This is a genomic window from Rosistilla oblonga (assembly GCF_007751715.1).
GTDB classification, from domain to species: domain Bacteria; phylum Planctomycetota; class Planctomycetia; order Pirellulales; family Pirellulaceae; genus Rosistilla; species Rosistilla oblonga.
Window position 1 is genome coordinate 6,170,850 of record NZ_CP036292.1, and the last position, 115,343, is coordinate 6,286,192.

The following is a 115,343-nucleotide window of genomic DNA, read 5'->3' on the forward strand; positions in this document are numbered from 1 at the left end:
TTATTACCGACGATTCTATCCCGTCGTGCTGCGAATCCAGCAACTGATCGAAGCGAAGCAATTGGGCCGAATCCTTTCCATCGGGTGTGTGACCGGGAATCCCAACCGATTCCCGGCGGATGATTGGCGAGTGATCCGGTCGCGCGGAGGCGGAGGGCCGTTGATGGATATCGGAAGTCATCGATTGGATGTCTTCCTGCAACTGCTGGGAGATGTCGCAACAGTCAAAGCGAGCGTGATCGATTCACCCGACTACGAAGCTGAACAGGCGGCAACGCTGCTGGTGCAATTCAACTCGGGCGCCCATGGAATCCTGCAGTGCTACTTCGGCACCGTGGAGACGCCAGATCGATTGGAGATCATCGGAACCGAAGGACGGATCACCGTCGAAGACCTGAACCATGGCGACCTAATGCTCTCCACGTCCGAAGGGCAACAGTTGGAATCGCATCCGCCAGCAGACAACCTGCACGCTCCGCTGATCTCAGATTTTACCGCAGCGGTGCTGGAGCATCGCTCGCCCACAATCAGCGGCCCCGTCGGGAAACGAACCAACGATCTCATCCGTCTGGCATACGAGGACGCCCAGTAGCGGACCAATTGGGGACAGGCACAATTCCCGGAGAGGTCGACACCCAACATCACGTCCCACAGGCGACGCTGACACGACTCGAAAACATGTCCTGGCACCTTTCGTAATATCTGTTAATGCCTGTGCTCTGATTCGGAATGTGCGAAGCATTTCGGAGGTGGTTGGTTTTGCGTTAGGATGCGGTGATCAAGCGATGCGGTCGGGATCGCATTTTCATCTCTTGCATCTCTGTCCACAGAAAGCATTCAGGCAATGGCTCAACCGCGAAAACACGCTTACACAACAGCTCCCCAAGATCCCAATCCTGCGGCGGAGACGACGTTTGCCGAGCGCGCTCGAACGATGCTGTCGCTGAGTCAGGTGGGTGTCATCTCCACCCACTCGGTCCACTGCAAAGGGTTTCCGTTTGGGTCGACGATGCCGTACGCATTGGATGCGATCGGCCGGCCGCTGTTTCTGATCAGCGCGATGGCGATGCACACGAAGAACCTCCGAGAGGATCCCCGCGCTTCGTTATTTGTCACCGATCCTTCAGCCGATCGCGATCCGCTGGGTGCAGGGCGTTTGACGCTGGTCGGCAACACCGAACCGGTGCCCGATGAAGAGCTGGATGAAACCCGCGCTCTGTATCTCAGCCGCCATGAGAACGCGAGTTACTACGTCGACTTTGCCGATTTCTCATTCTGGCGTCTCAATCCTACGGAGCTCTATTTTGTTGGAGGATTTGGAGTGATGGGCTGGATCCAGGCGGATGATTTCCAGCGTGCGGTTGCAGATCCATTGGCTGAATCTGCGGCGGGTATCCTGCAACACATGAACGACGATCATGCCGCTGCGATGCTCGATATCGCTTTTGCGGAAAAAGAGATCGTCGCCTCCGAAGCAAAGATGACCGCCGTCGACCGCCTCGGTTTTCATTTGCGGCTCAAAACACCCGAGCGTGTCCAATCGGTTCGGATTGGATTCCCGCAGGAAGTCCGGAGTTCCGATGAATGCCGTCAAGCGATTGTTGCGATGGTGAAGCAGGCGCGCAGCGACAAAGAATCCAAAAACGAGAATTGATCGCTCGGGGGCGTGATGAGCGCCCCCGCGTGCGATCGACACCGGTGCAGAGGATTCTACTCCTCGATAACTTTTGCCGTCTGTTCTGGCGTGGTGATGCCCGGGGGCAGTTCGAGGATTCGTATGTTGCGGAAGTGAATTTCCGAGCCTTCGGACTCCAGACAGAGATAGCCTTTGCGGACCGACGAATCGCGAATGGAATTGACGAACTTGCCATTGATCGCCAGCTTGACCGTGCCGTCGACGCAAACGACATCGTAGACGTTCCATTGCCCCACACCCTTGCAACGCAGTTCGACCGACATACTGCGTCTGCCGCGCGGGTTGTCGGGCGTGGCGGTGAGTCCGCCGGCACCAAACAATTCGCCCGAGATGTACCCGATATGGTTCGGCTCCCCGTTCTTCAACGGATGCTGATTGACCCAGTCCAATTCGAGCATCTGGACTTCCATTCCCTTGGGAAGCCGGCTCCCCTCAGGGACGAATCCCTCACTCCACGCAAACACGCCGGAATTGCCCCCGGCCTTCATGTGCCGCCACTCGATATGCAGGATGAAGTTCTCGTATTGCTTCTCCGATCGCATCACACCGATCGGCTTACCGCTGCATACCAGCAGGCCGTCCTTGACCGACCAGGTATCTGGTTCGGTGTTGACGTTCGCCCATCCCGACAAATCGCGGCCGTTAAACAGATCGACCCACTGAGGGATTTCGGGAGTCGCGTCCGCAGCGGGTGGCTCCGCCCCCAAGTCGGCCTCGAATGCCAGCGATACAAGCAGCCCCGCAATCATACAAGGGAGCATCCCCAAAACGTTAATTCGTGAAGTCATTCTCATTGGTGGCTCGTAAGTTCTAGGAGTTAAATTAGCGATCGATAGAACGATCGGAGGCAAGCACAATCGTCGATTCCATGGAGCCCGGCGGCTCTCGACAGCGTGAGATTGTACCACGCCTGGACGAGAACATACCCTAGCACCGCATGGCAGTCAGGACTGTTCAGCGCTTCAATTTGAGGTATCAGCCGCCACGCGTTAGCGTCCGGTTACCCTGGAGAACGCCGCGCTAGCGCGTGGCGGCTCATTTGCCTAGGCACAAACACGGCTCAGCCCCGCAATGGCATGCTCAGTGCCGCAGGCATGGCATGCACTAGCCATGGACGCAAGTCCATGATGACAAGCCAACCGAACAGAATAAGTGCCGAAGGCACGACAGACTCCTTCCCATTCTTTAGGTACAGAGCCAATCGAGGGCAGGAACAATTCCCGGCGACATCCACCATCGATTTACAGCTGGCGATGCTGACACCACCTAAAAATAGACTCTGCCTCCGTCCAGTAAATTGGCAGAATGATGGAGGCAGAATAATGTTTCGGAAACCAATCGGGGGCAGGAACAATTCCCGGCGACATCCACCATCCATATACCGCCAGCGATGCTGACACCACCTGACAATAGACTCTGCCTCCGCCTGGTAAATTGGCAGAATGATGGAGGCAGAATAATGTTTCGCGCCGCCAGTTAAGTCTCTACCTCGAGGCGAGGCAACCAATCTGGGAAAGCCATTCTTCCGGCTCGTTCTTCGGCTTGGCTTTTACGCGACATCGGACTACGAATGATTCGACGGAGCATCGAATTGATCACGCTGAACGAAGCACTGATCAATGCGATGAGCAAAGATGAAGCGGCAGAGGCAATTGCCAGTGCCGACTTTGAACTTGATGGCCAGTTGCCCAGAGATCTCGTCGATCAGCTTTTGCCGATTCATCGCATCCACTTTGTCGGATCATCGCGGGCGTACACCTCGGTTCGCGGTTTCGCTTCGTACACAATCGGCAACATCCTTCAGGGTTGCATCGTCACACTTCGCAAGGGCGCGAAAAACCTCAGGCTGATCGAGAATACGGCGACAGATGGATTCAGGAATCCGGCCTGCCATGAGCAGCAGCTCTTCTTCGTCTCCATCGAGCGTTTCCGCTAGACGGTGAATCAATGCTTCTGAAGGCGAGTCGCCGAAGTCCAACTTGCTGTTTTCGACTTTGCTCAAGTAGCTGTAGCCAACACCAACCATCGGCGCGAGCGTTCGAAGCGAAAAGCCCTTGCCTTTGCGAAGCTCACGTATTTTTTCGCCAAAGGCGTTCATGGGTGCCTGCCTGCTTGTTTGCGGTGCACTGAAACCATACGATCGTTGCAGGTAAAAGGCAACAGTACGAAAGGGGCATGACGACATGCCTCTTTGACGGTTTCTCAACGCAAAGTATGAGCTATGTCAGAGGCGGACGGCCAGAAGCCCCTCAAGGATCTCGATAAGAAACTTTGGACTGCGGCGGACAGATTGCGTGCCAACTTGGACGCCGCCGTTTACAAGCACGCTGTTCTCGGTCTGATCTTCCTGAAATACGTTTCCGACGCGTTTGAACTTCGTCAGCGGGCACTTGAAGATCAGTTGCGTGACGCGGGGCACGCCTACTACATCGATCCGGCAAGCTATTCGGACGACGAGTACCGGGAGACGATTCAACAGGAACTGGAGGTGCGGGACTACTATCTGGAGGAGAACGTATTCTGGGTTCCAGCGGTCGCTCGCTGGAAGACGATTCAGGAGAATGCCGCTCTGCCGGCCGGAACTGAGATTGAAATCGCGGGCGGCAAGAAAGCGACCTACAAGATCACGTCGATCGGCAAGCTGATCGACGATGCGCTGACCGCCGTTGAGCAGGACAACCCAAAACTGAAGGGCGTACTCAACAAGAACTACACCCAGCTCCAGCTTCCCGCCGAAAGCCTCACCGGCTTGATCGACCTGATCGCAGAGATCCCCTTCCAGCACGAATCGCTTGACGCCAAAGACATCCTTGGCCACGTCTACGAATATTTTCTGGGGCAATTCGCACTCGACGAAGGCAAGAAGGGCGGTCAGTACGACACGCCCAACTCCATCGACAACCTAATCGTCGAAATGCTCGAACCGTTCAAAGGGCGAGTCTACGACCCCGCGATGGGCTACATGGTGGACCGAGTCCTCCGGGCCTTCACCGACAAAGACGCCAAAAAGATCGTCAGCACCTTTCATACGTGGAAGCGAGGCCCCATCCTTTCACCCTCCCTCGGGGAGGGTCGAGGAGTAGGAACGACGACGAGGGGAGGGAATGCTGAACAAGTCGGCTACCGCGACATCCCCGGCTTCTGCAAGAGCGCGACGTTGGACGAGATCGCCGAACATGGCTACGTGCTCACGCCCGCGGTCGCTACGTGGGAGCCGAAGAGGTGGAAGGCGATGGCGTCCCCGTCGCCGAACAGATGGAGGGCCCCACCCGCGAGTAAGCCACTCAATTTCACCGTGCCGTCGCCGCGTAGCTTGGGTCAGCAATATGTCACTTCTCAATGATACTTCGGGTCAAGCACATCCTTATTGGTATGAATGGTTTGTTGGCCTTATTGAGGTCGTGAAACTACTGAACCCCGATGAAGGGATAACACAAGTCGCGTTCCAAGTTCCCTCGATCCAAGGGTGGGACGATGTTGTCGTCACGCATACAAACGGGAAAAGACTTTACCAAGTCAAACACACGCGTGAAAAAAACAACCTGACGTTTGGAACCCTCGTTGAGGTCGATGACAAAGGCAACTCGCTTCTTGGGAGTCTGTTCGAGGGGGGAAAGTACAGCGGATTGATCGACCCCACAAATGAATTGATCCTTTACACGAATCGCGAAGATGGTTCGCGTTGGTCTACTCGCGGCAACGGCAAACGCCGTCCTCCGCTATTGGAGTTTTGGAACTGGTTAAAGAGCGAACTCGAAACAAAAGAATTATCAGGCATCTCACTTCCTGCTGTTGACGACGACACACTCGACTACGCCGATGCTTGGGCCGAATGGCTAGCCTGCTATAAGGGCGATGACGAGGAAGCAACCAAATTCCTCCGTCAACTTACCATCCGTACTAAGGAAGATGACCTCGATGGCCTCGAATCTCGCGTCCGTGAATCGCTTGCCGTTGCATTTGGCATAACAGAACAAAAAACAGCCCCGCTCTTTGACGCTCTGTGCCGAGAACTACGGTCATGGACTACCGGACACGCGGGCGTGACCGTTGAAGTACTATGTAACGCGTTAACTGTCGAACCCGCCCCGAAAGAGTTTGCGCCCGCGCCCCCACCGCCATCACCATTCTTTCCGACTCGTCTGCCGATAGCCGAACAACTCCAGACAGACTTACTCGACGAAAAAGAGGCTCCCATTGTTTTTCTCACGGGTGAGCCGGGATCAGGAAAAACGAGCGCAGTGAGTTGGTTGGCAAATCGCCGCACGCATAATGCTTTTCAGGGCATCATTGGTATTCGCTTCTTCTGTTTTGAGCCAATTCGGCCAGAGCATCCATTCATCTCTCCCGACTCATCCCGGGTGAAGCCCGAAGAGCTCTGGTTCAGCCTGTTGACCCAACTGCGACGCGGACTTGCGACGCGGCTTTTTGAGCTGAAGGTTCCGCTTAGAAACGACTTCCTGACGTGGGCTGAAGCGCGAGACCACGTGCTGCGATTGTCCGACGTGATTGGACAAGAACTCGGTAGAAGGTTTGTCATCTCAATCGACGGAATCGACCATGCTGCACGTGCCTCGCAGGTAATGCCAGAACAGATCGCAGAATTTTTCGCCTCTTTGCCGTCACCGGATTCTATTGCGAACAAGCAGATTCGTCTTTTGATTGCTGGACAACCGCCTGAGTACTACGCGGATGAGTACCCAACGTGGTTAACGATGGAAAACGAGAAGGTCCGCCGAATCGATTTGCCTAAGCTCGAAGGAGAAGACATTAAGTGTCTTCTTATGAAGTCAAGCACATCGACTGGCGAAGAGCACATCGACGAAGCTGTGCGACTAATCGACGAGTTGTCCAAAGGAAACACGCTGGCCGTAGTGTTTGCAGTTGCGGAATCAGAGCTCTGCGATTCACTCGAAGAACTTGAGAACAAACTCAAAGATCGGTTACTCGGCGAGGGGTTGTTGAGTTACTACGACTCGATTTGGAAGCATGTTCTTAGGGAAGCTCGTGAGCTGAGCTGTTCGCTCGCCGGCATGATTTCGTTGGCGAGAACGCCGGTAACCGCCAATCAACTCGCAACGGTATTCTCGTCTTGGCAGAAGCCGTCACCATGGTGGAAACAGGTACTCATCGACCTAGGTCCGTTGCTGACGCGACAAGGGGAGAGCTTCCTGATTCGGCACAATGATGTCCGGGTATTCCTTGCGTCAAAATACAAAAGCTTCCCTGAGGAAGATCAAAAGGCGGTTGCATCGCAACTCATAGACTATTTCAGTACCAAAGAAGCGGATCGTCTAACAGCGCATCTGCAGCTGTTTCCTCTGCTGAACCTGGCTGATCGGTCGATTGAAGCGGCAAGTCTGTTTGATGTTGATTGGGTACTTGAGGGGGCAACTCTTGGCTTGGAAATGGATGCGTTGCTTCAGGAAGGCGAAATGGCCGTAGCACAGCTTTCCAAAGCCAGGAATTGGTCTAACGTTGTGACGGTCTCGTGTGCTTGTGACACACTCGATCGCGTCAGTGAATTCATAGAACATCAAATCGCAATTGAGAAATGGGAAAAGGATTTACCCCCATTCCTACCTGCGGAGGCAAACGTACGACCCTTTGTGCAATGGACAAAGGACGACTTTCATCAACTTGTGTGGGACGCTCATGAATTGGTGGAAGGCGGCGATCCCGAACGAGCCCGAGGCCTATTGGACCGGTGGCTTGATGGACTTGGAATCGAACAGGTCATTCAGACTGTACCGGATTTTGAGTCGGACCGGATGCATCGAATTCGTGATGGCGAAGAACCAAGACTCGATGAAGTCGCCGTAAGCGATTTTGAAGTACTGGGGCGTCTTTCAGCGAGAATTCAATGGCAATTCTGGGGCGAGCTTAGCAGAGAATCACCTCGATTAGAGACTGACGCGTTTTACAGTTTTGAAAAGGGCTACGTGGATGAATTAACGACTGCTCCAAACTTGGAGTCAGCGGATGAATTGTTCGCCCACCACGCCGTAAGATTCTATTCAAATCAGGAGTTGGCGGTTCGCAATCTAGCAAAGGCGGGCTCATGGTCGCTGGTCGCAGACTTGCTCCAATCAATGGAGGAAAATCGAGAGTCATTTAGCGACGCGTTTCGACTGGAGGCATCGTGGTATGCACTACGCTCTGGAATGCCTGCGGAATCAGCGTGGGTAATTGCCCCGGACGATCTACAAGAAATTTTGCCTGAAGTTTCCAAGTACTATCGGGTAGAGAACATCAACTTATTGCAGTTCATTAATTCGGCGATGGCGTTTGGCTGGACGCGTCACAGTTGGGACCCGGGCGACATTGCCGATCGGATTTTTGAATCATTTGAAGCCCCCGACGAAGCAAGCGTCGAAAACGCGATGAAGCTCGTCTTTCGTGCCGCAGCGGTCGTCGGGAGGCTGGAGAGTCACCTAGCGAAAGCCAATCGCGAATCTGCTGCAGCATCATTTCCGCCCGACCACATTCGGCAGTTACTCTCGGCGTTGTGGGGAGATGTAATCAACCGCGCTGGCTATCGGTTTGAGGGCCGAAGGGAAGCGGCGGAGCTTGCGGAAAGATTGACGATAATCTGTGGAGAGCTAGGTGGTGATTTAGATTCCGCAGCCTTTGAAGCGGCGTTGCCGTTTGCTCAGGAGTATGCACTTGGCTTCCGTTTGAGTGCGATCTGGAACGTTGTCAATCGACACGGCAAGGTTGATATTCTTCGTGCGTGGCTTAACAACTACATATCCGAAGATGGTTCCGCGTGGGCGTGGGCACCAGAAAACGCGAGAGAGACTGCTGATGATCTGGTTCCATACGCACGATCAATCGGGATGGATGATCTTGCAGACTACGCTGAAGGACGCGCGAGCAGACTAATCGTCGGTTATCGAACCCATAAAGAATACTCGTTTGAGCGAGCTAACGACTGGTTTCAGGAAGCGGCAAAAAACGACCCCAACATTTGGTCGGTTGAAGGTTGGATGCTTTGGGAGATATGCAGAATCTGTGATGAAAGGGATGGGGACAACCGTCTCGAACCTGACATTTTGAAAGGAATCAGTGCTGCCGCAATCCGTGCTGGCAAAACGACGAGTTGGTGGCGCCTAGTTTCAACAACACTCCCGAAAAAATGCGAGCGCGACTGGCATTTTCAAATCAGGCAGCAGTTCGTCGAAGGGCACATCGAAGCGCTGACACAAGGGCTCACGGTTAATGACGAAGAGGTGCTACAGATCTGGAGCATCGCTCTATCATTGAGTTATTGGTTCAACAACGGTGATACATCGTCGCTGCTGGAATTGAAGGAATTGCTTCTGAACGGTGTTGCTACTGAGCGAAAGACCGAGATTGCCGCGGCAATGGAATCAGTCAGCCCAATCGTGAAAGTTAAGCGAGATAATGAAAATGCAGAACAGCCGAGGGCGACTCGCGAAGTAGCTCCACAAAATGACCCTCTTGAGGAAGACGGCTGGTGGAATGAAATCGACCATTTTCTTCAGAACAAAGATGACGAAGAGTATCGGTACGTCGGATACGCGAGCGGCCTTATGTCGGTTGCCCTGCGACGGGCTCGTCAGCACGGCAATGAGGAACTGCTGAAGGGGCTGGATATTCAACTCGACATGCATCTGCGCTGGGCTTTCGGCGGCGAACCGCTCGATTCGATTTCGCTACCGCAAATTGCAGAATCTGAATTGGCGTCAACGGATGACGTCTTCATTGATCTAATCAAAGTCCTTTTTGAAACCTACAGCGTTGAGGTAACTGTCGCTGCCTTAGAGGGGCTCCACAGCTACGTGTCGCAAGATCCAACAATAATCCCGCGTGTATTGGAAGAAGTTTCAAGTGAGTGGCCTCGACGATGGCTGCTAAGCGCCGCAGAGTCTTGGGCGGTCCTGCATCCTGATGAGGTTCACAATGCCAATTCGACGTTAAGTTCTGTGATGGAATCGGCTGATCTAGACTGCCGTCTTCAGGCTTGGATTGTTCTGACGCGAAATGCACAAACACGAGGAGTCGATCCTCCTATTTTTCCGCTACCTTCAGAACCAGAGCTTTCAATTGACGAGGTGGAAGCGGTGGAAGTCGCGTTACTCGAAATCCCTCCGACCATTCTGGGTTCGACCCGATTTGCGAACAAGTTTTCGTCCGTTCATATGCTTGTCGAATATTGTGGGCGTTTCGGTTTGAATTTTGAGAAACTCGAAGGCCTTATGGCAAAGGAACTAATCGGAAATGCTGTTACCTTTGATCCAGACTTGCGAAAACGCGGCCCTCACCGCTACGCAGACTTCACGTATGTTCCAGCTGAGGCGGAAAGGGCTTTCGGCAATGCAATTTGTTCGATTCTAAGCTCCCGTTGGTGTGGCAATCCGCAGCTTGCAAAGATTTGTCAAGCCACACTGTCAAACGAAGACGCGTGGATTCATCGAACACGGCCGACAGCGATTCGCTCTTCGGACGATTGGCCTGCGGATTCGGAATATGGTGGAGAAGAAACGGATACGACAACGCGAAAACAGCAGATGCTAAATGCCGCTAAGTGTGCTTCTGTTGATGACGAGTCGATCGTATTTGCTGCGCGAATCCGAGACTTCACGTGGAAAGAGGATTTTGACGTGCATTTCTGGTTCGAGGAAGCGGGAGACACTCTACTGATTTCGGCACCCAGAATCCCAAAATGCCCCAGCGGACGGTCATTCATTTGGTGGATCGGGGAGCCTTTGGACCTCCGTAGTCGATTTGTTTCAGGGCGATTTGTCGGTGGTCACCAACGACTTTCACATTGCCATTTTGAAATCCGACCTCCGGTGAATTGGCGCGACAAGTTTGGTTGGAGTCCAAATCCACTGAACGCACTTGAATGGCTTCTCGACGACAAAGTTGTCGCCAGATACGAAAGAGTTCACGGTGTTCTTCGAGATGCGACGCACGGCCCAAAGTACCGCCAGCCCATAATTGACCGCTGGGTCATCACCAAAGAGGCATTTGCTGCAGTGAAAGAGAAGTATCCGCATCTTCGCGAACGAGATACCTTCGAGGTTCAACAGTTCAAAGAGTAATCCTGAGCTGTTTCTGGATTATATGCTGTACTTCGTCCTGCTTGAAGACGAAGGGTACTCGCTCATCAAAAAGATCGCCGGTTACCATCCGCTCCATGGCGTCCGCGTCATCACGATCGCGGCTGCCGATTCCGACGACGACGCCCTCCGCGAAAGCCGAACCATCAACAGCCGCCAAACGACGGAATCCAGCCTGAAATCGGCCTGAAACACCGAGATTCTTGTTTAGGCGCAAACCGCAGATGATGTCCGAAGGCCAACTCGAACAACTTTCCCTCGACGGGTTCCACGAGACCGGCTGGGAATACGCCAACGGCGTGGACATCTCCCCCAACGGGGACGATCCAGAGCGGGATGACTACCGAGTTGTCGTCTTGAAAGATCGCGTGGCCGTAGCGGACGCGTGGGCGAATCAAGACCGGCTCCAACTCGGTGCCCGCTGTCGTCACGCGGGTTGGAGGGACAGCGGCGTGATGATTTGGAAACGCAGAGACGACATGCCGCAGAAAACCTCCGCGCCTCCGCGTTTCAAACACCTACAATGGCGGGCTTACCAAACGACAAGAGAGGTTTGAATGAGCTGGCTATTGTTTATGGATGAAAGCGGGCACGACCACAAACAGATGCCCTACGAAGTACGCGGCGGCATCGCGTTGCAAGACCGAAAAGCCTGGCCGTTCATTCGTGCTGTTGCAAGCCTTGAAGAGAATTGTTTCGGGGTTCGCCTTGCCGATTTCAAGAAAGAGTTCAAAGGCTCTAAACTTCTCGACAAAGATCGAATCAAATGGGCCGAACAAGGCCCACCGCAAGGAGATGCTGAACGAAAACGAAACGCTCGTGCTTTTCTCTCCAAAGGCCTGCAGAAGCAACCTCAACGCCGCGACGAGTTTACTGGCTACGGCCAAGCATGCCTCGAATTGGCTCGAGGCATCTTCCGTCTACTTCGCGACCATGACGCCAAGCTGTTTGCTTCGGTGATTCCACGGGGAGTCAAACCGCCTGAAACCTTTGAAGCGAAAGAGTACTTGCGAAAGGATCATGTCTTTCTGCTGGAACGGTTTTATCACTTTGTTCGCAAGCAGCAGGAACAAGGCTTGATCGTGATGGATCAAGTCGAAGAACAAAACGACATTCGCTTTGTGCGAAAACTTGAACGCTACTTCGTTAGAACAAACAAGGGTGCCCAACGCGCTGACTGGATTGTCCCCGCACCATTTTTCTCGTCGTCCTACTTGAGCATTCCAATTCAGGTTGCCGACGTTTGCATCTACTGTCTGAATTGGGGCTTCCGACGCCCCCAGTGGAATATGGACGCGGAAACGAGATCGCGAATCGAACAAGACTTCAGCGGTTGGATCAAACGTCTTGAGTTTCGGCAGAAAACCAAGAATGCCGATGGTACGCTCAAGAACCTTTTTGGGATTGCATTCGTGCAAAACCCTTACGGGAGCGGACGTGATAGAAGCGCATAAAAAAGGAGACAAAATCCTTCCCGACGGCCACAAGGGCTCCCGGTCCGGCCGAGTCTCCACACGAAGTATCGGCTGACGCAGCCCAGAAGTCAAGAGATTCCCTCTATGAAGGCGTTCAAAGCCGACTTTTTAGTAACAAATCGGGGACAGGCACAATTCCCAAATCAATCGGGGACAGGCACAATTCCCGGCGACATCCACCATCCACATCCCGCTGGCGGTGTTGGCCCCACCTGAAAACATGCTCTGGCCACGTCTGGCGAATTGGCTGAATGATGGGGGCAGAATAATGTTTCGCGCCGCCAGTTCCGCCTCGACTTCGAGGCGATGTAGGACCGCCCCGTTGGGGCTTTGCCGCCGCGTCTCGCATTAATGGTCCCAGGGCGTTGCCCTGGGCTGACGTAGGACTGCCCCAATTGGGGCGATGGACGTTACGTCGCTGGGCTTTGCGAGGTATGGCGGGATGCTGCAGCTAACGAAGCTCACTCGACGGAGCCGACCGCCACGGCGGCGCACGAAAAAAGCCCTGGCGTCGCGTTTAGTACGCGAACCAGGGCTTTTTGTTTGGCAGTAGCGGCAGAGGGACTCGAACCCCCGACACGCGGATTATGATTCCGCTGCTCTAACCGGCTGAGCTATGCCGCCAAGTTGTTTCAAGGCAATGGTTTACATCCAATCGACCGGCAACGCAAGCGGGGCCTGCCGATGTGGATAACTCCCAAAACCTCGCAGATTGTATATCGCCATTTCCGATTGGGAAAGCCACCTCAAAGAGCAAAAAATTACCGATCCGGTTCGCTGCTCCCCTGACGCAACTGGTTGAAATATTGCTCGGTATGCTCTCGCTCGGCCCTGGGGAGCGGACGATCCTCCAGCGGGTCGCTCTCCTCCTGCATCGCGTTAATCACCGCACTCTTGATCTCCTCCCGCGTCACCCCTTTGCGATTGGGGCCGTTGGCAAATCCGGCGGCGATCCCGCTGCCGTTTTTCGGTTTGGTGCGGACCTGCGATTCGTAGTTCCCCGTCTCGGTCTCCTCCTCGGGACGGTCGCCTTTCCCTCCTTCGCCTTCGCCCATTCCGTCGCCTCCCTCGCCTTTGCCTCCCCCCTTGCCCGGAAACTGCCCCGATCCCTGACACTGCTGGCAGCCACTGCCCTGACAGCTCTGGCATCGCATCTGCTGCTTGGTTTGCGACAACTGGTCCATCATCTCTTCCAATTGATCCATCTCGTTCTGCATCTCACCCAGCTCTTCGGCCAGCTGTTCCAAGGACTCCGCCGCACTCGACGCGTCCCCTTTTTGCATCGCCTCTTTTGCTTGAGCTAGCCCCTCAGCCATCTGCTGCATCTGTTGCATTTGCTGGTCCATCTGTTGCATCTGCTGCAACTCCTTCTCCAGCTTTTCCGCATCCTCGCTGCGGCCTTCCTGCTTGGCTTGGTCGATTTTCTTTTGCAGATCCTGCTTCGCCTGTTCGTGCTTTTCGACAGCCTTCTCGATCGCCTCCTGCATCTTGGCGATCTGATTCTCCAACTGCTTCTGTTCGGCCTTGGTCATCGTGCCGTCGTTGAGCTTCTTGACAAGTTTCTTGATCTCGTCTTCCGCTTTCCCCAGCTCTCCCCGCTGCATCGCCGACACCAACTTGTCAGCCGGTCCGCGTTGCATGTCCTTTAAACCAGCCAGCTGCTTCCGCATCTCTTCCTTCGAACCCATTTGATCGCGGCGTTCTTGCAGTTGCTTCTTGATGTCGTTGAGCGCAACCATCGCCTGTTTCTGGTTCATGTCCTTGCGCTGCGACAGCTGATCCAGATCGGCTTCGATCTTCTTAAACAGATCGCCGGCATCTTTGAGCCCCTGCGCCTCGGCGCGTTTGCGCCGCACCGCGAGCTTCTTCTTCAGTTCATCCGCAGCGGTTTTAATCTGCTGTTGCGATGCGGTGTCGACGCTCGCTTGAGCTTGGTTGTCCTGAGTCGCATCGGGAATGAACAGCAACACGGCCATCACAGCGCAGGGAGCCAGCGGCAGCAGCGCGATGCGTTGCACCCGGTGGCGAAAGTGCTCCGACACATCCAACTTCTCCGCTCGGCGAGCCGCGTCGGCCAACAGCGCCTTGCCGATCTCTGAATCGAGCTCCGCTTCGCTCATCGACAGCGAACTGCTGATCCGCTCCTTGAGCCCAAACTGCTGATCGATCGCGATCGCCGCGTCGTTCATGCTCGGCGCGGTCCACCGCGTCACCACGCCCGCGATCACCACCGCAGCGGCAACCGCGGCAGCCAACCAAGACAATCGCCAGGTGTCCAAATCGAACGACAGCGCCCACAGCTTCGGCACCGCCAGAGCTAACAGCGCGATACACAAAGCGGCAAAAAGCGACCAGCAGAAAATGCTTGCAAATTTTTGCAGCATCAACCGCCGGCGGACTCGAGCAACTTGATGGCGAACGTGGTCCATGATCGGATTCCTCGGATAAGCAGCGTTTCCGGCGGTCTACGCAACACCACGACCACCGACGGATCGCAGCGGCGGGAAAGAGCTGCGGCGAACTCATACCGAATTCTAGCAGTTTGTGACGCAATGTCGGGCAGGAAATTTTGAATCGCTAAAACACAGCTCACCCGGCAGCCCCATCGTTTAACCGCGCGGGCAACGCCCCGCGCGTTCGTGCGAGCCAGAAGCGTACCCCAATTCACCCCCAGGACGCGCGGCCCGATGGGCACGCGGTTAAACGAAAGCGTCCCGGCGACGATCCCCGTCGTTTAACCGCACGGGCAACGCCCCGCGCGTCCATGCAAGACAAAACCGCGGCGGGGCTTGAGCGGGCTTCTAAACTAAAAAACTTCCAACAACTGATCGTCGGCATCAAAGCGGATCGGTTCGGGCGGATGGACGATCTGCAAGTTCGGCCGATCGGCGACTTGGTTCCAGTAGGCTTCGGAGCACATCACCTCGGAGATCTCCAGCGTATTGGGAGCCCACATCCAGCGGACGTCTGCCGGCGCGACGAGTCCCGCCTGCGTGATCGCCGCTGCCAAGACTTCGCGATCGGTGGGGAAATGGATCGGCACCATCGCCGCGGTCACGTGGCCGCCGGTCAGGCAATTGATCCGCGTGGCGACGGGATCCATCTGGTCGACAAGTCGTTGATGGCAATATTCGGCGATCCCGACGCCGGTCGCATTCCCGGCCGTCGCTGCGGTGAGGCCGCGGGCGTAGATCTGGTGGATCTTGGGAAATTCGTCCTCGCGAGCCACATGGTCGTTGTATTTGCGGCCGACGATGTTCGTGTCCATCCCGGCACCGCTGATGTCCTTGCCGATCTTGTCGACGATCAATAGATCGGCGCGATCGAAGGGGAGGGCGGGCATCATCGCGCGGGCTCGCAGCAGCAGTTCCCGTTCATGCGATTCAAACCGTTGTGGCTCGACCGCTTGGATCGCTGCGGTCTCGTCGTACCCGTTCTCTAGGATTGCGACCCCAAGTGCGATCGGGCAACGATTCAAAACCTCACCGGCCACACTGCGAATGATCTGCCCAAAGCTGAAGTTCTGAATCGCTTGATGGTAGACCACCGCACCGTTGCGTTTGCCTAAACCGATCAACAGCATCTTCATCAGCCCGCTCTCGATCTCACCGACAAATCGCGTGTGCGGCTTGATCCGATTGCAGACGATCACATGATCGGCGGTCGAAGCGTGCCGGTCGAAGTGGACATCAAAACCCTCTTTCGCCTGAGCAACGACAACCGTCTCCATGCTGCTGCGGATCTCGCATCCCATCGCCGCGTCGGTCACGCCGTATCGTCCCAAGAGTGCCGCTTGTCCTTCAGCGGTCCCGCCGCCGTGGCTGCCCATGGCGGGAACGATAAAGGGAACGCCGCCCAAGGATTTGACATAGTCGACGATTGCGCGAACGATCTCCGCGATGTTGGCGATCCCGCGGCTGCCGACCGAGATCGCCACGCTCTGCCCCGGCCGCACCTTCGCCGCCAGCGACGATCCACTCAACTGCTCCGCGACCGAATCTGGTATCGAAGCGACACGCGTGTCATCAAACGTTTGACGAACGCGGAACATACGAGGGAATTCGGACATCGTTCGCCAAACGGAATTGAGTTCGTGAGTGAAACGCGGAAAGCTAACTCGAGATGCGTTGCAGTTGACGCAGCAGACATATACGTCCAGCCGCCGAAGGCTCCTCTAACAACATCGACTACGGAGCCGAAAGACCGCTCGCGTCGAAGGCCTTTATTGCTGCGTCGCGGACGGCGTGGAGACTGACTTGTTTTTCGGCGGCCAATCGGCGGAGCGATTCGTGTTCGGGAGTGAATCGCCACTGCGATGAAGGGAGCCAGACGCATTTCCCTTGCACGCTGCCAAACGAGGTTTCGACGGCATGCGCTCGGCGGATCAGCTTCGTCCGCCGCGCGGCCCAACTGCGGACTCCGATCGCCGACGAACATCCCAGCAGCACCGACTCGATCGTGGCGGTGCGGTCGGGAGCGGCCAAGACGGTGATCTTCGTGCCGCTGCGTCCCTTCTTCATCATCGTGGGCGTTTGGTAGACGTCCAACGCTCCGGCATCAAACAACTGGTCGACGCACCACGCCAACTCTTCGGCCGTCGAATCGTCGACGTTCGTCTCGGTGATCACGATCTGATCGGTCTCGAACTGCCCGGCAGCTTGCTCAGCGGACGGTTGGCCGTCGCTGTCGCCGATCAGCACGCGCAAGATATTCGCCTGCTTCTCCAAATCCATCGTCCCCGAACCGCAACCGATCGCGGAGATCTGCATCGCGGGAATCGGGCCAAACGCCTTGCATGTCGTCTTCAGAATCGCCGCTCCGGTCGGCGTCGTCAGCTCAGCCTGGATGTCGCTCGGAGCGATCGGGATCCCGGCCAGCAACAGCGCGGTCGCGGGAGCGGGAACCCCGACGCGGCCGTGGGCGATCTGGATCGTTCCGCCACCGGTGGGGACGGGGGACGCCTCGACTCGCTCAATACCTAGTTCGGTCAGGGCGATCGCCACGCCGGTGATATCGGCGATCGAATCGATGGCTCCCACTTCGTGGAAGTGGACTTTTTCGAGCGTCGAACCGTGAACCTGCGCCTCGGCTTCGCCTAAATTACGAAAAATCAGCTTGGCCAAATCGCGAGCTTCGGCCGAAATATCCCCTTTATCGAGCATCGCTTCGATGTGATGGAGATGCCGATGAGCATGTTCTGGCGGATGCGAGATCGTGACCTGCGTCGCACGAAACCCGTATTTCTTAATGTTTTCCGCGGTAATCGAGATCTCGCCGAGCCCCATCGATCGAACACCGGCTTGGATTCGGTCGATACTGGCCCCGGCGTCGATCAGCGCCCCCAGGGTCATATCACCACTGATTCCGCTGGTGCAGTCGAAGTATGCGATACGCAAAGAAAAGCTCCTGGTAAAATGGCGTTGCAGTTAAATCAAGAACGGATAAAATGTGCAGCCCTTGATGAACCGAAGAAACATCAGACTGCCAACGGCACGCAGTGTAAACCGTTGCTAGCATAATATTGTTAAGAAAGTTGGATCCATGAAAGTTGTAAGCTCGATCGGCACGCTGAAGAATCGTCACCCCGACTGCCAAGTCGTCAAGCGTCGTGGCCGAATCTACGTGATTTGCAAAAGCAATCCGAAGTTCAAGGTCCGCCAAGGTGGTGCGAAGTCCAAGAAGGCTCGCCGCTAAGCTTTGTTTTTGGCCGCTTCGGCCATCTTCAACACGACCTCAAATTCCGATTCGGTGACCGGCTGGACACTCAATCGGCTTCCTTTGCGGAGCAGTTCCATCTGCTCCAGTTGGGGTTCGTTGCGCATCTGCGAAAGCGTCACTGGCTGCTCAAACGCTTTGTCTAACTGCACGTCGACCATAAACCAGCGCGGGTTTTCGGGGCTGCTCTTCGGGTCGTAATACTTGCTGCCCGAATCCCACGCAAAGTGATCGGGATAGGCTCCCTTGGCAATCTTGGCAGTTCCCACAACCGCGGGGTCTTTCCCACCCGAGTGGTAGAAGAGAACGCGATCCCCTTTCTTAAAATCATCGCGCATCATATTGCGAGCCTGGTAATTGCGGACGCCTTCCCAGCAGGTCGTCTTCCGCTTCTCTTTCGCCAGATCTTCGATCGAATAGGTCCCCGGTTCGGTCTTCATCAGCCAGTACTTCATGCGTGTTCCCTACAGATTGTTCGTGAATCGATAAATTGACCGGTATTGTCAACGCGCTGGCGATGATAGTTCAAGGGCGGATCGGGATGATGAGTAAATTAGTGTGGCGGCGAAACGGCGGCAAATGTTTACTCCCCAGTCTGTAGCGCTAGAATAGTTAATAGCAGGCATTCGAGGGACAGCGATTGGACATGCGGCTTGAGTGGAACTTTTTCGCTTTCTGGTTGGAGACGCGATTGTATCGCGCTCTTGCAGAAAGGGATTTTTTGCTCCACCCGCCAGCTGAGAAAAATGCTACGTTCCCGTTTGGTGGCTCGAAGGGACACACTGCACCTCCCAACCGTGAAAGAGGGTGAGAAATGCGACGACAATCGCGACAACAAGAAACAAACACCACGATGATTGCACTGCTGCTAATTTGCCTGCTGCCAACACTGGCAACTGCCGAGGAATCGGCGAGCCTCGGAACCGCCCCAGCCAAAAAAGCGACAGCTGCGCCGACGTCGGCGCACCCGCTGGATCGCGTGATCGAAATCGCGACCAAGGGGCTGCAGCGAACTGATGAAGAAGTCAAAGAGTATTCGTGCCTGCTGATCAAGCGCGAACGGATCGACGGCGAACTGACGGCTCGCCAGTACATGCAAGCCAAAGTCCGCCACCGCCATTTTGCCGACGGCAAGCTGGTCACGCCGATGAGCGTCTACCTGAAGTTCCTCAAGCCGAGCGAACTGGCTGGCCGCGAGGTGTTGTACGTCGAAGGCGAACGCGACGGCAACGTCTTGGCGCGGCGCGGTGGGCCACGACTGGCAAACATCACCGTCGAACTGAACCCCAAGGGGCATTGGGCGATGCAGGGGAACCTGCACCCGATCACCGAATTTGGTTTCCGCAACCTGATCTTCCGCCTGCTGGAGAAGATGCGTAGCGACCTGGCGTCGAGCGATATCGACGTCAAGTTCTACGACAACGCCAAGCTGGGTGATCGGGAATGCGAACACATTCAAGTCACGCAGACCAATCGCAGCGCGACCGCCGATTACCACATCGCTCGGATTTTCATCGACAAGGAACTGCAGGTCCCCGTCTACTTCGCTTCCTACGATTGGCCGGAAGCCGACGGCGAACCGCCGCTGAAGGAAGAGTACATCTTTGCCAACGTCGACCTGAATCCAAACTTCGTCGCGATGGACTTCGATGCCGACAACCCCGACTACGCCTTCGAACCGATCGCGTCGCAGGAATCGTTAGCTCAAGTCGAACCCTAGCCGGCAGCAACTCGCTGCACTTTACCCGCTCGACGCAAGTCGGGAGGGTCGGAAAACGAGCGCCGAGCTAGTTTTTCGGGGAGGGCAGTACCCCGGGATCAAGCACTGCGGATTTACCGCGCGACGCACCTCCCCGAACTACGCTTCGCTCGTTCGACCCTCCGCTTCAAACTTCGTTTGGCGGAGGGTGAAGTGTCGCACTTCCCCCGCCCGGCTCAGGGCAGCGGGTTGCGTTGGCCGTCGTCCGCGAAGGCGCCGGTCTCTAGAAACCGTAGCGTCAACTCTTGGACGTCTTTGTCGTCCATCAAAAACGAATGCAACACCGGCACGATCACAAAGTCGTTCGCTCCCGAAAGCTTCGCCTCTTCAACGCTGACGATCAGATCGCTGTCACCATCGACTAAGGGATTGCGAAAACGTCCCATCTCAAACGCGCCAGCAATGATCCCGAACTCGCACGGCGGCGTCGCCAGATGTTGCTGCAGTTCGTCCCAATTGATCCCCAACTGCACGCCGCTGGTTCCGGTGATGATTTCGAACACCGTTGTCGACTGCAACCGCTTGGCGATCTGAGCGCCCTGATTCGGCGGCCCCTGCATCACAAATCGCCCCAGTCGATCCAAGACGCCCGCCGGATCGCCCTCGGTTTGCCAATCGCCGATCGCATGCCGAGCGACGATGTTCCCCATGCTGTGACCGACCAAATCGATCTGCGGTTGGCCGGGCAGGCTCTCGATCAGCCCTCGAAGCGCGCGAGCGTGCTGGCTGACCGGAGCGCGTGTGCTCGCATAGCCGAAGTGGATGACTGTCGCCGGCGTTTCCTTTTCGATCCGTTTTCCTAAGGAGGCAAACGAGCGATGGGTCCGCATCAGGCCGTGCAGACAAATGACGACTCGCTGCGGTGGCTCGGGCCAAGGACCGTCGCTAACGATCTCCGCCAACCGCGCGTCGCAGGCCTCTCGCGAACCGGAGAAGTGGCGAATGTTCGATGGATTCAGCAGGCGGCACTGATCGGTCAATTTGTTCTGCTGGATTCGCCAACCGTACCACCAACGCAGATCGGTCCAGAACTGGACGCCTCCCAAGGTCGGAAGCTTTAAATTCGCGACAAACCCTGCGGATTCAGGAACCGGTTCGTCGGCGTGATTGGTGGATTGGTTCATGATCGCGACCAGCAATATCAGCCAGATTGAGAACTTCGTACGCATTTCAGTCTCCTTGATATGGGATTCTCAATGAAGAGCCCATCCAAAGCGAGAGGGTTTGCTGGCCAAGATCTTTCGGTAGAATCCGAACAGCTCGATGATCTTTTCAAAGCCCCCACTGTCTCGCCGGAGTCCCCTATGAGCGAAGCCCCGTATCAATCCCAACCAGCCGATTCGTTTGACCCACCCAAGTCTTCGGGCAGCTGTTGGCTCTACGGTTGCCTCGGATCGATCGCCCTGCTGTCCATCTTAGTGGTCTGCGGCGGCGTGGGGACCTATTGGTTTGTAAACAATCAGATCCAGAAATACACCTCCGAAACCGCCGCCGATCTGCCCGTCGTCGAGATCGGCGAAGAGCGACTGGCCGAACTGGAATCGCGGGTCGACGGTTTCAAGACCGCGGTGGAAGCCGAATCGACGCCGCCCGAACTGATCCTGACCGCCGACGAGATCAACGCGATGATCGCCAAGCAGGATGACCTCCGCGGCCGCGTGTTCGTGAAAATCGCCGAGGGGCAAGTCGAAGGCGATGTCAGCATCCCGGTCGCCGGACGATTCTTTAACGGTTCGGCAACCTTCGATGTCAAGCTGGTCGACGGCATGCTGTTCGTCAACTTGAAAGCCGCCACGATCAAAGGCGAACCGGTTCCCGATATGGCGATCGAAGCGATCGGTAAAGAGAACTTGGCGAAAGAGCTGAACACAGATCCCGATATGGCAAAATTTATCAAGAGCTTGGACAGCGTCCGCATCGAAGGTGATAAGATCATCCTGTCGCCAAAGGTCGCCGAGGCGGACGTGGAGCCAGCACCCGACAACAATGACAACGCGACAGGCGAATCGGCTGGAACCGACGATAAATCGGCTCAAAGTCCCAGCGATTCAGACGCTAACTCCCAATAGCAAGCGGAGAAGGCGGCCAGAAACGCCACGTCCAATTTGAATCGATCGGCAGTGGATTCGGACATGCGTGCAACTGTTTTTCTACGCGAATTTTCACTAGCACTAGAGTCTCTTGACTTTCATGAATGATTCCACTGGCAATCGAAATTCCCCTCCGGGGCAACGCCTTCAGGCGCAGGGGTTCCGCGTCGAACAACTACTTGCCGATACCGCAACTGGCCGCGTGCGCGTGCCCAATTTTCAGCGTCCACTGCGGTGGCGTGCGCGGCATGTCATCGACTTTTTTGATTCCATTCGCCGTGGTTTCCCGGTTGGCAACCTTTTGCTCTCCCGAGATTACGCACCGGCTGGCGTCGTGAAATTTGGCCCAATTGAGTTCGATTCAGCCGAACAGCACAGTGCCTTGTGGGTTGTTGATGGACAGCAGCGGATCATGGCGTTAACAGCCACGCTACTGCGACGGGAAGTCATCCCACGGAGCGACTACTGGTCGATCTGGTACGACTTAGAACGAGAGGAGTTTCGTCAATTACTAAAGAAGGAGCCTCCTGCAGGCTGGCTCCCGCTAAATGTTATTGCCAACTCAGTCGACCTTTTGAAATGGATTCGGAATTGGCCGCTCGGCTTGGAACACGAAGATTTGGTAGATCGTGCACTGGAGCTTGGCAAGGCGGTACGAGAGTATGAGGTTCCAGCGTATATTGTCGAAGGAACCAGCGAGGAGCAATTGCGTCTGATCTTCACGCGAGTTAACACCGCTGGAGTCGACATGCGAGAGTCAGAGATTTTCGAAGCTTTGTACCGAACCGACGAAGAGCGTCCGATTCGATCGGCGGTCTCGCGGCTTTGCGATCTAGAATTTGGCTCACTGGACAAAGACCTTTTTCTGCGCTGCCTGCGAGCGGCATGCGGTACATCGGTCCGTGCATCCAGCGAATCACCGGATGAACTCCCCGACCATTCGATTGAACGCACCGAACGAGCGCTCCGCCGTGCTGTCGACGCCATTAAGCTATCCGCAGGAATTCCGCACTGGAAACTGCTGCCCTATCGCCTGCCATTGATCGTACTGACGGCTTTCTACGACCTCTATCCAGCCGAAGATTCCCGCATCGATCGACTCGTAGCCCATTGGATCTGGCGCGGTGCATTGACTGGCGATCACGAGAAAGTTTCCGATGCACGCGTCGATCGAATTGTGAAGCAGATACGCGAAGCGACGTCCGCGAGCCAAGCGATTATGGCGCTGCTTGCAGACCTCGCACCGTTGCAGAGCAATGATGCACTGCCAAACCATCCAAGGCACGAGCTTGATCAACCGCTATCGCTGGGACGCGCGACTGGCAAGATTTTCATCATCGCGATGCTCGCTGCGGGGCCGCGACAAATCGGAGCAACAAACCAGTCGATGCTTTGGGACGTCGATGAAGAACTAGACACACCTGCTGTTCCGACAGCGGGATCACCAGATCAGCCGAAGTTCTATTGGTCGATAACCAAGCAAGGAAATTTGGGGATCGACACAATCATCAAACTTCCGGGAATGAAGAAAAGGGACATCCTGTCAGCTCCCCCCGAAGTGCTGGATTCGTTCCTGCTAAACCTTGAGTTGATCGAACATCTGAATCATGACCGGATCGATCAATACCGTGAATGCAGGCGAATACTTCTCCTCGATTGGTTTTCGCATTTTGTCGTCGACCGTCTTGGAGACCGCGCTGATTTGCGGCCCAACATTCAATCGATCCTCGAGGCAAACGTCTGATGAGCGCGCTTGCAGTCAACATCAGCGACACGCGTGTCGGAATCCTTGAGCAATTTGAAGAAGAACGCCAGCGTTTCAGCTTTTGCGAGCAGTACGTAACTGCGTTACTGGAATCACGCCCCGTGTTGGGGCAGATTTTTGAAGACCGCTTTCCAAATTCAATCTCTGTCGATGGACCGATTTGTTGGTTTACACACCTGCTGCCTCAAGGTGCGATGTTGCGATGGCGTTCCGAGTTGCTGGGGATCGATCAGGATGACGTCTTTGAATTACTAAAGTACCTCGGCGGAGACCTGCCAGGTGCGGTAACGTTGACTCCCTGCGACTCGCAGTTGCGTCCTAAACAGACAGACCACCGCTCCCCAGCCCCCCCGAAAACGAAAGACGCGACACGTTTTCGTTTTTCATTGGCGGGGGCTCAGTGGAAGCTATCTGCTCGTGCTGCTGGACGAGGATTGACAACGCGGGCAACCTTCGACGGAACTGCGCTGATCGCAAAGTTCCATTCCCCCGAGTACCCAGGCTTGCCACGGTGCGAATTTGCCACGATGACTTGGGCCCAAGCCTCAGGACTCTTAACTCCCGCGTTCGCCCTGCGCAAGGTATCTGACTTCGACGAGATTCCCGAAGAAATGAACACTGGGGATGGGAATGTGTTTGTTATCGATCGATTTGATCGCACTTCAACGCGTAGAATTCACATTGAAGACTTTGGCCAAATCCTCGATCGACCGCCGGGGCACTCGCAATACCAGGGCACATACGAGGAACTTGGCAGCGTCATCCGTTGGATCGCCCCCGAGAGTGCCCACGAGTTCCTACGTTCAGTGGTTTTTCACGTGGTTGCGGGGAACGGAGATGCCCATCTGAAGAACTTTTCGGTGATCTATCCTGATGGCAGAAACGCGGCATTATCCCCGGCGTACGACGTCGTCTCGACCGTTCTCTATTTTCCTCCGAGCAAAAACAAATTGGCGCTTCAACTCGACGGCCAGGGGGAATTCAAATCTGTCACTCTGGGCAGCTTCTCCAGGCTGATCGATTGTCTGGGTATTGAACCGTCAATCGGAAGAGCAATAGTTTGTGACTTCGTTGATGCCGCGTTCGCGGCCTGGAACGATGTCAATGTTCAAAACAATTTTGATAGCGCTCAAGTCGAACGCCTTCAGGCCCACATCGATTCGTTGCCACTTTCCAAGCTGCGAGGCAGTTGAACGGGGCGGGCGACTGCGGGGCGGATAGATATCATGAGCATGGCCACAGCTTCGACTGTAAACTCGTTAAAACGATTTCTGATAAGATCCACCAAGCCAGCTAGATTTATTGCATCTAATTTCAAATCCTGTCGCTCGATTGGCGTCGGTTGGGAGAGTTTTGATTGAATACCACCGCAACCGCCACGCCTTTGTTATCGCCCGAGATGCTGGGGCGGTTGGAGCGGATGGAATTGGTCAGCCGCAAGGTCTTCCGCGGCCGGATGAAAGGGGAACGACGCAGTCGCCGCAAAGGGCAGAGCGTTGAATTCGCCGACTTCCGCAACTACGTCCCCGGTGACGACCTGCGGTTCATCGACTGGAACATGTACGCGCGGCTGGACAAGCTGTTCCTGAAACTGTTCCTGGAAGAGGAAGACCTGCATTTCTATGCGTTGATCGATGCCAGCGCGTCGATGAGCTTTGGCGATCCGACGAAACTACACGTCGCCAAACAACTTGCCGCCGCGCTCGGTTACGTCGGCATGTGCCGCGCCGACCGCGTCCGTGTCGCCGCACTGGGACCGCCCGGTGCCGCCGCGCCAACGCTGCGTGGCAAAGCCAGCCTGTGGAAGATGCTGAACTACTTGGATACCGTCCAACCGGTTCACAACGTTTCGCTGGCCGACGGCGTCAAAGATTTTGTGCTCCGCAATCCAGGGACCGGGATCGTTGTCCTGCTGACCGACCTGATGGACAAGCAGGGCTACGAAGCCGCATTGCGGATGTTGCTGGGCCGCCGAATGGATGTCTTTGTCGTCCACATCTTGGCTCCCGAAGAGATCGATCCGCCGCTGCAAGGCGATCTGAAGCTGATCGATGTCGAAGACGCTGACGAAGCCGAAGTGACCGTCAACGGCGCGTTGCTGCAACGCTACAAACAAACCGTCGACGCCTTCATCGATCAATCGCGGACCTTCTGCAGCCAACGCGACATGACCTATCTATTGACGCGGACCGACCAGAGCGTCGAAGAACTGGTCACCAAATATCTGCGACAGCGAGGCGTGGTGCGATGAACTTTTTGCCCGCGCTGCATGCATGGCAATGGGGTCTGTTGGGGCTGATCCCAATCGGCATCATCCTGCTCTATTTCCTGAAGCTACGTCGCCAACCGATCGAAGTCCCCAGCACCTACCTGTGGACCCGCACGATCGAAGACATGCACGTCAACAGCCTGCTGCAGCGGTTGCGGCGGAACCTCTTGCTGTTTCTGCAGCTGTTATTCATCGCGTTGGCGGCGCTGGCGCTGCTGCGGCCGGGTTGGCAAGCGAGCAGCCAGAGCGGCCGCCGGATGGTGCTGCTGTTGGATGCTTCGGCCAGCATGCAGTCGACCGATGTGAAACCTTCGCGTTTCGAACAGGCCAAGGAACTGTTGGCTCAACAGATCGACAACATGGACGGCAGCGATTCGGCGATGCTGATCGCGTTCAGCGATGAACCCGACGTATTGCAAGGCTTTACGTCCGACCGACGCCGGTTGCGCGATGCCTTGGATTTAGCGCAGCCGACCAATCGGACGACCAACATGCTCGATTCGCTGAAAGCCGCGGCGGGGCTGGCGAATCCAAACCGCACCAGCCAAGCAGCCGATGTGAACGACATCCAGGTCGCCGACGCGCTCCCGGCGACGCTGTACATCTACAGCGATGGACGGGTCGGTGCGATCAACGATTTCGACTTGGGCAACCTAACGCCCAAGTTCATCCCGATCGGATCGGGGAGCGCCAACAACATGGCGATCACCGCCTTTAGCGCCGAACGGAATCCCGAGGATCCGTCGCAGGTTCAAGCCTTTGCGACGATCGCCAACCTCGGGGCGCAGCCGCAAGCGGTCACGGCGACGCTAACGCGCGACGGCGAATTCCTCGATGCTTCGGCCGTCGAACTGGATCCCGGGGAAGAGGAGGGACTCTCGTTTGCGCTGCAGATCGATGACGACGCCGGCTTGAAACTGAGCCTCGACCAGACCGACGACTTGGCGATCGATAACGTCGCCTACACCGGACTCTCGCCGCTGCACAGCGTCGCCGTGTTGGTTGTCACGCCGGGAAACGAACCGCTGAAGACGGCGATGCAAACGCCTCGCGCATCGCGATTGGGGAGGCTAGAGTTTGTCGAACCTAGCTACCTCGAATCGGCGGAATACAAAAAAAGAGCGGCCGACGGCAGCGACGACTTGATCGTCTACGACCGCTGCGCGCCCGAGACGATGCCGCTGGCCAGCACTTGGTTTATCGGCAGCCTGCCGCCACAAGATTGGGAAGCGGGGGACCTGTCGTCGGCGGTGTTTGTGGTCGACGTCGATCGGACCCATCCGATCATGCGGTTCTTAGAATTGTTTGCGATCAAAATTGTCGAAGGGAAAACGCTGACCGGGCCGTCGGGAACGCAGACTCTGATGACCAGCGATTCGGGACCGATCCTGGCCTTGGCTTCGCGACGCGGTTACCAAGACCTGGTGCTCGGTTTTGAGATCGCTTCGCAAAGCGAGGATGGGGGCGAAGCTTACAACACCGACTGGCCGATCCAACGCAGCTGGCCAGTCTTCGTTTACAACGTCTTGCGATATTTGGGCGGAGCGATCGACACGACCGGCGCGCCGTCGTACCGCCCGGGGCAACCGATCACGCTGCGAACGGAAAACCGATTGACTGAAGTTGAATTACGATTGCCTTCGGGCGAGACCGAAACGCTGACCGCCGGTGTCGGTGGTCAGACTGGATTTTCGGATACCGAAGCGGTTGGGCTGTACCAGTTGTTCGCTGGCGATCGGCTGCTGCAGATGTTCACCATCAATTTGTTCGACGCTCAAGAGAGCAAGATCCCCGCGACCGAAACGATCGAGTTGGGGTACGAAACCGCCGAGACGATCGCTGGCGAGCAGAACCGCCGCAGCGAAGCGTGGCGTTGGATCTTGCTAGCCGCTCTGCTGCTGCTGGTCCTCGAATGGATCACCTACAGCCGCCGCGTCTGGGTCTCCCCCGCCCGCGGTTAGCGCAGCCGAAACTGCAGCCAGGAATGTTTGCGGTCACAACGTCCAACTGCACGAACTGATGGAACGACAGGACGATAGCGCGTCGCCACACTGCGGCAACGAAGCCCAAACGCCGCCAGCGGTTGTTGCGGGTGCCTGGACGGTGCTCTGGTTTTGACTTACCTTGAATCGTGACTTTACGAATCAACAGGACGGTCAAGCGAACCTGCCGTCGCGTCCCCGCAGGAACTCCCGTCGATGCAGTGCATCCAATCTATTGGACTTCTCCCGGCAGCTGTCCGCGCGTTGACTATCGCTGTAGTCCTCTCGGGCCTACTGCCTTCGATTGATGCCTCCGAATCGCTGACGCCACTGGGACGCGAGACGACCGATCGCCAAGGCGACCTGCAACGGCGGCTGCTGGAATCGGGACTGGCCGCGATCGCCGAACAGATCTGCCGCCAGAAACTGGCCGATGCCAAACCGGGATCCGACGAATCGGCGACTTGGACGATCCGATTAAGCAACGCGATGCTGCAACGCGGGATCGAACAACGACCGATCGATCCATCGACATGGAACCGTTCGTCGGAACTGTTAGACGGTTGGTTAGTCGGATATGAAACCAGCCGCCGCGCCGATTGGATCCGACTGGCCCGCGCGATGGTCGACTTTCGTCGCAGCCAGACCGCCACGCTCAGCGTGCTGGCTTCGCCCGAGAGCTCGCCATTGCGACAGGCAGCGTTGGCGGCGATCCGCGATTGCGAAGACCGGCTGACTCAGTTAGCCGATGCGCTGCAAGAGACGATCCCGCTGGCCGATTTGAAACGCGACGACCGCTTGGCCCCGGCGGCTGAGCTGCGCGTTGTACAGGGAACCGTCCAACGCCAATTGGTGCGAACCCTCTTGGCCCGAGCCGATCTCTATCCGCCCGACAGCGACGATGCCTTGGCGGCGGCGGCTGATGCGGCGGCGCAAGCCGAGACGCTGCTTCGCAAGACTCCCGCCGACGATCCGAGCTTTGGCGACGTCGTGCGGTTGTTGGCCGAATCGTGGCTGCGCGTCGGCGACACACACAAAGCGACTCTCGCCTTGCGGCCGCTGTTGCCGGCCAACGAATCGGAAGAGGGCGATCCGACGCCCTCGACAGCCACCGCTTCGATCTGGGATATCGTCCCCGAAACCGGAGCGATGCTGGTCCGGATCGCGATCGCCGAAGGCAAACGCAGCGAGGCTCAGCAGTGGCTGGACGCTTATTACTCGCCGAACGATTACACCAAGACCGTCCGCACCGCACCGCCAACGCTCGACCTGGCTCGGTTGGAGTTCTTGCTCTCCGGTAAAAATCCCGATGTCCAAGCGGCAGCCGACTGGGCCGAAGCGATCGAAGCGCGGCATGGTGCATTTTATGGACGGACGGCGAGTTTGCGGTTGATCGATCTCGGCGATTCGGACGCGGGAAGCGACCCGCGCGTGATGGCGACCGCGGCGGCGGCGATGCTGCGTCGCGGCGAGTTTGCGGCAGCGGCGGGTCAGTATGCGGAAGCCGCCAACCGCGAAGCGAAAAGCGGCGAGGCGGAATCCGCGTTCCAACATCGATTGCAGGCCGGAGCCGCCTATCGCAAAGCGGGCGACTTGGACGCGGCCAGCCAACAGCTAGCTCAAGCCGGCGAAGGACTGACCTCACATCGCTTGGCTCAGGCGGCTCATTTGCAAGCTGCGTTTTTGTTGGTCGAAGCGGGGTGGCCAGGAGATTCGCCACGACAGCGGCGATATCAAAAGCTGTTGGAAACCCAGTTGCGACTGTGGCCCGAGGGGGCTCAAACGCCGCAAGCCCGGCAGATGCTGAGCCAGCTGTTTGAGAACCGCCAGGCCTGGGCCGATGCCGCGAGGCTGTGGACTCTAGCGGCCGGCGATTCGACGCGCGCGGCCAGCCTGTGGCGGAAGGCGTTACGAACAGAGAAGGAACCGGATCAACAAGCAGACTTGCTACAGGAAGCGGTTGCTCAATTGCCAGCCGATGGCGAGCAAGCGTTATTGGTCGCGCTGTGGGGCGACCGGACGCGGCTGCTGAAGTTTGAATGGGATTCGCTCAACGAACAGCTTCGCCAAGCGGACTTTCCCGCAGCCGATAAGGCTCGCTTTGCGGCGGCGCTCGCTCAACTGCGACTTGGCAAAACGAGCACCCTCGACCTGGACTTCTTGTCAGCGAATCCCGACGAGCCGTGGCCGCTGGATCTGACCGAACGCTTGGGTCGAGACGCACAGCAGCATTCGGTCGATCGAAAACGCTTGGGGACGGTGATCGTTGCGGTCGCCGATCGCATCGCAAGGGAAACACGAACATTGCCCGATCAGTTGGCGATTCTCAAGGCGATGGTCGCCAGCGAGCAATCGAACCGGGCGATGGAAGTGATCGGGCAGTTCCCCGAACCACGATCGGGAAGCCTCGCTCGGGAGCTGGCTCAAATGCTGCTGCACAGCGACGTGCCGGATGATCGTCGGCAGGGGATTGAGCGGATGTTGCAGTACGGCCGCGGAATGAAGAAGGGGAGCGACGATTGGTTCGCCGTTCAGCTGGAAATTTGCCAGGCCTATCTGACCGTCAACGACTCGCAAGCCGCGGCGAAGCTGGCAAACTATCTGCTGTTAACGTCGCCGCCGAGCGATCCGCAGCAGCTGGCGCGGCTGCGGGAATTTGCTCAAGCGAATTAGCGTGAGAAGCCCATGAAGAAGCTGAAGACCTGGCGATCGTCGGTGTCGGCGTGGGCGACGGGGAAGGCAAAGTCGAAGGCCAGCGGAGCAGGTCCCAAGGCGGGCATGCTGACGCGGAAACCAAAACCGGGAGCGACGCGGAAGTTCTCGCGCTTGATCTCGATCTCGCGTTCGACCGTACCGTAATCGACAAACACGACGCCCTTGGTGGCATCATCGGCGGTCAATGGGAACTGGTATTCGACCGATCCCAACACGCTCAAACGACCACCGACCTGCACGTTGTCCGAACCGTTGGAGAGGACGGGGCTAGCACCGCGGAAATCGAAACCACGCATGGTGCTGTAACCACCGGCGAAGAAATTCTCGAAGATCGGCGTGTCAGCGCCGCTAAAGCCAACGCTATTGGTGACCGCAATCGTATGACGTCCCGAGTGATCGGCTCGCTCGCGAAGCAGGTAGTAGTTCCGCAGATCGGCTTGGATCCGCGAGTAGTCGTACGATCCAAAGGTTTGTTCAAACGTCACTTCAAACAGATGCCCTTCGGTCGGCGCGAACGGGATATCGCGGGTATCGTGCGACAAGCGGACGCTGCCCGAATAGAGTTCGTGGTCGCCGACGAATTGATCGACGTAAGGAATTCCAGGGACGCGAACATCGCCAAAGTCGACGTTTTCGGCGCGGATCGCTGTCGAGAGCGACAGTTCATTGGTAACGCGATAGCCCAGTTGGACACGGCCACCCAAACGCGATTCATCCCAGTCGCGGTACTGACGGTCGAACAAGAAGCCTTGCACCGAAAGACTCAGCGGCAGGTATCCAAACAGATACGGTTGGCCAAACGACATCATGTAACGCTGGAAATCGCTACCGGGAACAGCTTCCAAACGAAATGTTTGACCGGCACCTCGGAAGGCGTAACCGGAGAACAAGTCTTGGAAGCTGCGTGGGAATCGCAAGATGTCAAAGTTGCGTTCGTCCAACACGATCTGACCGGTCACACCGGCGTCGCTGTTGACGGCACCACCGACCATGAACCGACCGGTTCGGGCGGGCGTTACGAAGACGTCGACGGGAACGGTTCGCACGCGAGGCATCACCAACGGTGGCGGTTCGTTCGACAACGGATCGACAAAGTTCGGATTGATCGGTTCGATCGGCGCACCGATCATGCCGGGCTGCGGCGCAACGGGAGCTTGCCCAAACGTCTGCTGGTTCGGGACAACCGGTTGATTATTGTAGTTCTGATAGTTGGGCTGCGGTGCAGGCAGACCGTAGCTAGGCGCCGGCTGGACCGGCTCTTGATATCCACCGACACCGTTTTGAGCGACGCGTGGATCGGTCGCTTGCGTGCCATAAGCACCACCAACCCCGGCGGTCGCTTGAGGTTGTACCAAAGGGGGTTGGACGTTTTGGCCGCTGACGGGAACCGGACCACGGGTGAATCCGCCGCCGCCAGGAGATGGTGTTGGAGCGGTCGCGGCGACGCCTGGTGGCAACGCGTATCCGGGATCTTGACCGCGGATCGTAAACGATTCATCGGCCGCCATCGATTCATCGGCTGGCGTTTGATCGGATGCCGGCTGTGCGGCGGTTGGCGTGGGCGAGATACCGAGCTGGCCGAAGTCGACCGATTCGGGAGGTGTATTGTTGCCGGTGAGGTTTTGTTTTTGCAGCGTTTGTGCGCAACCGCCAAGCAGCAGGCAGGCCAAAAGGCACAGCCCGGTTGCGACATTCGATGGACCAGAAAGAGAACGATTCATAAATATGCCCGGTTTCGGTCCCGAAAGCTTTTCACTGCAAGTGGCTGAAAGTAGCACGATGCAGTCTCTGTAAGAAAGACCGCCGAATCGTGCGACACCAGTTCGAGCAATGTCGATAAAATTCTTCTTAGTATTCATCCGCAGCCGCTTCCAGATCGACCAGCTTGGGTTGTTCGACAACAATTCGCGGAACTGCGCCTTCGGCCGGATTGGTAATAAAAATCTGCGTCGACTTCAACAACCGTTCGCTGCGGTCCAGCTTCTTGCGATCGAGCATCTCACCCGGAGCAAACTCCAAGCGGTTTTCGACCACATGCTCGGCCACCAGATGGTCGTCGCCGTCGACATGGATGCGAATCTCACCACACTTGTACTGATCTCCCTCGGCGATCCGATAGACCAAATCGAGTTGCCCCGGTTCGTCCAAGACGGTTGGCCGCGGTTGCACGTCGGCGAAGATAAATCCGACCGATCCCAGCCCGTAGCGGATCTCGGTCACATCGGCTTGCAATTTACCGCGATCAAACGCGTCGCCCGGCTTCAACCGCAAACGCTCTTTCAAACTGGCGGTGTCGACAAATTGATTCCCGATCAGTTCGACATTGCGGACGTAATAGCGAGGTCCCTCTTTGATCACAAATCGCAGGTTCAGATATTTCCCCGATTCGTCGTACCGCATCATCTTGCCCACCTCCGCTTCGAAGAAGCCAAGGTCGCGGTAGTAGCTGGTTAGTTTTTCGAGATCTTGTTGCAAGATGTCCATCTTGGCGCGGTTGCCAAAATTGAAGATTCCCAAAAACGCATCGCGGCTCTTGATGATCTTTTCCAACCGAGCCGAACTGACAAACGTGTTGCCGACGATCTCGATCGAACCGATCCGTTCCAAAGGCCCTTCGTTGATCCGATAGATCACCGCGTTGGGATATCCGGTCTTGCCGATCACCGTTTCGATCGTGGCCTGATTAAACCCTTCCTCGTGGTAATAATCGACAAGCCGTGAGCGAGCTGATTCGATCGAGAACTGGTTCAACGGATCGCCGGGTGCGATCCCCGCACGCCCTTTGAGTTCGCGGTCGTTGATTCCGCGGTTGCCAGCAAATTCGACAGCTTGCACGATCGGGCGCTCCCGTACGACAAACGTCACATGGACACCCTCGGGCGTTTCAACGATCTCCGGTTGGATGTGCTCGAAAGCACCAAACTTATGCAACCGGCGAACATCTTCCATGACCAAATTGAAGTCGTAGACGCGGCCTTCGCGCGTCTGCACCTTGGCCATGATACGATCCAGACCGACGCTACGATTACCTTTTACCGAAACGCCCGCCACCAATTGATCGCCGGTCTCGCGCTGCACGCGCATCGATCCCTGCTGAAACATATGGTCGCGGAACTTCGGTTTTTCTACGCCAGGAGGGGCGGGCGCATTGCCACCACCTCCACCTCCCATGCCGCCACCAAATTGCCCGTGAGCAACCGATAGCGACGCGAAGACGCAGACCAAGCATAGGCTTCGGCGAAGCATGTTCACTCTCTGACGCATGGATTCCTTTCCTCTGCGTAATTCATTCACGGATCCCAAAATCAAGCCAAGGCGTTTAACGCCCCGCCAGCGGCGAAAACCGCGCGGTTTTACGATCCGGCTCGCCTCGAAATTCAGACTCATTGTGGTTAACTAACCAATTCGGGCTTGTCGTCACAAGCCGAGTTCTGCCGGCAGGTACCCCTAGAATCGTTAATATCGATAGAATCCGACCGCCAGCAAAACTATGAATTCCTAAATAGAGTCGCTTTGAGCATTATTTCTCGCTTAATTGAGCTGTACGTTGCCGACCGTTTCCGATAACCAGGAATGAGGGAGTTCTCGGCTGGGAGCATTTCAGCGAGGACGTGACACGACTTTTAGCAGGCGGTTTTCGAGAGTAGCACTATCATTCGACTATAAATTTCTAAAATCACGTCCTCGTCGGGTGCCAGCAAACCCGGCCGCAGGAACACCCAGTCTTTCACAGACACCAAACCAAGAAGGGGGAGGTCATGAGGTGGTCCATCGCGAAGGCCGTTATTATCGGCTTAGTTTTGCTATCAAACGTCGCCGTCGCTCAGCCGCTAGCTGAGGAGAGTCTGATTCTCTCGACCGAGTGCGGTCGCTTTCAGCTGGTCTTGGGGCGAATTAAGTTGGATTGCTTTCATTACAAGAAAGTCCGACTGCACCAAGCGACAGCCGCTCCCAGCGAAGACGAAGAGTTCCTCTTTGTAACCGCCAACCACGGGACTCCCTCGCTGCACTACGTCCGCCATCTCGGACAATCCAAGGTGACGATCGATACGACGCAAAACGATTGCATACGTATCGAAGCGAAGCACCAGTTGCCCGCCGATCGGACTGAAACGCTGCTGATTCAACAACAGGCGAGCGGCCCGATCGAGATCACCCACGAGATCGGGGAACAGAGTCGGCAGATTCAAACCGCCAGCTTCTGGCATTTGATAGCGGAAGAACCCGAGTTGTTCGAAACGGCTGTCGCCCCGCTGTTGTCGCTGATGTTCGACCGCTATCGGATGGATGAATTTTCCGATGCGATCGACCAGCGTTTGCGAGCCCAAGCGGCGCGGTCGCCGGAGATCACCAAGGCATCGGTTGAACAAGCGGTCGGGCAACTGGCAGATCCCAACCGACGTCAGCGGCTTGCGGCGCAGCGGCAACTGGCATCCGCCGGCGTCGGAATTTTGCCGCTGTTGAATCAAATCGACAGCAAGCGACTCGACGCCGAACAACGGCAATTGATCGGCAAGCTGAAGCAGCGACTGACGATCGACCGCCACGACACGCCCGACCGCGTCGCCGCATGGCTAGCAACCGACCGCGGTTATTGGCTTCGAGTCTCCCAAGACTGGACGCCGCAGCAGCGCGGTGATGCCCACCGCTATCTGGTCGCAACGTGCGGCCGAGGGCTGGATGTCGATCCGAGCGCGGTCGCGGTGCGAGCGCCGATCGCAGGCCACTGACCGGCCGAGCGACTGGCGGTAACGGGAACCGAAGAGAGCGGAGACCGCTACAAAAAAAAGAGGCATCGACTGCGCTGAGATCCACGCAGGCGATGCCTCTAAAAAATCAGATCGCGACGCCCGATCGGCTGTGCCAGCCAATCGGGCCTCTCGAATCGATCAGTTCAACACATACGCTTCTTCGCCGTGCAGCGAGATGTCGAGCCCCTGCTCTTCATCGTTTGCTTCGACACGCAGACCGATCGTCATCTTGATCAGCAGCAGCAACACGATGCTGCCGATACCGGCGTAGACGTAGGTGACGACAACGGCGGCGACTTGTCCAGCCAATACGTTGCCCCCTTCGAACAGTCCCAACTTGGCTCCTTCGCCGATATCCCAACAGGCGCGGGTCGCGAAGAGTCCCGTCAGGACAGCCCCCACCGTGCCGCCGACTCCATGAACGCCAAACGCATCCAAGGCGTCGTCGTAGCGGAAGATGTGCTTCAACTTGGCACACGACCAATAACAAGCCACCCCCGCGATCGCTCCCATGATCAGCGCCGGCATCGGGTTCACAAACCCAGCCGCTGGCGTGATGCAAACAAGTCCCGCCACGGCGCCGCTGCAGGCGCCTAGAACTGTCGGTTTGCCGCGCAACAGCCATTCACAAGCTGCCCACGCCACCGCGCCGGCGGCAGCGGAGAAGTGCGTGACAGCAAACGCACTGCTGGTCAATGCGTCGGACGCCAGTTCGCTGCCAGCGTTGAAGCCGAACCAACCGAACCACAACATCGCCGAACCGACGGCGGTGAAGGTCAAGTTATGTGGCGGCAACGGCAACTTTCCAAATCCCATCCGCGGACCGATCATGATCGCCGCAACCAGTGCCGAGACTCCGCTACTGATATGGACCACGGTCCCTCCGGCGAAATCGAGCGCGCCCCCTAAGACCGCTTGATCGCCGTCGTAGGCCAGGATTCCGCCATCCCAAACCCAGTGAGCCAGCGGACAATAGATGAACGTTCCCCAGAGGACTGAATAGACGACCATCGCACTGAACTTCATCCGCTCGGCAAATGCACCGCAGATCAGCGCCGGCGTGATGATAAAGAACATCCCTTGGAACAACATGTGAGTCAGCCGTGGGATCTCACCCTCCATCGGCGTGAAGGGCGCGCCGGCGGCTTCGTCCCAAGTCCGCGAGACATTGTTCATCATCAGATATTCGCCGTTGCCGATCAGATGCGACAGATAGCTTTCGCCGGGCGTGCCGCCAAATGCTAACGAATAGCCGTACAGTGACCAAATCACCGTCATCAGCCCCATCAGGAAAATGCACTGCATCATCACGCTCAACACATTCTTCCGGCGGACCAGCCCACCGTAGAACAATGCCAGCCCGGGGGCGGTCATGAACAACACCAACGCACAGGATGTCAACATCCACGCGTTGTGGCCAGCCAACGCGGCCGCGTCGATGCTCGCTTGCATCTCGTCCAACTTGGCGGTGCTGTAGGCGGTAGTGTCCGGTGGCGGCACAGCCTCTTGGCCAACGCAGATCGTTGCCACGCAGGACAACATTAAGAAACACAAAATTTGCTGGGGGAAACGGATCACTTCTCGCCTCTTCTGTCGCGACTAGGGGGTGGAAATTACGCACCTGGCCGATGACAGACTCCACTTGCCGCCTTCCCCCAACAAAACAGAGGAACAAATGAATTCGTGGTGCATCCGCAAGTGCAATCGGAAACGCCGCTGCGGATCGCACGCGACGCATCGACGTCAAAATGGTAGTTGATCGGGATACGTTTTGGGAGTGCCACGTCTTGACATGGGGCCTAGATCCTTCGCTGTACGGGGTTTTGGGAGAAATGGGGAGACGTTCGCCCAACGCTCCCCCTCCAGCAAAGAAGATCGCTCGGGGCTCCACTGCAGCAGCATTCCGAGGTTAGAATGCTCTCTTTGAGCGATTCCCCCCAGCATGTCAGCGATCATGATCGATTTCGAACACCTCGGACCATATAAAGTTCTCGACAAGCTGGGGCAGGGGGGCATGGGCGCGGTCTATCGCGGGGAGCACACCAAGTCGCAGGAGCGTGTTGCGATCAAGGTGATCGCTCCGCAAATCGCCGACCAACCTCGCTTCCGACGTCGTTTCGCCACCGAGATCGAAACGCTTAAAAAGCTGAATCACCCGAACATCGTGCGGTTGATCGGTTACGGCGAGGAGGAGGGGCATCTGTTCTATTCGATGGAACTGGTCGACGGCCCCAGTCTGCAGCAGCAGATCCGCTCGCTGAAACGACTCCCTTGGCGCGACGTCGTCCGCTACGGGATCGACATCTGCGGAGCCCTCAAGCACGCCCACGACTTTGGTGTGATCCACCGCGATCTTAAACCGGCCAACCTGTTGATCGCGGAAGATCAATCGATGAAGTTGACCGATTTTGGAATCGCCAAACTGTGGTTGGGGGATGACATGACCGCGGTCGGCGCGATGCTGGGGACCGCCGACTACATGGCTCCCGAACAAGCTGGCGATGGCCCGATCACGCCGCGAACCGATTTGTACGCGTTGGGAAATGTTCTGTATGCCTGCTTGGCGGGTCGTCCGCCCTTTGCCGGGAAAGACCTGACGCGAGTCATCACAAGTCTACACACCGACCCGCCACCGCCTCTCGATTTGATCCTTCCCGAATTGCCGATGGAGCTTGTTTCGCTGATCCATCAGTTGTTGGAGAAGGGGCCGAAAGATCGACCTCCGACGGCGCTGGCGGTTGGAAATCGGTTGCGAGCGATCTTGGCCGACGACCTGCAAATTGGTTCGCTGACATTCGATGCCGACCGGCCGACGATCGACAACGCACCGACACTTGGTGGCGGCGCCGATGAATCGTTGGATCTCGGAGCCTCCTCGGCGATTCCCACCGACCAACGGCCGACGCTCGACGCGACCGATCTTCCCGACGGCGGCACGGGCAGCCAGTTCGGATTTGAAGATACGATCAATTCCGAGGTCCAGGAATTTCCCGAAACGGCGACGCTTGCTCCGCTGACCCATTTCCGCACCGTCGATCAAGAGGAACGCAACCGCGCGTCGGCACCGCTAACGGCCGACGCTCAAGAGTCGACGCAGCGGGAGAGCCTGCTGTCGATCCTGCTGCTGATCGGGTTACTGTTGCTGCTGGTGACCGCGGCGTTGTGGATGATGCAACCGCCGTCGGCCGAATCGCTGTACAACAAGATCAGCGAAGCGGAGGATTTTGGCGACGTCGACAATGCGGCTGGTGCGATCAAACAATTCCTCGCCCAGTACCCCGACGACTACCGAGCCGAAGAGGTCTCTGCGCTGGCCGACCAGATCGATTCGGATCGCGTCTTCCGCCGCTTGCGAGTGCGGGCTCGATTCAAAGGGGGCATCGAACAACTCGAACCGGCCGAACAGGCATTTGTCGAAGCGATGCTGCTGCGGGAAGAGAACCCCGCCGAGGCGCGTGAACTGTTGGAGGATTGGTTGATCGTCTTCAGCCACGCCGACCATCGCGACCGATCGGTCGCCCGTTTGATCCCGATCGTGCGTCAAGAGATCCAACCGCTCAAAGAGATCAATCGCAAGCAGGCCAACACCCAGGCTCAACAACTGCGATCCTGGATCGATGGCTCTCTGGCGCGACTCGATCCCGATCGGCATCGAGAGTTTTTGGAGAGCGTGATCCGGCTGTACGCCGACAAACCGTGGGCGGAAGAAGAGATCCGGCGGACCCAAGATCTGTTGAGCGCCGTGGGGCCCGACGGCGTTCCCGCCGAGCGATTTGCGCCAGCAGAACCGCCGGCAACGGAAGCTGTCGACGCCGAATGAACGGCAGCGGCGATTGTGCCACTGCCGCTGTCATCGATCGCCGCTGTCATCGATCACCATTGCCAGCGATCGCGACCTGAATCGCTGCGGATCTGACTAACGAGTTTCGGTCGCCAGCGATTCGCGAATTAGAGCGGGCCGATTGGTCGTGATCCCCATCGCGCCAAGCTTTTGGAAGTAGCGAGCGTCGTCGGGCGAATCGATTGTCCAAACGTGGAACTCTTCCAATCCGCGGCTCTTCAATTGAGCAATGAACTCGGGCGTGACAACCTGCCGATTCCCTTGCGTCCCCAAACCGTCGGCACCACAATCGCGGATCGTCTGGGCGATCTGGTCGACGCTCGGCCGCCACTTGCCGCTGCTGGCATCCTTCTTGTAACTGGTCAACCAGTGCGCACGAACCGTCGGCAACAACTCTTTGCAACGCGCGACCGTATCGCTGTTGAAGCAGATAATCAGGACCTGGTCCAGCGGAACGTTGAGTTCTTCCAACTGCCGTTTGAGAGGCATAACGATCTCGGGACCAACTTTTAATTCGACGACAAACAGCTTGCCGGCCGGGATGGCTTTCCAGACATCGGCGAAGGTCGGCAGCGGTTCGCCCGCAAACCGAGCGTCTTTCCAGGCGCCGTATTCGAGCTCGCGGAGCTGTTCCAAAGACGAATCGGAGACCTTCAATCGGCGACCGCCAGTCCGCTGAGTATCCCTGTCGTGGATGCACACGATCTGGCCGTCGGTCGTCAGGTAGAAGTCTCCCTCGACGCCATCGGATTGCTGACGCCAAGCTTCCTCAAAAGCGGCGACCGTATTTTCGGGAGCGTCATAAGAAGCCCCGCGGTGCGCGACGATCATCTGCGCCCAGAGCGTCGTATTCAGCGAACCACATACGAACAACGCAGCCAACAACCAACGTCCGTTTAACATTTAAGCTCTCGATCGATTTCTAGGATTCGGTATCGAAGCATCGCCAAATCGACGCGACCCTTCTTCTGCCGCCCAGCATACTCGAACAGGCCACCGATCGAAATCGCGAAGTCCTCGGCGGCAGATGAAGATCTGATGAATCGAGCGATCAATCGAAGAGCGTGCGGTGCAGACGTTTGATCCGTTTTGCGGGAGCCGCGATCTGTTTCCGCGACGCGGTCCGCAACAGCGCTGGGTTGGTGAACAACAGCGCGGGCTGATCGAGCTTCATTTCGGCAGCGATCTGCAGCAGCAAGCGACGATCGCGGCGGTCCAATCGATGGGCCCGGCACAGTCCACTGAACACCTTGTTTGGCGCATAAAACTCATGCTCCGAACCGCAATACTTGCGATACAGCAAGTATCCGACGCCAACCGCAGGGACGAGGATGCCCACGGTCACACCGACCGCCATCGAATGGTTCGATTGGTTGGCTGTCGTCTGAAAATACTCTGCAAGGTCTCCAACACGCGATGTCATATCAATAGATCTCCTGCATACGGCCTGCGCCCAGTCGAGCCGCGTCGCGAACCGGCCCCGAAGCGGCTTCCTTCAATTCTTCCCGCCAAGCGCGAGCCTCGGGACTTATCGCGTGTTGTAAATAGCTGGCGATATGGATCCGGATCGTCAGGTGATCCTGGATATAGATTCTACGAAACGTATCGAGCAGGCTGTCGATCAAGCCTAACGCCGCGGCGGCTTCGACGGCCCTACATCGTGTCTGGATCATCGGATGCTTCAGCCCCTCGAGCACGACACGCTCCATTTGAGGATCGATCAACCTCAGAACGTGTGCAATGCTGGCGAGGTCGGCGAACTGCAAACTCGATTCGGGATCCAAAAACGCCTCGACCGATAAATTCGCCAGCGACTCACGCATCGTCGCTTGGACATGTTCGCAAGGGAAATCGAGCAATTGAATCTGCCGCCACAACAGAACATCGAAGACCGATTCGTAAGTGGCATCGCTGTCCATCGAACACGCGATCCGATTTGCTTCGGGTTTGAGGGTTGCAATCGGCAGCGGGCCCAAATGCCGAAGGACCATCGAAGCCGCGCGGATCGCATCGTTGTCCCCCATCTCGATCGCTTGAATCGCAGTCTCGCGAACGACCTCACTGTCGGTGCCAAGTCGCTCGAAGACGTACATCAGAGGAGCCTGAAGTTCGCTGGCGGTCTGTTCAAACAGATCGGCCTGTTCAAAGGCGAGCATTCCACCGAGGTTGTCCAGTTGCCGTAGCGTTCGCTGTGTGGGCGCCGGTCCAACGTGCCGCAAGACCGCGTCGCGAAACGCGGAATCGGATCGCGACCGCATCACCGGGACCACGGGTTCCGGAATTCGGCTCTTGGAAATCCAACCGGCCAACAGGTCGATCACGCTGTCGTTTTGAGAATGCATCAACCGGCGAGCCATCGTGTCGGCCGACTTGCCGTTGGCGTCGAGCATCGCCTGCAGCATCGAATCGCTCCACGTCGCGGCGCTCAGGTAGGCATCGATCAGTTCCTCGCGACCGTGAAAATCGATCGATCGGACCGAGATCGCTAACCGTTCCAGCGCGCGACGGCGGAGTTGAGGACGGTCTTGCAAGCTGCGCGCTTCGGCTCCAAGCGACTTGGTCATCGAAAGAACCGCGTGTAGCGAGAGGTCTTGCAATCGCGGGTTCTTGGACGATTCTGCGGTCTGGATCAATTCGGGCAACGCCTCGTGAATGCTCAACTGAGCCGCGACGTCGACGGCAATCTCCGACTCCGCCCCCGAATCCTCCGACATCGCATTTGCGACATACATTCCAAACTTGGGACTGTGATCGCCCAGCAACTGCCGCTCGGACGGTTTCATTTCGTTCCACAGACTCAGCAGTTCTTTGAAGACCGGGTCCGTATCCCGCTGCATCAGCGTGGAGATCGACATCCGCCGCGACCTGGGTCCGGCGGCGCGGAAGGTCTCCAGCAATACGTCGACGGCGGCAACATTTAACGTGCTGCCTAAGTAGTCGTAAGTAAGAGAAAGAGAAGTAGTCATCGATCGATCTTCAGGGTGTTGTGGCGTGATAGCTCCATCAACAAGGGCATCGAGAAGGGTCGCGGGGCGTGGACTTTTTCTCAACCTAATAGTTATCGCTTTCCCGATCGGTGAAGTTGACCTCCGCGGCCTCATTGTGCGCAATCGCGAAACTCCACCCCGTCGCAGCACGCAGAACCGTCAGAAACCGTTGTAAAACGGGCGTCGTAGCGACATTCACCGACCAGCGTTTCCGTCGGCGGCTCGCCGGAACCAGTCCCATCACCGGAAGACTAACCGCCATTACGGTGGCCGGCGAGCGATCTGCCGCGATGCAGCTATTTTCCCGCACGGTGCTAAACAAAACGGGCCTGTTCGCAGATAATGCGTCCGGAATTCACTGGACCGCCTGTCAGAGTAAGCTTCATGAATTATCGTCTGCTGTGCCGATTGCTGGGCATCGTCTGTGTATTGATCGGCGGGTCGATGCTGTTCAGTCTCCCCTGGGCGCTGCCGGGATTGGCGAACCGAACCGGTGCGGACACACCGGGAATCGAAGTGGTCGAATGGGATGGCGTCGCGGCGCTGCTGGGGTCGGTCGCTGTCTGCGTGCTGTTTGGCGCGATGCTGATCCGCACCGGACGGTCGAGCAAAGGGGCCGCGCTGTTTCAAAAAGAGGCGATGGCGGTCGTGGGACTCAGTTGGGTGCTGGCGACGGTTCTCGGAGCGCTGCCGTTTTGGTTCAGCCGCACGCAGATCCGTCCGGGCGAACCGGTCACCTTCATCGAATCGATGTTCGAGGCTCAATCGGGATTCAGCACCACCGGAGCGACAGTGCTGACCAATCTGGAAAACCCCGACATGGTCCCCTACTGCATTTTGTTCTGGCGCAGCAGCACCCACTTTCTCGGCGGGCTGGGAATCGTCGTTCTGTTCGTCGCGATCCTGGGACAGGGATCTGCGGGCAAAGCGATGATGCGAGCCGAGATGCCGGGGCCGACGAAAGAGGGCAGTATGCCGCGGATGCAAGCGACAGCGTGGGCCTTCGCCGGAATCTACATCGGTCTCAATCTGATCCTGATCCTGATCTATCGAATCGAAGGGATGTCGATGTTCGATGCCGTCTGCCACGGTTTTGGGACGATGGCGACCGGCGGCTTCAGCACCTGGAACGCCAGCCTGGGGCATTTCAATAGCGCGGCGATCGACTACACCACGATCGTATTCATGATCCTCGCGGGGACAAATTTCACGCTGCTGTATCTGTCGCTCTTCGACAGCCCCCGACGCTTGTTCCGCGATACCGAGTGGCGATTTTATCTCGGCATAATCGGTGTCCTCTCGGCCCTGATCATCTTCTTTGGGATGCGACACCACGACGCCGGCTTCGATACGTTCAGCAGTTCGCTGCGATACAGTCTGTTCCAAGTCGTCTCGGTGATCACAACAACCGGCTACGGCACCGGCGACTTCGACAACTGGAACAACTTCGGCCGCGGCAGCTTGCTGCTGCTGATGTTTGTCGGCGGTTGTGCGGGCAGCACCGGCGGCGGACTGAAAGTCATCCGGCACGTGCTTTTCTACAAGATCCTGTTGTTAGAAGTCGAACGCGTGCATCATCCTCGCGTCGTCCGGCCGCTGACGCTGGGGGGCAGCCCGACCGAAGATCAAGAGCTGCGGAAATCGATCCCCGTCTACTTCTGTTTGATCCTGGGGATCTTCATCGCATCGTGGTTGATATTGATCACCTTTGAACCCTCCACGACCTGGGGCGCCGACCTGAATCGGATCGCAGCGGTTGCCGAGGTGATGGAGGAGGCCGACCCGGCTGCCGATTCGAACGTCACCCGGCGCGAGCTGAAAGAACATACGCTCGATGAAAAACTGCTCGATTGCGCCAGCGCCGTCGCCGCCACGCTGAACAACATCGGCCCCGGATTGGGCGTTACCGGTCCGACAAAAAACTACGCCGGCTTCAGCCAAGGGGGCAAGCTGTTGTTCGTCTGGCTGATGATGCTCGGGCGCGTCGAAGTCTTCAGCGTCCTAGTCCTGCTGATGCCATCGTTCTGGCGACGCTTTTAAGCTGCCAGCCTCGAGGCGACAGACGTCCTACGTCGCGAAGTCGATAAGCAAATCAGTCCCATCGGCCTAGCTTCCGATGGCGGGTGCAGCGCCCACGGCGGGGCATCTGCTTGCTTGATTGGGGCTTCGCGTCGATACTAGAGACTCACGGTCGCCAACCTCCCATTGGCAAACGCGATTCCCACCTCCAGTCCTGTACGCGGTACCCCAAATGTCCACCACTTCCGATACTTTTGACCAGCTGATCGCCTGCCGCGAAGACCCCGCTTCGGTGCTGTCGCGCTTGGTCGATCACTACCGCACCCAACGACTGCCACACGAATTGTTCGAAACGCTGAAGCTGCAGACTCGTCTGAAGCTCGGCTTGCCGCTGTTCAGCACCGACGACGATCCGCCGGCGGGCGAGGAACTGGATCGGCAGATGGAGATGGGGCTGATCGACGCCTGCCGCGAGGTTGGCCAGATGTTGATGCAGGAAGGACGGATCGCCGAGGGATGGATGTATCTGCGGCCAGTCGGCAACCTACCGCTGGTTGCCGAAATGATGCGCGACATCCAACCGAACGAAGAGAACACCGACGACTTGGTCCAAGTACTGCTGCACGAAGGCGTCGACATCGCTCGCGGTTATCAATTGATTCTCGAGAACAACGGTACCTGCAACAGCATCACCACCTACGAACAATCGATCATCGGACGACCGCCTGCGGCACAGCGTCCCGCTGCGTCACTGTTGTTGGATCATGTCTACAACGAATTGGTCGAATCGGTCCGGGGCGACATCGAGCAGCGCGAAGGGGCGCCGCCGGAATCGAACAACATCGTCGAACTGATCGCCGATCGCGGTTGGCTGTTCTCCGACAACGGCTATCACATCGACACCACGCACCTCGCGTCGACGATCCGATTTGCGCGCGTCCTGGACGATCCCGCTCAGATCCGCCGCGCGTGGGAGATGACACAATACGGCCGCAAACTGAATCGCCAGTTCCAGTATCCCGGCGATGAACCGTTCGCCGATTTCTACAGCAGCCACGACCTCTATTTCTCGGTCCTGCTGGGAGAGAAGGTCGACGAAGGGATCGCTTACTTCGAACGCAAAGTTCGCAACGTCGACATGCTGGAAAAGGGGACCGGTCCGATCGAGACCTACGTCGAACTGTTGGACCGTGTCGGCCGCCCTGCCGAAGCGCTCGCCGCGGCGGTGGAGTACACTCCCGCAGAAGTCCCCGCGACGCGCGTGGTGCCGCTGATGTTGGAGCTTGCCAAAAAGGGAGCTGGATACGAACCGATCCAGGACTTCTGCAAAGCCCGCGGCGACCTGCTGGGTTATGCCGCGGCGCTGATCACGCCCAAGCAGTGAGCCTCGCGAGATGGTGATTGCAGGCTTTTTATTCATTCTGGCGATACTCGGCCTCGAATTGGCTATGGGTGTCGCCGTCTTTGGGTTCACCGGCGGCAAGGCGGTTGTGGTCCGCGCCGACGATCCGGGAAAATTCTGGTTTTCGATCGTCCTCCAACTGATCTTCGGCCTCGCTCTGCCTGCCGCTTTGTGCTTCGGAAGCCTCCAGTTGTAAGACCTATTAGCTCTTTACTAATGCGAGAATCGTAAGCATTCGGCTGGGCTGCGTGGCCTTTTGGCGAGCCTCTCCGTTGGCTTTGCGAGCAATTAGGATCTTGCATCGGGATTGACGTGGTTCGTACAATTGAAGGACTCCCTGTGGGGAAATCGCCCACCGCGAACATCCAGCTAACGCAGCGGAACCCACCCCAAGCGAGTCACGCCCACCGGACAGTGTCCTCCCCAATCCAAACGATTCCCACCACGTCGCCGATGCTCAAATCACCCTCTGTTCCATTGCGGTCACCGCAGCGCGGGATCGCGCTCGCGATCTGTCTGTTGTTCACGGCAGCGACATCCGTGGCGGAGGATCCCGCGGCGCTGGCGAAGCGCGGCAAACAACTGTACGTCGCGCAGTGCGCTTCGTGCCACGGCGACCAAGGGCAGGGCGTTAACGATCGCTACGAAGAACCGTTGTTTGGCGATCTGGCAGCCGAGGATCTGGCCCGCGTGATCCATGAGACGATGCCCAGCGAGAAGCCCGAGGCGTGTGTCGATCAAGACGCATTGGCGGTCGCCGAATATATGATCGGCCAATTCTATACCGCCGAAGCGCGAGCGAAGAACCAACCGCCGCGGATCACGCTGTCGCGGCTGACCGTGGAACAATACGACAACGTGCTGAGCGACTTGGTCAGCCACAACGACAGGATCCAACTGCCCAAGGGCAAGCCGGGTTTGAAGGCTCAGTACTACAACGCGCGGAATACCAAAGCCGACAAGTTGGTGATCGAACGGGTCGATCCGAAGATCAAATTCGATTTCGGTCAGGGGAGCCCCGACGAGAAGATTGGCAACGAAGAGTTTTCGATCAACTGGAGCGGATTGGTGATCGCCGACGAGACGGGCGACTACGAATTCACCGTCGCCACCGGCAACGGCGTCAAGTTGTATGTCAACGACGATCGCAAGCCGTTGATCGATGGCTGGGTCAGCAGCGGCGGAGAACGACGCGAGTTGACCGAATCGATTCATCTGTTGGGAGGCCGCAGCTATCGGCTGAAGTTAAATTTCTTTAAGCATCGCGACAAATCGGCGTCGGTCGAACTGATGTGGAAACCGCCGCATCGCCCGCGGCAAGTGATCCCATCGCGCAGCTTGCGCGATCAATACACGCGCCCGCTGTTTGTCTCGACCACGCCGCTGCCTCCGGACGACGCCAGCTTTGGTTTCCCGCGCGGCACCGCGGTCTCCAAATCGTGGGACGAAGCGACGACCGCAGCGGCAGTCGACGCGGCATCGGCGATCGTCGACCAGATCGACCGACTGGCGAAAACCAAGCCAGACGCTGCCGACCGACGCGAGAAGATCATCAAATACTGCAACCAGTTCGTCGAGCGAGCGTTCCGCCGACCGTTGGACGACGAGCAGCGGAAGTTCTTTGTCGAATCGCAATTTGCCGCAACCGATGAGATCGGCGAAGCGGTGAAGCGATGCGTGATCCTAACGCTCAAATCGCCAAGGTTCCTGTACCCGACAACTCCGTTTGGCGAAGTCGACAGCTACGACGTGGCATCTCAGATTTCGTTTGCCTTGTGGGATTCGATCCCCGACCAACGACTGATGAAGGTCGCCAAAGATGGCCAACTGATGAAACCCGACGCTGTGCGGAAAGAGGTTGTCGCGGCGGTCGGCGACGCGCGAACGCGGGCGAAACTGAGAGGCTTCTTCCGACGCTGGCTGTCGTTGGAACGAGCCGAGGAGATGTCGAAGGACAGCGAACAGTACCCTCAGTTCTCGCCCGAATTGGTCGCCGATCTGCGGTTGTCGTTGGACCTGTTCCTGGAGGAGGTCTTTTGGGGTGACGCTCCCGATTACCGTCGCTTGCTGTTGTCCGACACGATGTACGTCAATCAACGGATCGCCGACTTCTATAAGATCCCGCACCCGGCGGACAAAGATGCCGACGATGGCGAACGATTTGTCTCGGTCTCGCTGAAGGGAGAACCGCGGGCCGGCGTGGTCACGCATCCGTTGGTCCTGGCGGCACTGGCGTATCACAACGACACATCACCGATCCATCGCGGCGTGTTTGTCACGCGGAACCTGCTGGGACGCGTGCTCAATCCGCCGCCGATCGCAACGGTGTTCGAAGCGGCGGCGTTTGATCCACACCTGACGATGCGCGAGAAGGTTTCCGAACTAACCAAGTCGTCGCAGTGCCAAGGTTGCCACCACGTGATCAACCCGCTCGGCTTCAGCTTGGAAAACTACGATGCCGTCGGGCAATATCGAACGACCGAAAAGGATCGCAAGATCGAAGCGGCGTCGGATTACAAATCGGTCTCCGGAAAAGTCATCCGACTCGAAGGAGCACGCGACTTGGCGCTACATGCGGCCGAGAGCGAAGCGGCTCAGAAGGGCTTCATTCGCCAACTGTTTGAACACCTGATCAAACAACCGCCGGCCGCCTATGGTGCGGACACACTGGATCGATTGCACGCCAGCTTTGTCGAGAACAACTTCAACGTCCGTGAGTTGATGGTCGATATCGTAACGATCGCCGCAATACATCGTTAACCAACCGCGAATCGGCTGGATCGAACGCTTTAAAAACGCAAACCCTTTCGAAAGGATCGTGTGATGAATCATCGAAACCTGGGACGTCGAGAACTGTTGCGCAAGCTGGGTGTCTCGGCTGCCGCGATTCCGTTTTTGAGCAATCTGCCCAGCATCGCGTCGGCTGCCAAAGCAAACCGCCGCAAGCAGCGACTGGTGATCATGTTCAGCCCCAACGGAACGATCCCCGATGAATTCTGGCCCGATCAAGAGGGTTCCGATTTTGAGCTGAAACGGATCCTCGCACCGCTGGAACCCTACAAAGATCGACTGCTGACGCTGCACGGCATCTGCAACAAAGTTAAGGGTGACGGCGACAGCCATATGCGTGGGATGAGTTGCCTGTTGACGGGAACGCATCTGTTTCCGGGAAACATCCAAGGCGGTTCGCACACGCCGGCCGGCTGGGCTAGCGGCATTTCGATCGATCAAGAGATCAAGAACTTTTTGCAGAGCAATCCCGAAACGCGGACTCGATTCGGTGAACTACTGTTTGGCGTCAACGTCGGCGACCGCGCCGATCCTTGGACTCGGCTCAGCTACGCCGGTCCCAACAAACCTGTCGCGCCGATCGAAGATCCCTACCGGATGTTCGAAAAGATGTACGGCCGCGTCGAGGACCAAGCGACGATTCGCAGCGTCTTGGATAGCGTGCAAGAAGACCTCCGCCGAGTCCGCGGGCTGATCAGCCGCGAGGACCGCCGACTGTTGGACGAACACGAATCGTTTGTCCGCGAGATGGAGAAGGAACTAAAGGCTGGCGGCAAGCAGACCTACGCTGTCAGCGTTCCCGAACTGGAATCGGGAGTCAAAAACGAAAACGACAACGCTCCGCTATTGGGCAAGATGCAGATCGAATTGATGGTCAACGGTTTGGCCAACGACATGAATCGCGTCGCGGTGCTGCAGTACACCAAAAGCGTTGGCGGTGCCCGGATGAACTGGCTGGGGATCGATGAGAACCACCACTCGCTGTCGCACGAACCGGACGACAACAAAGCCGCCAAAGAAAAGTTGGTGAAGATTAACACATGGTTCTGCGAGCAACTGGTTTATCTAGCCAAGCGGCTCGACGAAACGCCCGAACCGGGTGGTCAGGGATCGCTGTTGGACAACACGACGATCGTCTGGACAAACGAACTGGGCAAGGGGAACTCTCACACCCTGAACAACATCCCATTTGTGATGCTCGGCGGCGGGCTGGGCTTCAAAATGGGCCGCTCGCTGAAATACAACAAACAGAACCACAACCGTTTGTTGGCGGCGATCGCCAATGGAATGGGACATGAAATCACTACCTTTGGAGATCCCAATTTGTGTAGCGATGGCGTGTTGACCGACTTATCATAAAAGTTCATTTACACCACAGCGTTCACAAGAACGAATCCAATACCCCAACACAGGATCTTATCATCGTGGAGAATCAAGGCTCTCATCGCCGCTCGTTCATCAAGACCTCCGCAGCGGTTGCTGCGGCTGCGTCGGTCATTCAAGCTCCCGCCCCTGCTCGTGCTGCTGGCAGCAACGAACGTCTGCGGATCGGTTTCATCGGTCCTGGCGGTCGCGGATTCGGAGCCCATGTGAAGAAGCTGGCTCAGCTGCACAAAGATGGTGCGAACATCGAACTTGTTGCTTTGGCGGAAGTCTATTCGGTGCAGCGCGATCGCGTCGCCGACTACATCGAAAAGGAAACCGGATTCAAGCCGGCCAAATACGTCGACTATCGCGAGATGATCGAGAAGGAGAATCTCGACGCCGTGGCGATCGGTACTCCCGACCACTGGCACGCGAAGCAGACGATCGACGCTCTCGAAGCGGGACTGCACGTCTACTGCGAAAAACCGATGACCAAGACGGTGGAAGAATCGTTGAAGGTCGTCGACGCGTGGCGTAAGTCGGGCAAGGTGATGCAGGTCGGCGTTCAATCGACCAGCCTGCCGGTATGGGACGAAGTCCGCAACTTGCTGCAGGACGGCAAGCTTGGCAAGGTCTTGATGTACCAGACCGAATACTTCCGCAACTCGGCTCAAGGCCAATGGCGGTACTACAAGCTTGAACCTGAAATGACGCCAACCAATGTCGATTGGAAGCGTTGGCTCGGATCCGACGAAGGCTTGGCCGACGAGATCCCCTTCGACCGCGCTGTCTACAAGCAATGGCGTCGTTTCTGGCCGTTTGGCTCGGGCATGTACACCGATCTATTTGTCCATCGCACCACCGCGATGTTGAAGGCGACCGGCCTGCGATTCCCCGCCCGCGTTGTCGGTGCCGGTGGATTGTACATGGAATACGATGGACGCGATGTTCCCGACGTGGCAACTGTCGCCGCCGATTTCCCCGAAGGTGTTCACGGTCTGGTCAACGCCACGATGTGCAACCAGGAAACTCGCATCCAACAACTGATCCGTGGACACAACGGATCGTTTGTGTTCGGCAACGGCGAACAGTTCGACGGCTTCGACTTCGTTCCGGAGCGATCGCAGGTGACGCGAATCCGCGATCAGAAGACCGAACGGATCGCAACGAAACCTGTCGCCGACACGACTTACGCCCACTTCAAGAACTGGATCGAAGCGTGTGCGGCTGAAGAGCCGATGCAGTGCAACAACACGCCCGAACTGGGAGCCGCGGCGATCGCTGTCGTCACACTGGGTGCACGCAGCTACCGCGAGGGGACTGTCTTCTTCTTCGATGGCGATTCGGGCAAGATCAGCACGACCGATCCGGGCTGGGCAGCCAGCTGGGAAAAACTGTCGGCTGCACGCGCACCGGTCAAACACATTCCGGGCTGGCGTGCTGGCGATACCGGCAGCGTGTTGGAAGAGCCGGAATACATGAAGCTGGCCGGCCCATGGGTCGACGGCAAAGACCCCGCTTAATCGCGACCGAGGCTTACGTTGTCGAGGTGGCCGGTTTGGATAAATCCGGCCCCTCGACCGCTTGGGCGATCTGTCGAATCTCTTCGATGCTAGCCAACAGCAAGGCCTCGTCCCCATGCTTGGCGGCTTCTTCTAATTGCCGCGACGGTTCGGTGAACTGTGGGAATCCGACCGTTCCGCCGGTTCCCTTCAGAGCGTGGGCATGGCGTGCGACCGCGTCGTAATCGCCGGTCTGGATCGCTTGCTGCAATTCGCCGACACAGTGATCCAACCCGTCGACAAATTGTGCGACGACCTGCTGGAATTCGGGCAGATCCATCGGCAGGCTCGATCGGATTCGGCCGCTTGGAGGCTCCTTAGCTGGCGACGCCGCGACCGCAATCGGCTGCGACGACGACTTGCCGGTTCTCTGCTTCGCATCGCCCACGCCGTGCAATTCTTGCAACAGCTTGATCAAGTTGTCGATATTCACCGGCTTCGCGAGGAATGCGCTGCAACCGACATCGAAACAGCGACGGCGATCCTCTTCTAGCGCGTTTCCGGTCAACGCCACGATCGGAGTCTCGACGCCACGCTTCCTAAGTTCCGTCGTTGCACTGTAGCCGTCCATGACCGGCATCTGCATATCCATCAAAATCACGTCGTACAGCGTTTCGGCGGCCATATCGATCGCGATCTGCCCGTTTTCGGCTGTCTCGACAGTCATCCCCGCCTTGCTGCAAACGACTTTCAACAATTGAACGTTGGCCGGCGTATCGTCGACGATCAAGATCTTGCCCGCTCGCACGCTGGCGATTCCCTGATCGGCGGCAGCGCGTTGACGGCTGCGCAAGACCGCTGCCGCCTCTTCGCCCGAGACCATCCGCACGCCTTCGAGCGAACCGACATCGATCAGCACGCTGAAGATACTCCCCTCGCCGGGACTGCTGACCACGGTGATCCCGCCTCCCATCGCTTCGGCAAATTTCTTGCTGATCGAAAGCCCTAAACCGGTGCCGCCGAACCGCCGCGTGACCGAACTATCAGCCTGTACAAACGGGCTGAAGATCCGCTTCAACTGCTGGTCGTCCATTCCGATTCCGGTATCGATAACGTCGAACCGCATCCGTGGTCCCGTCGGCCCATCGACCACAACAAAGCTTACGCGGACACCGCCCGACTCGGTAAACTTGACAGCGTTTCCGACCAGGTTGATCAAGATCTGACGCAACCGCGTCGGATCGGTTTGAATTGTTTCGGGGATTCCGCCGGTGACATTTGACGAGAGCTGGATGCCTTGATCGTTTGCCTTGCCCGTCAACACGGTGATCACTTCGTTGACGATCTGGAATGGCGAGCATTCGCGGATCTCTAACTGCACGCCCGCCGATTCGATCTTCGACAGATCCAACACGTCGTTGATCAGTTCGACCAAGTGATTGCCGCTGGAATAGATCGTGTCGAGGTATTCCAATTGCCGATCGGGATCCTGTTCCAAACCGCGACGCAGAACGTCGGTGAAACCAACGATGGCGTTCATCGGCGTGCGGATCTCGTGGCTCATGTTCGCCAGGAACTGACTCTTGGTTTCGTTCGCCAATTCGGCGGCGTCTTTAGCGATCGCCAGTTCGCGTTTGTGATCCTCCAGGGTCGTGATGTCTTTGAACGTTACCATTACGCCTTGGCAAGTCCCTTCGCTAGTCTGGATCGGCGTGCTGTTGACGCTAAAGATGCAGTGCTTGCCTTCGACCTCGATACCCAACAATCGGTTCGACAGCGCCGCCCCGCGACGCAGCGTCTCGGTCCAGGGAAGCGCCGTATCATCTTCAGCGATCCAATTTAGATCCGACGCACTCTGCCCCAACAACTGTCGCTGGCTCATCTTCAAATCGTTTTGGATCACCGGATTGGCTAACAGCACCCGATACTCGAGATCCAACAGCACCAGCCCGACGCCCAGGTTGTCCAACACATCGCGGACGTGCGTCGGGACCGCTCCCGATGCATCCAATTGTTTCAGAATCATCCCCAAGAACAGGTAGAACTGAACAAAGCAGGCAGGAGCGACGAAGATCAGCACCAGCTTCCACGGTTCGATCCCCAGAAACGGCTTGTACGGTTCAAACGCGATCTCCAGCTCAGCCCACTTGTCGGCACGTTGATAAACCGGCAGCACCATCTGGCGGTCGGTCGATAAGACCTGGCCGTTCTTGCGTTCCAGTAGATTTGAATTCCAATGCCGCGAGTGCTCGCCCGCTTCGACGTGCAGCGAACCGTTTGGCTTTCGCAGCCCAATCGAAATGATATCGGGCTGGCGGCGGACGATCCCTTCGAGCAACGCCATCAGCCCTTCGCGATTCCCGGAAGAGATCAACGTCGTCGCACTCATTGCTAGCGACTCGGTAAAACTCGCTCGCCCCTCCATCGTCGTGACATACGGGTTTGGAAAAACCTGTAACGTTAGCGTTCCGATGAAGCTGACGACAACCATCGCCACCAGAGCAGCAACGATCCGCACGCGCGTGGGAACTCGCGAAGCAACCCAACGAAACGGTCGCAGCAGCGTGTAAACGACGGTCTTCAGGGTGCGGAACATAAGCAGAGCAACTTGAGACTGGAATCCGATCGAACATGCCAAACCGGCAATCCAGGACTGCGCGAGTTTGGGAAACGGTACGTCACCCCGCCCCCTGACGCCAAGATTTGTCGGGTTCGCCGCCGCGGCGAGAGTGAACGCGGGCAGGATCCAACAGCTGACACGAGTTTGCCGGTTAATCCGACCGCCCCGGTTGTTCGGAGAATCGGACTTGGATCTGGTTAGCTCTAACGACTCTAGGCAATCCGATTGTTCGGAATGGTCAGATTGATCCGATGTTGAGTGAACCACAGGGCAAACCGACAACGGCCTCACTTATCAGGCGTTTCCGTGCAGCAGAATCCACTGAGCCGATCAACCCAGCCGATCCACCGATATTGCGTCGTCGCAATAGCGGCCGTTGCGCTGTTGGCAGCGGCAGATGCGGACCAGCCGCGGACGCAGCGTTTGCCCCCGCTTCCGACTGGCACAGCCGAGGCCGCGGCTCCGCCGAATCGCTTGCCGACGCCGCCGCCAATCGAACCGCCACGCGTGATCGGCGAGACTCCCGAACCATCCAATCTGCCCCGCGCCGCTGATGTCCCGGTGCCGCGGCAGTTACCGTTGCCGCGAGTCGCTCCACAACCGCGCGACACACCTCCGCTGCGTCTGCCTCCGTCGTACCCACGGCCAACACCGCGGATGCAACCGTTGCCTGTGGTGCCAGCACCAGCTCCGGCCCCGGCAACAGCACCAGCTCCGGCAACAGCTCCTCCGCAAAATCGGGTCGACAGCGCACCGGTTCGGATCGCGCCGCCTCCACAAAACAATTCTGCGACTGCTGATCCGCCCAGCTTGCTGCCGATCGAGGCTTATCCGCGCACCGACAGCCGGAACGCCGACCAGCCAGCCGCCGGTGCAGGATCGCCGTTGACCTATCCGACGACGGGGATGTCGTTGGAGCTTCCGCGACGCCCGAGTGCAGCGGAATCCGCTGCCGTACAGACGATCGGCGACCACAACACACTCCCCGAACACCTGCAACCGATGTGGTGGAACGCGGAGGTGCAACATTCGATCGGAATCGGGCCGGCAACGCTGCCGATAACGATCGACCGCCTGGTTCAATCCGCGTTGGCCCATTCGGTCCAGATTCAATCGCTGATGACCGAACCCCAGATTCGGCGAGCGACGATCCAGGTCGAAGAAGCTCAATTCGACTGGCACAGTTTTATCGAATCGCAGTTCGATGACAAAAGCGATCCGATCGGCAGCATCTTAACGACCGGGTCGACCGACGGACGGTTCGAAGACAAAACATGGACCGCTGCGGCGGGACTTCGGCAAAGCAACCGCATCGGCGGCAAGCTGGAAGTGGCGCAGAACGGCGGCAGCCAACGCAACAACTCACAGTTTCTGATCCCCAATCCGCAGGGAACGACGAGACTGGAATTGAACTACACCCAACCACTGCTCAGCGGAGCCGGGCGGTTTGTCAACGAGAGCCGCGTCGTGCTGGCCAAGCTAGATTACGGAGCGACCGACGATCGAACGCAGGCGCAGATCCAAGATCATTTGATCGATGTCACCAACGCGTATTGGGAACTGTATCTCAGCCGCAGCCAGTTGTTGCAGCGTCGCAAGCTGCTCGAAAGCGCCCGCCAGATCTATCAAACACTGCAAGCCCGCGAAGGGGTCGACGTCTTGCAGCGACAAATCCTGCGAGCTCAGGTTGCGGTCACCGGACGCGAAGCCGAAGTGATTCGATCGCAAACCGAGATCCGCAACTCCCAGGCTCGGCTGCGACGATTGATCAACGATCCGGAACTGATCGCCGCGATGCCGTTGGAGTGGACACCACAAGACCATCCACTGGACTTCCGCGTCGACATCTCCGCCTATGCATCGGCGCAGACCGCTCTCACCTCGCGGCCCGAGATTGGTGAAGCGATGAAACGCGTCAGAGCGCTGTCGGTGCAAGCCGATGTGGCAAAGAACGAGATCCTGCCGCGGTTGGATTTTGTGATCCGATCTTATGTCGCCGGACTCGAAGAAAACGCCGACACGCTTGGTTCCTGGACTCGACAATGGACCGATGGCCGGCCGAGCTACGGCATGGGAATGTTATACGAGTTCCCGATTGGGAACCGCGCCGCCAAGGGACGTCTGCAACGCAGCCGGTTGGAATTGAGCCGCGAGGTCCACGACTTTGAATCGACGGTCGAACAGACATTATTGGAAGTCGACATCGCGGTCCGCGAAACCCAAACCGCATATCGCGAGATGGTCAGCAAGCAGCGAGCTGTGTTTGCTGCCGCTGCGGAGGTTCAATACCTCGACCAGCGTTGGCGAGCGTTGCCATCGCAACAAGACTCGGCTGTCCTACTGTTGGAGAATCTGCTCGATGCACAACAGCGGCTGGGGAACGAAGAATCCGCATTTGCCACCGCCCACGTGAACTACGCGCTCTCTTGGATCGCGCTGCGTCGGGCGATGGGAACGCTCCTTTCGATGCAAAAAGAACCGATCGCCCAGCCGGTTATCGACGGACTTCCCGAACCGCCACCGCTGCAAGACGCCCAGGGCGAATCGGTGCTGCAGCCGACGCGTCTGCCAGCAACCGCCTGGGGACGCGATCGAATTCAGCATCCGCCAGGAGTTCTAACGCGATGATACGCATCCGAGACCGCTTCGGATCGCCGACCAAATTTCGCGATCTGCCCGACCAAGTCGCTGCGATTCGCGATGCCCAGCGGGCGATCCATGGATCCGACCGGGCGACGCTGCAGGCGCACGTGGCGCGGTTGCGAACCTTCGTGCAGCGAGGCGATGCAGTCGCCAGCCCAACGGTGCTTGCCCTCGGCGGAGCGTTGGTTTGCGAAGCCGTCCAGCAAGTGTTGGGAAAATCGCTGTACGATGTGCAGCTGACCGCGGGGCTCATCCTGGCGCATGGTGCGGTCGCCGAGATGCAGACCGGCGAGGGAAAGACTTTGTCGGGCCTGATGCCCGCGGTGCTCCACGCTTTGGCCGGCCGCGGCGTTCACGTGGCAACACCGAACAGCTATCTGGCCGAGCGAGATTTCCAGACGCTGCGGCCGGTGATCGAGCATCTGGGACTGACCGCTGGTTGTCTGCGCGATGAGGCGGAACAGTCGGCGCGGGCCGACGCCTATCGCTGCGAAATCACTTACGCACCGGGATATGCTTTCGGATTCGATTACCTTCGCGATCAGATGACGTTGCGATCGGCAGCCGGTGGGCGGTTGGGCGATCAACTGCGCCAGCGACTTCGCGGCACCGCTCCATCGACGCGTCTGCTGCAGCGCGGTCGACGCTGTGCGATCCTCGATGAGATCGATCACGTTTTGATCGACGATGCGGTCAGCCCGCTGATCCTCAGCGGCACCGCCGATCGTGAAGCTCCCGATGCCGCAATCCACCGCGCGGCCAAACAGATTGCCGCTGCGCTGTTGCCAGCACAACACTTCGACCTCGCTCGCGATGGCAGCGGATTGGAACTGCGGCCTGCGGGAATCGAAGCGATCTACGCCGATGCGGCTCTCGCCAACGATCCGCAGCTTCGCCGAGCCTGGCATGAATACGTTCAGCTCGCGCTCCGCGCCAGCTACCAATTCCAACGCGACGTGCATTACATCGTGACCGCCGGCAAGGTCCGCATCATCGACGCGTCGACCGGTCGGATCTTCGAGGATCGGACCTGGAACGACGGCCAGCACCAAGCGATCGAGGCCAAAGAGGGCTTGCGAATCACGTCGGAACAGACAGCGCTTGCGCGGATCACGCGCCAGCGTTTCTTTCGGCTGTACGATGTGCTGTCCGGGATGACCGGCACGGCCAACGGTTGCGCCGAAGAGCTGAAGGAGTTCTACCAGTTGCCGGTCGTTGCGGTGCCGCTGCGAGTGCCCAGCCGCCGCCGCACACTGCCCACGATCAGCTGCCGCGGCGAAGAGGAAAAACTGGATCGCATCGTCGACGAAGCCCGGCAGTGCCAACAGCGGTTGCAACCGGTTCTGATCGGGACGCATTCGATCGCCGACAGCCAACGCCTGGCCGAACGTTTCGAAAAAGCTGGCCTGCAGTTCGCGCTGCTCAACGGAAAACAAGACGCCGACGAAGCGGAGCTGATCGCCGCCGCGGGGCGTGCCGGAACGCTCACGATCGCAACCAACCTGGCTGGGCGCGGAACCGATATCCATCTCGATGACGCTGCGACGGCGGCGGGCGGTTTGCACGTGATCGTTTCCCAGCATCACGCCATCGATCGTGTCGACCGCCAATTGGTCGGCCGCTCGGCGCGTCAAGGCGATCCGGGCAGCGTTCGCTTTTATTGCACGCTGGAAGATCCGATCGTACGGCAAGCGCCTTGGATCGCGCGGTGGTTGGAACGTCGAATCACCGATCCGCAAACCGCGTCCCAAGACCAAGACTTTTCTCAGCGGCTAGCCCCGATGATCGCCAAACAGCAGGACCGCAACCAACGCCAACAATCCAACCTGCGACGCGAGTTGCTGGAAAGAGATCTGGCGACGCAAAACCTGATTGTCAAACCGCGTACCCGAAGTGTTCAAGGTATCGAACGATGAAACTCACGACCAAAACAGCCCGACATTGCCTGGTCCCGTTGATTCTCTTGACGGTCGCGGCCAATGCCTGCCAGGCTCAGGATTCGGATTCGGCGGTCGAAGCTTTCATCGAGCCCTACCAGACGATCCAGATTCCCGCGACCGAAATTGGGACGTTGGTCCGGATCGACGTCCGCGAGGGAGACAAGGTCCATCGCGGACAGACGCTGGCTCAAGTGGACGATCGCATCTTGCAAGCCTCTCTGGCCGCGGCTCGCGTCGCTAAAGAGGCCAAAGGGAACCTGCGTTCGGCGCAGGCGGAACGCGAGGTTAAACGGCGGCAATTGGCAAGCCTGGAAGAACTGCGGATCCGCGGCAATGCAACGCAGCGCGAGATCGACCGCGCGCTGGCCGACTTCGAAGCCTCCGATGCCCGATTGCAAGCTGTCAACGAAGACCTCGAGGTGCGCCGCTTTGAATACGACCGCATCCTGGCGCAGATCGAAAAGCGAGTGCTTCAGTCGCCGATCGATGGCGTGGTTGCCAGCATCAACAAGGACGTCGGCGAGTTTGTCGCTCCCACCGACCCGATCGTGATGACCATCGTGCAGCTGGAAATTGTGCAGGCGATCTTCTCGCTGCCAATCTCGGTCGCAGCCCAGATCGTGCCAGGCAAAACAGTTCGCATGACCGTCGGAAGCGAAGACCGCCCGGTGCAAGGCGTGATCGAAATGGTCGCTCCCATCGCCGATGCCAAAAGTGGAACCGTGCGGGTCAAGGTGCGAATCGCCAACAAAAACGGCCGCGTGTTCAGCGGCAGCACCTGCCGTTGGGAGCTCGATGCGAGCATGCAAGAAGCGCTCGCCAGCGTCCCCAGTCGGCGGCTGATCATGGCGGAAGCCGAACGCAAAATCAAAGGCCGCTAAATTTCGAACCGCACTGCTTTTCCAATGCCTTGAATCGCGGAGCTTCATTTATCGCACTGCAATCGACCGCGTAGACCTTCTCGCAACCATCTCAGCCGTTATGCCTTCAACCGCCGACACACAACCGAACCTACCGCACTCGGGCCACCTGCCGACGGTCGCTGAGGCTGCGCCGTCGTTTGCCGGCGAAGCGCATGCGTTGGCAGCGGCGTTGGAGTTGTTGATCCAGTTGGAAGAGTTCGATGACCTCGCGTTGGCCGCTGCGGTGGCTAGCGATGCCATCGGTGACTTCTGCCATGCGCGGCGCGTTGTCGTCGGCTGGTGCCGCGGCGACCGACAAACCTGCGACGTGATCGCCGACAGCGAAGCGGATCTGATCGACGCGAACAACCCGACATTCCGCAAGCTGCAATTTGCGTTGGACGAACTGGTTGTTCGCGGCACCGTTACCGAGATCGATCTATCGACAACCGAAGCTCCACCGGCGGCTGCGCTTGCGGTGCGGCAGTTTGCGTCGGCAGCCGGCGCCACGCGGATCCTTGGATCTCCGTTGGTCGATGCCGACGGGCGGCTGTGCGGTGCCTGGTTGTTTGTCGATCCAGCAGTTCAGATCGAAGCGCTGCGGACAACTCACCTTATCGATTCGCTGTCGCGACCGCTGGGCGCTCGACTGGCAACGATCCAACGTCATCAACCCGGTCGGATCGATCGCGCGATCGCGGTGGTTCGCGATGCGTTTGCATCCAGCCGCGGATCGGTGGCGATCGCGGCATTGATCGTGCTGATCTTCGTGATGTTGTTCCCCATCCACTACTCGGTCCGCTGCGATTGCGCGTTGCAGCCGGTCTCGCGGCGTTTGATCGCTGCACCGTTCGACGGATCGCTCGAGAAGTCGTTTGTCGATCCGGGCGATCTGGTCGACGAGAACACGCTGTTGGCGCGGATCAGCGCCCGCGAACTGAACTGGGAACTGGCGGGGCTGAAGGCGGAACTTCACCGTTCCAATAAAGAGCGGCAGGTCTCGCTGGCAAAACAGGATTACGCAGCGTCGCAAATCGCGCAGCTCGATTCCCAACAGGTTGCCCATCGGCTGCAATTGATCGAAGACCGGATCGAACATCTCGAGATCCGCAGCCCGTTTCAAGGGATTGTCATCGCGGGAGACATCAAACAGGTCGAGGGAGCTCCGCTGGAAACGGGGCAGACCCTGTTCGAGATCGCGCCGCTCGGGGCGATGATTGTCGAGCTGAGAATTCCCGAAGCCGATTACGCTTATGTCCGGCCGCAGATGCCGGTCCAGTTGCGGCTGCACGCCTTTCCGACTCAGCCGATCGAAGGCCGAGTGGAAAACGTGCACCCGAAAGCGGAGGTGATCGACAACGCCAACGTGTTTGTCGCCAAGATTCAAATCGATGATCCACATGCGATCTATCGACCGGGGATGCACGGCCGGGCCAGCATTCGATCGGATCGGCGACCGCTGGTCTGGGTGCTGTTCCACAAACCGTGGTCCGCGTTAATGATGTGGTTAGGATGTTAGCGACATGTCGTTGGTGATCGATCGTTTGACGGACGACGTCAGCCAGTGGAAGCCTCGGGTCTTGCCCGAACTGGTTTTCTGGCCCGATCGCGCGCCGGGCGAAATCCAATACCGCATCGAGGTCCCCTCGCGACACAAGTTCTTTTCGGTCGGCTATGAAGAATACGTCTTCATCTCGCTGTTGGACGGCAAGACCACGGTGGCTCAGGCCTGCGGGCGAGCCGCTCAAACCCTGGGCCGAGAAGCGTTAACCCAGCGGCAAGCCGACTCGATCACCCATTGGTTGCTGCAACAAGAATTGGCGACTCTCGACGGCGTGAAGGTTCGATCCGCGGCCGATCCCGCCCAACCAAACACTCCGGCAAAGCAAGGTCTTTGGGATCGGTTCAATCCGTTTTGGATCAAGCTGCCGCTGCCGATCGTCGACCACCTGATTCGCTCATCCGCCGGGTTGCTGGCACCGATCTTCTCGCCACTTGCTGTCGCTGCCGCATGCCTGATCATGCTGGTTGGGATCGTGAGCGTTGCGATGCAGTGGGATCGCTTTATCGCATCGTCGGCCGCGATCTTCAGTCCCAGCACCTGGGTCGCCACGCTGGTGACTTGGATCGTGTTGAAGTTCCTACATGAACTGGCTCACGCTGCGGCCGCTCGACGCTACGGATGCGAGACGACACAAGTCGGAATCGTGTTGGTGCTGTTGGCCCCGCTGGCTTACGTCGACGTCACGACCAGCTGGCGATTGCGGTCGCGATGGCAACGAATCGCGATCGCCGCGGCGGGGATGTATCTGGAACTAACGATCGCTGCCATCGCAGCGATCGCATGGTGCTGGGTCGATTCGCCGGTCATCACTTTCCATCTTTACAACGTGATCCTGGCCGCCAGCCTGTCGACGCTGCTGTTCAACGCCAATCCACTGATGCGGTTCGACGGATATTACATTCTGACCGATCTACTGCAGCTGCCGAACCTTGCTGGCGAGGGATCGATGGCGATCCGCGATTTGGCCAGCCGTCTGTTTTATGCTCGGGGAATCGCTCGCGATCGGCACTACGGATGGCGTCGAGCGGCGGTCGTTGGATATGGGATCGCATCGATCGCATGGCGGATTTTGATCTGCATCTCGCTGGTCATCGCTGCAGGCTTTATGTTCCGCGGCGCTGGCGTGGTGCTGGTCGGTTTTGCGATGCTCGCTTGGGTGATTCGCCCGATCGCGCGGACGCTTCAGTCGCTGAACCGCCAGCGACAGCGAGCCCCCGCGGCCTGCGTTCGCGCCGTCGTCGTTGCCGCTTCGTTGGCTGTGATCGCTATCGCGGGAATCTTCTACATGCCGGTATCGACAGCGATCGTCGCACCGGCGGTCGTCGACCAAGGAGAGGACGTCGCTGTCCGCACCGCGACCGATGGGTTTGTCGAAACGATCGATGTCGTCGATGGGGAAACGGTGCGAACCGGTGACATCCTGATCCGACTGAGGAATGAAGAACTGCACCATCAACTGGTCAAACTGCAGACGGAAATCGGACAGGCAGAAATTCGCAAACGGAGCGCCGCGGAGAAGCAAGACGTCGCGGCGGTTCAGATCGAACGAGAGGCCTTGCAGGCGTTGGGCGACCGGATGCAGCAACTGCAAAACCAGATCGATGGGCTGACCGTTACCGCTCATCGCGACGGAACGATCGTGGCTCGCGGGCTGGCCGACCGGTTGCAGCAGTATGTGCCCGAAGGGACCGAACTGTTGACGATCGCCCTGCCGAGCGACCGCCGTGTGATCGCCTCGATCGCACAACAAGACATCCGCCAAGTCGCGATGCAAGTTGGCAAACCGGTGCAGATCAAGACCGCCTCGCGAGATCGCGCCGCCGGCCGATTGGCTCACATCCATCCACTTGCTACCAGCGAACTACAGCACGTTGCCTTAGCGGGCATCCACGACGGACCGCTGCCGGTCCGGGCGGATTCCGAAGCCGGAACCTATCGGCTGCTCTCTCCTCGCTTTGAAGCGATCATCGATATCGACGCGGGCGAAATCGATCGCTTGCCGGTCGGGCAAACCGTGCGAGTCCAGATCGGTCGGATGTCGCTAACGCCCTACCAACGCGTTCGTGTTTGGTTCCAGCGGTTGCTGGAAATGGAGCGGACGGCGGCGCGGGATCGCTCCTAATTGGCAGCACGCAAACAAGACGGCAACATCACACCCTCCAGCCGGATGCCCTTTGCACATCCACGAGAACTGGCCTGCTGTACCTGTTTATAGCGCCCGGCTTCGCTGACTAACGGACACCTGTTCAGACGCCAATGTCTTTGCCGCTTTCTCGCACGAATCGGCGGGCATTGCGATTGCAAAAGCCATCGCATTGCGACACGATTGTGACAACAAGGCTGGGAGGGATCGCCCAGTGAAGTCGGATAAATCGTGTGGAGTCCGCGTGCCCCAAGTCAAAGAAGTACCGCGTTGGTGCCGCCGCTGTCGCGAAGTGGTGCCCCATGTCTGTTATGAGAACATCTCGCGTCGATCGGTGGTTCTGTTGTCGGCTGCGACGTTGGGAGCGGCTTATCCGTTTTTGAATCGGTACTACCGCAAGTCCCAGAATCGTTGCCTGTACTGCAGCGCGGAGAACAACGGACGTTATTTCAACCGACAACGTCAGCGGCAGCGAAAACGGACAAGCGGTGCGGCAACGTCGCTTCGCGTCTGAGTCGCGTTCTTCTGTCTGGCGACGATAGATCGCCAGCCCAATCCTCCACCGCCGCTGAAGAACAGCGACGGTCGCAAATTCGCTGACGCCTGTTTTCGTAGGCGTCTGTGCAGAGCCGCTGCAACGTGGCAGCGGCCCCGACAACAAACCGTTTGAATTACGCCAGTTCGGCAGCCGGCCGACTTGGCCGCGCGTCGGTTGGCGACATCGGATCGGCTCCTAACGTGCCGACCAAGTCCTTCAAGTACTGCGGACTCGATGCGATCTCCAACTGCTGCTGAGCATACGCCTGGCGAGCATCGAGATCGATCTCGCAACCGCCAGCGGCAAGCGTCGCTCGTTGCGATGCGATGTAGTCCAGGTGTCGCTTCCAGAGCGCAACATCGCGTGCTTGTTTGGTCTGCAAACGCGCCTGATACCAATCGCTTGCCAACAGATACTCTTTGGTAAACATCTCGCGGACGACCGGACTGTTGGCATCGTGACCGTGCCAAGCTCCCGTTGCCATGATCGACAGGATCGCTTGAATTGGCGGGCTGGCCAATTGCCAAGTCCCATCTTCGAAGTACCGCTGAGCAACTTTCTGCTGGGCATCGGCGATGTGCCGCACGCCTTCGGCAAACGCCTCGGGATCTTGCAGTTCGGGCTGCAAAATCTCGTCGGAGAATACCTTGCCGGGATTGTCGAACACGCGGCCGAAATACTTCACGACAAAACGCTGCGTGATGCGATAGCCAAGCCGGCTGGCAGGAACATATTCTCCTTTGCTGTCCACGTAATCAGCGATCGGTTCCAACAGCGATTGCTCGATCATCCGCTGAGGATCGCGTTCCTTGGGCCCCAATCGGCACCAGATCTCGGGGATCAACAGGCTGATGTCGTGACCGACTTCGAACCGCGGACCGATGTGCCCAGCCGGCGTGCTGAAGCCGCTCAACCCCGTCAGGATCATCGAGACCAAGACATCGTTCAGATCGACAGTCGGAGGCATATTGTTGAACGGCCCCTTGGTCAATGCTCCCTCGCTTCCCGCACCGGTCGTGCTTGGACTCTTGCCCGTCAAACTGCAGATGTAATCCATGAACAGTTCGGGCAATTCCTGGTAGTGCAACGGCGAATAGACCGCCAATTGCTTGATCCCCTGTTCGGGATCGGGTGGATTGTTGCGGCGGCCGCTGAGCACCGCGGCGACCGGCATGTGAACCGGTTGATCCATCGGAAGCGCCCGATGCAAACGCATCCCGCGATGGGCGACGTAAGTTTCCAGCGGAGACGTCAGGTCGAGCCGATCCTGCAGATAGCGTGGGTTCTTCGACGGTTTGCCGTCGATCATTCGCGGATGCGCCGAACTGACGACATACCCCGAATCCTGCTCTCCCGCTTCGATCAACATCTCTCGCATCGGGTCGCTGAACTCGCCCAACTCGATCGTGCTCGAAAGCATCGCGGCAATCGCAGCCCGATCCTTCGGCTCATAGTTGCACAAGAAGTTCCCTGGACGCGACATATCGAGTTCGGTCTGTTTATCGAGCCCACGATGGACGGCATCGTCGGGGCGTTGGAACAGCCGGAACTCACAGTTTTCGACAAACTTGTAGCTTTCAGCGGCAGCGACCGCAGGACCGACATCGCCGACGCGGCGACCGGGAATCACGACGCTCGCGGTGATGTCATCTTCCATCTGAACCTTGGCCGCGGCGATAAAGTCCTGCCGCAGCTTGAAGGTTCGCCACTGGTCGCCATCGAGACCTACCTTCAGATACGTGCCGACCAAGTTGCGGCGACCGTGCTTCAGCTGGTGGCCGAGTTCACCGTTAACGATATCGACGCTGAAATGCTCCCGCCAATTGCCTTCCCATTCCGGCTTCGAGAAGCGTTTGATGATAAACGCCATCGCGTAGATATGGTTTGGGATCGACGCCAACCAAGCGTTGTAGTCGTCGTTGTAATCGGGGGAGGGCGTGAGCAGTTTGATCATGCTGCCCAGCGAGCGATTGGCATCGAGCACCTTCCGCGTCGACCGCTCGGAATAACTCGGCTTTTGCTTGTATTCGGGATGCCAACGGCCGCTGTAATCGCGTTCGAACAACTCGTCCAACGTCGCAAAATCGCGTTCCAAGTCCAACACGAAAATCGGCCCGTACAACATATAGTCGCGCAGACTCTTGCTGATCTCGCTCTTGCCGCCGCCGCTGACCGTGCAGGGCTTGTGGCAAACCAGACCTTCGCCGGCGGTTCCAACAAGTCGCCACGACGGGGCCGCGGGGTGCTTATCCAACCGGATCTTATAACCGCTGGGAGCGATGTAGACGTTTTCGGGCAACAGCGGAATGCGCTGTTGCTGCCCTGCATGTTGCCATTTGACGCACTGTTCCAACAGCGTCACCTTGGCATTCTCCGGGATATAAATCACCTCGGGGTACAACCGATCGACGCCGTAGCCCTCGGGTTTTACGTCGATGAATTCGCTGTAGTCGCGAGCGATATCTTCGAAGGTTCGATTGTTATAGCGACGGCTGTCGACTTGAAACTCGTCCCCCAACGAATAACTGGCAAAGGCCATCGCTCCGCCGGCGTGCTCCTCTTCGACGCCGCCTAACAGGTTCGCCGAATAACTGATCTGCGACTTGACTTCCTTCTTGCAGTAGCCGTAGTAGTTGTCGGCGATCAGCGTCACGACAACACCTTCGTCGGTCCGGCAGACAGCCTTAAACGGCGTCCCGTCGTTGTAGCATTCGCTCTCGTCCTCCCAACACATCCGGTCGGCGATCTGTCGCTCCGTCGCTTCGCTTATGTGTGGCAGGCCCAGTTCCTTTTTGGTCAGCCGTTCCAAATGAGGCGCCAAGATTACGCAGCCCGTGTGGCCGGTCCAGTGTTCGACATCCAAGCCGGCGTCGTTTTCAGGCACCAACGCGTCGCCAGCGTTACCAAAGATCGACTCGACAAAATCGAGGTTACTGACCAACGCGCCAGGAGCATAGAACCGCACCTCCATCCGCTTCTCGGTGCAGCAACCGGGAACCGCGGGGCATACTAACGGCCGCAACAATAGACTGACAAAACAACGCGCCGGCGAATCGCTGTCGGCCGTGTAGGGCAGGCTCATCAATTCGTCGGGCGGAGACATCGCCGCCTGGAACAACTTGGCGAAGACAGCTTTGGGAACGGTCCGCTTGCTGCCAGCGATCGCCGGTCCGCCTTCAACGATGTGAAAGGTACCGGCGGTGGTGCGGCGGTCGAAGCGAGGATTGTGCAGAACGCCATTGTGAACGCGATAGCTGTTAACGAAATCGTTTTCAAAGTGATCGCCGCGAGCTGGCAAACTCAATTCGCGAGCCACGCCGTGGCGGTCCAAGACCAACGAACTCGATGGCAAACGCAGCGGCTGGTCCAGATTCAGTTCAGCAAAATTGCGAGCCAGAAAGGCTTCGATCCGGCGATCGACCGGGGCTCGATAATCGGCCAACAAGCGATTCTTCTCGCGCAGGTTTTGCAGGAAACCGGCGGAGTACTGCGCCAACGCGTGGTCGGTTGAATCATCGTTGGGAGGCAAGAACCCGGCGGCCGCCAACTGCAACGCGATGTAGCTGTGAAGCTTGGCACGTTCAGCGGTGTCCGTGGCAATCGAGCGATCCCAACCCAGTGATCGTTGAAAAGGTTCTGAGCTTTTCGGCGAGGGCATGCGTATTTCCTGAACGAGTCGATAATGAAGAGAATTGGACTTGCGGACGACGACACCGTCTTGAACAACATCGTTGTCGCACCTTCGATGGCAAGTCCGCCGGTGCATTGATCGGTCGCGATTATAAGGGAATCGCTGATTTCTTTCGCCTCCACAAACCCTTCGGCTGGCGATCTACTAAAATCACGGTAAACTTCTTCTACGGCTGCGACCGCTTTGGCGGCCTAAACAACACAAAACCACTCGCGTCGCCGCGACCCTTCCCCTTAACACCGCACGGTGAATAAAACATGTCCTTACCGAGAGCGAAAAAATTCCCCACTTCTGCCTTCTTGGCACTGCTGATTGGCCTGACCTCCAGCATCACTTCAGCCGCCGACAAGACCTCGGCTGAAGCCCCTAAACGGGGAATCGGCGTGACTCCAGCCGAATCGTTTCGCGTTCCCGAAGGCTTTGAAGTCGAACTGCTGTACCAAGTCCCCTCCAACAGCGAAGGCTCTTGGGTCTGTTTGACCACCGATCCGAAAGGACGTCTGCTGGCCAGCGATCAATACGGCGGGCTCTATCGCATCACGGTCAAGGCCGACGGTGGGGTCGATGTCGAGCGTTTGAAAGGTGACTTCGGCATGGCCCACGGCATGCTCTCCGCCTTCGGCAGCCTGTACATCAACGTCAACGGACAACCCGCCAAAGGGAAGCAGAAGGAAGTCAAAAGCGGCATCTATCGCTTGACCGACACCACCGGCGACGACCAGTACGATAAGGTCGAACACCTGATCGAATTGAAGGGGCGCGGCGAACACGGCCCGCACGCGTTGATCCTCTCTCCCGATGGCAAACAGATTTATATCGCCAGCGGCAACACGACCGATCTGCCAGCCGACGTTCCCCACAGCCGCGTCCCTCGCCATTGGTCGGAAGATCATCTGTTGGGAAGCATGCCCGACGCGCGCGGCCACAATGCGGGACGCTTGGCTCCCGGCGGTTGGGTCGCAAGGATCAACCCCGACGGCAGCGACTTTGAAATCATCGCCACCGGTTTCCGCAACGAATACGACATCGCCTTCAACCCCGCCGGCGAACTGTTCACCTACGATGCCGACATGGAATGGGACGTCGGTACCGCTTGGTACCGTCCGACCCGCGTGAACCACGTTGTCAGTGGCGCTGAGTTCGGTTGGCGCAATGGCGCTGGCAAGTGGCCAGCCTATTACCCCGACAGCCTCGGCGCTGTCGTCGACATCGGCCCCGGTTCACCGACCGGAATCGCGTTTGGCACCGGTGCCAAGTTCCCAGCGAAGTACCAGAAGGCATTGTTCATCTGTGACTGGAGCTTCGGAAATATCTTTGCAGTCCACATGGACGAATCGGGTTCCAGCTACAGCGGATCGTTCGAAACCTTCGCCACCGCCGCGCCGTTGCCCGTGACCGACCTGGTCGTGCGTCCTCAAGATGGCCTGCTGTATTTCACGATCGGTGGCCGACGAACTCAGTCGGCACTCTACCGCATCCGCTACACCGGCCCCGAATCGACAGCTCCCGTTGCCCCGTCGGTCGATCAAGAATCGCAGGCGCTACGTCAACTGCGACACAAGCTGGAATCGTTCCACGGTTCGGCTAATCCCGAGGCAGTCGCCGCGGCGATTGCGGAACTCGGAAATGCCGATCGCAACATCCGCTTTGCCGCTCGCATCGCCTTGGAACACCAACCTGTTGACCAATGGCGCAGCAAAGTCTTGGCGTTGACCGATCCTCAAGCGTTGGTCCACGGCGTGATCGCTCTGGCCCGTTGTGGCGAAGCTTCCGATGCCTCCGCGGCGATCGAAGCCCTGACGTCGATCAAGTGGGACGCTCTGAGCGATTCGCAGCGGATCGATTTACTGCGAGCCTACGGACTGACCTTCATTCGTTTGGGCACTCCCAACGACGCACAACGTGCAACGATTCTGGCCCAACTGGATCCGCATCTGCCTGGCAAAAACGTCGACGTCAACCGCGAACTGGCTCAGGTTCTGATCGCACTGGACGCCGACAAGATCGCCGCTCGCGTTGTCGACTTGATGATCAACGCACCGACGCAAGAAGATCAGATGCGATACGCGTTTGCGCTTCGCGGACACGAAGCGACCTGGGACGCCGATTCGCGAAAAGCCTACTTCGGCTGGTTCCAGGACGCTGCTGCCGCCCGCGGTGGCATGTCGTTCGGCGGCTTCCTGACAAACATCCGCGATGCGGCGATCGCCAAGCTCTCGGATGAAAAGAAAGCCGAACTGGGCGACCTGCTGAAGACTCCAGAGGCTCGCGATCCTTTGGCCGACCTGGAACCGCGCGACGTCGTCAAGGAATGGAAGGTCGAGGACCTGACCGCCGACAGCGAAGCCACCAAGCAAGCGTATGACTTTGAACGCGGCAAGAAGATGTTCGCCGTCGGTCAGTGCTACAAGTGCCATCGCATGAGCGGCCAGGGAGGGATCTTGGGGCCCGACCTGACCGGTGCCGGCGGACGCTTCAGCACCAAGGATCTGTTGGTTTCGATCATCGAACCGGACAAAGTCATCAGCGACCAATACGGTGCAACGCAGTTCCTGACGCTGGACGGCAAAGTCATCGTCGGCAAAGTCATCAACTTGTCGGGCGACCGCATGATGGTCCTGACCAACATGATGAACCCCGCCGATCAGACGACGATCATTCGCGACGACATCGATACGATGGGCGAAGCAACGACGTCGATGATGCCCGCTGGATTGTTGGACACGATGACCGCTGAAGAGATCCGCGACCTGTTGGCGTATCTGAAGGCGGGCGGCAATCCGTCGCATGAGATCTACGCCAAGTAGATCGATCGACGCACCGCGGCATGTGATGTCGCGGACGCAAACGGTTGGGCCGGAATGATCGGCGAATCATTCCGGCTTGGAAGTCGCATGTCGCGCGAAGCCCTCGCGGCACCGTGGCGGCAACGAATTGTCAGGTCGAAGAACTTGGAGTTTCGTGATGGCAAAAAAAGCAGCCCAACCGAAGAAGAAAGCGAGCAATGACGACCGGATGCTGCGGCGTCCGGCCGAAGATCTGTTTGCCGAAGAGATCGACGCGCTGATCAAAAACGATCAGCATCCATGCCCCAACGGCTGGCGAATGTCTGCCCGCAGCGTGCTCACCTACATCTGCGGCGGCAAGGCGGGAAGCACGCCGATCACTCCCAAATACGTCGGCAACCGTCGCCTTGTCGAGATTGCGATTTCGACGCTGGTCACCGATCGGGCGCTGCTGTTGATCGGCGAACCGGGGACCGCCAAAAGCTGGCTCAGCGAACATCTGGCCGCAGCGATCAACGGCGATTCAACGAAAGTTGTCCAAGGAACTGCTGGGACAACGGAAGAACAGATCCGCTACACCTGGAACTACGCGATGCTGATCGCTCACGGTCCCAGCCCCGAAGCGTTGATCAAGAGTCCCGTCTTTCGTGCGATGGAGTCAGGGCAACTTGCCCGTTTCGAAGAGATCACGCGCTGCGCGTCGGAAGTCCAAGACGCGATGATCTCGCTGCTGTCGGAAAAACGGATCAGCGTTCCCGAACTGGCGACCGAGGTCGCTGCCGAAAAAGGGTTCTCGGTGATCGCGACGGCCAACACCCGCGACCGCGGCGTCAACGACATGTCGGCAGCTCTGAAACGCCGCTTCAATCTCGTCGTCCTGCCCAGCCCATCGGATCTGGAAACGGAGATCGACATCGTCACCGGCCGCGTTGCTCAATTGGCATCGAACCTCGACTTGCAAGCAGAACTACCGACGCCGGATGCCGTCGAAAAAGTCTGCACGATCTTCCGCGAACTGCGATCGGGCGAAACGCTCGACGGCAAGAACAAACTCAAAAGCCCCTCCGGCGTCCTCTCCACCGCCGAAGCGATCTCCTTGTTGTGCAACAGCATGGCCCTCGCGGGCAGCTTCGGAAACGGCAGCGTCACCGCCGAAGATATCGCAGCCGGCCTGCAGGGCTCGGTCGTCAAAGACGACGCCAAAGATCACCTGGTCTGGTCGGAATACCTGAAGAACGTCATGAAGAAACGGGGCGCCCAGTGGCGGCCACTCTTCGACGCCTGCTCCGATCACAACTCTTGATCGTCGGAATCGCTCCGCTAGGCTCGTGAACCTGGCTTGCACCGCAGGACGCCAAATCGCTGGGGCTTCGCTACCGTCGTTGCTACAATGAATCAGTCAACGCGTTGCCAACGGAGCTGCCGGTGCCGAGAAAGATTCGAGAACTGATTGCCGACCTGACGGCGGCGGGCTTTGAGAATCGTGGAGGCAAAGGGAGCCACCGGAACTACGTGCATCCCAATCTCGCGAAACCAGTGACGCTTTCTGGCAGGACGGGTGACGACGCAAAAAGGTACCAGGAACGCGCCGTAAACAAGGCGATCGAGGAATCGAAGTCATGAACGCTGCCGCACGATACGTCAAGATTGTCGAATGGTCCGACGAAGACAACTGCTATGTCGGCAGCTGCCCCGGCCTATTCTACGGTGGCTGCCATGGAGACGACGAAAAGTCGGTTTTCGCTGAACTCTGCCAAATCGTCGAAGAGACAGTGAAACTGTACGAAGCCGAAAATAGGCCGTTGCCCCCTGCAACGTCGGGCTACGATTGGGCCAATACGATCGCAAACGCAACGACGACGTAGCTCCATTGCTGCCAAGCATGCTCGCTAGTAGCCTCGGGGGGCTTAAAAACCGGAGGGTTGGTGGCGCTGGACGATCTCGGAGAGCTTCGGGTGCAGTTTGCCATTGGTCACGATCACGCCGCCGGCTTGCAGCCCCAGCGGTTCGCCTCGCGATGTTGTCACGGTTCCGCCCGCCTCTTCGACGATCAGCTTCCCGGCGGCGAAGTCCCACGGCGAAAGGAAATATTCGAAAAAGCCGCCGAACTGCCCGGCTGCGACGCCGCACAGATCGAGCGCCGCGGCGCCCATCCGGCGGATGCCGTGGATCTGATGTTGCGAGAACAGCTCGCCGATCGCATCCAGGGTCGCCTGCATCAACTTGCCGCGATCGTAATGGAACCCGCACGCCAGCATCGCTTGCCCCAGCGACTCTTCGCTCGAAACGCTCAACCGGCGATCGTTGCTCCACGCCCCAGCCCCCGCGATCGCCGTGAACCAATCCTCGCGAATCGGGTTGTAGACGATGCCGACCTGCGGCTGGCCGCGATAACAGTAGGCGATCGAGATCGCAAAATGGGGAATGCTGTGGGCGAAGTTGTTTGTCCCGTCCAAGGGATCGATCACCCACAGATGCTCCGCTTCGATCGCTCCCGAAAGCTCCTCTTCTCCCAACAGCTCGTGATCGGGAAACGCCGCCCGGATCACGCCGGCGATCGTCTGTTCCGATTCGAGATCGGCGTCGGAGACGAGGTTGTGTTGGCCTCCGGTTGCGTCGGCTTTGCTGCGGATCTGCACGCCGGTTTCGTAATAGCGTCGCAGCACGCCGCCGGCGGCAACCGCGGCCTGGCGTGCGACTTCCATGATCTGCTCTCGATCCAAATCGCTCATCTTCGGTTCACTCTATTTGCTGCAGGCGGTGATCGCTTGGCGGACCAAGTCTTCGGGAACATCGTCGACCAATTCGACGTGTCCAATTTTTGTTGGCAAGATAAAACGCAGCTTGCCGTGTTCGGTCTTCTTATCGCTGAACATCGCTCCCAACATCGCATCGGGATCGGCTTCGGACCAAGTGATCGGCAACTGCAGCGAGGTGAACAGCTCGGTCTGCTGTTCACAAAACGCATCGTCGACACGTCCCATGCGGCGTGCAAGATCGGCGGCCATCTGCATCCCGATCGCGATCGCTTCGCCGTGCAGGAAGTGTCCGTATCCGGCAAGCGCTTCGATCGCATGACCAAAGGTATGGCCATAGTTCAAGGTCGCGCGGCGGCCTGTCGTTTCGCGTTCGTCGGCCAAGACGACGTCGGCTTTCGCTTGGCAACTGGTTCGGATCGCATGCTTCAGCGCCGCGGCATCGCGGGCGTGGATCGCTTCGTGATTCTGTTGCAACCAAGCAAAAAATTCGGCATCGCAGATCACGCCGTACTTCGCCACTTCGGCCAGCCCGCTGATGAACTCCCGCGGCGCCAAAGTCCCCAGCGTCGCGATATCGATCGCAACCAACTGGGGCTGCCAAAACGAGCCGACCATATTCTTGGCACCGGGCAGATTGATCCCCGTCTTGCCGCCGACGCTACTGTCGACCTGAGCCAACAATGTTGTCGGGACTTGGACAAACCGGATCCCACGCATGAAGGTCGCCGCCACCATCCCGGCTAGATCGCCCACGACGCCTCCGCCGACGGCGATGATCGCGCTCTTGCGATCGGTCTTGGCTTCCAGCAGCCCAATCCACAACCGCTGCAGCTGTTCGACACACTTGCTCGGTTCGCCCGACGGGACCGAAATCATGTCGGTCCGATAGCGGTCCTGCAACGCTTGCTGAATTGTCGCGGCCCATGGCTGGGCGACAGCCGCATCGTGAATAATGATCGCATGCGACAGATCGGGCATCCGATCGGCGATCGGCGAAACGAGATCCGTCAACCAATCGCTGCCGATCAGAATCGGGTACGGAGCATCGGGCAGCGGGACTTCCAGGCGGTCGGGAACGTTTGGCAAAACCATGAATTTTGATCGTTGCTACAGGTTAGGCGAATCAAGCACGTGCGTTAGGATAGCAGCATGGATCAATCTAAAGAAGCATCGACCGACAACGCGGCACCAGCGGCTCAGTGGCCCGCCCCCCCACGCCTGGTATCGCCTCGCGGCTGCCTGTATGCAGTCCTGGGCCTCGGATTTTCCGTTGCGATGGCGCTAGCGATCGTCCGCTCCCGAAGCATGCCGACCGAACATACCGATCCTTTCTGGGGCCCCGAGGTGAGCCAGGCGATTCGCGTCGGTCGGCCTGTCGAACTGCTGCGGCCCGAAGATTCGCAAGCCGTCCCCGAACTCGACTTTTATCACGAGGGCTGGATCGACCTGACCGAGCTTCGTGACCTAGGCTACTTTCGTCGGACTTTCCTGGCCGACAACAACTTCGATTGGCTGCAGGCTCGCGAGCTGGAAATCCCTCCCGCCGAGGCGACTCGCTGGCCCTGGGCCTTCGTGCGGTTTGGCCAATTCGACGACGAAGCCGACGGAACGATCATCGCAATCCACCTGGATGAGGGATGGGTCGGAAAGCCGGGGGGGAAACGAGCGATTCGATTAACGCAAAGTGTCCTGCCACGGATCGCCTATCGCTTGCGGTTGTTCGCAAAGGTAGCGAATGAAACGGCAGAACCGGCTCAGTAACGCGTTTTTATAGGTACGTTTCGCCTTTGTTCACGTTAGTTGGAATATAATATTAAGGAACCGTGAGCTCCGCATAACTCCCCGCTGTGGGTAGTTATCGCCCCCTTCTCTTCTGATCAACGAGTTCGATCTATGGACCGCAAAGCGCTTGGACAGCGGCATTTCACCGAACCCATGATGCAATTGTCCGAGTCCCTAAAGGCGGCGATCGGAAGTCAGGATTGGCAGGAATTTAACCCCGAGCCACTCGTTCACTACTATCAGGCGATGTTCGCCGAACGCCTGCCCGAACTGATCGACCAGGCGATGGACGACAGCGAGATCGCCGATCTCGAATCCGACCAGGTTCATTGCTTTGGTCTGCTGATGTTGCGCGACATGTTCCGTCGCTTCCACAAACAGCTCCGCCCCGATACCGCCGACGGCAAATGGGTCGATCCGCTTTTCCGCCAGATCGCCGACAAACATGAACTGCCCCCCGAAGCGCTCGTCGACGACGGCAAGCCTTACGACGTCAAAGATCCCAATGCACCGTGGGCCGGATCGCTCGGGGCGCTGATGGGATTGCCCGGCAGCGAAATCGTCCGCGCCCAAGGCAGATCGCTGCAAACGGTTCAGAAGCAGACAGCAAATCGCCCTTCGCAATCCGAAGCCTCCGCGGCGACAGCGGCCACTCCCGCGTTGGCCGATAGCGATGAGATCGAATACCGCCGAGCTGGCTTTTTCAGCTCCGCCCCACCCTGGATGGTCAGCAGTCTCATCCATGGACTGGTCCTCCTGATGCTGGCTCTGGTCACCCTGGACCCTGTCGAAATTGCAAAAAATGTGCTCACCGTCACCCCGACCGATGAGGCCGGGCAAGAGATGGAAGAGTTTTCGCTGGAGCAGATCGAGCCCGATTCGATGGAGGAGGAGATGATCGAAGAACCTGTCATCTCGCCACCCACCACCGTGCAAGCTGTCGAAGCGATCGAAGTCGAAACGCCCGACGCGGTGCTGATGGTCGGGACCGAGATGCCCGACATGATCGATGCGATCGCGCCGATGGATGCGTTGACTCAATCGTTGACCTCCGCGATGGAAGCGACCACCGAATTCTCGGCCCGCAGCACCGACATGAAAAAGGAACTGCTGAAGAAATACGGCGGCAGCGAAGCGACCGAAGCCGCTGTCACCAAGGCCTTGGAATGGTTCCAAAGACACCAGTTACCCAACGGAGCGTGGAACCTGCACCACAACATCGCCTGTGGTAACAAGTGTGGAAACCCAGGGGATGAAAAGGCAAAAGACAGCTTCAACGGCGCGACCGCGTTGGCGCTGCTGCCATTCCTCGGCGCCGGCCAGACCCACATGCAAGGCAAATACAAAGGCACTGTCCACCGCGGCCTGCAGTTCATCGCGGGGAACATGAAAGTCAAAAACCAAGGCGGCCTGATCACCGGGGACTGTCGCGACGGTTCGGGAACGATGTATTCGCACGGGTTGTGCGCGATCGTACTGTGCGAAGCTTATGCGATGACCGAGGATCCGGCGCTAGCAAAGCCAGCTCAAGCGGCGCTGAACTACATCGCGTTTACGCAAAACAAAACCGGTGGCGGTTGGCGTTACACCCCCGGGCAAGAAGGGGATACGTCGGTTGTTGGATGGATGGTGATGGCACTCAAGAGCGGTCACATGGGGCACCTGGTTGTTCCGCCCAACACCGTCCGCGGCGCGTCGCTGTTCCTCGATCGCGTCTCGGCCGACAATGGAGTCTATTACGGCTACACCGCTCCGCAGAAGAAGCCTTCGACAACAGCCGTCGGACTGCTGTGCCGGATGTATCTGGGCTGGGATAAGGAACACCCCTCGCTGAAAAAGGGAGTCGACTATCTGGCCAAAATCGGACTCAACAAGAACGATGCCTACCACAACTACTACTCTGCTCAAGTCCTTCGCCAATACGGCGGCCCGCAGTGGGACGCGTTTAATAAAGAGATGAGCGAGTGGCTGGTCGAAACGCAGGAATCCCAGGGGCACGCCATCGGCAGCTGGTACTTTAAGAGCGGTCACACCGGCGGGCGCGGTGGCCGATTGGCGATCACCGCCCTTTGCACGATGACTCTGGAAGTCTATTACCGCCACCTGCCACTGTACGCCGAAGCGGCTGCGGAAGACGATTTCCCCCTCTAAAACCCCTGCCCGGCCACCTCAAACCGGCTCGCGTAGCATCGATTACGCAAGTGTTGGACGCTAGCGTTTATATTTGCTGAAGAGTGTTACCCAGCAAACCCGATTTACGCAAATATTCGGAATCGTCTGCGCAGCTGCGCTGTGCCGTTCCCGCCGCAGCGTCGGTTTTGAGAGTCACGTCGTTTGGGTCCTGAGATATGTCATATCACGAATATTGGCGTTTGCATCGGCTGCCGTTTGGTCAGGTCAATGGACGCGAGGATTTCTACGAAGGCACCAGCCAACGCGAGGCGATCGCGCGACTTCGATTCCTGGTCGGCAATGCCCGTTCGGTCGGGCTGCTGATCGGCGGCCCCGGATCGGGCCGCAGCTCGCTGTTGCGGCACGTCAGCCGCAACGTGTTGTGGAGCGGAGCGATCGTCGACACGGTCCTGGTTTCGGGCCGCTGCGATTCACAAGCCGATTGGCTGCACCAACTCTCGACAACCCTGTGCGCCGATCCGACGTTGCACAGCAGCGACGCCTGGCGTCGGATCTGCGATACGATCGACGCCGCTAGCCGCCAGGATGTCTACACCTGTCTGCTGGTCGACGACGCAACCAACCTAGTCGCCGAATCGATCAGTTCGTTGATCAATCGCTCGCGTCACGTGACCGCCGTATTGGCTTGCAATACGGAGACCGCCGGCGGCTTGGTTCATCGCATCGGTGGCTGTCCGCTGCGGATCGATCTACCACATTGGGCGCTTTCGGATTCCGCCGGTTTTATCCGTCAGAGCATTGCCGATTCGGGAGGCGAACCCGAACTGTTCAACGATGCAGCGATCGTCCGCTTGCACGAATTGAGCGAAGGCCGCGTGGCAACTCTCGCCCGCCTAGCGGAACTGTCGCTGCTAGCTGGTGCCGGATCTCGAGCCACGCAGATCACACCCGAGATCGTCGAAGCGATCCAGGACGAGATGCTGGTCGCTGCGGCTTAATTGCGTCGCCAGAACGCGACGTTAGAAAAAGTCGACTCGCTTAGGTCGACGCGGTTACCAGCGGAGGACTGCGGTTCCCCAGGCTAGCCCGGCGCCAAAACCGCACAGCAGCGCGTGTTGTCCACGCTCGATCTTGCCCGCTCGCACCGCTTCGTCCAACGCCAGCGGAATGCTCGCCGCGCTGGTATTTCCATAGCGATCGACGTTCACAAAAACGCTCTCGCGATGAACGCCCAGATCGGAAACTGCTGAATCGATGATCCGTTGATTCGCTTGGTGCAGGATGATCAGATTCAGATCATCGGGGCCCATGCCCAGTTCGTTCAAGACGTCGATCGAACTCTCCGCCACCACGCGCACGGCCCACTTAAAGACAGCCCGGCCATCCATCCACAGGTAGTGTCGTCCCTCGTTAAACGCATCGGGGACCAACGGCGTTCGCGAACCGCCGGCGGGTATGCACAACATCTTGCCGCCGCAGCCTTCGCTGCCCAAGGTGTATTTCAACAGGCCCGCCCCTTCGGGCTTATCGGGAACCAACAACACTGCCCCAGCGCCGTCGCCAAACAGCGGGTAGGTCTTGGGGTCGTGCGGGTTGATCGTGCGGCTCATCAGGTCGGCGCCAACAACCAACACCTTCTTGGCGTTCCCCGCGGCAACAAATTGAGATCCCGTCACCATCGCGTACATGAAACCGGCACACGCGGCGTTGACGTCCATCGCCGGAGCTGTCGCTCCCAAACGCCGTTGCAGATGACACGCGGCCGACGGTGTTGGATGATCGGGAGTCATCGTGGCGACCAAAATCATGTCGACTTCCGAAGCGTCGACTCCCGCGTCTTTCAAGCACCGCGAGGCAGCTTCGTACGCCATGTCGCTGGTCGCTTCGTCGGGTCGTGCTTTGCGGCGTTCACGGATCCCCGTCCGCTTGATGATCCATTCGCTATCGCAACCCAAGCTAGCCAGATCGTCGTTAGTGACGATCTCAGCGGGGGCGTAGGAGCCGGTCGAAGCCACACGGACTCCCAACGCTTGTCCAAGCCGACTGCGGCCGCCAGTCTGGGTCAGCGGTGCCGAGCCGCGGTTCGATGCGGAGCGTGTTCCAGCGGAAGAAGATTCGGTAATCTGTGACATTCGATAAGACGCCGATAGCAAACGCGAACAAAAAAGGCAGCAATTCCAATGCGGCTTGCTGGCCTGGACCGTCCCTATAATACACGAATTTGACGATTTGCGGCAGACGGACATCCGCGACGGCGACAATCCGCTCCGCGAACCCGCCGACTTGTGCTCGATGTCCGCGCCGACGTACATTCGAAAACGTTTTCAATCCCGAAGCGGATGGAGGTTGGTACCAAGGCAATCGCGGCGAACCAGGCTCCTATATGAAAACGTTTTCCGATCCCGAGCGGTCTGGCACACGCAGCCCATGTGAGCGCTGCGGTCCAGCTTCTCGATTCGAGTACGTTTCCCCCCATTCCCCCCAAGCGATGTTCCGGAGTTTATCCAGTGGTTGAGATCAAAGTGGAGTATCAAGGCGGGCTGCGATGCCACGCAGTTCACGGCCCCAGCGGCTGCCAATTGTCGACCGACGCCCCTGTCGATAACCACGGCCGCGGCGAATCCTTTTCCCCCACCGACCTCGTCGCCACCGCACTGGGGACATGCGTCAGCACCATCATGGGCATCTATGCCGACCGCCACGAACTGGATCTGACCGGAATGAAGGTTCGCGTCGAAAAGCACATGTCGGCCGACCTGCCGCGGCGAATCATGCGTCTGCCGGTCGAAGTCCATGTTCCGATCGCGCTGGAAGACCGCCATCGCACAGCGATCGAAGCCGCCGCGGGACTCTGCCCCGTCCACCAGAGCCTACGCGCCGACATCGAAGCACCGCTCGTCTTCCACTACCCCGCCTGAGCAAGCGGAAGGCAGATCGGAAGCCGGAGAGAATGCCAGCCGACGAGCCAACTTGCGATCCACCAAGTTAGCCCGCCACTTCCCTCGCCCGCGCAGCGAGGGAGGGTCGAAAAACGAGCGTTTAGCAAGTTTTTCGGGGATGGCCTTCCTCAACGTCATCACAGAAGGTGAAGCGAAAAACTCTGCAGCTATCGCTCCAGAACCGACAGCGGCGTCGGCGGCTCTTCCCATCGCAGGTCTTTCGCCGCCAACTTGGTATCCCATTTCTTCGCCGCTGCGGCGCGGCGCGGCCCCGTCTCCTGAGGCCGGAAGCTGAGCGTCGTGCCGGTGATCGCGCGAAGATTTTCCAACGCGAGCACCCGCTTTGCCAACGCGGCATCGTTGAGCGCTTCGATCAGAGCAAAGTCGTCGCCGCCGGCAAGCTGCTCGGGCGAAAAGCCCCACAGCAAGCGGTACAGCCCCGGTGCTCGAGCGGCATCCATTCGGACGATCGAATCGCGCAGATCGGTCGCAAATCGCCCGCCGCGATCCAATCGCGACTGAACCGCAACAAAGTGCTCCTGCCAATGAGACTTCTGGGCATCGTTCTCGAAGATCCCCTTGGTGCCGAAGTAGACGTCGGAAACTCCCAGAGCCAACAACGACCGGGCTGCCAGCGAAGCGACTTCGGCACGCCGGAATCCAACCGCCTCACGCAGCGAGATCTCGATAGTTTTTGTCGCGTCGATCAACTCCAACAACCCCTTCTGCGACAGGCTGTCGATCGAAACCGCGTTCGCTTCGGGAGCCTCTGCCCAATCCGGCAGATCGGAGACATCATTGGTTGCATCCGCTGTCCCAACCCGACTCCAACGAACCGGTGCCGACAACGGAATACTTTCGCCATCGGCGACCGCCCAGCCAACAGTCCCCTCGAGAACCTGCAGCGCCACAACGGGCTGGATCGATTCGGCCACTTCAGGATCTGCCCCCGGAGCGCGGAATGCCGTGACCTGAATCGCCGCTTTCGATTCGGCAGTCGGCAGGTGCAACGTCGCTTCCTGGCCAGCGAGATTCAAATGGATCGTCGCGCCGGGCGTCGCCGATTCAAACAGAAACCGTCCGTATTCGAGATCGATCACGGCGTCCGAATCACTCTTCGCATCAAACGAAAACTCCGCCGCTCCCACGCTGGTCAATACGACCCCATCGGACAATAAAATCCGGCTTCGGAAAGTCGGTAGGTTCACCAACGCCCTGCCCGACAAACCGCCCGACTCTTTCGTCACGCGATCCCAGCCCGCATCGGACCGCTGGATCAAAAGCGTGTTCTCCGATTCCAGCACGCCAAAAGGTTCCGCCGCCTCGGAAGCCGGCGGAGCCGCCGGATCGATCGTCGCGGCGGGTTCCATCGCTGGCTCAAGCGCCGGAGCGGCCGCCGGAGCGGTCGTCGCGACCGCCGCCGGTTCCTCTGCGGGATTCGCGGGTTCGGCCGGCATCGCAACATCGGAACCTGCCGTCGGCGCGGCCGTTGGATTTGCGGTGGTCGTCGCTGCGGGCGTCTCCGCCGCGGCAGGGGCAGGCGACGCAGCAGCCGGAACCGCTGCCGCCGGCTCGCTCGGTTCGGGCGTCGTCGGCATCAGATCGGTCGGCTCGGGAGCGGTCGCTGGCTTTGGTTCGCTCGCAACCGGTGCTGCCGGTTCGCTAGAATCCGCGGCAGCATTGGCCGGCGGAACTTCGGCCCCCGATGGATCCGCTCCCGTTGCGGCAGCCGACGGCTTCACCGGGTCGGTCACAGCAACAGCTGCTGGCTCTTCACCATCGGCATCGAAGCTGGCAGCCGGCTGGTCTTCGCGAGCGACCTGCAGCGGGTCGCCGACCGTATACTCCTCCGTCTGATCCGAGGCCAACCGCGAGACTGGCTGAAACGCTTTGGCGATGATAAACAGCAGCACCGCGCACAATCCGAGAGTCATCAGCCAGGGGATGATCCGCGAAGGTCGTCCCGCTCGCAGGTATTCGGGAACGTCGGGGCGTCGGGGGGAGAGCCCCGGTGGATGACCGTTGGCAGCCGAAGCCGCGGCGGCGCCCGACCGGAACGGAACCGCAACCGTCTCCGCCGAATCGATCTCCTGCGCCGTTCCACTCTCCACGGCAGCCGCCTCGCCCGCGGGCAGATCCAACGAAACGACGGAAGCCGCAGCCAACGAGGAGCCTGCGGGGCTGATCACCGTCGCATCGCCAGCCCCAGCCGCTGCTGCCGCTTGAGAAAGCTGGTAGATCCGGTCGCGCAACCCATGCGGAACCAACGCCGGTCGCGACAAGACCAGAGTCAGGATCTGATGGCACGCGGCGGCTTCGGACATGTGCACGTCCGATTCCAACAGCACCCGCTCAACTTCCGGAATCCGCTCGCCCGGCAGAACGCTGTCCAAATATTCGGCGATCGTATTGGCGTCTTCGATCGGATGAACCGCCCCTACAGCAGGTGCTCCGAGATCGGTCCGTTGGATCGACGCCTTGATCTTGTCGGCTAATTGCGTCGCGTAGGGACTGTCGCGCAGCTTCGCCGAAAGCGCTTCGTTCGCCTCCTCGGGCAAAACGTGATCCAGATATGCCAACAGAGTACGAACAGTCAAACGCATGGAAGAGATTCCCGATGAAGCAAGCAGTTGTCACGGCGACCGCTGAACAAGTTCTAAGCGGCCCCAGAGAAACCATCGGGCGATCGATCGCAACCGAGGCTCCCCATTAATAGTTAGTGGGCCGCGGAGGCTGCGTCCGTACAAGAATCTTAGAAATTCAGCGAAATCGCACGTTCGATCGGGTTTCGCCCGGCGACGCTTGCAAAATCAAGCAGCCTGCTTTGCCGCCATCCGATCCATTCGTCGCTGAATCTTCTCGGGAACGTCACGCCAACGGCGGTGCATCCACCAATATTGCTCGGGACTTAGAGCGATCGCCTTCTCCAGCCGCTCGTTGTACCAACAGGTCAGCTCGGTCACGCCCCCCAGCTCCGGACCGGCTTCGCGCGGATCGGCGACGCCGTTGCAACCGATCTCGAATTGCATCGGGCCGGTCGTCCGGCGGGAGTAGAATACTGCCATCGGAGCGTCGTTGGCTAAGGTAAACAGCGCCAGCGCCTTGTGGCACGACGTCGGTTTGCCGAAGAAGTTGACCCAACAACCGCGGGCGCCGGCAAACTGGTCGGCTACCAGCGAGAGCGTGCCGTTGGATTCCAGATGCTGTTGGATGATGTCGGCCGAGCCCTCTTTGTCGACAAGCATCTGGCCGTGCATGCCGCGGAACTGGGTGATGTAACGATGCAGGAAGCGGTTGTCCAACGGCCGCGCGACGGTCATCGTCGGGATCCCAAACAGTCCGGTCGCGTAGCCGCCGATCTCAAAATTGCCGTAATGTCCGCTGACCAAGACCATCGGCCGGCCTTCCAGAAACGGCCGCAGGAAGATGCCCGAGGTAGGGAAATCGAGCATCTGCCGCCAATTGGAAAGGTGCAAGCGACGACGCGACCATGCGATTTCGCAAGCCATCATCACCAGGTGAGCCCACATTTGGCGACGCGTCTCATTAATTTGCTGGTCGCTAGCGTTGGGAGATGCGATCCGTAGATTGGTGTCGATAATCCGCCGGCGGATCTGTAAAACGTCCGAAACCAGATAGGCCAAGCCGTTGCAAACCGGCTGCATCCGCTGGACCGAGAGCGTTTGGATGACGGCAAACAGCGTCCGCACCAAGAGATAGACGGCAAAATCGATAGCGGTCTGCTTGTTCACGCGACGTCGAATCCTTTTCCTTGCCAAATTCATCCGCCCCATCGGAGCAGCTTTTGTCGGTCCTTGTATGTCGGCCCATTGTGTCAGGACATTCCCCAGCCGAAAAGATCAGTCGGTCCCCCGCGGCCGATCGACTCGCTCTGTCGGGGTATCCCCGGTGTTCACTGGCCTGCGGGCATGGCAAGATACTCGCCATTCCCAGTCCCCTCCTTTCCAAAGCTCGTCGCAGATATGAATGCTCCCATCGCTGTCGTACTCGCCGCTGGCAAAGGCACTCGAATGAAGAGTGAACTGGCCAAGGTTCTGTTCCCCGTTTGCGATCGCCCGATGATCCACTTCGTGATCGACGCGTTGCAAGCCGCCGGTGTCGCCAAGACGATCGTCGTCGTCGGCCACCAACAGGAGAAGGTCCGCGAGACGCTCAAGGATCGCGAGAACATCGAATTTGTCGTCCAAGCCGAACAACTGGGGACCGGGCACGCCGTTCAGGTCTGCCGCGAGAACCTGCAATCGCACGACGGCCCCGTGATCGTGCTCGCTGGCGATTCGCCGCTGCTGCAGTCGACCAGCCTGAAAACGCTGTTGGCCGAATTCGAAAAGACGCAGCCTGCATTGCTGCAGGGAACGTTGCACAAAAGCGATCCGACCGGTCTGGGACGGATCGTCCGCGACGCCGAAGGCCGCTTCACCGGCATCGTCGAAGAGAAGGATGCCACCGACCAGCAGCGGAAGATCACCGAAGTGAACATGAGTACGTACATCTTCAATTGCAGCGATCTGCTCGACGCGCTGGGACAATTGAAGCAGAATAACAGCCAGGCCGAATATTACCTGACCGATTGCGCCGCACTGCTGGGCGCAGCCGGTCGTCCGGTCGAAGCGCTTCCAGTGCTGCAAGATTGCGAATCGTTGAGCATCAACAACCAAGAAGAGCTTGCCATCGTGGACGCCAAGATGCGCGAGATGGGCTATGCCAGCAACGATGCTTAACTTTCAAGTGCCTACACCTTCCCCAACGCTTCAGCAGCGGGCTTCCAAGATGCGTGAACTAAAGATCTTCAGCGGTCGAGCCAATCCAGAGCTCTCGCACAACGTCTGTAACGAATTGCATCTGTCCCCCGGAGCGATCACGTTGGGAAAATTTCCCGACGGCGAAAACTTCTGCAAGATCGATGAAGACGTCCGCGGCCGCGACGTCTATCTGGTCCAACCGACCTGCCCACCGGTCAACGACACCCTGATGGAACTGTTGATCATGATCGACAGTTGCAAACGGGCCAGCGCGCAACGGATCACCGCGGTGATTCCTTATTTCGGTTACGCCCGCCAAGATCGCAAAGACGAAGGCCGCGTGCCGATCACCGCCAAGATGGTCGCCAACATCATCACCCGCGCCGGTGCCGACCGCGTCCTGACGATGGACCTGCACGCGGCTCAAATCCAAGGCTTCTTCGACGTCCCCGTCGATCACCTCTACGCCGCTCCCGTCCTCAACCAACACTTCCTGGAACAGGAATACGATCCCAACGAACTGGTCGTCGTCAGCCCCGACGAAGGAAGCATCAAGCGAGCCGTTGGGCACAAGGAACGCCTGGGCGGCCACCTGGCGATCGTCGACAAACGCCGCAGCAGCGCGACGGAAGTCGAACAGCACACGATCATCGGGTCGAGTGTCGAGGGGAAGATCTGTTTGATGTTCGACGACATGATCAGCACCGCCGGATCGATCTGCGGTGCAGCGTCGCTGGTTCACGCTTCGGGCGCCAAAGAGATTCACGTCGCCGCCACCCACGGCATCTTCTCCGGCCCGGCGATCGAACGAATCAAAGCCTCACCGATCGACAGCATCGTGATCACCGATACGATTCCGCTGACGCCCGGCAAGATGTTGCCGAACATCAAAGTCCGCTCGGTCGCCAAATTCCTAGCCGAAGCGATCAAGCGGATCCACAACGATCAATCGATCAGCGCGATGTTCCGCAACAAAAAATAGACCGTCGATCTCCTCAACACCTTCCATCATCAGGCGCCAGCCCCATGCCGCTCTTGATCGAACACGTCTGCCAGTCGCTGGGCGCGGTCGCTCCGCTGCGACTGGCCGAATCGTGGGACAACGTGGGACTGTTGATCGGCGATCGCCAACGCGATTGCCGGCGCGTGATGACCTGCCTGACGATCACCCCCGACGTCGTTGCCGAAGCGACCGACCAACAGGTCGATCTGATCGTCGCGCACCATCCATTGCCCTTCAAACCGATGGCTCGGCTGACCACCGATTCGACAGCCAGCGGAATGGTGCTGGAACTGGCGGCCCATCGGATCGCCGTCTACAGCGCTCACACAGCGTTTGATTCGGCCCGGCGTGGGATCAACCAACAACTGGCCGAAGGCTTGCAACTGACCGACATCGCTCCTCTGCAACCCGATCCGGCCGACACTTCGGAGACGCCCGACGGGAGTGGTCGCTATGGCCGCGTGGCAGCGACGACGCTGGAACAGATCATGCGTCGCGCCGCCGACTTTCTGAAGCTGCCCAACGTCCGCTATGTCGGCGATCCCGACGCCGCGGTCACCAAAGTCGCCTTGGCCTGTGGCAGCGGCGGCTCGTTTCTGGACGCCGCCCGCCGCAAGGGCTGCGATTGCATGCTCACCGGCGAATCCAACTTTCACGGCTGCCTAGAGGCCCAATCGCAGGGGATCGGGCTGATCCTGGTCGGGCATTACGCCAGTGAACGCTTTGCGATGGAACAACTGGCCGACCACCTGATTCAAGAGCACGACGAGCTTACCGTCTGGGCAAGCCGCAGCGAATCGGACCCATTGCGCCAGTTTTCTCTATAGCGAATCGCTCGATTTCCGCGATCCGCCCGATCGGCTGCGTTTGACCTTCGGCCGCTCCGGTCTAGAATGCGGTCAGCGAACACTGGCTGCGTTCCTACCATGCTTACAGCGAGATCGAATACGCCCAGCCGTTGCCCGCCCCACTGGGAGCGCTGGCCATTCGATCCTCTCGCTCGTTCATCCGCTCCACGAAGGAAATCCAATGACAGCTCCAGACAAGTGGCTATGTGCCCTTCCGGTCTACAACGAAGTCAACTTTGTCGACGAAGTTCTGGATAACGTGGCCAACTACGCAGCGAACATCTTGGTCGTCGACGACGGTTCCAACGACGGCACCGACGCCCGGCTGGCCCAGCGAACCGACGTCACGGTCGTTCGGCACCCCGAAAATCGTGGCTACGGCGCGGCCCTGACCACAGCGTTTGAATACGCGATCGACAACGGATACGACGTCGTTGTCACGATCGATTGCGACGGCCAGCACCAACCGGTGCGGATCCCCGATTTTGTCGCCGCGGCCAGCCAAGCCGACATCGTTTCGGGCAGCCGCTATCTGAAGATGTCCGAAGACGACGACGCGCCGCCGGAAGAGCGGATGTTGATCAATCGTAAGATCACTCAACAATTGAACCGCCGGCTGGGACTGAAGCTGACCGATGCGTTCTGCGGTTTCAAAGCCTATCGCGTCGACGCGCTGCGGAAGCTGCGGATCACCGATCCTGGGTATGCGATGCCGTTGCAATTGTGGGTCGAAGCGGCATTGGCCGATCTGTCGGTCATCGAACTCGCCGTCCCGCGAATCTACTTGGATCTCAGCCGTTCGTTTGGCGGATCGTTGGACCACGCGGAAACCCGGCTGGCGTATTATAATCGTGTCCTGGAAGATGCGATTACGTCGGCCTGTCGTGAAGGTCGCAAGCTGCCCCGACGCCGAGAACTGTGCCCCGACGCGTGACCACGATCAACGAAGAACCCTATCGATCCTACCGCGTGCCGCGGGCCCACCGCGATTGGTTGATCGACCCGCCGCTGGATGCGAACGCCGATGCGTTGGCGGAAAATTTGCGCAACGCCGCCGATTGGAACCTGCAGATCGGGGGCCAGTCGATTGCGTCGTTTCGCAAACGCGCACGCCATGAATTGATCCACACCGCGATCGATTACGTATCTTCGTATCGCGATCTGCCCAACATCTGTTCCAGCTGTTCGACCGATCGGCCATTGGTGATGGCCGGTCATCAACCCGAACTGTTCCATCCGGGCGTTTGGTTCAAGAACTTTGTCCTCTCCCAGCTGGGACAGTCGCTGTCGACGATGGCGATCAATCTGATCGTCGACAACGATATCTGCCGCGCTCGATCGATCCGAGTCCCGACGCTGCGCAGCGGCAAACCGGCGACCGAGACGATCGCTTTTGATCGTCCTTCCGCCGTCGTCCCCTACGAAATGGCAGATATCGACGACCGCGAGGCGTTCGAAACGTTCGGCCGCCGCGTCGCGCGAACGATCGCTCCGTTGGTCGACCATCCCTGCATCGAACAACTGTGGCCCGAAGCGGTCCAAGCGGCAGATCGGACCGGCAACATCGGACTGTCGCTGGCGCAATCGCGTCACCAAATCGAATCACAACTGGGACTATCGACGCTCGAGGTTCCGTTGAGCCGATTGTGCGAAGGTCCCGCGTTTTGCGAGTTTGTGCTCCATCTGATCCGCGAACTTCCACGGCTGCACGATTGTTACAACGAATCGGTCGTCGCCTATCGGATCGCGCATCACATCCGCAGCAACTCCCACCCCGTTCCCGAGCTCGCTTGCCGCGACGGTTGGTACGAAGCGCCGCTGTGGATCTACGACGAAACGAATCGCCAACGACGGGCGCTCTATGCGCGAGTCAGCGACCAACAGATCGAGCTGAGCGATTTGGCGTCGACGCATTTGACGATCTCCAATCACGGTGATCCCACCGCGACGGCAGCGGAACTGCTCGAGCGACTGCAGAACAACGTGCGGCTTCGTCCCCGCGCGTTGGTCACGACGATGTACGCTCGGCTGGTCCTGTCCGATCTGTTCCTGCACGGCATCGGCGGCGGCAAATACGACCAATTGAACGATACGATCATCCGCCGCTTCTTCGACATCGCGCCGCCGCACTTCACCGTCCTCTCGGCAACCTTCACTCCGCTGGGCGAATCGCTCGGAAGTGATGACGCCAGTTCGGATCAACTGCGTCAGTCGATCCGCCGCACCCGTTTTCAGCCCGAACATTTTGCCGACCTCGCCGATCTGCCGATCGATCTGGTTCAGGAGAAGCGTGAACTGTTGAGCGACATCCCGCCGCGTGGCGACAAACAATCGTGGCACGATCGGATCACCGCGATCAACACCGACTTGTCGGCTCGTCTGGATGACCTCCGCTGGCAACTGGCCGATCAATTGAACCAGGTCAATCGTCGCGAAGCGCAACGACGCTTGCTCTCATCGCGCGACTATTCGTTTTGCATCTACCCGTTGCAGGAGATGGGAGAGATGTTTGCCGCCATCGCGCGCGGCGAAGCGAATCCCCATGGCCAGCAAGAGGTCGCGACGACGCCGCGGCACGCTTGATCCTGCCGCCGGTCACAGCCAACGTCTGCTCGCATGAACCGAATCCTGCACTCGCAATCGCAACACAATCTGCAGTCTCGCGACGGATGGGACTGTGCTCGCGAGCACCGCCGCCGCGTGATGGCGATGCTGTTGGAAAACGCTTCGCAAATGAAACGCTTGTGCGTTTTGGGTGCTGGAAATTGCAACGACATCGATCTTCCCGAACTCGCCGATGCCTATCGCGAAGTCGTGCTAGTCGATCTCGACGGCGATGCGATGTTGCGTGGAGTGGAGAAACAATTCTCTGGCGTCGCGTCGACGCAGCGGTCTGCAAAAATCAAAACTGTCGTCGGCGATCTGACTGGAATTTCAGAGCTGTTGTCGCAAGCTGTCGATGCGCCGCAGGATGTCGATTCGATCGTCGCTGCGATCGAAGCCCGGCTGCAGCAACCGCCCGACACCTTGCTGACGGAGCGCTTCGATACGGTTGCGTCGGTCTGCCTGCTGAGCCAGTTGGTCCATAGCGTCACCGAAACGATCGGGGCACACGCACAGTTGCTGTCGATCGTTCAAGCGGTCCGGCGACAACATCTGCATCTGTTGCGGAATCGCCTAAATCCCGGCGGCCGCGGAATCTTGATCACCGATTTCGTTTCGTCGCTGACCGCGCCCCAGCTGCCTCAGGTGCCGAGCGACCAGCTACCGCAATACGTTCGACAATTGCTGAACCAACAAAACTTCTTTACCGGTCTGAACCCGGCGGTACTCGCCCATCAGCTGCAAACCGATTGGCAATTTGCCGACGGACTGCAGCGATTGCAATCGACAGCCCCTTGGATTTGGGACTTCGGACCGCGACAGTATGCGGTGTGTGGATTTCAGTTCGACACTCGCCGCGACGGCTCGCCGGACGCGATCCCCCAACCACCGCAAAGAAACAACGATGTCTGATTCCGCCCGCTGCTGCAGCCTGCCTCTGCGGTTGATCCTGCCGTTGATGTTGCTTGCCCTGCTGGTTCGCGGTGGCGTGATGACGTGGCGGTACGATCACTTGCAACAGGATCCCGACGCCTACCGCTTGCTCGCGGAGAACCTTGCCAATCATAACGTCTATGGTCAAGTCGACGCCGACGGGCAAGCGCGTCCCACCGCCTTCCGGCCTCCCGGCTATCCGTGGCTGCTCTCCTGGTTCGTCACCGACGGACAACTCGGTTCGCCAGCAGCCGCCGCGCTAAACCTGGCCTTTGGTCTGGCGACGGTTGGGTTGGTCTACTCGATCGGATCGCGGCTGCAGTCCCCGACGACGGGCTTTGTCGCCGCGGCATTGGTTGCGATCGATCCGATCCTGCTGGGTCAATCGACGCTGGTGATGACCGAAACGCTTGCGACGATGTTGGCTGCGCTGATCTGGTGGCTGTTTCTCCGCAACGAAGCGACGCTGCAGCCGTCGGGCAGCTCAAGGGCAACCTTCACGTGGTCTATTGCGCTAGCCGTCGGCTTGGCCGCGGGGTTCTTCTGCCGGCCGGTCTTTATCGTCTGGGCCGCCTGGATGTTGCTGATGCTGTTCCTGCGAGGCCGACGTCAAGTCGGACGAACGGCGATCACAATCGCAACCGTTGGGCTGGTGATGGTCCTCGCCGTCGGTGGCTGGACGTGGCGGAACAAATCGGTGATGGGCAAACCGATCTGGGCGACAACGCATGGCGGATACACACTGCTGTTGGGGAACAACCCTTCGTTTTACGAATACCTTGCTGAAGCAAAGGTCGGCGAGAAGTGGGACGCTGATTTTTTTCACCAACGGTGGGCCGATCGTTTCTCCGCCGACCCGCGGGAGCCAGCCTTCTGGGCCGCTGAAACGATCGACACCTCACACGCGGCGGCTCCCTTAGGTGAGATCGACGACGATCGCTTGGCCTACGAATCCGCCAAGGCGACGATTCGCCGACAGCCACAAATGTTTGTCGCCAGTTGCCTGGTGCGGCTCGGCCGGTTGTGGTCGCCGATGCCTCATGCGGGCGATTATTCGAACCTGCTGCGCTACGCGATCGGCAGCTTTTACGTAGCTCTTTTCGCCTGCTGCCTGCTGGGGATCTGGCGGCTCGGCCGACGCCTGATGTCACCGGCCTGGATGGCGATGCTGCTGTTAGCCATCGCGCTCAGCTGCGTCCATTCGATCTACTGGAGCAACATGCGGATGCGGTCGCTGGCCACGCCGCTGATCGCCGTCGTCGCGTCGATCGGAATCCTCGGCGATCGCCAGCGACAGCCTTCCCAGCCCTCGCCGATCGTTCCGCTGGAGTCTTAACGACTGCCAGGAAAAACTATTCGGGAAGCTCTTGGTTTCGCGTTTCGGGCATCATCAAGACGATCACCACGCCGACCAGGAACAGCGTCGACAGCCCCAGCACTGCGTACCGCAGCTGCATATCGGGCTGCTCTTTTAACCACCCTGAAAACAGCAGCACCGGAACGGCAAGCATCCGCCCGCCGTTGAAGCAGAAACTGGCACCGGTGGCTCGCAGATGCGTCGGGAACAACTCGGGAAAGTAGATCGCGTAACCGGCATGCATGCCGAGGGTCAAGAAACCGAAGACCGGCAAAATGAAAAGCATCTGGGTGTAGGACTGCGGAACAAAACAGACGACCGGGACGATCAGCAGGGCCAGCAATTGAAAGCCGACGAAGGCGGGCTTGCGGCCGAAGCGAGCGGCGATCGGGCCAAAGGCCAGCAGTCCCAGTCCGCCTCCGGAAGCCTGCACGATCCCGTAAGCGAACTTCGCCATCCCGCCGACATCTTCCGCCGCGGTCCCAGTCCGCAGCAACAGCTCTTTGACAAGATCCTGCCCGGCGACCGTGACCGACCAAAACGTCCCCAACCCGACCGCGGCCAACAGCAAGCCACCAAACGCGCGGCCCGACCAGCGGGGATTCAGCAACAGATCGCGGAAACTGCCAGCGAGATGCTTATTCGACTGCGGGTCATCCTCATCGACCTGCTTCTGCCAGCGCTCGGGTTCTTTTACGCTCGCCCGCACCCATACGATCAACAGCGCCGGCAGCACCCCCAACAAATAGGCATACCGCCACTGCGTCGCAACCAAGATTCCGGCGAGCGCGGCCAACCAGGTTCCCAGAATGCTCGACGCATGAAAGATGCCGGCAGCTTGCGCTCGCGCTTTGCTCGGAAACACCTCGGCGACCATGCTGGCGGCCACCGCCCATTCACCGCCGATTCCGAGCGCGACCAAAAACCGAAGCACGCCAACTTGATAGATATCGGTGGCGAAGTAAGTCAGGCCGGAGAAGATCGAATAGAGCAGGATCGTGACGATCAGAATCGGCCGCCGACCGTAGCGATCGGCCATCGATCCAAAGACCAGCCCGCCGACGGTCCCTCCCAACAGGAAGATCGCGAGAAACCGATCGCCCCAACCTTTGACCGCCGCCTGGTCGCCATCCAACAGCTCCGACAGCATATCGCCGCGAGTGATGTTGAAGATCTGGCCTTCATAGACATCGAACACCCAGCCCGCCGATGCTATGATCAAGACCAACCACTGGTAGCGTGAGATCCCGGAATACCAACGTGTGGTATCGGTCTGGGGACTGGACATAAGGTTTCCGGTGGCTAGACGGGTCGTATTGTATTTTTTTCGTTTAACCGCGAGCCCATCGGGCCGCGCGGCCTTTAAAAACGCGGGGCGAGGCCCGCGCGGTTAAACTTGAAAACTTGTGACTAGCTGCACTAGACGGTGACGGTAAACGAATGCGTGTTCATTTCAGCGAGCGACGCGACAACTTTACGCGTGCCGACAAATGGCGACCGGGCGTGCATCGCAACGGTATTGTCGAGGATGACCACATCGCCGACCTGCCATTCCAAATCGAAGGCCAGTTCTTCGGCCAACTGAGCCGCTCGGCGAACCGCATCGCCATCCAACGGGCTTCCGTCGGCATGGCGAATCGCGCCCGACGGATCGTTGCTTGGATCCTTCCAGCCGCAATAGGCAGCGATCATTTGATTGAAGAAGCTCTTGCGACCATTGCCGAGATCCTTGACCGCGGGCAGCGGAGGCGTCGTCGCTCGCAAGCTCTCGCCGTCGAGCCACTCCCAGGAATAATTCAGTTCGCGGAGCCGCGCCTCGGCCCCCTCGCGATCGGCGACGCCCAGCGTGCTTCGCCAGCTGCGTCCCATCCCGCTCTTGGCATCGTCATCGTTGGGCATCACGTTGGAATAGGTGAGCCCCTTCAGTTCGCAAGCTTGGGCGAATTCGGGGCACTCCGCGGCCAGGCGTTCCCATAACACATCGCTGCGGCAGATCGGCGTCGCACCTCCCTGCTGGGCAGCAATTTCGCAACTGAACATGATCCACTTCGGGAACAGCGGCGTTTGCGCCATTTCGTGATGGAAGTAGATCCGCACTTCGGGCGGCGCTTCGTTGGCGGAGAAAACCCGTTCGGTCCGATTGATGCGAACCGCGTTGGAGAGCGACTTCTTGTAGGGAAAGTTCTCCAGCCGAAGCGACTGGATGATCGCATCGAAGCCCTCGGCGTTTTCAACCGGGAAATCGCGGAGCAGCACGGCACCGTGCTGGTTGGCAAGGCGAAGGATCTCATCGCGGTGCTCCCCAACCCAATCGGTCGCCGCCGCAAGCGTCGCATCGGACTCCGAACAAACAAACGCATAGGGGAAGACCGAATCGCCATAGGTCTGTTGTTTGTCGACCGGCGAAGGAGCAATATTCATGATTGGACTCACTTGCAAAAAAAGCAGTGGCGTTCACGTCCGGTGGAGCAAGCGTCGCGGCGGTTGGGGAGGGACGACGTTCACGATCGATTGACCGTCGATCGCGGGAAACCCTGCGGAGCGCAAACGGAAACTTTGGAGGGCGGGTGGTAGCGATCGAGCTACAGGCAATAACATAACGAAAATATCAGGCTGCGTGGCTGTCTGTGCAAAAAACATTCGACGCGGCTTTTGACAACTGGGCGGGCGGTTGGTCCAGCGGATCTGCTTCAGCAAACCATATGAGAAAAGGAAATTGAGGGATGAGTGATCGACCGGTGAGATTTGGGCTGATCGGATTTGGAGCCTGGGGACAACACCACGCAAACGCAATTACCGTCACCGACGGAGCGGAACTGGTGGCGATCGCAGCTCGCAGCGACGCATCGGTCACCACGGCGAAAGAGAAGTATCCCGACGCCGCGGTCTACAACGACTACCGCGAACTTGTCGCTCGCGAAGATCTCGACTTTGTCGACGTCGTCGTCCCCAGCCATCTGCATCACGCCGTCGCGACGGCAGTCTTGCAAGCCGGCAAGCATCTGCTGTTGGAAAAACCGATGGGCGTGACGATGGAGGAATGCGACGACATGATCCGGATCGCAAACCAACAGGATCGGTTGTTCGCCGTCGGCCATGAACTGCGATTGTCGTCGATGTGGGGCAAGGCGAAGGAACTGATCGACGAAGGCTTCATTGGCGATCCGCTGTACGCGTTGGTCGAACTATCCCGAAACCCGTATCGGCAGGGGGCCGATGGTTGGCGGTACGACATCGATCGCGTCGGCAGCTGGATCCTGGAAGAACCGATCCATTTCTTCGACCTCGCCCGCTGGTACCTGGAACGAGCGGGGCAGCCCGAGCGAATCTATGCGACCGCCAACTCGCGGCAACCAGGGCGTCCCGAACTGCAGGACAACTTCAGCGCTATCATGCACTTCAGCGGCGGCAGCTACGCCGTCGTCTCGCAAACCTTGGCCGCGTTCGAGCATCATCAGACCGCCAAGATCACCGGAACCAAAGGGGCGCTGTGGGCGTCGTGGTCCGGTGCCCAAGACCGCACTCGACATCCGACCTTCTCGCTGCGCGGGTTCGATGGGAACGAAGTGGTAACGATTCCGATCGACAAACCGACCGGCGAGCTGTTCGAGCTCGAGGATCAAGTCGCTCGAGTCGTCCAGGCGCATCGCAGCGGCGTGCCGTTGCACTGCACCGCCGAAGATGGCCGCTGGTCGGTCGCGATGTGTTTGGCTGCGGAGGCCTCGGTTCGCTCGGGCAACATCGTCTCGATCAGCGATTACATCGGCTGATCGCATTCGTTTTGCTTGCATTTAAAACCGCAGCCATTCATCCCCCGGAAGTTAAAAAACTTTCGTGGGCTTCGCGTCGATTGACCGCCGGACCTGCAAAACCGTTGATTTTGCAGCCCGCTAGCACGCGAGTTTGATGTTGTGGCTCGGATCGCGGAATTCATATACTCCGGCCCGATTCTCCCCGGTATCGCTGCGCAGGAAGCGGCAGCGATCGAGTCTATTCGTTTACAGGTAGCTTTTGAACTTGGGCACGGACGCCAGACAAAAGCGTGCGCCGCGGCGCTACGACGAGAGCGGTTTGAAGATCATTCAAACCGCCGCGAGGTTGGCGTGCGCGCTCGCCTTGTCCCTGTTTGCGACGGTTTGCGTTGGCGTCGAGATCGAATTGCCACCTGTCGATCCAGCCGATCGGATCACGATTCGCGGCGACGAAATGTCGCGCTGGACCGAAGGACAATATGAGGTCCTGTACTTCCAGGGGAATTGCCAGATCGCACAAAACGGTCGCCAAGCGACCGGCGGACAGATGATGCTGTGGGTCGACCAACAGGGGCCCGATTCGGAGATCCCGACCAAGGTGATCGCTTACCTTGAAGATGGCGTCGAGGTGCAGTTTGGATTCAACATCAGCAACCAAAAGCTGCGCGATCAAAATTGGCTAGGCCGATTTTATTCGCGTCTGACGCCCGACGTCGCTGCGCTGCAAAAGCGCGGCGAACCGGAAAACAAACCGGCCATCTTGGAACGGATGCGCGTTGCTCACGGCCAAGGCGACCGCTTCCCGATTCAACAGGTTCAGTTTGAACTGCCCCCTGGCGGCGGTGCGCCGTCGGCACCGCAGCCTCAAACCGCGCCTCAGTTGCCGCCGCAACTACCGACCGCGCCACCCAACCTGCAAGCGCCGCCGAATCAGCCGGTGCCGCAGAACCCACCAGCGCAAAACCTGCCGCCACAGAATGTGCCTCTGCAAAATCTACCGCCGCAGAACCCGCCACCACAAAACAACTTACCTCCACCCAACCTGACGGTTCCGCCCAACGGCGGATCACCGCCGGGGCTGGTTCCCGATCTGCCTCCACCACCGATGATTACCGGCAACGTCGCGCCACCTCAACAGGGAGCGATGGGGACCGGTGGGCTGAACTTTTCGATCGGCGCACAAGCTGTCGAAATCACCTCGCGCGGCAGCACCACGCCGACACAGATCCAGACGATCAATCGTCCCAACACCGGCGAAACGGTAGTCGTTGCCAGCCAAGGCGTGACCGTCGTGATCCGCGACGTCCAAGCGCAAATGGCTGGGGGCGGATCGTTCGATTTGGGAGCGATCACGATCTCGGCCGACCGCGTCGTTGCCTGGTTGCCGCTGCTGCAAAACCTGGAAATGTTTGGTGGCAGCCAGCCGACAACGGGAATCGATGGCGAACTCTACTTGGAGGGAGACATCGTCTTCCGCCAAGGCGAACGGATCATCTATGCCAAGCGAATGTACTACAACATCGCGCGCCAACAGGGCGTGGTGCTGGCGGCTGAAGTGATCGCAACGACGCCCCAGTACGACGGATTGGTGCGGTTAAAAGCCGACGTGCTGCGTCAGGTCGGACAGGGAGACTTCATCGCCAACGGAGCGGCTGTGACGACCAGCCGGTTGGGAACGCCAACGTATTGGTTGCAAAGCGGCGAGGTTCGCTTTACCGATCGGGAACAGACGGCGGTCAATCCGTACAGCGGAGAAGCGACGGTGGTCGATCGCGACATGCGGGCGACCAGCCGCAACAACTTCGTCTACGTCGGCGGCTTTCCGCTGCTGTATTGGCCGGTCTTTGCGACCAACCTGCAGAACCCCAGCTACTACCTGACCGGTGCCAAAGTCAAAAACGACAGCATTTTCGGCACCCAGGTGTTCCTCGACTTCGACGCCTACCAATTGTTTGGCATCGACTCGCCGATCGAAGGGACCGATTGGGAACTGTCGGCGGACTACTTGAGCGATCGAGGGCCCGCGGGGGGAACGCACTTTGATTACTCCCGTCCCGACCTGTTGGGCATTGGCGGCCCCGCCAATGGATTCGTTGATGCCTGGGGCATCGTCGACAGTGGACTCGACACGCTGGGCAGCGATCGACGCGACATGACGCCAGCCCAAAAGGAGCGCGGTCGCGTATTGTGGCGGCACCGGCAATATTTTGCCAACGACTGGGAGGTGACGATGGAAGCGGGTCTGATCTCCGATCGCAACTTCCTGGAACAGTACCTAGAACAGGAATGGGATCGCGATAAGGACCACACCACCGGCGCGCATCTTCGCAAATACTACGACAATCAATTATTCGATTTCTCGGCCAAGGTTCGGGTCAACGAATTTTTCACCGACAACAACGAACTGCCTCGCTTCGACCACTACCTGCTGGGATCGAGCCTGCTGGGCGATCACTTCACGTGGTCGGCGCACACCTCGGTCGGCTACAGCAAGTTGGAAGTCGACGAAGTCCCTTCGGATCCGACCGACGCCGCCAAGTTCACGCTGTTCGCATGGGAACGCGACCGCGAGGGTCTGCGGGCTTCATCGCGTCAGGAACTGGCGATGCCGTTGCAACTGGGAGTCGTCAAAGCGGTTCCGTTTGTCTCGGGCGAAGCAGCTTATTGGGGCGAGGCGTTGGATGGTGAAGACCTTACCCGGTTCCTAGGTCAAGCTGGTATCCGCGGCTCGCTGCCGATGTGGCGATTGTCGCCGCAGGTGCAGAGCAGTCTGTTGAACATCCAAGGTCTGGCGCACAAGGTAGAAGTGCAGGGTGAATTCTTCTTCGCCGAAGCCGATCAGAACCTCGACGAACTGCCGATGTACGACCAAATGGACGACAACGCGCAGGAACAGTTCCGTCGCCGGTTCTTGTTCAACACCTTTGGACTGTCGGCCGGGGATCCGCTGCCGATCGCATTCGACCCGCGGTATTATGCTGTCCGGATGGGCTTGCAACGCAACGTGACCAGCCCCACCACCGAGATGGCCGACGACCTGATGCAGGGCCGAATTGGGCTGCACCAAAACTGGCAAACCAAACGTGGGCTGCCCGGCCGCGAACGGATCGTCGACCTCGCTCAGTTCGATATCGATCTGTTTGTTTATCCCGATGGAGATCGCGACAACCTCGGTGAAGTTGCCGGACCGTTGACCTACGATTTCCGCTACCACGCCGGCGATCGGGTCACGCTGCTATCGGATGGCTATTTCGACTTCTTTGCCGACGGACTCAAGTCGGTCAGCGCGGGCATCCTGACCAGCCGGCCAGGCCTGGGAAATATCTACGCCGGAATTTTGTCGCTCGAAGGCCCGATCTCCAGCAACGTGTTGCAAGGTGCGATCGATTACCGGTTAAGCGAAAAATGGATCATGTCGGCCAACACGACCTTCGATCTCGGAGAGGTCGGAAACGTCGGGCAAGAACTGGGGATCACCCGCATCGGCGAATCGGCGTTAATCCAAGTCGGCGTGAATGTCGACAGCGGCCGCGACAACGTCAGCTTCAACTTCCGCATCGAACCGCGGTTCCTCCTCAACCGCAAGTTGGGACGACTGGGCGGCCAGCTGATTCCGCCGCCGGGAGCCGAGGGGCTCGAGTAACGACAGCCGATTTGCAGCGAATACAGACGGAGCATCACAACTCCGTCGATCGCTTTGGCACAAAAATCGCTATACAGGCGTGGCACGCATCGCAAACCGCGATCCTGCTGTCAAACCGCCGTCACCTGACACTTAGGTGGCGGAAGCTATAATCGGTCTCGCCGTTCCCCCTCGATTTTTGGAGCCAATATGATATGGATCGTCGCTTACGTCAGCAGTGTCGTCGGCGCGTTTTTGACGATTCTCGCCATGACGATCATCCGCAATGATCAACGGCACAGCATCGGGCGGATCGGTTGGTTGGGGCTGGTGCTGCTGTCGCCGCCGATCGGATTGATCCTGTTTCTGTGGCTCGGCGGCCGCAAGATCTCTGCGGAGCACGAGAGCCGCGACCTCGTCGATATCCCCGCACAGCCGGGGAACGATGAGCCGCCACGCGACGATTTCGAAGACCTTCTGATGCACCGCGGGCTGCATCGCCCGACCGCTGGGAATCAGCTCCGCCTGCTCGCTGACGTCGCCGAAACGCGGGCTGCCTTTTTGGATCTGATCGATAAAGCCGAAGAGGCGATCTACGTGACGACGTTCATCCTGGATGATCGCGAAGCAGCCAACCGGATCGTCGATCGGTTGTGTGCTCGCGCGGAGGAGGGCCTCCAAGTCCGCTTGATGTGCGACGGTTTTGGATCGTTCCAAGTCTCCGAGGAGCAGCTGGATCGAGTCCGCAAAGCTGGCGGCAAGGCGGAGCGGTTTAAGCCGATGTCGCAGCTGAGCCGGCTGGCGTACCTCAACTTCCGCAACCATCGCAAGCTGGCTGTTGCCGATGGCAAACGGGCGATCCTTGGCGGCGCGAATCTCGTGCAGGAACAGATCGCCCCACACGCCGACGACGACAGTTGGTTGGACCTGAGTCTCTGGATCGAGGGGCCCGCTGCGGTGCAGCTGCAGGCCGTCTTTTGCAGCGACTGGAACTTCGAAACGAAAGAAGACTTGCCGCCCCCAAAGCTAGAGGATTTCGACGGCGAGAAGGCCAAACAAGGAGCTCGCCTGACTGTGATGCCGATCGGCCCCGATGGCCCCGATGTCATCTTGGACGACTTCTGGCTGTACGCGATTCACCAAGCGAAGCATCGGATCTGGATCGCAACTCCCTACTTCATCCCGCCACCACTGGCGATGCGGTCGCTGGAATCCGCTTGCCGACGCGGCGTCGATGTGCGGATCATGGTCCCGCAGGAGAGCGACCTGCGACCAGTCGACTACGCACGCTTCGACTACTTCGACGATCTCGAAGAGCTCGGCGCCACGCTGCTGCGGTATCCCGACAAGATGGTCCACGCCAAGGTTGGGATCGTCGACGATCGCGTGGCGCTAGCGGGATCGGCCAACTTTGATCTGCGTTCGTTTTTCCTGAACTACGAACTCTCGGTCGTCGCCCACGACAGCGACACGATCGCGATGCTGGCCGAATGGTACGATGGGATGGCGAAAAAATGTGCCCACGGAGTGACCGACCGCTCCCGCGTCCGCGCCGTGATGGCGACCGCGGTGCGGATGTTTGCCTCGGAGCTGTAACGTGATGTGAGCGGATCGTGCGATGCGCGACCGCAGACACCACCGCCGTTGATTAACTGGTCCGTTGGATCGACTCGACCACGCGAACCGCATGTCGGTCGGGCTGGATTCCACCGCCGTAGACCGATGCAAAGGCCTGCGTCGCTTCGGCTCCCAGCAGAAAGATCATACTGCTGTAGTAAACCCAGACGAGGATCACAGCCAGCGACGCGGCGGCCGAACCAAGCTGAGCTCCCGGATCGCTGTTGGACAGATACCACTGCAATCCAAACCGTCCCGCCAAGAACAACAGCGTCGTGATGAACGCTCCCACCGCAACGTCCCGCCACAACACCTTGGCATCGGGCATGAACTTGAAGACCGCCGCAAAGATCACAAACGTGACGACAAACTGCACGCCATCGTTGATCCCGCGGGCGAACACTTCGTCCATCCCAAACACGCTCGACAACCGCGCGCCGATCGCCGAAAGAATCGTCGAGACCACCAACGAAACGAGCAGCAGGAACCCCAGCCCAAGGATCATCGCCAGGGAGAGCAGCCGTTTGACGACGACCGTCTTCATGCTCGATCTGGCCGGATCGGGACGGACCGACCAGACGCGGTTTAGCGAACTTTGGATCGCCCCGACAACTCCCGTCGCTCCCACCAAGATCCCAGCAAAACTGAGCAACGTCTTCCACCAGTGCCCCCCCGCGTCGCTCTCCCGCTGCAGGATGCTCGTAATCTGCTCGGTCGCTGCTTCGTTGCCAAGCAGCTGGGCCGCCTGGTCCTCCAACAGCATTCGCGCTTCGGTCTCGGCTTCCCCATCGGTATAAGCCAACGAAAATCCAAACACCAAAACCGTCAGCAACAAATACAAAACAGGGGGCAACGCAAAGATCGTGTAATATGCGAGCGCTGCCGAGAGCGTCGTGCACTGATCGTCGACAAAACCTGTAAACGTTTTCTTAATTACCTTAAACACTCGCCATCCAATCGATAGATCGTCCCGCCGCCGGTCGCGGCACTGCAAGATTCCAACATGCCGCGACATTGTACGCGGTAACGCGGCGAAGCGAATCGGACGTTCGCCGCCAGTAACAACTTCCCACATATTCGTTGGCAACTTATATGCCAAAGCTAGCGAAGTCGATCGCAGGTCCCGTTCGGTCGCCGCGGCGGCTCGATTGCTAGCCGGCTGGCGGAACATCGAGCAACCTGGTCGCTGCCAATCCTGCCACGCCGCCGCCGGCCGCTGAAATCCGAACCGGCACGCAAAATGCTCCTAGCTCGCTATCTGGGTCCAACCCATTTGCACCCCGCGTCGCGGACTCGCTCTATCAGCCAGTTCCAGTACAGCTGGCGGGGTAATCACGAAGCGAAAGAGGAACGATCGAATGAGTAACGAAAAAAATATCGAAGTCGAAGGCCAACTTGCCGAACTGACCAAACTCTGCTGCGATTCGCTCGAAGCCGACCGCGAGTCGCTTCCCGAACGGATCGAACCGCTGCTGAAGTCGCTGCTGATGAGCGGCTTTGAGCGACAAAAGAAACAACCGTTGGGAGTCGAATTGGAGGCGAGGATCCTGGACGCTTGTGAGGGGCGTTCGACGCAGCGTGGAGCCGAGATCCGTGGTGTGGCGAACCAGGTCCAACGCAAGTACGATTATCTGGTCCGATGGGAGAGCAGTCATCCGAAGGATCCTCAAGCCGAACCCGCCCAACCGGCGAACATCAGCTCGGCGACCGATTCTTGATCGCCATACTTCCGCTCCTAGCGGCAGGGCGAGGTCGGTCGCCTTTCGCTCCGCGAAAGTGCGGCGTCGCAAACCGGATGGTCATTCCAAATTGAAGCTTCGACTGGCACGGGATAGCAGCTTGTCGGTTTAATCAGCCGATTGGGCGTTAGCCCCGGTTCCGCTGCCACTGAACCGGGGCTAACGCCCAAACGGCTAATGCAAGGAAGCTCGTTGTGACTAAACCGACAAGCCGATAGCGTCCGGTTCCGCTGAACAGCGACGTGCCGACTGGCTCTCCCAAACAAAGACACGCAATATCCCGCCGCGGCGTCGCTCGACGCCTGATGCCTCACATCAATCAATCGATCAAAGGAACCGCATTCCGTGCTCCGTAATGCTCCGCGACACCTGCGTTCTTGGACGGCTTCAGGAATCAAATACTTCCGCGGTCGCGAACCGATCGTCCTGATCGCGCTGCTGTTAGTTGTGGCGGTCAGCTGGGGCTTCATCGAATTGGCCGACGAGGTGACCGAGGGGAGCACCGCAGATTTTGATCGCTGGGTCGTTCAATCGATGCGACAAGCGGATGATCCGACGCAACCGATCGGCCCTCGATGGATGCGAGAGGTTGGCCGCGACATCACGGGCCTTGGCGGCGTGTCGGTCCTTTCGATGTTAATCGCCGCGGCGGCCGGATTCCTGGCGATCCACCGCGCGTACCGAACGATGGTCGTGCTGCTGGTCTCCACGATCGGCGGGATCATCGTCAGTTCGCTGCTGAAACAGTTCTTCGCCCGACCGCGTCCCGACGTCGTGCCACACCTGGCCGAAGTTTATACGAGCAGCTTTCCCAGCGGCCATTCGATGATGTCGGCGGTCGTCTATCTGACTCTCGCTGCTCTGCTGGCTCCGGTTCTGAAACATTTCTGGGTGCGAGTCTACGTACTTGGGCTGGCCGTGCTGTCGACTGTTCTCGTGGGAATCAGCCGCGTCTACCTGGGCGTGCATTATCCAACCGACGTCCTCGCTGGCTGGGGGGCAGGACTCGTCTGGGCCGTCGTCTGCTGGTTGATCGCCCGTCGGTTCGCCTCGCGCTAAAACCGGCACACCGTTTGCATCTCTGTCTCTTCGCAAAGGCAACCGGCGGTGGTTGCCGGCCGCTGCGAATACGAAAATGAAGATACAGAATCGATGCCCTCTCGAATCGATGTTCCATTGCTCAACACACCATGCCCAACAGGCGGTGTCCGATGGTAACCGAAGTCCCCGATATCGGCCGCGCGGTGCTGCAGCGAGCTCAATCGCTCTCCCCGCGGATGCGGCAGATCCGACGCTCGCTGCACCAAGCTCCCGAGCTATCGGAGCATGAGTTTGCGACGACGGCCTATCTCGCTGACCGAATCGCCGAACTCAACCTAACACCTCAATATGCCGGAGGACGCCGCGGCGTCTGGGCCGACATCGACGGAGGTGCTCCGCTGCCGGGACGTCGCGTCGCGATGCGTGGCGACATCGATGCGCTGCCGCTGCAGACTCAACTGGAAGCTTGTTACGCCAGCCAAACCGCCGGGGTGATGCACGCCTGCGGTCACGACGCCCATGCGACGATGGTTTGGGGAGCGACAGCGATCTTGAAGCAGATGCGCGACGCCGGTGAATTGCCGACAACGTGCGCTAGCCGATCGATCTTCCAACCCGCTGAAGAGACGAGCACCGGTGGCATCCACATGATCGATGCGGGTGCGTTGCAAGAGGTTCACTGCGCGATCGCGTTGCACGTCGATCCGTCTCGCAACGTCGGCACGTTTGGATTCCGCGACCTCGCCTTCACCGCGGGTTGCGATGTCTTTGAGATGGAGCTGACCGGAAAAGCGGGCCACGGGGCTCGGCCTCATTTAACGGGCGACACGGTTGGCGCGGCGGCCGCGTGGATCCACGAGGTCTACTCTCGCCTGCCTCGTTCGTACGACGCCCGCGATCCGATCGTCGTCAATGTAGGGCAGATCCAAGCCGGGTCGGCGGCGAACATCGTCCCTGCCAAGGTGTCGCTTGGAGGAACAGTGAGGACGCTGTCGATCGCCGCGGCGGAGCACGCGAAAGACCAGATCGATCGGATCTCCCAATCGCTGCAGTTGCGATACCCCGTCGAAGCAAAGGTGACCTACAGCCGTCACACGCCGCCGGTGATCAACGATCCCTTGATCAACGCGGCATTTCGCATCGCGGCAGGAAGAATCGTCGGCGAGGAGAACGTACACCAGATCGACCAACCGAGCATGGGAGCGGAAGACTTTGCCTTTTTCGGGTCGAAGGTCCCCGCAGCGATGATGCGGATCGGCGTCGCTGGGATCGAGATCGGCCAGCAACCGCTGCACACCCCAACCTTTGACATCGATGAAGCCGCATTGCCCTATGGCGCGGCGGCGTTGGCTTTGGCAGCTATCGATCTCCGCTGACGCTACAAGCAACGCGACATCGCGTCCCGCGCGATCGTCCGTCGAATATGCCTCGGCTCGTCCCGCGAGCGAGGACTGCCTCGAATCTCCGGTTCGACAAATCATTCCTTTTGCTGGTGAGTTTCCATGGTTTCCTTCAGTCGCTCGAAAGTTCCCGCCGTTGGCGTCGAAGAAGAATATCAGTTGGTCGACCCGACTTCGGGGCGGCTGATCCCCAAATGCAGCGAGGTCCTGCGGCAGCTGGGACGCGAGCCCGAAGCTGACATCCAACGGGAACTGCATCTAAACCAGATCGAGATGGCGTCGAATGTCTGCGAGACGCTCGACGAGGTTCGCGACAACCTGCAAAGGGTTCGCAAGCTGTTGATCGATGCGGCGGCAAACACCGGAGCGGCGCTCGTATCGGCGGGGACCAATCCCTTTCCGCTGCCCGAATCCGAAACGCTGACGCCCAAGTTCCGCTACCAAGCGATGGGGCAACAGTTCCAACATATCGCCCGCTCGCTGTTCATCTTCGGCTGCCACGTCCATGTCGACATGCAGGACAAGACGCTCGGCTTGCACGTGATGAACCAGACGCGGCGTTGGTTGCCGCTGTTGCAAGCGTTGACAGCAAATTCCCCGTTTTGGAACGGGCAGGACACGGGCTACGCCAGCTATCGCCGCGAGGTCTGGGTGCAGTGGCCGATGGCTGGTGCGCCGCCACATTTCCAGGATCTGGACGATTACGAAGCTTGTTTGAGCGAGCTGACGAAATCGGGAGCGATCAAAGACGAAAGCTTCATCTACTGGGACATCCGCCTGTCGGTCAAAGTGCCGACGATCGAATACCGATGCGCCGACGTGATCACATCGTTGCAGCACTGCGTCGGACACGTGGGCCTGGTACGTGCTCTTGTGATGCAGACCTGTGACGACATTCACGCGGGGCGAGAGTATCCGCCGATCCGATCGCATTTGTTGTCGTTTGCGATCTGGCATGCCGCACGTTATGGAGTCAGCGCGGATCTGCTGGATCCATTGACCTGCGAGAAGGTCACGGCGACGGAATCGGCAGCTCGGATGCTCGAATACATCGCTCCCTCGTTGGCCGCGTCGGGTGACCGCGAGTGTGTCGAAGCGTTTGTGCAAAGCGTCGTGCGGGACGGCTGTGGCGCCGATCGGCAGCGTATGACAATGCAGACCGAAGGCAATCTGGCGGCTGTCGTCCAGGCGGCGATCAAAGAAACCGCAAACGACACTTCGCCCGCAGCCTGCTGAAACACTCCCCTCACATAAACGCCCTCTCTTACTCTCTGCTCATGTAGGACAATATGAGTCATCTGTTGATCTGGAATCAAGGCTCTGGTCGAGCCGCACAAATCGAACGGTTGCGCAGCGCGATGGACGCCGACGGAACCCGTTGTGTCGAACTGACGCGTAAGGTCGACTTGCGATCGACGATCGAAGAGTCGTTGCAAGGCAGCGACGACACGGTGATCGCGGCCGGAGGAGACGGCACGGTCAACGCAATCGTGAACGCACTGATGCAGATCGATCAGGCGCGACGGCCGCAAATGGCGGTGATCCCGCTGGGAACCGCAAACGATTTCGCTGGTACGCTGGCGATCCCCGACGACATCGATCAGGCGGTGGGGCTGATCTCAGCTGGCCGATCGGTCGCGATCGACGTGATCCGAATCCGGGGCGAGGGGTTGCAGCAGTATTACGCAAACGTTGCCGCCGGCGGGAACTGCGTCCGCGTCTCGGAGGAGCTGACCGATGAACTGAAGTCGCGTTGGGGAGCGTTCAGTTACCTGCGTGGAGCGATCGGCGTGCTGACCGATATGAAGAGCTTTCAGATCGCGGCGGAGATCGATGGCGTCGAGATCAAAGACTTCGATTCGTGGGCCGTCTTGGTGGCAAACGGGAAGACCAACGCGGGGCACATCGTCGTCGCTCCCGAAGCTTCTCCCGCCGACGGCCTGATGGATGTAATCCTGATCCGCGACGGCGACGCCACCGACATGCTGGAGATGATCGCCGGCAATCTACTGGGCAACTTCCTCGAGTGCGAACAGATCCTCTTCCAAAAGGCGAGCCGCCTGACACTCCGCTCCAACCCCGCGATGCGGTTCACTCTCGATGGTGAAGTGATCGAACAGGAACCTGTCGAATTCCAAGTCATGCCCGCAGCAATCAATATGTTCGTGGGACCAGAATTCGAACAGAGTGAGGTGGTGACCTGATCCCAGACTGAGTGCCCCTGCTTCGGTTTCCCTAACTTTCCGTGACGTTTTTCACGGTGCCGCGGAAGAAAGGTACGCACCCGTTACGGCCATTGCGAGGGAAAGATCTCATCTCATCGGTTTGCATGCATGATTATTGACGACTAAGTGCGACAGGCAAAGCAAGAATCTCGAGAGCGTCTGACCGAGGTGTTGCTGCATCACCTAGCATGATGCTCTGTCGAACCAGTGGCTCCCAACCTACGATCAATGACGAGTCGTGTAAGCGATTTGGGACAAGTTTTCGGAAGGCATTGGCACCAAACTTGTTATACGATGTGCTTGGCCACGGCGAGTGTTGCGCGAGCGAAACATCAGGCTAACGGAGATGCATCCGAAGATCATTAGACTGGTAGGTTCCGGGACGATGGCACTGGTACTGGGCTCGACAGTGAAGGTTGCCCCCTGAACACTTGGGGCCAGGGTCGTAAAAAAGTCGTCAAGGAGCAGCGATGTGCCAAAGATTGGATCGAAACTGTCCACAGAAAAGTTGACGCTGTAGTCGCCAGCCAGTGCTGGAGCGACGACCGACAAGATTCCCAACCGAGTGAAACCGGTACCATTCGGGATACCAGAATCAGTACCGAATGGTGGCACGTCCGCATCCAGCGTGACTCGCCCGTCGTCGGAAACATCTGGATCAAACGAGAAACCCAACTCACCCATAAGCCCTGGGTCTGCAACAAACGAAAACCCAGAGAAGTCAAAGCCGGCGCCGGTCAGTGCAGCATCACTGGCCGTGAAGTCGAGAGTCACTGAGATGATGCTGTCCGTGGGATTTGGCAATGCGACGCTCAGGAGGTCGATGTCAAAGTTGACCGTTTGTCCCGACAGAATAGGATCGAGCGTCGTTAAATTAGCTGTGATGATGCCTGCCTGTGATTGGCTGACGTTGCAGACAGCGATTGCCACCAACGTGGCAATCAGTCGTGTTCGAATGTTGAGTAGGCTGAAAATCATTAGATTTCTCTTATTACAACCGGATACGGATAAATTCAAGGTTGAGTGTTTCTGGGTGCTCGCTGTTAATTCAACTGTTTCCCCACACAACTGCGAAGCCACATGTAGTAGTCGCGTGTGGAGAGGATGCCATCGCCATCAAAGTCGAATGTCGAGTCATAGCTTGACATTCCCAGACGTGCTCCGAAGCGGACCTTGGAGCTGTCGAACCAGGTGTCTCGGTCCGATATTCCGACAATGGCGTCTCCATCAAAGTCGCCTTGGAGTTGATGGAACTGATACCGGTGGATTTCATCATCGGTGCCATCGGAATCTACAAAACTGGAATCAATCGTGCTGTGAATTCGCAGTTCATACCGTCCATCGGCTAGGCGTGTTTGAGTGCCTGCCGCGGCTAGATCAATCAGCAACCGGCTCGTCGCCGCATCCCAACGGAATTGATCAGCGGTCAGGGCGACATCGGTGCTATAACCTGCTCCGGTATGCAGCGAAACTGAGTTCATGATTTGCCCCGTATTGATCAGAGCTTGAGCATCGAAATCACGATCAAACTGAATCGCCAACTCCGTCGTGTTGCTACGCTGGACCGCCCCGTCGTTGACCGTTACGCCAGTCACCGCCAGCGGTTTCGCTGCCGGATTAACAGTCAGGCTGAACGTCGTGCGTGAAGTGATTCCGACGCTATCGGTGGCCGTGATCGTAACGGTGTGGCTACCGTCGGGCACGTCGTTGGTGTCAAGAGACCAAGTCCAGGTTCCACTGCCATCGTTCGATGTGATGATCGTGCCGATCGATGCTGACAATGTAATCGTATCACCCTCGGAATCCGCAATCGTACCGGAATTTGTCGCAACATCCCCTGCGTCGACCGTCAGCTCAGCAAGTTCGACGGCAACCACAGGCGGCAAATTTGTGACATCAAAGTGGGCGATTCGCGTGGCGACTTCGACATCATCGACTCGAACCGAATAACGGAAGCTGGCGGAACCGAGTTCTTTGGCAACGAAACGGACGGTATGATCGTCACTGAGGATTTCGGCTTCGCCGTTGACCGCTTCCGTGATAACGAACGTCGGATCGGTCAGTTCTAGATCAGCAACCAGCGACAGCAGGTCGAGGTCCCGCGTGCCAGCAACGAGGCTATCGAAAACCTTGTTGGCGAAGTAGCTGACCAATCCCGCATCGTGCTGCTCCAAATAGTCGGTGATCTCGGCTTCGATTTCAAATTTCGAAACGATCGGGACGTCATCGATCTGGAACGTGTTGCCGATCGCTGACAACGGATCAGGACTAGCGTTCTCAATAAGATCGCCATCGCCATGGATGATAATCGTGTTCCCGCCGGGATCGTTGGCAGTCCCCAAATCAACGGTTCCGCCTGTGACGTGAATCGCCGGTCGATCGGCCGTCGTCGTTTCTTCGATGATGCTATTTCGCAGCGTCAGGCTTCCGCCCTGGACGAGGATGGTGGGAGCGTCGGTGGCGTTGGTGAATGTTACGTCACCGAGAACGAAAACATCGCCGGAGACAACGGTCAGGGCAGGGGACGCACCTTGGAAGGTGACGGGGCCGTTGGAGCCGTTAATGACCAGTTGGTAACCGCTGGGGACAGTTACGGTCAGGCCCACGTAGGACTTATTCTCAATCCCTGCTTCTTCCAGGTTCAATGTTATCGTGACGATATCATTCGGCCGCGGGAAAGCAGGTAACTCCGAGACGGCCTGTAGCCAATCCGAGACGTTGCTATTTCCGGCGGTGGTCACGATATCTTTTGATTCATCGGACAATACAGCGACGGCATCAGCGAGGGTATCCGGCGTCAGCTTAGATTTCAACAGAAACGGCCGTACACGTCCGGCGTCGTAGTCTCCGTATCCTGGTGATCCTACGGCTAGTTCGACAATGCCATCCGCCCCCAGTTCGGTCAACACTGCGATCGAACTACCAAATCGCTCACCAAGCTGTAGGCTTGGCATACCGGTCGTTGCGGTTGTCAAAAGATCCGTGCCGCGAACGGAGTGGTCTGAGTTAAGGTACAAGACATAGACGGCGCCCCGTGCTCCATAGAGCGGAGCACCGACCAGCAGGTCGGCCACTCCATCGGCATTTAAATCACCCGGGCTGGCTACGGCATCTCCGAAACCGCTCGGCTGTTCACTTGCAGGCGCATATTGAACGGGTTGACTGACAAGCTGACCATTGCTGCCAAGTTGCATAATATAGATGGACTCAGCCGTGCCGTTCCCCGACGCACCGACCGCAATGAGCCCGTTTCCCAAAGATGTGACTGACCGCCCGAACTGCGTTCCAGCCGGGAGTTCTGGCATCATGCCATTTCCACTTTCCAAGCGGGTATAGTCTTTGGCGGTGCCGTCCTCATTCATTAACAAAATGTAGACCGCCCCCTGGCCAATTCCATGACCGATCGCTGAGACCGCAAGATCGGGAACGTCATCGTTATCGATCAATCCAACATTTGCAATCGCGTAGCCAAACTGATCATGATCGGCCAATAGAGGAACGCCATCATTCCCAGATCGGAGGTGAGCGATTCCAGTCCATTTTCCGTCGTCGCCACGAGATAGAATTTTCACTTCACCCTTATTTCCTCGCGTCCAACTACCATCTTCTGCAACTTGCAAATCCGTTCCTGTGCGGCCAATCGCGATCTCCTGCGTTCCATCGCCGCCAATATCCCCTAGAGAAGCAATCGCGGTCGCGTGTCGTTCTCCCAGATACTCCGTCTCCCAACCCCATCTTAGTGTATGGTGGTAGTTGTCGTTGGCATCTCTATAGATCAGTCGGAACTGGCCCCCATTCCCCACGACCGATTCGACAACGTCGCTACCTGAATCTACCACTGGTCCCGGGACACCAATTACGAATATTGAAAATTCATCATCGATTTTAGGGAATGCTGAAACCGAAGCACCATAGTTCGTACTTAGACTGTCGAACCCCAGGGTGTCAATATTTTGGCTACCGAGCATGAGAGAATATTGCGTATCTATACTGAATTCTTGAGGACTCAACGTCGTGGGGTCTAGAGGCATGGAGATCGTAGCAACGTAGTCCTCCACTTCGCCATCAATTAGTCGTCCCGTTGGGGCAACCGCATGGGGTTCCACAAAGTCAGTGGTTAGCCGGAATCTGGCATACGTCGTGCCGAAAAATTCCGCGTCGATCTGCGGGAATATTAAATCGACTTGAGCATTGATAGCGCCGCTCGCGATGGATTTGTATTGGTGCTCTCCCGCGTCAAGAAAATCACCGTCGCCATTAAAATCAATCCAGCCATGAACAGCCGCCATCCGCCCGGTTAGATTCGTTGCCACGATGCGAACCTTTGGAGTTTCGCCAACGACTAATTTGAGGTCACTGGCGGCGTCTAGCAATCCGTCTTCATCATCAATCGAAGCGGACTGATCGTCGCCGTTTGCAGAGACAGTTGGCAATCCGTCCCGCTCGCTATCGATCCTATCGCCCAACAATAGATTCGCGTCAATTTGGTGTGAGGGGCCGCCGCTTGTTTCCGATGTTTTGTAACTATCAGGCGCATCTCCGAAGTCTTGATTCAGGAACGTCACCAAATAGTCTTCAACTTCGCCGTCTACAGCGTATCCGATGGGTAGGGCGATCCCTAAGTCATCGACGGCATCGCCAAAATCGGTACTAAGTCGGAACCGAGCATAGGTCTGTCCGAATTTACCTTCGGCAATAGCGGGGAAATCGGGCAGGGTTACAAAGTCCCCCTGAGCTGCGTTTTTACCATCAGGTACGTCAACCCAACGTCGTTCGTGAGAATCAAACGTTCCGCTGAGGTCAACATCTATCCAGCCGTAGAGTCTGGCAGGCAGTCCCGTGTCGTTGGTCACCAACACACTAACCGAAGGAGCGACTCCTGGCGTCACGTCGAGTTGCACATTGGGATTTAGGATGCCGTCTTCATCCGTGGTCTCACCGACCGAGTCATCGCCAATAGCCCCGTTGCTTGCATATCCGTCCGATTCCAGATCGATCGTCGAACCAATGCTTAGACCAGGCGCGTAACGATGCGATGGCCCGCCGTCAGCGACTCGTGTCCCGTAGCGATCAGGGGCATCACCAAAGTCTTTGGTCAGAATCGTGACCTGATAGTCTTCGACTTCCCCATCGGCCGCTGGGCCTGTGGGATTGGCGACAGCAGCATCGGTACTCAGACGGAAACGGGCGTACGTCGATTCTGCGGATGTAATAGGAACGCTGGGGAACGCGAGTACCGCGTTGCCCTTGAAGCCAGCCGGGATCACCAGTTGTTCATCCGCTGTTGTTCCGTTCACGCTGACACTAGTGGCTTGTTCCGTTTCAGGATCAAAGACACCGTCGGCGTTGTAATCGATCCAGCCGTACATCCAGGCGTCGACTTCGGTATCGTTTGTTACTTGAACGGTGACTATCGGAACCTGGCCAAGACTAAGTATGAGATCACGGGAAACAGCAACCACTCCGTCGTCTGTATCAGAATTGGCCGATTCAACCGGAATCGCGTCGAGTTCTACAGTGACGCCAGCACCCATAAAGATTGACGGAGAAACGACGTGCGTCGGCCCCTGATTGATGGAGAGCGTATTGTAGGACCCGGTTGTATTCGTTCCCAGATCCGGTGCATCGCCGAAGTCTTTCGTCAGCAAACTCGCCAGGTATTCTCCGCCTGCACCGTCATTGGACAGCAATCGGAGGATGGCGAAGTTCGAGTCAGCCATTAGAATTCGGTCAAACTCATCAACGAATACGCTCTTAATCGTTCCTGCGGTACCTTCCAATACCTTTTTGCCCTCCACGCCGAACGATTTGTCGAAAGTCCCGTTAGGGTTGAAGCGCGCGACTGCAAACGTCGATACTCCCGCCACTGTGGTGTATCCTCCGACTACCACACGGCTGGAACTATCAACGGACTGAGAATAAACACGTTCGTTGTCTGACCCGAAGTCAAATGACACTTTGCCGTCGTCGTCATAGCTGACGTCGAGCGATCCATCGGGGTTCAACCATAAGATGGCCAGATGATAGCTCGAAGACGAAGGGTTATAATAATATCCGGTGACGACGACGCGTCCGGATTTGTCCATCGCCACTCCTGTCGCGAAGTCGTTGCTGTCTTGACTGCCATCCACCAAGTTAATGCGTTGAATGCCATCGTCTCCAAAATTTCGGTCCAGGCGACCTGATTCTAAGAATCGTGCGGCAGTGATGTCATTCGAAGCACGACCGACAAGCACGACATTGTCGTTTTCATCGATTGCAATGTAACTCGTCGGATAGGACAGTCCGCTGGAGTCACTGGTGTCGAAAGTCGGGTCAATCAAACCATCGGGCGTGAGCCGGATCAGAAAACGGTTCGATCCCGAGATGCCCACCAGAAGGATGCGTCCTTGGCTGTCGACGGCGAAGTCGGATGGATTGTCGCGTTGGCTGTCGAAATCGATCACGCGCAATCCATCCGTTCCAAAGCTGACATCCAATTCACCGTCGCTCGTCAGACGGTAAATGTGAATGTCCTCTAGAGTGCCCGAATTGGAACTTTCCTGTCGTCCTTGAGTTACAAAGAGGCCCCGACCCTGAGCGTCGACATGGACGCCGATCGGGCTGCCGGAACTACTAAATGGATTGGGGTCCACCGTCGCGACGCCGCGATCACCAAAGGTAAGATCAACCGTTCCGTCATCAAAATGTCGAGCGAGTACTATGGCACCATTGTAGTTTCCGACAACGACCATCTTTCCATCAGGCTGATAGGCCACAATCTCTGATGCCGAACTATATGATGAGGCGGGGCTCCCAATGTCCGTGGTCAGTTTGCCATCTCGACTAAAGGTCCTGTCGAAGTCGCCGCTCGGTGTCAATCGAGCGACGCCGATGTCGGACGAGGATGTGCCATTCTGAACGGTACCGCCAACCAGAATGTTGCCTTGTGGATCGATCGCTAATTGGCCGCCATAATCACGCATCTTATTAAAGTCGATCAACTGGATACCGTCTTCATCAAAGGTTGTGTCCAGTTCGCCGGTGGTTGTCAGTCGCAAGACCGCCAGGTCATCATTCGTCTCCACAAGTCGTGTATAGCCACCGACTAAAATGCGATCGCTGCTGTCGATGACAAGCCCGGTCGTAAGCTCCTGCTGCGAAAAGAGGTCAATGAGCTGTTTGCCATCATCGGAGAAGGTGGTGTCGAGTGCTCCGTCCGCTGTCAATCGGGCGACCGCAGTGTCCGTTCCCGTCTCGCCGCCTTGAATAGATCGCCCTGTCACGACGATTCGCCCCAGCGAGTCGATCGCGACGGAGCCTGGAAGATCGGACTTGTGATTGAAGTCGATTGTCTGGATACCGTCGCTATCGAAACTTTCATCCAGTACGCCGTCGGTCGTCAGGCGAACCACGGCGAGATCGTTTTGGATGCCCGAATGGACGTTCGTGTAGCCGCCCATCACGATACGATCCTGCGGATCGATGGTGAGCGACGTTGAAATATCCGTCGTTCCGCCGATATCGAAATGGTGTTTCCCGTCATCGGAGAAGTCCGAATCAAGCACTCCGTCAGTGGTTAGCCGAGCGACCGCGAAGTCGTAATCTCGATCGTCGATATGTTGTGCACTTCCACCGACCACAATTCGTCCTTGACTGTCGATAGCGATGTCAGGGCCGCCCGTTTTGCGTTCAGCGAAGTCGATGAACTGAAATCCATCGATTCCAAAGCTGGTGTCGATGTGCCCGTTGGGGGTTAACCGAGTGATCGCGAACTCACTTCTTCCTGATCCATCGGTGAAGCTTAGTGACCCGACAATAATGATCCGACCTCGATCATCCAGGGCCATACTGCTGGCGGACATCCGGGCTCCGTCAAACCACATCCGGTACTTAGCGACACCTAGGTTGCCGAACGACCCGTCAACGCCACCGTCAGCGTTCAGCCGCATGACCGTGACATCCCCGGAAGCATTTCCCAGGACCAGCGATTGTCCGTTTGATGGATACGCGACCACGTAGCCACCGGTATCGCCGGTTGGTTGCCGTATTTCCGAACTGACGACTCCTCCATCACCAAAACCGGGATCAAGCGAACCGGCGGGGATGAGGTTCTGATAGCCGTTACCAAGTCCCGTCACGACGTAATCTTCGACTTCGCCATCGAGTGCATGACCGGTGGGAACCGCCGCACTTGCGTCGGTGCTGAAGCGGAACCGCGCGTAGGTCGTTCCCGAAAATCCTTCTGGAACTTCAGGGAACGTTAGCGTGACTATCTCACCAAGGCTGCCTTTACCGACGGCTTCAGAAGGTACAGAGAGGGATACTTGTTCGCCCTCATCAAATTCGCCATTCATGTCGTAATCGATCCATCCGTACAGCGTTGCATCACTCCCAGTCAGGTTCGTGACGTACAGATCGACGGACGGATTTTGACCGACGGCCAGATTTCGTAGTTGTGATGGATTAACCAAGCCATCTTCGTCGTTACCAAAACCGGTGACGTCATCGCCTGTCGCCGCATCGTTCGGATTCGGTGCAATTTCGGCATCGACGAACGAACCCAGAAAAATGTTCGAATCGAGTCCGTGCGATGGCGAATGCATGACGCTTGAAGCACTGGCCAGCTCAACCCGATAGTCGCTGGAGGATGCGCGGACCAGCAATTCCGGCAGGTCATTGCTGTTGTTATCGTCCATCACAGCGATGGACTGTCCGAAGGATCCGTGGTTGTCCGCCGAGTCTTCCGGACCGCCTCCCATCCCAGTGGCAATCTTGGAGATATCGGTTACGGAGCCATCCGTTGCC

At 58.3% G+C, this 115,343-nt stretch carries 76 protein-coding genes, 1 tRNA gene and 1 pseudogene (2 of these 78 cut by a window edge); 52 read left to right on the forward strand and 26 right to left on the reverse strand.

Annotation, left to right across the window (positions count from 1 at the left end):
• Together CA51_RS21945 and CA51_RS21950 are read left to right on the forward strand one after the other, a co-directional pair.
• Window positions 1-592: the 3' portion of a Gfo/Idh/MocA family protein gene (locus CA51_RS21945; protein WP_145123294.1), read on the forward strand. The gene continues 365 nt to the left of window position 1, outside the view; 592 of the gene's 957 nt are visible here — the last part of the coding sequence; its start codon lies beyond the left edge, outside the window; its stop codon occupies window positions 590-592.
• 252 nt (window positions 593-844) lie between these two features.
• Entirely contained in the window at window positions 845-1,654 is an 810-nt protein-coding gene (locus tag CA51_RS21950; protein WP_145123295.1) for a HugZ family pyridoxamine 5'-phosphate oxidase, read from the forward strand.
• 56 nt (window positions 1,655-1,710) lie between these two features.
• Here CA51_RS21950 and CA51_RS21955 read toward each other — a convergent pair whose 3' ends face one another.
• The gene (locus CA51_RS21955) at window positions 1,711-2,484 is read right to left on the reverse strand and encodes a 3-keto-disaccharide hydrolase (protein ID WP_231745828.1); all 774 of its coding nucleotides are present in this window, start codon (window positions 2,482-2,484) and stop codon (window positions 1,711-1,713) included.
• An 803-nt stretch (window positions 2,485-3,287) separates the two neighbouring features.
• Here CA51_RS21955 and CA51_RS26260 point away from each other — a divergent pair.
• A complete protein-coding gene (locus CA51_RS26260) occupies window positions 3,288-3,632 on the forward strand; it encodes a hypothetical protein (protein WP_231746240.1) in 345 nt (114 codons plus the stop codon).
• 24 nt (window positions 3,633-3,656) lie between these two features.
• On the opposite strand, the pseudogene CA51_RS26480 reads toward CA51_RS26260, so the two are convergent.
• Window positions 3,657-3,881 (reverse strand): annotated as a pseudogene (locus CA51_RS26480) (helix-turn-helix domain-containing protein); the annotation flags it as partial.
• 36 nt (window positions 3,882-3,917) lie between these two features.
• On the opposite strand from CA51_RS26480, the gene CA51_RS21965 reads away from it, so the two are divergent.
• The 4 genes from CA51_RS21965 to CA51_RS21985 all read left to right on the forward strand — a co-directional run bounded on the left by CA51_RS21965 (window position 3,918) and on the right by CA51_RS21985 (window position 12,239).
• Window positions 3,918-5,039, forward strand: a complete 1,122-nt coding sequence (locus tag CA51_RS21965) for an HsdM family class I SAM-dependent methyltransferase (RefSeq protein ID WP_231745829.1) — start codon at window positions 3,918-3,920, stop codon at window positions 5,037-5,039.
• Window positions 5,023-10,767 carry an ATP-binding protein gene (locus tag CA51_RS25975; RefSeq protein ID WP_197451388.1) on the forward strand — a complete coding sequence of 1,915 codons (5,745 nt, stop codon included), beginning with the start codon at window positions 5,023-5,025 and terminating at the stop codon, window positions 10,765-10,767. The genes CA51_RS21965 and CA51_RS25975 overlap by 17 nt, the downstream gene beginning before the upstream one ends.
• A 22-nt stretch (window positions 10,768-10,789) precedes the next feature.
• Window positions 10,790-10,975, forward strand: a complete 186-nt coding sequence (locus CA51_RS25980; protein ID WP_197451389.1) for a hypothetical protein — start codon at window positions 10,790-10,792, stop codon at window positions 10,973-10,975.
• A gap of 367 nt (window positions 10,976-11,342) precedes the next feature.
• Window positions 11,343-12,239 (forward strand): DUF3800 domain-containing protein, encoded by an 897-nt coding sequence (locus tag CA51_RS21985; RefSeq protein ID WP_145123298.1) that lies wholly within the window; start codon window positions 11,343-11,345, stop codon window positions 12,237-12,239.
• Window positions 12,240-12,810: 571 nt separating this feature from the next.
• Here CA51_RS21985 and CA51_RS21990 read toward each other — a convergent pair.
• The 4 genes from CA51_RS21990 to larC all read right to left on the reverse strand — a co-directional run bounded on the left by CA51_RS21990 (window position 12,811) and on the right by larC (window position 17,656).
• Window positions 12,811-12,884 (reverse strand) — tRNA-Met (locus tag CA51_RS21990).
• Between the two features lie 137 nt (window positions 12,885-13,021).
• Window positions 13,022-14,689, reverse strand: a complete 1,668-nt coding sequence (locus tag CA51_RS21995) for a hypothetical protein (RefSeq protein ID WP_145123299.1) — start codon at window positions 14,687-14,689, stop codon at window positions 13,022-13,024.
• 377 nt (window positions 14,690-15,066) lie between these two features.
• Complete coding sequence (locus CA51_RS22000; RefSeq protein ID WP_145123300.1) at window positions 15,067-16,329, reverse strand: nickel pincer cofactor-dependent isomerase, group 22; 1,263 nt, start codon at window positions 16,327-16,329, stop codon at window positions 15,067-15,069.
• 118 nt (window positions 16,330-16,447) lie between these two features.
• Window positions 16,448-17,656, reverse strand: coding sequence for a nickel pincer cofactor biosynthesis protein LarC (gene larC, locus CA51_RS22005; protein WP_145123301.1), 1,209 nt, complete (start codon window positions 17,654-17,656; stop codon window positions 16,448-16,450).
• A 145-nt stretch (window positions 17,657-17,801) separates the two neighbouring features.
• Here larC and ykgO point away from each other — a divergent pair, with 145 nt between their 5' ends.
• Entirely contained in the window at window positions 17,802-17,954 is a 153-nt protein-coding gene (ykgO, locus tag CA51_RS22010) for a type B 50S ribosomal protein L36 (protein ID WP_145123302.1), read from the forward strand.
• On the opposite strand, the gene CA51_RS22015 is transcribed toward ykgO, so the two are convergent.
• Complete coding sequence (locus CA51_RS22015; protein ID WP_145123303.1) at window positions 17,951-18,430, reverse strand: EVE domain-containing protein; 480 nt, start codon at window positions 18,428-18,430, stop codon at window positions 17,951-17,953. The genes ykgO and CA51_RS22015 overlap by 4 nt on opposite strands.
• A 398-nt stretch (window positions 18,431-18,828) precedes the next feature.
• Here CA51_RS22015 and CA51_RS22020 point away from each other — a divergent pair, with 398 nt between their 5' ends.
• On the forward strand, window positions 18,829-19,695 hold the full coding sequence (locus CA51_RS22020; protein ID WP_197451390.1) for a DUF1571 domain-containing protein: 867 nt from the start codon (window positions 18,829-18,831) through the stop codon (window positions 19,693-19,695).
• Window positions 19,696-19,910: 215 nt separating this feature from the next.
• On the opposite strand, the gene CA51_RS22025 is transcribed toward CA51_RS22020, so the two are convergent.
• Complete coding sequence (locus tag CA51_RS22025; protein ID WP_145123305.1) at window positions 19,911-20,903, reverse strand: esterase/lipase family protein; 993 nt, start codon at window positions 20,901-20,903, stop codon at window positions 19,911-19,913.
• Between the two features lie 135 nt (window positions 20,904-21,038).
• Between CA51_RS22025 and CA51_RS22030 the strand changes: the two genes are divergently transcribed.
• The 6 genes from CA51_RS22030 (at window position 21,039) to CA51_RS22055 (ending at window position 30,513) form a co-directional block, all read left to right on the forward strand.
• Window positions 21,039-21,803 carry a hypothetical protein gene (locus CA51_RS22030; protein ID WP_145123306.1) on the forward strand — a complete coding sequence of 255 codons (765 nt, stop codon included), beginning with the start codon at window positions 21,039-21,041 and terminating at the stop codon, window positions 21,801-21,803.
• Between the two features lie 121 nt (window positions 21,804-21,924).
• On the forward strand, window positions 21,925-23,568 hold the full coding sequence (locus CA51_RS22035) for a DUF262 domain-containing protein (RefSeq protein ID WP_145123307.1): 1,644 nt from the start codon (window positions 21,925-21,927) through the stop codon (window positions 23,566-23,568).
• Window positions 23,568-24,782 (forward strand): type II toxin-antitoxin system HipA family toxin, encoded by a 1,215-nt coding sequence (locus CA51_RS22040; protein ID WP_145123308.1) that lies wholly within the window; start codon window positions 23,568-23,570, stop codon window positions 24,780-24,782. The genes CA51_RS22035 and CA51_RS22040 overlap by 1 nt, the downstream gene beginning before the upstream one ends.
• Before the next feature lie 206 nt (window positions 24,783-24,988).
• Window positions 24,989-25,840 carry a DUF58 domain-containing protein gene (locus tag CA51_RS22045; protein WP_231746219.1) on the forward strand — a complete coding sequence of 284 codons (852 nt, stop codon included), beginning with the start codon at window positions 24,989-24,991 and terminating at the stop codon, window positions 25,838-25,840.
• Complete coding sequence (locus CA51_RS22050) at window positions 25,837-27,819, forward strand: vWA domain-containing protein (RefSeq protein WP_145123309.1); 1,983 nt, start codon at window positions 25,837-25,839, stop codon at window positions 27,817-27,819. The genes CA51_RS22045 and CA51_RS22050 overlap by 4 nt, the downstream gene beginning before the upstream one ends.
• A gap of 285 nt (window positions 27,820-28,104) precedes the next feature.
• Window positions 28,105-30,513: a hypothetical protein gene (locus tag CA51_RS22055; RefSeq protein ID WP_145123310.1), complete on the forward strand. Its 2,409-nt coding sequence runs from the start codon at window positions 28,105-28,107 to the stop codon at window positions 30,511-30,513.
• Here the strand turns inward: CA51_RS22055 and CA51_RS22060 are convergent.
• Together CA51_RS22060 and CA51_RS22065 are read right to left on the reverse strand one after the other, a co-directional pair.
• On the reverse strand, window positions 30,510-32,276 hold the full coding sequence (locus CA51_RS22060; RefSeq protein WP_231745830.1) for a BamA/OMP85 family outer membrane protein: 1,767 nt from the start codon (window positions 32,274-32,276) through the stop codon (window positions 30,510-30,512). The two genes, CA51_RS22055 and CA51_RS22060, sit on opposite strands and share 4 nt — an antisense overlap.
• Window positions 32,277-32,403: 127 nt before the next feature.
• The gene (locus CA51_RS22065; protein WP_197451391.1) at window positions 32,404-33,819 is read right to left on the reverse strand and encodes a BamA/OMP85 family outer membrane protein; all 1,416 of its coding nucleotides are present in this window, start codon (window positions 33,817-33,819) and stop codon (window positions 32,404-32,406) included.
• 536 nt (window positions 33,820-34,355) lie between these two features.
• Between CA51_RS22065 and CA51_RS22070 the strand changes: the two genes are divergently transcribed.
• Window positions 34,356-35,285: a hypothetical protein gene (locus CA51_RS22070; protein ID WP_145123312.1), complete on the forward strand. Its 930-nt coding sequence runs from the start codon at window positions 34,356-34,358 to the stop codon at window positions 35,283-35,285.
• Window positions 35,286-35,444: 159 nt separating this feature from the next.
• Here the strand turns inward: CA51_RS22070 and CA51_RS22075 are convergent, their stop codons facing one another.
• Window positions 35,445-36,848, reverse strand: a complete 1,404-nt coding sequence (locus CA51_RS22075; protein ID WP_145123313.1) for an ammonium transporter — start codon at window positions 36,846-36,848, stop codon at window positions 35,445-35,447.
• Window positions 36,849-37,248: 400 nt separating this feature from the next.
• Here CA51_RS22075 and CA51_RS22080 point away from each other — a divergent pair, with 400 nt between their 5' ends.
• Window positions 37,249-39,126, forward strand: a complete 1,878-nt coding sequence (locus CA51_RS22080) for a serine/threonine-protein kinase (RefSeq protein WP_145123314.1) — start codon at window positions 37,249-37,251, stop codon at window positions 39,124-39,126.
• Window positions 39,127-39,222: 96 nt separating this feature from the next.
• Here CA51_RS22080 and CA51_RS22085 read toward each other — a convergent pair whose 3' ends face one another.
• From CA51_RS22085 to CA51_RS22095, 3 genes are all read right to left on the reverse strand, one after another.
• Window positions 39,223-40,050: a glycerophosphodiester phosphodiesterase gene (locus CA51_RS22085; RefSeq protein WP_145123315.1), complete on the reverse strand. Its 828-nt coding sequence runs from the start codon at window positions 40,048-40,050 to the stop codon at window positions 39,223-39,225.
• Window positions 40,051-40,198: 148 nt separating this feature from the next.
• Window positions 40,199-40,570 carry a hypothetical protein gene (locus CA51_RS22090; RefSeq protein ID WP_145123316.1) on the reverse strand — a complete coding sequence of 124 codons (372 nt, stop codon included), beginning with the start codon at window positions 40,568-40,570 and terminating at the stop codon, window positions 40,199-40,201.
• Window position 40,571: 1 nt separating this feature from the next.
• Entirely contained in the window at window positions 40,572-42,113 is a 1,542-nt protein-coding gene (locus CA51_RS22095; protein WP_145123317.1) for a hypothetical protein, read from the reverse strand.
• A 405-nt stretch (window positions 42,114-42,518) separates the two neighbouring features.
• Here CA51_RS22095 and CA51_RS22100 point away from each other — a divergent pair, with 405 nt between their 5' ends.
• From CA51_RS22100 to CA51_RS22125, 6 genes are all read left to right on the forward strand, one after another.
• Window positions 42,519-44,174: a TrkH family potassium uptake protein gene (locus CA51_RS22100; protein WP_145123318.1), complete on the forward strand. Its 1,656-nt coding sequence runs from the start codon at window positions 42,519-42,521 to the stop codon at window positions 44,172-44,174.
• Window positions 44,175-44,385: 211 nt separating this feature from the next.
• A complete protein-coding gene (locus CA51_RS22105) occupies window positions 44,386-45,537 on the forward strand; it encodes a hypothetical protein (protein WP_145123319.1) in 1,152 nt (383 codons plus the stop codon).
• Between the two features lie 10 nt (window positions 45,538-45,547).
• Window positions 45,548-45,751, forward strand: a complete 204-nt coding sequence (locus CA51_RS22110) for a hypothetical protein (protein ID WP_145123320.1) — start codon at window positions 45,548-45,550, stop codon at window positions 45,749-45,751.
• Window positions 45,752-46,008: 257 nt separating this feature from the next.
• The gene (locus CA51_RS22115; RefSeq protein WP_145123321.1) at window positions 46,009-48,315 is read left to right on the forward strand and encodes a DUF1592 domain-containing protein; all 2,307 of its coding nucleotides are present in this window, start codon (window positions 46,009-46,011) and stop codon (window positions 48,313-48,315) included.
• A 63-nt stretch (window positions 48,316-48,378) separates the two neighbouring features.
• Entirely contained in the window at window positions 48,379-49,704 is a 1,326-nt protein-coding gene (locus CA51_RS22120) for a DUF1552 domain-containing protein (RefSeq protein ID WP_145123322.1), read from the forward strand.
• A gap of 65 nt (window positions 49,705-49,769) precedes the next feature.
• Window positions 49,770-51,233 carry a Gfo/Idh/MocA family protein gene (locus CA51_RS22125; protein WP_145123323.1) on the forward strand — a complete coding sequence of 488 codons (1,464 nt, stop codon included), beginning with the start codon at window positions 49,770-49,772 and terminating at the stop codon, window positions 51,231-51,233.
• A 13-nt stretch (window positions 51,234-51,246) separates the two neighbouring features.
• Here CA51_RS22125 and CA51_RS22130 read toward each other — a convergent pair whose 3' ends face one another.
• Window positions 51,247-53,808: a PAS domain-containing hybrid sensor histidine kinase/response regulator gene (locus CA51_RS22130; protein ID WP_145123324.1), complete on the reverse strand. Its 2,562-nt coding sequence runs from the start codon at window positions 53,806-53,808 to the stop codon at window positions 51,247-51,249.
• 330 nt (window positions 53,809-54,138) lie between these two features.
• Here CA51_RS22130 and CA51_RS22135 point away from each other — a divergent pair, with 330 nt between their 5' ends.
• The 6 genes from CA51_RS22135 (at window position 54,139) to CA51_RS22160 (ending at window position 63,538) form a co-directional block, all read left to right on the forward strand.
• A complete protein-coding gene (locus tag CA51_RS22135; RefSeq protein ID WP_231745831.1) occupies window positions 54,139-56,460 on the forward strand; it encodes a TolC family protein in 2,322 nt (773 codons plus the stop codon).
• Window positions 56,457-58,391, forward strand: a complete 1,935-nt coding sequence (locus CA51_RS22140; RefSeq protein ID WP_145123326.1) for a preprotein translocase subunit SecA — start codon at window positions 56,457-56,459, stop codon at window positions 58,389-58,391. Before CA51_RS22135 ends, CA51_RS22140 begins: the two co-directional genes overlap by 4 nt.
• Complete coding sequence (locus tag CA51_RS22145) at window positions 58,388-59,296, forward strand: efflux RND transporter periplasmic adaptor subunit (protein ID WP_145123327.1); 909 nt, start codon at window positions 58,388-58,390, stop codon at window positions 59,294-59,296. Before CA51_RS22140 ends, CA51_RS22145 begins: the two co-directional genes overlap by 4 nt.
• Window positions 59,297-59,396: 100 nt before the next feature.
• On the forward strand, window positions 59,397-60,836 hold the full coding sequence (locus tag CA51_RS22150) for an efflux RND transporter periplasmic adaptor subunit (RefSeq protein ID WP_145123328.1): 1,440 nt from the start codon (window positions 59,397-59,399) through the stop codon (window positions 60,834-60,836).
• Between the two features lie 4 nt (window positions 60,837-60,840).
• Window positions 60,841-63,003 (forward strand): site-2 protease family protein, encoded by a 2,163-nt coding sequence (locus tag CA51_RS22155; protein WP_145123329.1) that lies wholly within the window; start codon window positions 60,841-60,843, stop codon window positions 63,001-63,003.
• A gap of 235 nt (window positions 63,004-63,238) precedes the next feature.
• Window positions 63,239-63,538 carry a hypothetical protein gene (locus CA51_RS22160; RefSeq protein ID WP_145123330.1) on the forward strand — a complete coding sequence of 100 codons (300 nt, stop codon included), beginning with the start codon at window positions 63,239-63,241 and terminating at the stop codon, window positions 63,536-63,538.
• Between the two features lie 157 nt (window positions 63,539-63,695).
• Here the strand turns inward: CA51_RS22160 and CA51_RS22165 are convergent, their stop codons facing one another.
• Window positions 63,696-67,220: a PPi-type phosphoenolpyruvate carboxykinase family protein gene (locus CA51_RS22165; protein WP_145123331.1), complete on the reverse strand. Its 3,525-nt coding sequence runs from the start codon at window positions 67,218-67,220 to the stop codon at window positions 63,696-63,698.
• 332 nt (window positions 67,221-67,552) lie between these two features.
• On the opposite strand from CA51_RS22165, the gene CA51_RS22170 reads away from it, so the two are divergent.
• From CA51_RS22170 to CA51_RS22185, 4 genes are all read left to right on the forward strand, one after another.
• Entirely contained in the window at window positions 67,553-70,060 is a 2,508-nt protein-coding gene (locus CA51_RS22170; protein WP_231745832.1) for a c-type cytochrome, read from the forward strand.
• Between the two features lie 157 nt (window positions 70,061-70,217).
• Window positions 70,218-71,342: an ATP-binding protein gene (locus tag CA51_RS22175; protein WP_145123333.1), complete on the forward strand. Its 1,125-nt coding sequence runs from the start codon at window positions 70,218-70,220 to the stop codon at window positions 71,340-71,342.
• Between the two features lie 122 nt (window positions 71,343-71,464).
• Complete coding sequence (locus CA51_RS26565) at window positions 71,465-71,662, forward strand: type II toxin-antitoxin system HicA family toxin (protein ID WP_145124298.1); 198 nt, start codon at window positions 71,465-71,467, stop codon at window positions 71,660-71,662.
• Window positions 71,659-71,904, forward strand: a complete 246-nt coding sequence (locus CA51_RS22185; RefSeq protein ID WP_145123334.1) for a type II toxin-antitoxin system HicB family antitoxin — start codon at window positions 71,659-71,661, stop codon at window positions 71,902-71,904. The genes CA51_RS26565 and CA51_RS22185 overlap by 4 nt, the downstream gene beginning before the upstream one ends.
• 42 nt (window positions 71,905-71,946) lie before the next feature.
• Here CA51_RS22185 and CA51_RS22190 read toward each other — a convergent pair whose 3' ends face one another.
• A complete protein-coding gene (locus CA51_RS22190) occupies window positions 71,947-72,771 on the reverse strand; it encodes an inositol monophosphatase family protein (RefSeq protein ID WP_145123335.1) in 825 nt (274 codons plus the stop codon).
• Between the two features lie 12 nt (window positions 72,772-72,783).
• Entirely contained in the window at window positions 72,784-73,890 is a 1,107-nt protein-coding gene (gene aroB / locus CA51_RS22195; protein ID WP_145123336.1) for a 3-dehydroquinate synthase, read from the reverse strand.
• 57 nt (window positions 73,891-73,947) lie between these two features.
• Here aroB and CA51_RS22200 point away from each other — a divergent pair, with 57 nt between their 5' ends.
• From CA51_RS22200 to CA51_RS22210, 3 genes are all read left to right on the forward strand, one after another.
• Window positions 73,948-74,559, forward strand: coding sequence for a hypothetical protein (locus CA51_RS22200; RefSeq protein ID WP_145123337.1), 612 nt, complete (start codon window positions 73,948-73,950; stop codon window positions 74,557-74,559).
• Between the two features lie 183 nt (window positions 74,560-74,742).
• A complete protein-coding gene (locus CA51_RS26270) occupies window positions 74,743-76,731 on the forward strand; it encodes a prenyltransferase/squalene oxidase repeat-containing protein (protein WP_231745833.1) in 1,989 nt (662 codons plus the stop codon).
• Window positions 76,732-76,928: 197 nt separating this feature from the next.
• Entirely contained in the window at window positions 76,929-77,711 is a 783-nt protein-coding gene (locus CA51_RS22210; RefSeq protein ID WP_145123338.1) for a hypothetical protein, read from the forward strand.
• Between the two features lie 54 nt (window positions 77,712-77,765).
• On the opposite strand, the gene CA51_RS22215 is transcribed toward CA51_RS22210, so the two are convergent.
• Complete coding sequence (locus CA51_RS22215) at window positions 77,766-78,845, reverse strand: beta-ketoacyl-ACP synthase III (RefSeq protein WP_145123339.1); 1,080 nt, start codon at window positions 78,843-78,845, stop codon at window positions 77,766-77,768.
• 375 nt (window positions 78,846-79,220) lie between these two features.
• On the opposite strand from CA51_RS22215, the gene CA51_RS22220 reads away from it, so the two are divergent.
• Window positions 79,221-79,631 (forward strand): OsmC family protein, encoded by a 411-nt coding sequence (locus tag CA51_RS22220; protein WP_145123340.1) that lies wholly within the window; start codon window positions 79,221-79,223, stop codon window positions 79,629-79,631.
• Between the two features lie 188 nt (window positions 79,632-79,819).
• Here the strand turns inward: CA51_RS22220 and CA51_RS22225 are convergent, their stop codons facing one another.
• Window positions 79,820-82,255 carry a hypothetical protein gene (locus CA51_RS22225; RefSeq protein WP_145123341.1) on the reverse strand — a complete coding sequence of 812 codons (2,436 nt, stop codon included), beginning with the start codon at window positions 82,253-82,255 and terminating at the stop codon, window positions 79,820-79,822.
• A 207-nt stretch (window positions 82,256-82,462) separates the two neighbouring features.
• Complete coding sequence (locus tag CA51_RS22230; RefSeq protein ID WP_231745834.1) at window positions 82,463-83,404, reverse strand: lysophospholipid acyltransferase family protein; 942 nt, start codon at window positions 83,402-83,404, stop codon at window positions 82,463-82,465.
• Between the two features lie 231 nt (window positions 83,405-83,635).
• Between CA51_RS22230 and CA51_RS22235 the strand changes: the two genes are divergently transcribed.
• From CA51_RS22235 to CA51_RS22265, 7 genes are all read left to right on the forward strand, one after another.
• Window positions 83,636-84,394: a sugar phosphate nucleotidyltransferase gene (locus CA51_RS22235; RefSeq protein WP_145123343.1), complete on the forward strand. Its 759-nt coding sequence runs from the start codon at window positions 83,636-83,638 to the stop codon at window positions 84,392-84,394.
• Window positions 84,395-84,443: 49 nt separating this feature from the next.
• Window positions 84,444-85,397 (forward strand): ribose-phosphate diphosphokinase, encoded by a 954-nt coding sequence (locus CA51_RS22240; RefSeq protein WP_145123344.1) that lies wholly within the window; start codon window positions 84,444-84,446, stop codon window positions 85,395-85,397.
• 44 nt (window positions 85,398-85,441) lie between these two features.
• Window positions 85,442-86,245: a Nif3-like dinuclear metal center hexameric protein gene (locus CA51_RS22245; protein WP_145123345.1), complete on the forward strand. Its 804-nt coding sequence runs from the start codon at window positions 85,442-85,444 to the stop codon at window positions 86,243-86,245.
• A gap of 202 nt (window positions 86,246-86,447) precedes the next feature.
• On the forward strand, window positions 86,448-87,200 hold the full coding sequence (locus CA51_RS22250) for a glycosyltransferase family 2 protein (protein WP_145123346.1): 753 nt from the start codon (window positions 86,448-86,450) through the stop codon (window positions 87,198-87,200).
• Window positions 87,197-88,849: a hypothetical protein gene (locus CA51_RS22255; RefSeq protein ID WP_145123347.1), complete on the forward strand. Its 1,653-nt coding sequence runs from the start codon at window positions 87,197-87,199 to the stop codon at window positions 88,847-88,849. The genes CA51_RS22250 and CA51_RS22255 overlap by 4 nt, the downstream gene beginning before the upstream one ends.
• Before the next feature lie 33 nt (window positions 88,850-88,882).
• Window positions 88,883-89,782: a hypothetical protein gene (locus tag CA51_RS22260; protein WP_145123348.1), complete on the forward strand. Its 900-nt coding sequence runs from the start codon at window positions 88,883-88,885 to the stop codon at window positions 89,780-89,782.
• Complete coding sequence (locus CA51_RS22265; RefSeq protein ID WP_197451395.1) at window positions 89,775-91,139, forward strand: ArnT family glycosyltransferase; 1,365 nt, start codon at window positions 89,775-89,777, stop codon at window positions 91,137-91,139. The genes CA51_RS22260 and CA51_RS22265 overlap by 8 nt, the downstream gene beginning before the upstream one ends.
• Before the next feature lie 16 nt (window positions 91,140-91,155).
• On the opposite strand, the gene CA51_RS22270 is transcribed toward CA51_RS22265, so the two are convergent.
• Window positions 91,156-92,448 (reverse strand): MFS transporter, encoded by a 1,293-nt coding sequence (locus tag CA51_RS22270; protein ID WP_145123350.1) that lies wholly within the window; start codon window positions 92,446-92,448, stop codon window positions 91,156-91,158.
• 131 nt (window positions 92,449-92,579) lie between these two features.
• Window positions 92,580-93,581 carry a TauD/TfdA family dioxygenase gene (locus CA51_RS22275; RefSeq protein ID WP_145123351.1) on the reverse strand — a complete coding sequence of 334 codons (1,002 nt, stop codon included), beginning with the start codon at window positions 93,579-93,581 and terminating at the stop codon, window positions 92,580-92,582.
• Window positions 93,582-93,883: 302 nt separating this feature from the next.
• Between CA51_RS22275 and CA51_RS22280 the strand changes: the two genes are divergently transcribed.
• The 3 genes from CA51_RS22280 to CA51_RS22290 all read left to right on the forward strand — a co-directional run bounded on the left by CA51_RS22280 (window position 93,884) and on the right by CA51_RS22290 (window position 100,130).
• Window positions 93,884-94,930 carry a Gfo/Idh/MocA family protein gene (locus CA51_RS22280; RefSeq protein ID WP_145123352.1) on the forward strand — a complete coding sequence of 349 codons (1,047 nt, stop codon included), beginning with the start codon at window positions 93,884-93,886 and terminating at the stop codon, window positions 94,928-94,930.
• A 301-nt stretch (window positions 94,931-95,231) separates the two neighbouring features.
• The gene (locus CA51_RS22285) at window positions 95,232-98,555 is read left to right on the forward strand and encodes an LPS-assembly protein LptD (protein ID WP_145123353.1); all 3,324 of its coding nucleotides are present in this window, start codon (window positions 95,232-95,234) and stop codon (window positions 98,553-98,555) included.
• A 189-nt stretch (window positions 98,556-98,744) separates the two neighbouring features.
• On the forward strand, window positions 98,745-100,130 hold the full coding sequence (locus CA51_RS22290; RefSeq protein ID WP_145123354.1) for a phospholipase D-like domain-containing protein: 1,386 nt from the start codon (window positions 98,745-98,747) through the stop codon (window positions 100,128-100,130).
• 52 nt (window positions 100,131-100,182) lie between these two features.
• On the opposite strand, the gene CA51_RS22295 is transcribed toward CA51_RS22290, so the two are convergent.
• Window positions 100,183-101,322: a YihY/virulence factor BrkB family protein gene (locus tag CA51_RS22295; protein ID WP_231745835.1), complete on the reverse strand. Its 1,140-nt coding sequence runs from the start codon at window positions 101,320-101,322 to the stop codon at window positions 100,183-100,185.
• 187 nt (window positions 101,323-101,509) lie between these two features.
• Here CA51_RS22295 and CA51_RS22300 point away from each other — a divergent pair, with 187 nt between their 5' ends.
• The 5 genes from CA51_RS22300 to CA51_RS22320 all read left to right on the forward strand — a co-directional run bounded on the left by CA51_RS22300 (window position 101,510) and on the right by CA51_RS22320 (window position 106,535).
• A complete protein-coding gene (locus CA51_RS22300; protein WP_145123355.1) occupies window positions 101,510-101,869 on the forward strand; it encodes a hypothetical protein in 360 nt (119 codons plus the stop codon).
• A 366-nt stretch (window positions 101,870-102,235) separates the two neighbouring features.
• Window positions 102,236-102,949, forward strand: a complete 714-nt coding sequence (locus CA51_RS22305; RefSeq protein ID WP_231745836.1) for a phosphatase PAP2 family protein — start codon at window positions 102,236-102,238, stop codon at window positions 102,947-102,949.
• Window positions 102,950-103,101: 152 nt separating this feature from the next.
• Entirely contained in the window at window positions 103,102-104,307 is a 1,206-nt protein-coding gene (locus CA51_RS22310; RefSeq protein ID WP_145123356.1) for an amidohydrolase, read from the forward strand.
• A gap of 126 nt (window positions 104,308-104,433) precedes the next feature.
• The gene (locus tag CA51_RS22315; RefSeq protein WP_145123357.1) at window positions 104,434-105,567 is read left to right on the forward strand and encodes a carboxylate-amine ligase; all 1,134 of its coding nucleotides are present in this window, start codon (window positions 104,434-104,436) and stop codon (window positions 105,565-105,567) included.
• Between the two features lie 53 nt (window positions 105,568-105,620).
• Window positions 105,621-106,535 (forward strand): diacylglycerol/lipid kinase family protein, encoded by a 915-nt coding sequence (locus CA51_RS22320; protein WP_145123358.1) that lies wholly within the window; start codon window positions 105,621-105,623, stop codon window positions 106,533-106,535.
• 246 nt (window positions 106,536-106,781) lie between these two features.
• On the opposite strand, the gene CA51_RS22325 is transcribed toward CA51_RS22320, so the two are convergent.
• Entirely contained in the window at window positions 106,782-107,534 is a 753-nt protein-coding gene (locus CA51_RS22325) for a hypothetical protein (RefSeq protein WP_145123359.1), read from the reverse strand.
• Window positions 107,535-107,599: 65 nt separating this feature from the next.
• A protein-coding gene (locus tag CA51_RS22330; RefSeq protein WP_145123360.1) for a GEVED domain-containing protein crosses the window boundary here: on the reverse strand, window positions 107,600-115,343 show its 3' portion. It continues 5,462 nt past the right edge of the window; the window shows 7,744 of its 13,206 coding nt (coding positions 5,463-13,206); its start codon lies beyond the right edge, outside the window; it ends in the stop codon at window positions 107,600-107,602.

Coding starts and splice junctions, on each gene's coding strand:
- CA51_RS22040 (WP_145123308.1), top strand. CDS start 23,568: ATGAGCGCGCTTGCAGTCAACATCAGCGACACGCGTGTCGGAATCCTT.
- CA51_RS22165 (WP_145123331.1), bottom strand. CDS start 67,220: ATGCCCTCGCCGAAAAGCTCAGAACCTTTTCAACGATCACTGGGTTGG.
- CA51_RS22320 (WP_145123358.1), top strand. CDS start 105,621: ATGAGTCATCTGTTGATCTGGAATCAAGGCTCTGGTCGAGCCGCACAA.
- CA51_RS22050 (WP_145123309.1), top strand. CDS start 25,837: ATGAACTTTTTGCCCGCGCTGCATGCATGGCAATGGGGTCTGTTGGGG.
- CA51_RS22310 (WP_145123356.1), top strand. CDS start 103,102: ATGGTAACCGAAGTCCCCGATATCGGCCGCGCGGTGCTGCAGCGAGCT.
- CA51_RS22155 (WP_145123329.1), top strand. CDS start 60,841: ATGTCGTTGGTGATCGATCGTTTGACGGACGACGTCAGCCAGTGGAAG.
- CA51_RS22120 (WP_145123322.1), top strand. CDS start 48,379: ATGAATCATCGAAACCTGGGACGTCGAGAACTGTTGCGCAAGCTGGGT.
- CA51_RS22065 (WP_197451391.1), bottom strand. CDS start 33,819: ATGCGTCAGAGAGTGAACATGCTTCGCCGAAGCCTATGCTTGGTCTGC.
- ykgO (WP_145123302.1), top strand. CDS start 17,802: ATGAAAGTTGTAAGCTCGATCGGCACGCTGAAGAATCGTCACCCCGAC.
- CA51_RS22095 (WP_145123317.1), bottom strand. CDS start 42,113: ATGACTACTTCTCTTTCTCTTACTTACGACTACTTAGGCAGCACGTTA.
- CA51_RS21965 (WP_231745829.1), top strand. CDS start 3,918: ATGTCAGAGGCGGACGGCCAGAAGCCCCTCAAGGATCTCGATAAGAAA.
- CA51_RS22045 (WP_231746219.1), top strand. CDS start 24,989: ATGCTGGGGCGGTTGGAGCGGATGGAATTGGTCAGCCGCAAGGTCTTC.
- CA51_RS22295 (WP_231745835.1), bottom strand. CDS start 101,322: ATGTTCCGCCAGCCGGCTAGCAATCGAGCCGCCGCGGCGACCGAACGG.
- CA51_RS22210 (WP_145123338.1), top strand. CDS start 76,929: ATGTCATATCACGAATATTGGCGTTTGCATCGGCTGCCGTTTGGTCAG.
- CA51_RS22130 (WP_145123324.1), bottom strand. CDS start 53,808: ATGTTCCGCACCCTGAAGACCGTCGTTTACACGCTGCTGCGACCGTTT.
- CA51_RS22225 (WP_145123341.1), bottom strand. CDS start 82,255: ATGCGTTTGACTGTTCGTACTCTGTTGGCATATCTGGATCACGTTTTG.
- CA51_RS22145 (WP_145123327.1), top strand. CDS start 58,388: ATGAAACTCACGACCAAAACAGCCCGACATTGCCTGGTCCCGTTGATT.
- CA51_RS22200 (WP_145123337.1), top strand. CDS start 73,948: ATGGATCAATCTAAAGAAGCATCGACCGACAACGCGGCACCAGCGGCT.
- CA51_RS22190 (WP_145123335.1), bottom strand. CDS start 72,771: ATGAGCGATTTGGATCGAGAGCAGATCATGGAAGTCGCACGCCAGGCC.
- CA51_RS22265 (WP_197451395.1), top strand. CDS start 89,775: ATGTCTGATTCCGCCCGCTGCTGCAGCCTGCCTCTGCGGTTGATCCTG.
- CA51_RS22260 (WP_145123348.1), top strand. CDS start 88,883: ATGAACCGAATCCTGCACTCGCAATCGCAACACAATCTGCAGTCTCGC.
- CA51_RS22235 (WP_145123343.1), top strand. CDS start 83,636: ATGAATGCTCCCATCGCTGTCGTACTCGCCGCTGGCAAAGGCACTCGA.
- CA51_RS21985 (WP_145123298.1), top strand. CDS start 11,343: ATGAGCTGGCTATTGTTTATGGATGAAAGCGGGCACGACCACAAACAG.
- CA51_RS22030 (WP_145123306.1), top strand. CDS start 21,039: ATGAGCGAAGCCCCGTATCAATCCCAACCAGCCGATTCGTTTGACCCA.
- CA51_RS22280 (WP_145123352.1), top strand. CDS start 93,884: ATGAGTGATCGACCGGTGAGATTTGGGCTGATCGGATTTGGAGCCTGG.
- CA51_RS22290 (WP_145123354.1), top strand. CDS start 98,745: ATGATATGGATCGTCGCTTACGTCAGCAGTGTCGTCGGCGCGTTTTTG.
- CA51_RS21995 (WP_145123299.1), bottom strand. CDS start 14,689: ATGGACCACGTTCGCCATCAAGTTGCTCGAGTCCGCCGGCGGTTGATG.
- CA51_RS22110 (WP_145123320.1), top strand. CDS start 45,548: ATGGTGATTGCAGGCTTTTTATTCATTCTGGCGATACTCGGCCTCGAA.
- CA51_RS22115 (WP_145123321.1), top strand. CDS start 46,009: ATGCTCAAATCACCCTCTGTTCCATTGCGGTCACCGCAGCGCGGGATC.
- CA51_RS22035 (WP_145123307.1), top strand. CDS start 21,925: ATGAATGATTCCACTGGCAATCGAAATTCCCCTCCGGGGCAACGCCTT.
- CA51_RS22000 (WP_145123300.1), bottom strand. CDS start 16,329: ATGTCCGAATTCCCTCGTATGTTCCGCGTTCGTCAAACGTTTGATGAC.
- CA51_RS22150 (WP_145123328.1), top strand. CDS start 59,397: ATGCCTTCAACCGCCGACACACAACCGAACCTACCGCACTCGGGCCAC.
- CA51_RS22270 (WP_145123350.1), bottom strand. CDS start 92,448: ATGTCCAGTCCCCAGACCGATACCACACGTTGGTATTCCGGGATCTCA.
- CA51_RS22315 (WP_145123357.1), top strand. CDS start 104,434: ATGGTTTCCTTCAGTCGCTCGAAAGTTCCCGCCGTTGGCGTCGAAGAA.
- CA51_RS22080 (WP_145123314.1), top strand. CDS start 37,249: ATGTCAGCGATCATGATCGATTTCGAACACCTCGGACCATATAAAGTT.
- CA51_RS21950 (WP_145123295.1), top strand. CDS start 845: ATGGCTCAACCGCGAAAACACGCTTACACAACAGCTCCCCAAGATCCC.
- CA51_RS25980 (WP_197451389.1), top strand. CDS start 10,790: ATGCTGTACTTCGTCCTGCTTGAAGACGAAGGGTACTCGCTCATCAAA.
- CA51_RS22275 (WP_145123351.1), bottom strand. CDS start 93,581: ATGAATATTGCTCCTTCGCCGGTCGACAAACAACAGACCTATGGCGAT.
- CA51_RS22085 (WP_145123315.1), bottom strand. CDS start 40,050: ATGTTAAACGGACGTTGGTTGTTGGCTGCGTTGTTCGTATGTGGTTCG.
- CA51_RS22100 (WP_145123318.1), top strand. CDS start 42,519: ATGAATTATCGTCTGCTGTGCCGATTGCTGGGCATCGTCTGTGTATTG.
- CA51_RS22245 (WP_145123345.1), top strand. CDS start 85,442: ATGCCGCTCTTGATCGAACACGTCTGCCAGTCGCTGGGCGCGGTCGCT.
- CA51_RS22090 (WP_145123316.1), bottom strand. CDS start 40,570: ATGACATCGCGTGTTGGAGACCTTGCAGAGTATTTTCAGACGACAGCC.
- CA51_RS22075 (WP_145123313.1), bottom strand. CDS start 36,848: ATGTTGTCCTGCGTGGCAACGATCTGCGTTGGCCAAGAGGCTGTGCCG.
- CA51_RS22060 (WP_231745830.1), bottom strand. CDS start 32,276: ATGAATCGTTCTCTTTCTGGTCCATCGAATGTCGCAACCGGGCTGTGC.
- CA51_RS22300 (WP_145123355.1), top strand. CDS start 101,510: ATGAGTAACGAAAAAAATATCGAAGTCGAAGGCCAACTTGCCGAACTG.
- CA51_RS22250 (WP_145123346.1), top strand. CDS start 86,448: ATGACAGCTCCAGACAAGTGGCTATGTGCCCTTCCGGTCTACAACGAA.
- CA51_RS22105 (WP_145123319.1), top strand. CDS start 44,386: ATGTCCACCACTTCCGATACTTTTGACCAGCTGATCGCCTGCCGCGAA.
- CA51_RS22240 (WP_145123344.1), top strand. CDS start 84,444: ATGCGTGAACTAAAGATCTTCAGCGGTCGAGCCAATCCAGAGCTCTCG.
- CA51_RS22015 (WP_145123303.1), bottom strand. CDS start 18,430: ATGAAGTACTGGCTGATGAAGACCGAACCGGGGACCTATTCGATCGAA.
- CA51_RS22185 (WP_145123334.1), top strand. CDS start 71,659: ATGAACGCTGCCGCACGATACGTCAAGATTGTCGAATGGTCCGACGAA.
- CA51_RS22175 (WP_145123333.1), top strand. CDS start 70,218: ATGGCAAAAAAAGCAGCCCAACCGAAGAAGAAAGCGAGCAATGACGAC.
- CA51_RS22215 (WP_145123339.1), bottom strand. CDS start 78,845: ATGTCACAGATTACCGAATCTTCTTCCGCTGGAACACGCTCCGCATCG.
- CA51_RS21955 (WP_231745828.1), bottom strand. CDS start 2,484: ATGACTTCACGAATTAACGTTTTGGGGATGCTCCCTTGTATGATTGCG.
- CA51_RS22140 (WP_145123326.1), top strand. CDS start 56,457: ATGATACGCATCCGAGACCGCTTCGGATCGCCGACCAAATTTCGCGAT.
- CA51_RS22325 (WP_145123359.1), bottom strand. CDS start 107,534: ATGATTTTCAGCCTACTCAACATTCGAACACGACTGATTGCCACGTTG.
- CA51_RS22020 (WP_197451390.1), top strand. CDS start 18,829: ATGATTGCACTGCTGCTAATTTGCCTGCTGCCAACACTGGCAACTGCC.
- CA51_RS22025 (WP_145123305.1), bottom strand. CDS start 20,903: ATGCGTACGAAGTTCTCAATCTGGCTGATATTGCTGGTCGCGATCATG.
- aroB (WP_145123336.1), bottom strand. CDS start 73,890: ATGGTTTTGCCAAACGTTCCCGACCGCCTGGAAGTCCCGCTGCCCGAT.
- CA51_RS25975 (WP_197451388.1), top strand. CDS start 5,023: ATGTCACTTCTCAATGATACTTCGGGTCAAGCACATCCTTATTGGTAT.